Source organism: Acidobacteriota bacterium (assembly GCA_019347945.1).
In the GTDB taxonomy this organism is placed as follows: domain Bacteria; phylum Acidobacteriota; class Thermoanaerobaculia; order Gp7-AA8; family JAHWKK01; genus JAHWKK01.
Window position 1 is genome coordinate 1 of sequence record JAHWKK010000007.1, and the last position, 113,258, is coordinate 113,258.

Consider the following 113,258-nt stretch of genomic DNA (forward strand, 5'->3'; position numbering starts at 1 on the left):
GTGACCCACTCGGTCCCGTCGGAACCTCTGCCCGCCCCCGACGTCGTCTGGACGGTGACCGACCATCTCGGGACGCCGAGGATCCAGACCGACTCGACCGGCGCGATCGTCTGGCACGCCGAGCACGAGCCGTACGGCCGTATCTACCTGCTGCGCGAAGGGGAGGGACGCCACCAGCCGCTCCGCTTCCCCGGCCAGGAGGCCGAACAGCTCGGCCTTAATGCACCCAACGGCAGTACGGACCGGAACTACAACATCTTCAGATGGTATCGAGCGGGGGAAGGGCGGTATACACAAGGTGATCCACTGGGGCTTATCGGTGATGTGAATCTGTATCGATACTCAATGAACAGACCTCTGCTTGTGATCGATAGACTGGGCATGGCCCCATGCGAGAAGGACCCCTCTCTGGTCGGCTGCATGTATATGGGCTCGACATGCTGTGCGCAGAAATGTATTGACGACCTCCAGTGGATGGTATGTCAGACAAAGAAGAATAAGAAGGATTTCACGATCATCGGAGTTGTGAGCGGCGCCTCCGTCGGCGCAGGCGTTGGACTAAGCATAGGAGGACCGGTAGGAGTGTGTGTTGGAGCGGTGGTGGGCGGAGTGGTTGGTGGCGTGGGAGGCTATACGCTAGGAAAGGAATGGGGCGTAGCTGAGGATCTCTGGTGGATCTATTTTAAGGACTGCATGGCTCACTGTGGTCAATCCTGCAAGAAGGATGATCAATGCCACCTCAAGAATCAATTCAACGAATTGACTAAAGATCTATGAGATACATTGATAAGATTCTCACGTTCTCTCGCACACGACGATACCGTCGAACACTCCTGTTCATAGTAGGTATCGCCGTGGTCGAGTTAGTCGTCAGCTGGTGGCTAATTGTCCACGGAAACGCTGAAATGTATGAAATGACTTCTACGAAAGAAGCACTTATGCTGACAGATACACTCAAGTGTGTTGCGCTTTCGGTTTTTACACTGGTGACGGGTTATATCGCGCTTAAGTTTCTCATACCATTGTTTCTAACCGAGGAGCGACTTGCCGCTCTTTCCGATGCGGGAGTTGCATCTAGGAAATGATAGAAGCCTGGGACTTGTAGAGGGCCAGACCGTAGAAGGAGCCACGTCTACGTTTTTCGATCATGCTGAGTCTATACGAGTTAGCTCCGGTAGGAGGCTTGGCTGATTCTTTCTTCACCTCTACGAAGAGTAGACTTATCTAACCGTGATAACCACCTCGTCCCTGAATCCTGGATCCTGGTTCCTGACTCCTGCGACCGAAGGGAGCTACGTCTGGTTTGCCGGGGCGCCGGTCGCGCAGGTGACCCACTCGGTGCCATCGGAGCCTCTGGCCGCCTCTGAGGTCGTCTGGACGGTGACCGATCACCTCGGGACGCCGCGGATCCAGACCGACTCGACCGGCGCGATCGTCTGGCACGCCGAGCACGAACCGTACGGCCGCATCTACCTGCTGCGCGAAGGGGATGGGCGCCACCAGCCGCTCCGCTTCCCCGGTCAGAAAGCCGAACAGCTCGGCGTCGACGCCGCCAACGGCATCACCGACCGGAATTACAACATCTTCCGGTGGTACCGGGCGGCGGAGGGGCGGTACACCGAAGCTGATCCGCTGGGCGTCGCGTTGGCGGGTCCAAACCTTTACGGGTATGTCGACGGCAATCCTCTGACACTGATCGATCCTGCTGGGCTTCTAAAGGTGAAACAGACAATCACTAAGCGGGGCCCGCAGCTCGGTGGCGGGCAATACAGTCTGAGTTTCTCGAAGGTCAACACCGACGCGAGTTGTAGCGGATGTGATGGTGAAGGTTGGTCTTTTGAGCTGAGCCTCAATTACGATCATGGTTATCTGTGCACAACCTTTATTTCGTGCACCATCGAGAAGCATCACGCCAATATTGCCACCGCGTTTGTTTCTAAAGCGGCGATGACCTTCAAGAAGCACGAAGCTCAGGTGTATTCATCGAAGGCAGCATGTCAGAAAGCCGCGAAATCCTACGCTCAGGAGTTGAAGTGGTTCATGAAGAACCCCGGGGCGTGGCCGGAAAAAATCCAAGAAGGTTTCTGGAAGGCACAGCAGGACTACGAGGAAACTCATCACGGAAACGGGTGTGATCTCTGGCCTTGGTGGTGCGGAGCCATGTGATGTTCGACGTTACGACAAGCGCGGGGCTTCTGCTGCTGGCTGGGGTGGCAGGGGTGACTCTTTCAGTTGTTGTTGCCTTGCTCGTTCTGTATGTTCAACGAGCCACCAGTTCGCCGCCGCTGAAGGTCGTAAGTCTGGTCGCAATAGTGTTGCTGCTGGGCGGTACACCCTTCGTGTTGGGGCCGCTCATTCAGTGGGTCAACCCGACTTCCGGGGTGGGACGGGTTTTCGTTCATCCCTCCCAGCTGGTTTTGCTGGGTCCATCGATGTTAGCGGCAGTTGTGGCCCTGACAGTTTGGATAAAGAGCCGAGTTCACGAACCGGGAAATTAGGGAAATTTGAAGAGCGGATATCGAGGGTCACACCTTCGTTTTTCGGTTCGGTCGTACGAATCTGACCGTCGAGGTGATCTACGGGGAGCCGATCCAGATGCTGGATCGTCGTTTGTTGCTCGTGGGAGCGGTCGAAAAGTGCGTCGAGACAGCCGGGCGACTCAGTACGGCGTCGAGAATGACCAACTCAGGCACAGCTCGACCGTGGCGAGGCGATTCAGAATGGCTGTCGGATGAGAACCTCGGGCGGCGGAAGAGGTGGAGCATGCGCGCGGAGGGTCGTCGACGCGAAGGGTGGTATGACGCCGACGTTGCGTCCGAGCTTCTTCCGCGGGCCGCTCGAGACGCTGCCGGGCGCGATGCGGGTCGTGGTCTCCTGGCCGAATCGCCAGACGAGCAAGCACGCGCTCGCGATCGACGCGATCTCGGATGACCTCGCCTCCGACGCGCTGGCGGAGTCCACCCTGAGGACGCAGCGGCGTGCAACGAGTCGGGAGCGTCCCGCCTTTTCGAGCCCCGAGCCCTCAGCTCCGAGCCCCGCTTCTCTCACTGCGAACGCAGCGAGCGTGACGGGAGCTCGTCGCTACTCGCTCTACTCCCCCGAGATGAATCTTCTCTCCGAGACGGAGTACACCGACGCATCCGCTCCGCCCATCCAGCATGACTACGTCTGGTTTGCCGGGGCGCCTGTCGCCCAGGTGACCCACTCGGTCCCGTCGGAGCCTCTGGCCGTCCCTGAAGTCGTCTGGACGGTGACCGATCACCTCGGGACGCCGAGGATCCAGACCGACTCAACCGGCACGATCGTCTGGCACGCCGAGCACGAACCGTACGGCCGCATCTACCTCCTGCGCGAAGGGGAGGGACGTCACCAGCCGCTCCGCTTCCCCGGCCAGGAGGCCGAACAGCTCGGCATGAATGCCCCCAACGGCGTCACCGACCGGAATTACAACATCTTCAGATGGTACCGAGCGGCAGAGGGACGGTATACGCAGGCTGATCCTCTGGGATTGGAAGCTGGAGCGCACCTCTTCGTCTATGGGGCATGGAGCCCAGCCAGCATGATCGATCCCTTAGGACTGGTAACTTGGAAATGCGACGTTGAAGTGTTTTCAGCAGGTTTTGTTGCCGTTGGTGTCGCTGATTACGATCTTTTTTGTGTCTCCGCTTGTTATAAGGGAAAGCAGATATGGGTAGATTTAAATGTTCATGTCATAGGATTCTCATTCGGTACCCCTTCAGGTGGTTATTTCTCGATAGTCCTAGACGATCACTTTGAAAAGCCGAATCCTACGAGCTTGAGCGGAAAAGCGTTCGTTAAAAGCTTGGCTGCTTCTTTGGGAGGAGGATGGTCTCACGTTGAGATGACGCTTGGCTCAGGTGAAGGTATGACTCCATCCGCGGGATCGGGGTTGGGATCCGGAGGTGGTGAAGGAGCAGCTGCTGTTGGAGCAAGCTTCGACGTGATGTGGGGTAACTCCATGCTAACCAAGTGGGGGGAGTGGTGCTGTCCATGAACAGAGCCGCAACATGGCTTTTGGGAGCCCTCAGTATATGGCCACTACTATATTCGATGCTGTATTTAATCTGGTGGATCGCTCGAATGGACCTTCGTCTTGGAATTGTTCACTTCATAACTATAATCATCAGTATTTCCATGGCCATATTCTTTGCGTTTGATGTATTTCGCCGACCGATTGACACATCTCGGAAAAGCTTGTGGTTGGCCGGGTTGATTCTCGCGCCAGTTGTTACTATACCGATCTATTTCTGGTGGTTCCGAAAGCAAGAGTTTGTCTAGAGGTCTAACAACGCATTTCGAGAGCGTCGGAAAGAGGAGGGTGAGGGGTCTACCATCGGATTTTGAGGGCGGCGGAGGTTGTGGGGGAGGTTGGGGCCACACCTTCGCTTTTCGCAGGCTTAGATCGGAACGCACTGAATCTATAGGAGTTAGGTCAGACTCAGCGCGGCTCGTTCTTTCATCCCCATCTACGAGGAGTAGACTTGCCGAACCGTGAAAGCCACCGCGTCACTGGATCCTGAATCCTGGCTCCTGACCCCTGCGACCGAAGGGAGCCACGTCTGGTTTGCCGGCGCGCCGGTCGCCCAGGTGACCCACTCGGTGCCGTCGGAGCCTCTGGCCGCCCCCGAGGTCGTCTGGACGGTGACTGATCACCTCGGGACCCCGAGAATCCAAGCCGACTCGACCGGCGCGATCGTCTGGCACGCCGAGCACGAACCGTACGGCCGCATCTACCTTCTGCGCGAAGGGGAGGGACGCCACCAGCCGCTCCGCTTCCCCGGCCAGGAAGCCGAACAGCTCGGCGTGAATGCCGCGAACGGCATCACCGACCGGAATTACAACATCTTCCGCTGGTACCGGGCGGCGGAGGGGCGGTATACGCAGGCCGATCCGGCAGGACTATTCGGAGGGCTCAACCTCTATATCTATGTCGGTGATGAGCCAATCAGCGGAAAAGACCCGCTGGCCCTGTGGAAACCAGGAACGAAGATCGCGAATCCGTATCATTCAACAACCATTTGTAACGGTGATGGTGGTGTAACTTACCAGATTTCGAAAGGAGTCACCGAAGCAGAGATGGACTGCTTTGGTCACTGCATCAAACTCCACGAGATAACTCATGTGTTTCAAGTTGTCGAAGCCAATCCAGGGATATGTCTAGGTAAGCCCCCTGGTCTGCTAATCGAGTCGTCGTCGACGGAAGAGCTTCATGCCGCTGAGTATGAAGCCTACGTAGAGACACTGAAATGTCTAGGCCCAATAATCGGCGGACTCTGTTGTCCACCTTTGGCAGAGAATTACAGGGACACGCTTTACAACAGTTACGAGACGCTCTACGAGAAACACGGCGCAACGCCGCTTCCGGAAGGTCTCGCAAAGCCATGACACGATGCTTGTTAGCACTGGTTGTTTTAGCGAGTTGTCACGCTCCCGTGCCTCAGGAGTCTACCAGAGAGAAACAGCCAGCAGAGAAACAACTAATTGACGCCAAACAGATTGAGGCTACTATAATAGAATTCAGGGTGTGTAATGTATCGCCTGAGACCATAGTGGTGCGAGAAGGAAACATGCCGTGGAACTATTTGGCGTTCCGGCGCCTGATTGCAATCACCTCTAGAGGCTCTGTCCTCGAAAAGAGTGGTATAATACTTGATCCTTGGGTTGGCCAGAATGTATATATCCCTTCAGGAGAATGTAGAACGGGTCAGTTGGATCTGGCGTATTTTTTTCCTAATATTAACGAAGTCCTCTCCCGGGAAGGCCCTGTTGATGTTCTGTGGCTGATCGATTTCCAGACAAGTACAGAAAGCATTTCGAATTTCGGTGGCGTTACGCTCGACCGTCCTGAGAATTAACCGTAGAGGGGGGTCACACCTTCGTTGTTCGGATTGAACTGGCAACCTACTGAGCATGAGAACGTTATGGTGGCACGCCTCCGACTCTTGTTGGAGCACACTCTACAAGGAGTAGACTTCCACGATCCATGGCAACCCGAGTTCTCCCGACCTTGCCCTCCAGACCCCGGCGAGCGCAGCGAACCCGGTCACTAGTCCCGCGTCCCGCCATCTCGAGCCCCGAGCCCCGAGCTCCGCGCCCCGCCTCTCTCACCGCGAGCGTGAGCTCGGTCACCGGTGATCGCCGCTACAATCTCTACTCACCCGAGGTACGGAGGGTCAGACCTTCGTCATTCGGTCTTTGCAGGAGTTTCTCCCTCGGAATGGAAACTTTTGTGGCAGATCTCCACGAGGAGTAGAATGCCTTTTGAGTCCCGAAAATGTGCCTGAACCGACAATCGAAGGTCTGGCCCCCAATTCCCCATCTGTTTAGAGAAGTTTCTCAGTCTAAAGTAAGATAAGGCTATGCGAGAACTTAATTTCTTTATAGTGATTCTGCAGGTACTCCTCTATGGCACTGCCTGTGCGACGGAGGTCACAGAACGGGGTGCGCCTGCTCCAGTGGCTGCTGCGATCGTAGACTGCCTGAGCAGTAATGACGACACGATCGATACTCAAAGGTGTTTAGCGGAACTAAGACGACGTGATCCTTCGGAAAGAACCATAGTTGCGACGCAAAACCTCGAACGCAAAATGCGTGATAACGATTTGGATCTAGCACGGCCAACTGTTTTGTGGACCCCGGCCCTGTCGTTGGAGGAGTTTAGGGGTCCTATGACTGGCGGACTAAAGCTGTTCGAGGTGTCGGTAAACTCAAAGGGTTATGTTACCCATGTAGAGGCCCACTCGACTACAAACCACGAACAGCTGGATGCTTACCTCCGCGGAAAGGCGTTCGAAACGGTGATCGTCCCGCCGAAAACTGGCGAAGTTTTCGATTCCGCGAAAGTTATGGTTACTTTTCACATCGATGTCAGGTAGCGGAGGGGATTCGGGTCAGACCTTCGTTATTCGGTTCAGTGGCGGGGTTGAGGACCACCCATGGAGAGCGAAGGGGCCACGCCTTCGAAGGTGTGGCCCCCAATTCACGACGTGCCGTTCACTTCGACGGTGATCGCCGACGTCCAGAACCAGCCCGGCGTGCTGGATATCTTCCACGCGGGAGGGAACGGGCGCGACCGGAAGTTCGGGACCGGACGCACCGGCCGCTACGTCCGGGTCCAGCTCGAGGCCAAGGAGTATCTGACGATCGCCGAGACCGAGATCTACGTCAATCCCACCGGCGGGCAGGCGAGCCTCGTCTCACCAGGCCATCTGGCCTCGCAACGCCACGCTCCGCGTCACCCGGACATCCAGCTCGCATCCGCGAGCGCGAGTCTCCGCCCTGGTGCAAGGACCGGAATACCATCTTCGACCGGGAGGGCGAGGCTCCTGCCGAGCCGCCCCGTTGCAATCTCGCAGGATGTTTCGGAATCCGAGGCATCGCATCTCGAAGATTCCTCCGAACCGAGGATCGACGATCAACCGAGAGGCCTCCTGCGGCGTTTTGGCAACGCCTGCAAACGGGGATGGAGCCGCGTGACAAACTCATTCACCCAAGGTGAAGGACCGAAGACATCGAGTCCGACGATCGCCAGCGACGCGTTCTCGCTGGATCTCGCGCACTACGCGCTGGCCGAGTCGAGCCTGCGAGGGGAGCAGCGAGCGACGAGTGGCGAGCGGCGAGCCTTTTCGAGCCCCGCGTCCCGAGCTCCGAGCCCCGCTTCTGTCACCGCGAGCGTGAGCTCGGTCACCGGCGATCGCCGCTACAATCTCTACTCACCCGAGATGAATCTTCTCTCCGAGACGGAGTACACCGACGCAACCACCCCGCCCATCCAGCACGATTACGTCTGGTTCGCGGGGGCGCCGGTCGCGCAGGTAACCCACTCGGTCCCGTCGGGAAGAGAGGGCCAGACCTTCGTTATTCGGTTCAGTCACGCAAATGTGACCGTCGAAGTGCTTCACAGAAACCGATCCGGTCCTAGAATCGTCGCTCATTGCTCGTGAGCGCGTCACAAGTGCCGTCAAGACGGCCTAGCTGCGCCAGTATCGCATCGAGAATGCGCAGCTCAGGCACAGCTCGACAGTGGTGAGGCGATTCAGAACGGCTGTCGGATGAGAGCCTCGGGCGGAAGGGGCGGGGCATGCGCACGGAGAGTCGTGATGCTTGAATCGATCAGGTGAGCGAGCCCCGGGACCCGATTCCTGTCCGTTTCCACCCGCTTGACGAGCGTCGAAACGTGGCCGTAGCTCGGCAGGCCGAGAAGCGCCGCGATGTCGCGGAGCCGGCTGAGCGATTCGATCCTGGCCAGATGCGCGATGATCGCCCTTCCGGGATGCCGCGCTACGTCGTCCTCATTCCCGTCTCCGGGCAAGGGCATGCCAGCGTGCAGGGGTCGCGTCTTGCGACATCACGAAACTAGGTCTGCTGCACCTCAGCGCCGTCGATCTGATAGTCCGTCGCAGCGTGGAGCCGCTGCTCTTCCTTCGAAAGGAAATTATCGAGATCGAGGAGCAGCAGCACCGAGTCGCCCTCTCGAATGATTCCGACGAAGAGCTCGCCTCGCAGGTCGTGGACCAGTCGAGGGGCGGGGAGGATCTCCTCGGTGGAAACGGTCAGTATCCGGCGGACGCCCTCGACTTTCAGACCGAGAGTCCCGACTTTCGAGCTGGTGACGAGAATGAGGGGATAGGGTGACGTCGTGGTTTCCGAGGGAAAGAATCTCGCGCGGAGATCGATGATGGGGATCGCGCGATTGCGAACGACAGCGATCCCCTCGACGAATGGTGGAGCTCCGGGCACGGGTGTCGAGCCGGTGTAAGGGACAATCTGCCGGAGGCGCATGATGTCGATGACGAACGACTCGCGGCCCACCTCGAACGTCAGCAGTCTGAGTGATCGGGCAGTCGACATGTGAGTGAATTCTACCGTGCATGAGCTGGTGGGGGCACCGAGCTGGCGATCTGGACCGTCGTGCCGGGTTCGGGTTAATGTTCTGGCGCGATGCCGATCGTTCGTTGCAGCGGATGTGATCAGCCTTACGACATACCGCCGGCGGTGGCGACCAAGCTGCCGTCCTCGATTGCACGCTGCACATGTGGGAAGCTTCTGTTCGGGAACCGGGAGGTGCTGGTCACGCAGGCTTTGACGCATGGCGATTTGCCCGAGATCGACGTCTCGTTTTATCGGGTCGACGATGTTCCGAGCGCTCCGAGCGAGTCTTCGCCGGAGGCCCCGTTCTCAGAAGGCGAGCCGATCAGTTTGAGGATCAACGCCCTGGGGGCCGGGAGGAAGATCGACGATGTTTTCACGATCGACGAGGCGCCCCTCTACCTAGGCCGGATGGGGTGTCACGTCCAGATTGAGGATGCCGAGCTCTCGATCCGCCATTGCCGGATCGAGCGGAGGGGCGGGGAGCTCTGGGTCGTCGACGAGGGTTCGCATACAGGAACCTACATGGACGGAGAAGCGATCGCCGAAGCGAGACTCGGAGACGGCGTCCATCTGATTCGCGCCGGGGGCGCGCTCGTCGCGGTCGAGCCGACCGAAGAGAAGGGGCAGCTCGTCGAGCCGGTGACGCTCGCCACCGAGAAGCTTCTCGAGGGCTCGCCGCTGCTGATGAAGAAGCTGCTCGAGCGGGGCGCGAGATCTGCCCGTGAAGCGAACGAGACTCGGCTGGTCCTGGTCTGCGTCGACGGTCCCTGCTCCGGTAACGAATACGACATCCCGCCCGAGGGAGGCATCGTCGGCCGGCAGGGCACGGTGCGGATTCCCGACGAGTATCTCTCGAGGAAGCATTTCGCCTTCATTCGTGACGAGGAGGATGGAACATTGCGAATCAGGGATCTCGGGTCGAGCAACGGAACGTTTCTGAACACGCTTCCTGCCCGTGATACCCGGGTAAGGGACGGGGATGAAGTTCGGGCGGGTTACAGCGTTTTTCGACTGGAGCGGAGAAATCGGGTCTGAAGCGTCAGTTGGTTTCCCACAGCTCGACCCGGTTGCGGCCACTCTGCTTTGCTCGATACAAAGCCTTGTCGGCGAGCTCGATCAGATCTTCGGCTTCCTGCATTCCGTGCTCCCCCGTGACGCCAGCGACGCCGATCGAGGCCGTCACGTGAAAGGGGGTAACGGTCGACCTGATGGTGTTCTCTTCAATTCGCTCGCGGATTCGCTCGGCGACGACCATCGTGTTATCGACCTCTGTCGATGGAAGCATCAGGCAGAATTCCTCGCCGCCGTAGCGACCGGGAATGTCATACGCACGAAGGCTCTCGCGAATGATCCGTCCCATGTCGCGAAGAACTTCGTCTCCGATCAGATGCCCGTAGGAATCGTTGACGTCCTTGAAGTGGTCGACGTCAATCATCAGAACGGACATCGGAAACTCGTGGCGTTGCGAGCGCTGAAGTTCCTGATTGATTTTGTCCTTGACGAACCAGCGGGTATAGAGTCCGGTCAGGAGGTCGCGAGTTGCCATTTCAGCGAGAGTCCGGTTCTGCTGAACCAGCTCCTGGTTTCGCAGCTCGGCGAGGCGGAGATCCTCGCGCAGACTGACGATGGCGGTGCTCGAGTCTTCATTGCGCCGAACAAGGTCTTCGAGCTCGGCGCAGAAACGCGTTTCATCGACGGTCAGCGACTCCGGACAGGTGACTTTAATCCTGAGGCTCTCGTCAAGGGTGACTTCGAACCGGCGGCCCGTGATTCGCGACAGGTTGTCGATGAGCTGAAGAGACGCTCGGCTGATACTGCCCATTGGTTAGAACTTTCGGTCTGGGTGATTGATCGGGGGGTATTCGAGACCAATCATTATATGCAACTCAGGAGGCAATGCAATCACGAGGGATGAACTGGAACAGGGGGGCCGTCGCGAGTTTCGAAAAGGGGACGAGATCGTGGTCTCTCCCGAAAAACTCGTGGCTGGCGGCGCGTCCCTCTCCCGTCTCGGTTCCGCCGTGGTGTTCGTGGAGGGGTTGTATCCGGGGGACGTCGCCTCGGCCATCGTGGAGCGAGCCGGGAAGAGCTCGATCGTCGCCGTTCCGGCCGAGCTGATCGAACCGAGCCCTCTGCGTCGCGTCGCTCCCTGCCCGGTGGCGCTCGAGTGCGGAGGTTGCGACTGGACCTCGCTGAGGCTGGATGCCCAGCTCGATGCCCGGAAGAGCATTCTTCTCGAATCTCTGATTCGGACGGGCGGCTTCGAGGAGGCAGATCTCCCCGCGCTGACGGTGCACCCGTCGCCGTTGCGCTACCGCCTTCGCGGACGGCTTCACTTCTCCGGTGAGGGCCGGCCCGGGTTCTTTGCCAGAAGATCGAACAGGGTCGTCCCGGTTCCCGATGAATGTGAACTTCTCCCGATCGAGGTGATCGAATCGGCGCGGGCGCAACGAGCTGCGAGCGAGACGAGAGCATTCTTTTACGACGGCGAGTCAGTCATTTGGGGGTCCGAGGCTTTTCCGGCCTCCGTCTCACTCCGGGCAGGCCGCTGGCGATGGAGCGCTTCAACGGCGGCCTTTCTCCAGGCGAATCGCCATCTCCTGACCGATCTCGTCGAAACGGTCCTCGAGCATGCTCGCGCGGCCGGCTCCAGGAACCTGGCGCTCGACCTCTACGGCGGGGTTGGATTTTTTGCAATCCCACTCACCGAGGTGTTCGAAGCGGTATATTCCGTCGAGGGAAATGACGAATCGTCGTCGATGGCCCGGATCAACGGTCTTGCGGCGACGGATCACGGGACCATGGATGCGGTTACGGGAGATGTCGAAGAATGGTTGACCGAGTTCGACGGAAGGGCGGAGTTCGTCCTTGTGGATCCACCGAGAGGCGGATTGTCATCCGGGCTGATCGAAGAAATCGACCGGATCGTTCCCGATATCCTGTCGTACCTCTCGTGCGACCCGGTGACCTTCGCGCGAGATGCCGCCCTGCTGGCCGGAAAGGGATGGAAAATCGATTCCCTCGATCAGTTCGACCTCTTTCCCAACACGCATCACGTCGAGACGCTCGGAAGATTCTCGAAGAGGTGAAAAAGAGTGGCGACCCCGAGGGTCGCCACTCGTTGAATCGCTCGTGAGACTGGTGGCTTATCTGCCTTCCAGCCCGGGCTCGACGATCTGGAAATGCTGCTCGTTGACCCTCTCGTCGCCAACCCAGATCTCGGCGCGGTAGTCCCCGACCTGCCAGCCGGTCGTGTTGGCCGAGAAATTCAGGTACTTCTGACCCGGAGAGACGGACTTTTCTTCGCCGTCACCGATGGCCATCTCGCCCGGTCCGTACCACATGACCATGACGGCGGCATCCACGGGGGCATCGCCGACTTCCATCGCGACATAAACAGTCTCGCCGGGCGCGAAATCGTCTCCGCCTTCGCCGATGAGGACGGAACCGTCGGTGTTGAGCTCGTGTCCGATCGTGACGTCGTCGATCCATGTTTGTGCGTTCAGAGGACTGACGTCGTCCTGCGCACCGACACCCGGAACTTCAGTCGTCGAGGCCTCGGGTGGCGCCTCGGATGCCTCTTCACGGCAGGCACCGAGCGCCAGAACGAGCAATACTGACATCACTGCTATCAAGAATCTGTTCTTCATCCTTTTTTCTCCTTGTCAATCATGTGATCCCTACACAGATCACCAGCGCAGCGTCATGCTGCAATCGGGGCGTTGAGTGGCAAAAGCGATGCCGAGAGGCTCGAAACCGGTGGAAAATCAGTCCAGGAGTGTGACAGGATGAGTCCCGTCACCCGCCCGACTGCCCGGCTTCCGTCATGGAACGGACGCCGATTCCCGCCGCCCATCCCGTTCTCGCGCTGCTCTGCTGCCAGGCCATCGTGTCGGCCGGAGGAGTGCCGGTGCCGGCGCCGGTGCTCGTCTCCGGCGTGGCGATCTGCTGCGTCGGTCTGTTTCTGCCGGACCGCCGGGTGGTCCGGGCGGGGATCATCGTCATCGCGTTGTGGGCCGGGTCGTGGGCGGGGTTGAGGGAGAAGGAAGCGCAGACTCGCGCGGCCGGGATCGCGGGGGAGCTGGCCGGCCCTCGATTCGCCGAGCTCGTCGTCGCAGTCGAGAGCTCATGGTGGGAGAGGCCGGCGGGTAGTGTTCTGGATGCGCGAGATTTCGTACTCATCCGCGGTGGTGAGAAGCGGAGAATCGATCTGCCGATCCGTATCTACGCCCCCGTCGAGGTGCCCGCTCGACTGCTCGATCCGGCGGTGAGCCATCTGAGGTTGAAGGGAGCAGTCGGGCGATCGAAACAGACCGGGCAGCTCTACGTCTCGGTCAAATCGTGGAGGCTGGTCCAGCCGGTCCCGGGACCCGGCCGACTCCTCGATCTCCGAGCAGTCAGCCGCAGGCTCGGGACCGCTCTCGATGCTTTGGCGGCCGAGGCGCCGGAGCGGGTCGGGACGATCGCCCTGGTCAAGGCGGTCGCGCTCGGCAAGGACGAATCCCTCGACGAGCCCACCAGGGAGAGGTTCAGGCGAGCCGGCACTTATCATCTGCTCGTCTTTTCAGGGCTGCAGATAGCTCTGGCTGCGGCCCTGATCATTCGCTGCGCGGAGCTCCTGAATCTCGGGCGGTTGCGATATCTGGTGCTGATCTTCGTCGCTCTGGCGAGCCCTCCTTTTGCCGGCGCTGAACCTTCGGTCACGCGCGCTGCGCTGATGGTCGGTCTTCTCTCTGCGTCGAGGCTGGCGACCCGGCCAACGGGCATGGAGAACCTCCTTTTCGTTTCCCTCGGACTGAGACTGCTGACCAGTCCAGCCGAGCTCGGCGATCCCGGGTTGTGGCTCACCTATGCCGCCACCGGAGGGTTGATCTTCATCGGCAAACCGATGGCCGCTCGATGCAGGGGACCTTTGATGAAAACAGTCTGTTTCGGTCTCGCCGCCGAGGTTGCCACCACTCCACTCACTCTCCTCTTCTTCAGTCATTACGTGCTGGGGGGCGGACTCGTGACGATTGCGGTCGCGCCGCTCATGACGCTGGTGCTCGCTGCTTCGTGGTCGATGATGTTGTTCATCGTGGTCGGCTGGGAACTGGTCGTGAAGGTACTCCTCGACTTTCTTCACCTCCTGTTCGAGGTGATCGAGATGGTCAACGTCTTTTCGGGAGAAGTGCTCGATCTCGGCCATTTCGCGCCTGCCCCGCCTGTCTGGCTGGTGATCGTTGCGTTCGCTGCGGCCCTTCTCATGATTCTCCTGGAGCGACATCCGATCCTTATCGCCTGCTGTCTCGCGATGCCGGGACTCGTCTCCATTCTCGGCGGAGGCCAGGAGCTCGTGAGCACGCCCTCGGTCACTGTGCTGGACGTCGGGCAGGGAGATGCGATTCTTCTTCAGGACGGCTCGGTCACCATGCTGATCGACGGGGGCGGACGAAGGAACGATCCCTCCTTCTGGCGCCGCGTGCTGGTTCCCTCATTGATGAAGGCGGGGGTCAACGAGCTCGATGTCGTCGTCCTTTCCCATCCCGACGCGGATCATTGCGGGGGACTGCCGGGTCTGGTCGAAAGAATTCGGGTGGAAAGCGTCTGGATGTCGCGGCGTCACGTGCGGGAGCCGTGCGCTCGGGATCTCTTAGCCGCGGCTCTCGCGCGGGATACAGGGATCGTTTTTCTCAGAGATGGACACGTGGAAGAGGTAGGGGAGTTCCGGATCGAGGCGATCGTTCCCCGTCTCCGGTACAAGAGGTCCCCGCTGAACAACGGCTCGGTCGCGCTGCGGGTCAGGGCGAACGGCGCGAGTCTGCTGCTGGCAGGGGATCTGGAGGATGAAGCGGAAAAAACGCTTGCCGAGGAGGAAGGGGAGAGGATCAGGGCGGACTATCTGAAGGTGGGTCACCACGGAGCGCGCCGCTCGACGACGGAGGTTTTTCTCGACGCGGTCAGGCCGTGCAGGGCTCTCATTTCAGTGGGCAGAGACAACCCGTTCGGCCATCCCCACCCGGACACCCTGAAGAGGCTTCGCTCGAGGCGGGTCCGCATTCACCGGACCGACCTCGATGGGGCCGTGCGGCTGAGTTTTGATCCGGTGCCTTGCCCGCGTTGACGTTCGCTGGTTTCGACCCTATGATTTTTGATATGGCCGGGATCGCGATGAGGGGAGGGCTCTGGGGTATTGTCCTCGTACTCGCGCTCTTTCTCTTTGCCGACCGCCAGGGGGGGGAGGGCGTTTTGGCCGAACTGATCCAGGATGGGGTCCTGATGGTGATCGCCCAGGTCTCGATTGGCCTCCTCGTGCTCGGCGGGATCCTTTCGGTGATTCCGAAAATCCGGTTTTCGAAGCCGAAGTGCAAGGTTTGCGGAACGAAGGTCGACCCCGGCTACCTCTACTGCAGGCGTCACCTGAACACGATTCTCGAGACCGAGGACAATCGCCGCAGGACACTGAACGTACGAAGACCCGACGTGTGAGCACACCGGGTGTTCCGCTGGTGGTGATCGCGGGTCCGACCGGCTCCGGGAAGTCGGATCTGGCGTTGGCGGCCGCCCGGCAGCTCGAGGGGGAGATCCTCAACTTCGACTCGGTTCAGATGGTTCGGGGATTCGACGTCGGATCCGCCAAGCCCTCTGAGGAATCAAGGAAGTCGATTCCTCACCATCTCTTCGACGTCGTCGATCCGACCGAACATCTGGATGCGGCACGATTCGTCGATCTGGCCCGCCCGGTCATCCGAGCCGTCGTGGAGCGTGGAAGGGTGCCCATTCTGGTCGGGGGAACTTTCTTCTATCTTCGTGCTTTGCTCGAAGGCCTGGCAGACATGCCGGGGCGCAACGAGGAGCTTCGAGGGCGACTGGCGAGGATCCGCAATCACAAATCAGGGCTTCGCTGGCTGCGATGGTGGCTCGAACGGGTCGACCCGGTTTCCGCCGAGCGAATCTCCCCAGCTGACAGCCACAGGATCGAGCGAGCGCTGGAGGTATGGCTCAGCACCGGCCGGCCGATCTCGAGCTACTCTCCCGACCGCCCGGGACTTTCCCGCGAAATGCGGACGGTGCAGATCGCGCTGCGGCTGGAGAGAGACGAGCTGCGAGGGCGACTCGACGCTCGGGTCGGACGGATGTTCGAGAACGGTCTCGTCTCCGAGACCAGGCGCCTGCTCGAGCGTTGGCCGTCCAGCGCGAGGGCCTTCGACGCGATCGGGTATCGCGAAGCCGTCGAGCTCATCCGGGGCGAAACGACCGAGCTCGAGGCAATCGAGCGTGTCCGCAGGCGAACATGGGCCTATGCGAGACGTCAGATGACATGGTTGAGAGGGGAACGGGAAATGCAATGGGTCGATGCCGGCGCTGATGCGGAATCGTTGGCTGATGATCTCGTCGAGATGGTTGAAGCTGCTCGCTGACGCGCAGGAAAGCCGTCGATGAACGACTACCCCCGGACATCTTTCATGCCCTCGCTTCGCTCGGGCGCGTGTGTCGCGTTGATTCTTCTCGCGACCGCCTGCGCGACCACCCCCGATGTCCCACCCGAGACCCGAAAGCCCCCGAGCCCCCGGATCGACGCGCTCGTGGACCCCGTGCTCGGCTGGGAGCGCGACGGAGACCCGCGAACCCGTGCGGCATCCGCGGCGTGGGAGGAATTCAGAAAAGGATGGATCGATCGAGCGGAGCGCGCGTGGCAAGAGCTGGCGAGCTCTCCCGCACAATTTCCTCCGGCACTGCTCGGGCTCGCCGCCGCGGCGATCGAGCGTGTCGAGTACGATCGGGCGGAATCGCTGATCGCTCGTGCGACGGCGCATCAGCGCTGGCTCGCTTCCGATATCTATTCGGCTCAGCTCGCGCGACTGCGGGGCGACATCGATTCGGCCGTAACGATTCTCTCGACAGTGATCGTCGACCCGCTGACGCCGGCAAGGATCAGGGATGTCTACAGGACGGTTCAGGCGGACTACATTGCCGATCTCTCATCGAGAGCGCGAATGAGCGACGACCCGCTGCAGCGGATCGCGCTGCTCGAACGGGCGCTCGAGGCAGGACCGATTTCCGAGGAGGGTCGTCGTCTGCTCGTGCGCGCCCATCTCTCGAGGGACGACGTCGCGCGAGCGAGAGAGACCCTGCAGCCGTTGCTCGGCACGGGTGCAGCGGCTCAGAACGAGACGCAGGCGGTTCTGGCCGACATCGAGGCCGCGGAGGGGAACTTCACCGCGGCGATGCGCAGACTCGAGCGGCTCGTCGAAGTCTCAGACGACCCCCGTTTCCGCACGCGGCTCGAGGAGGTGAAGGTCGCCTGGCACGAATCGACCTTGCCGCCCAGATTTCACGAGGCGGTCTCGTCGCCGGCATTGACGCGCGAACAGCTCGCCATCCTGCTCTTCTGGAAGGTGCCCGCGGTCCGGTTCGCCCGGCAGGTCTCGCAACCGCCGATTGCCGTCGATCTCCAGGGTGTCAGGGGCCGGGAAGAGATGGTGAGAGCTCTGGCGCTCGACCTGTTGTCGGTCGATCCTTCGAGCCGGCGCGCTCGTCCCTCCGAGCTGATCCGGACCTCGAGGTTCATCGAGGTCGCTGCGGCTGTGATCCGTCTATCGAGACCGGTGTGCAGCAATATCCCGATGGTCAGCGCACGAACGCTCCTGAGCGGATGCGGGATCGACACGAGCGCGCTCGGCGAAAATCCCGATGACCTCGTCGAGGGAGAGACAGCTTCCGCGATTCTGAATCAGATCGTCTCGATCAGCCCAGCAGGCTGAGCCGGGGGATGCCGTAGTGGCGGCGGATCTCTCTCACGAGAGTCGCTTTTTCAGTTCGCTCCCGGACGCGGTCGTCAGAGAATTGGATTTTCCGAAGTTGAGCCTCGACTCTGTTCTGCAGCGTCGATGCGACAGACTCGGGGAGAGCTCGCTCCACCTCGTCGAGAAGCCCGGTCTCGAGTGCCAGTAGAGCTTCGTCGCCTTCCGGCAGCGTCTTCGGATCGAGGCGGCGGATCTCGGAGGCCGTCGTCTTCAGAATACCGGCGATGCCGGATTCGTCCGACCGGGAAGCGGCCGCGTCGATCTCGTCCGCCAGGGCCGACAGTCTTCCGGCGATCCCGTCTTCTGGAAGGATCGCGTCCTCACCACCGACCTGAAGATCGCGTCTCTCCTTCCAGAGATCCCTGACCGCATGGGTGCAATAGCCGAGGCTGGAGACGTTTCGCCGCCTCCCTCCTTTTTTGTGAGATTCGAAGCATCCGTCGATTGCTTCGAGAACGATTGCGAGCGGGATTTTCGCGTCGAACCACTCGTTCATCAGCGCCCAGTCCTTTGCCGAGAGGACGAACGGTGTGCCCCGTCGTTCCGCAAAGCGGGACTCGATCTCCAGAAAGTATTCGGCGGGGTCCGGTGGCGTCGTGTCAGGATCTCGATTCAAGGATCTGTCGAAGCTTGTTCATCAGCTCGCTGACTTCGAACGGTTTGGCGATGACCGCCTGAACGTCGAAGTCGTCGAGGCCTTTCATCTTGCTCGAGCCGACCGCGGTCAGAACGACGACGGGCAGCGAAGGGAGATGATCACGCTCCTGAAGCCATTCGAGCACTTCCCAGCCACTGACTTTCGGCATCATCAGATCGAGCACGAGAAGGTCGGGTAACTGATTTTCGAGTTGTGCGATCGCCTCTTCCCCATTGGCCGCATCGCGCGCCGGGTAACCGAGCCTGTGAACGATCTGTCTGACGAGATTACGGATGGGCTGATCGTCATCCACAATCAGGATGTCGAGATCAGATGTCGTCTCCATCAGAATGTGCCCGTCGAGCGGATTTTGTTCAAGTGCCATCCACCTTCGCTACAATCTCGCGGTGTCTTCGTCCGAAGCGCCTGAGGTCATGATTCGAAACCCGGCGTTCCCACCGCGCACGATCCGTCTCGAGCCGGGGGCCGTGATGACGATCGGTCGTGCAATCGACTGTAGCATACCGGTCAAAGACAGGTTTCTCTCGCGGCGTCACGCCGAGATCCGATCTTCTGCTGGCGAATGGGTCGTCTGGGATTGCGACAGCGCGAACGGTACATGGCTGAATGGCGAACGGATCCGTGAGTCCAGGCCGTTGCGCGATGGAGATCGGATTCGGCTCGGGGATACCGAGATTGTGTTCTCTCTGCAATCTTCGACCGACCGGCTGTGGATCGCGGGTCACGACTCTCCAAGACCAGACATTTCGATCCCGCTCAACGAAGCGCTGAAGCCGGAGACCGAGACCCCGGTCGAGCTCGGAGGCGGAAGCGTCGAGCGGCTCATCAGGCTCTCCACGCTCGCCGGAGATCTCATCAACGACCATCCGGCCAATCAGCTGTTCGGTTACATCCTGGAAAGGGTGCTCGCTCACCTCGACGCCTCCAGAGCGGCTCTCGCCATGGAGGACGAGCATGGCGAGCTGACGGTCAGCGAGGTCCGGAGATCTACGGTCGATGATCAGTCGGAGCTGCGCATCAGCAGCACTCTCGTCCGGGAAGTCATGCACGACAAAAAGGTCGTTTCGTATGTCGACGTCGCGGGGAATGCCAGACTCTCCCAGGCGCATTCGATCGTGACGCAGGGGATCCGGTCGATCATCGCCGCGCCGCTCGTCGTGGACGACCGCGTCGTAGGAATCCTCTATGTCGACTGGGTTTTGCGTCAGACGCCGATCTCGGAAGAGGATGTTCGCCTCGTCGCTCAGATCGCCAGATTCGCGGCGATGAAACTCGAGACCAGCCTCTTGCGCGAAGAGGCGATCGCCAAGAAGCTGATGGACGAAGAGCTCAAGACGGCCTCGGCCGTGCAGGAGAGCCTTCTGCCCGACCTGTCGCCCCGGATTCAGGGATACACGCTCTACGGGCGCCAATATCCATGCAGGACGGTTGGTGGAGACTACTTCGACTTCGTCATCAGACCGGATGGCCGCCTCTATTTCATCATTGCCGACATCAGCGGAAAGGGCGTCACCGCAGCGCTTCTGATGGCGGGACTGCAATCGGCATTTCGAATCTTCGTCCGCAACGATCCCCTGCCGGCAAGGCTCGTCGAAGAACTGAATGAGACCACGATCGAGTCGACTCCGGCGTCGCGGTTCGTAACGCTCATCGCCGGTGTGCTCGAGCCCGCGACCGGTGCCGTCGAGCTCACCAATGCCGGCCACGTCTACCCCGTCATTCTTTCGCGAAATCCACGGGAATTGGCGGAATCGGATCTGGTCGTGGGGATCAGACGAGGGACACGCTACCGGGGTCATCGCTTCGTTCTCGATCGGGGTGACTCGCTGCTTCTCTTCACCGATGGGCTGAGCGAGGTCGAGAACCCGCTTGGAGAGCAGTTCCGGATGCGGTCGATTCTGGAGCTGGCTGACGCTTATCGCGGCTCGGAAGCACGTGAGATCGGGGAAAAAATCGAAGATCTCGTGACCTCGTTCGCGGCCGGACTCCCGTTCGCCGACGACCTGACAATGGTGACGATCTCGAGAAACCGATGATCCCCTCGAGCTCCAGCTGGCATCGAACACGTAAGTGGAGTCCGACGTGAGTCAGGAGAGGCTGGACAGCTCAATCAACATCGATCTGGTCGATACAGAATCCATTGTCGAAATGATTCAGATCGAGGACAGACGGGTCTTCGAAGCCCTCGAAGCTGCCCGCTCTCAGCTGGTTCGCGCGATCGATCTCATCACCGAAAGGCTGGTTGAAGGCGGGCGCCTCGTTTACGCAGGTGCGGGCACGAGCGGACGCATTGCAATGCTCGACGCATCGGAGCTCCCTCCGACCTATGGTGTCGAGCCCGACCTCATTCGGGTGATCATGGCGGGGGGAAAACGAGCGTACTTCGAAGCGGTCGAGGGGGCGGAGGACGACGAAGTGGCGGCGGTCAACGCGGTCAATGAGCAGGTCACCGCTGCCGATGCCGTGATCGGCGTTGCGGCATCCGGAACCACTCCTTTCACAGTTGCCGCCGTTCGTCGGGCAAACATGATCGGAGCGCTCACCGTCTCGGTGACCGGACGAAAAGGTTCGCCGCTCGCCGCCGAATCCGATATTCCGATCGTCCTGCAGACCGGGGCGGAAGTCATCATGGGCTCGACGAGGATGAAGGCCGGTACGGCGCAGAAGCTCGCGCTCAACACAATTTCCACCGCCGTGATGATCCGCCTTGGACGCACGTTCTCCAATCTGATGGTCGACATGCCTGCAACCAACCGGAAACTGCGAGCCCGGGCCGCTTCGATGGTTGCCCTCGCATCGGCGGTGGGCCGATCCGAAGCGGAGCGCGCGCTGAGCGAGGCCGGCGGTCGCGTGCGGACGGCGATCGTGATGGCAGCACGGAAGTGCTCGAGGCAGGAAGCGGAGCGGGCCCTGGAGGAGGCTGGCGGTAATCTTCGGGAGGTTCTCGGTTGAGAAGTATCGAAAGGCTGAGGGAGAAAGCCGCGCTTTCCACACGCCGGGTCGTCGGCCTGATGTCGGGGACATCCGTCGACGGGATCGACGCATGTCTGGTCGAGATCAGGGAGAGCGGGGGCGGCCCCGAGATCGAGATCCTGGCGTTCGAGAGCTTTCCTTACCCGCAGAAGATCCGTGAGGCGGTCTTTCGACAATTCAGGCCGTCGGAGTCGAGCGTCGAGGAGATCTGTCATCTCGACTTCCTGCTGGGCGAGCTTTTCGCTGCCGCCACGGTGAAGCTGCTCGAACGCCACGGGTACACGAGCAGCGATGTCGATCTGATCGGTACCGCGGGACAGACTTTGTGGCACGACCCGTCCACGATCAGGCAGAAGGTCGAGATCGACTGGCTGGACGAGCCGGTCGCCACACGCTCGACACTGGCGATTGGGCAGAGCGCCGTGGTGGCCGAGCGTCTCGGTGCCATTACGATCGGCGACCTCAGAGTTCGCGACGTCGCGGCCGGCGGGGAGGGAGCTCCGCTTGTGGCTTACGCCGACTGGGTTCTGCTCACTCATCCGGAGATGGGTCGCTGCGTTCAGAACATCGGAGGGATCGCCAACGTGACGTGGCTTCCGCCGAACGGCCGGCTCGAAGACGTCCTCGCATTCGACACGGGGCCGGGCAACATGGTGATCGACGCCCTTGCCGAGGTGGCCACCGGTGGTGAGAAAACCTTTGATGAGGACGGGGCTTTCGCGGCGGCGGGAACGATCCGGCAGGATCTTCTCGAGGATTGGATGAGGGATCCGTATTTCAGCAGAAATCCTCCGAAGACCACGGGCCGCGAGAGATTCGGAGTTCACTTCACCCAGCGGATCATCGCTTCGGCTCCGGGAGTGCCGATCGACGATCTCATTGCGACGGCGACCGCGCTGACTGCGCAGAGTATCGCGAAGGCGTACCGGGATTTCGTCGAGCCGATCGGGAAGATTCACCAGGTGGTGCTGGGGGGAGGGGGGACGAGAAATCCCGTTCTGGTCGGCATGCTGCGGAGCCTTCTTCCCGGAATCGATCTGCTCCACCACGAGGAGCTTGGAATCGATTCCCGCGCCAAGGAAGCGGTCGCGATGGCCCTCATTGCAAATGACTCGTTGTTGGGCAGATGCACGAACGTGCCCGGCGCGACCGGAGGACGCCCCGTGATCCTCGGAAAGATCAATCTGTGAAGCGCGTGTCGACGGCGATCGGAGTTGGATGATGAGCAACCAGCTACGAGGAAAGTTTTTTCTGGAAGACCGGCTCGTCGCGGGGAAGATCTCGATCGCCGGCTCCCGGATCGAAGCCATCGAGCTGATGGAGCCAGAGCAGGACCATCCGCTCATTGTTCCATCATTCGTCGACGTTCACGTTCACGGCGGAGGGGGTTGTGATTTCGCCGACGGTGAAGTCGATGGAGCGCTCGAGGTTGCGCGCGTTCACGCGGCCCATGGCACGGGCGCGATGATCGCGAGCATCGTCTCTTCGAGCGAGGAAGAAACGATCGCAGCAATCGAGTCGGTCGGAAAGGCACGTGAGGCCAACGATCCGAACGCGGCTTCCATCGTCGGCGTACATCTCGAGGGACCGTGGATTGCGGAAGAGCGCGCGGGAGCTCACGCTCACGACAGGTTGCGGCTGCCCGGCGAGAGGGAGCTCGAGAACTGGCGGCGGGCAGCCGGCGAGATGCCGATCTACGTCACGCTGGCCCCGGAGCTCCCGGGCGCTCTCCCGCTGATCAGCCGTTTCAGCGACACGGTGAGCTTCGCCATCGGTCATACCGAATGCGACTACGCGACCGCGCTCGATGCGATCAGTCGCGGCGCAAGAGCGTTCACGCACCTGTTCAACGCGATGCGCCCTCTGCATCATCGCGCGCCCGGGCCGGTGGGCGCGGCGCTGATCTCCGAGGCGACTCTCATGGAGATCATTGCCGACGGGGTTCACGTTCAGCCGGTCGTCATTCAGATCGTGGCGCGGCTCGGCGCATCGCGTTGCATCCTCGTCACCGACGCGATGCGAGCTGCGGGATCCGGCGACGGTGACTGGAAGCTCGGATCCCTCGATGTCCGGGTTCGAAACGGGGAGGCCCGCCTGGACAATGGTGCGCTCGCCGGGAGCGTGCTGACGATGGATGTGGCATTGCGGAACATGGTCGAGCTCGCCGGGCTGCCACTCGATCTCGTCGTTCCGATGGCGACCTCGATTCCGGCGGGCTTCGCGTCCCTGGCCAGAAAGGGTCGGGTCAGCCCAGGCTTCGATGCGGACCTACTCGTGCTCGACGAGAAGCTCGTGATCAGAGACGCCATCCTGCGAGGCAGACGGATCTCATGAAATGGACGACCGTCGAAGACTACGCGGAGCTCTCGCTCCGGGCCGCCCGGCTCGTCCTCGATCAGGTCGAACGCAAGCCTGCTTCGACCCTCGGCCTTCCGACCGGGAACACGCCGCTCGGAATGTATCGGGAGCTCGCGGCCACCTGTCAGGTCGACTATTTCTGTTTCAACGAAGTCCAGACCTTCAACCTCGATGAATATGTAGCGGTTCCCTCCGAACACCCGGGCAGCTTCGCCTCCTTCATGCATCGCAATTTCCTGAATTACGTGGACATCGAACCCGGCAGCGTGCACATTCCTACGGGCGATCCGGATCTCCTTGTAGAGCGATTCGGTTCGGATCTCGACTTCGAAGAGCTGCTCGCCCGTGAATGCGCCTGGTACGAGGAGGAGATCGCCGATGCGGGTGGTCTCGACCTGATCGTCCTCGGAGTCGGCCGCAATGGGCACATCGCGTTCAACGAACCGGGAACGCCCTTCGAGTCGCGAACCCATGTGGTAGAGCTGGATGAGTCGACACGACAGGCAAACGCTGCGGGGTTCCCGGGAGAGGAAGTGCCGCGGCGCGCCATCACGATGGGCCTGGCCACGATCCGGAACGCCCGGCGAGTGGTTCTGCTCGCGTCGGGTGCGACGAAACGGCAGCCTCTCGAGAGGTTGGCCGGCGGAGAGGTGCACCCGGATCTTCCGGTGAGCGTTCTCCGTGATCATCCGGACGTCGAGGTGGTCACGGACAACGCAGCGAGCCCGGATCTTGAAGGGGCGGAATGAAGAACGACCGGACCGTGAAGTTCGTTCTCGTCCTGGTCGTGCTCGGCAGCGCGTGCGGAATCGAGGAGCTCGAAATTGGTGAAGGTGAAATCGTGATCGCTCTCGAAAGTCGGGAACCCCGCGCGGGTAACGTCCTGACGGTGCTGAGCTGGAACGTTCACGGCGCATCCCAACGGAAGGACTCGAGTCATCTCGCGAGGATCTCCGAAGAGATCAACACCTTCGAACCGGACGCGGTGTTTCTACAGGAGGTTCATCGCCGCACACCCGGCAGCGGCGGAGCGGATCAGGTCGAAGAGCTGGTGGAGCGAACCGGACTGAACGCGTGCTTCTCCCCCTCGATCGACATCGGTGATGGTGAATACGGAACGGTCGTTCTCGTCCGGGGCCGGATCGAGGGTCTGGATGTGAGCCCTCTTCCCGGCGGTGGCGAACCCCGTTCGCTCGGAAAGTGCCGGGCGCACCTGCTCGGGCGCACGATCGACCTCTTTTCAGTCCACCTCACCGCGTGGGGCCGGCTCAATCGAGCGGATCGCGCGCGGCAGATCGACTCGGTTCTGGAGGTCGTCGAGTCTGCCGAGCTTCCCGTTGTCGGCGGAGACTTCAATGCATCGAGACGGGCCCCCGATCTTCTCGCGATCAATTCGTCGGTGAGGTTGCAGTCCGTCCTGGAGGAGTCGCTCGTGACTCATCCGGCGACCCGTCAGAGTTTCGATCACATTTTCGTCGACCGGGCATGGGAGGTGCTCGAGGCCGAAGTCGCAAAGCGAGGGCCTTCCGATCACTGGCCCGTTTTTGCGAGGCTTCGACTGAAGGAGGCGGTGGAATGAGTAGTGAAACTTCCGGGAAGGGAGAGCGATGGTGGCAGAAGGAAACCGAGATTCCCCGGCTGATGCTGTGGACCGGTATCTTCCTGATCGCGTTGTTGATCGCTCTGCTCTGGACGACGACGAGGCATCGAAGCTTCAGCCTGGTCACACGGCAGGCGCAGGCTCGCAATTTCACCGAACAGGTTCGGTCGGTTGCGTCGCTGTCGCAGGGGACGCTGATCGAAGGTAACCATATCGAGGTGGGGATCAATGGTGAGTTCTTCGATCGGTTGCTCGATGACATGGCGAGCGCCGAAGAGACAATTCATCTCGAGACATTCGTCTGGTGGGACGGCGAGATTACGGAGAAGATTGCCGAGCTGCTGGCGAGCAAAGCGTCGAGAGGGGTCGAAGTGCGCGTGATGGTCGATGCCTCGGGTGGCAGCGAGATGACCGGCGAGGTGAAGCGAACGATGATGGAGGCCGGTGTCCAGCTGCTCTGGTTCCGGCCGTTTCGCTTTGGCAATCTGGGCAGGCTCAACTTCAGAGACCATCGCAAGATCGTCGTCATCGACGGGAAACTCGCCTATCTCTTCGGTCATGGAATCGCCCAGGAGTGGACCGGCGACGCCGAGGGAAAGGACCGCTATCGCGATACGTACGCGAGAATTCGAGGCCCGATCGTCAATCAGATTCAGGGGGTTTTCTTCGAGAACTGGGTCGAAGAGAGCCGGGACCTTCCTTCCGGAGCGAAGTATTTTCCCAGGATCGAGCCCGTGGGATCGATGGCGGCTCATCTCGCGTGGATTCAGCCGATCGGGGACATCTCGTCGGTGGAGGTCCTTCATTACGCAGCGATCGCGGCTGCACGGGAGGATATCGTCATTCAGAATCCCTATTTCGTCGTCGAAGACAGCGGGCTGGCTCTGCTGCGCCAGGCCATCGACCGTGGAGTTCGAGTGCGCGTCATGGTGCCATCGGTCGAGGGGACCGACAACCCCCTGGTCCAACACGCCAGCCATGCGAGGTTCGAGGAGCTGCTGGAGGCGGGCGTCGAGATCTGGGAGTACGACCGGACGCTTCTCCACCAGAAGATCATGGTGATCGACGGGATCTGGTCGGCGATCGGGTCGACCAACTTCGATGATCGATCCTTCGAGCTCAACGACGAGATCCAGATCGGCGTCATGGATGCGGGAATTGCCGCGGAGCTGATCGCGGATTTCGAAGAGGACATGAAATATGCACGGAAGGTCGATCTGGAGGAGTTCCGGAAACGTCCGTTGCTGGATAAGTTGAAAGATTGGGGGTCTTACACGTTCAACGAGCAGCTTTGAGACGGCGCCGGCAGGGCGGTCGACCCAGATTGTGGACTTCGACCTTCCGATTCACGCATCCTTCGGTAAGAAGATGAGTGTTCAGCATCAGATCGACTGGATTCGGGGACGACGCCTGGTCGACGAAGACGAGCGCGAAGCCAGAGCGCTGCTCGGATCGGATCCGCTGGTCAATGTCCAGCTCAGGGAGAGACTCTCGGACACGCCACTTTCCGCAGCGCCTTTCTTCGGAATCGAGCGCAACGGAGATCTCGCCGTGATCGCGATAATTGCGCCGAGCGTTCATATCGCGGTTGCGAGGGATCTGAACGGTTCGGAGACGGCGTACGCCGGCGCTTTGATTGCAGCTGAGATTCTTCGCCGCGCGCTGCCCCTTCGCGCCATCATTGCCCCGGCGCAGATCGTCGACCCTCTCTGGACCGAGCTCCAGGGTCGCGTACCTGCGCCCCCGGTGGATCGTCGGAGGCAGCCGATCTACGGGCTCGACCCTCCACCCCGGGGAACCCTCAGCAGCGTTCGGCTCGCTGTCCCCGCCGATCTCCCCCATCTCATCCCGGCGTGCGCGGCGATGTATCGGGAGGAGGTGGGCATCGACCCCCTCCAGCGAGATCCGAAGTGGTACGCCGAAAGGATTCGCGATCTCGTTTTCTCCGGCCGATCATTCGTCATGCTCCGGGACGGCGAGATCCTCTTCAAGTGCGAGATCGCAGCGGAAACCGAGGATGCGGTGCAGCTGATGGGGGTATGGACACGGCCCGACCGGAGGAGAGCCGGCATCGCTCGACAGGGCCTCTCCGAGGTCATTGGTTACATCGGCTCGATCGGGAAATCGGTGACACTGTTCGTCAACGACTTCAACCGCCCCGCCATCGATCTCTACGAGTCGCTCGGTTTCAGCATCGTCGGCGTCAATCGAGCCCTGATCTGGTAGACGACGGTAGAATCAGCCAATGGCGATCCGTTCAGACACTCTTCGCCTGAAGCATCGCCGAACCAAGATCGTGGCGACGCTCGGGCCGGCTTCCTCCTCGGTGCGTATGATCGAACGGCTCATCGAGCATGGAGTCGATGTTTTCAGGCTCAACATGTCGCATGGGGATCATGCGTTTCATCGGGAGACTTTCGCAAGCATCAGGAACGTGGCGGAGAAGCAAGGCTGTCACACGATGATTCTGGCGGATCTGTCGGGTCCGAAAATCAGGTGCGGGACTTTCGAGAACGGCTATATCGATCTCGTCGACGGAACCGTCGTGACCGTGACCACACGGGACGTCGTCGGGAGAGACGGTCTGATTCCTTCGCAATACGAGGCACTTGCCTCCGACGTTCACCCGGGAGACAGAATCCTGCTGGACGATGGGAATCTTGAGCTCGAAGTGCTCACGGTTTCCGGAGAGGACGTCTCCGCACGGGTCGTTCATGGAGGCCGGCTGAAGGATCGGAAGGGGATGAATCTCCCGGGAGTGGCGATCTCGGCGCCCTCGCTGACCGAAAAGGACCGGCGGGACGCGGCGGTCGCCCTGGAGCTCGGAGCCGACGGCATCGCTCTCTCCTTCGTCCGGCGAGCCTCGGATGTCCGAGAGCTGAGAGATCTGATCGAAGAATCGCAGAAGCGCCCGACCGTGATCGCGAAGATCGAAAAGGCGGAAGCTCTCGACGACATCGATGCGATCCTCGACATTTCCGACGGGATCATGGTCGCGCGTGGCGATCTCGGGGTCGAACTGCCCCCTGAGAACATACCGATCATCCAAAGCAGGCTCGTCGAGCTCGCGAGAGCTCGAGGTCGGCCGGTGATCGTCGCGACCCAGATGCTCGAATCGATGGTATCGAACGCCCGTCCGACCCGCGCCGAGGTCTCGGATGTCTCCACGGCGGTCATCAGTGGAGCGGATGCCGTGATGCTGTCGGCGGAGACCGCGTCGGGAGAGCATCCGCTGGAAGCGGTCGAGACGATGGACAGGATCGCGCGTAAGACCGAGGGTTATCTTTTCCGGCACGGTGCCTTCGGAGGCTTCCGCGCGCTGTTCGAAAGCGAGGACCAGAATCGGCCTGAAGGAGCGATTCCGCTGGGAGAGGCGATCGGGCGCGCGACCGCTCACCTTTCCCGCGATCTGGCGGTCCGATCGATCATTGTCGAATCGAGCCATGGGATCTCGGCCGTGAGGGTCAGCTCGGGCCGGCCGGCTGCTCCGGTGATCGCGGCCTCGCCCGACGCGACTGTGTGCCGCCAGATGTCTCTCCTTTGGGGAGTACTTCCGATGTTGAGCACCCCTGAGAATGCGGCGGATCCCGATGCGGCCGCCCGTCAGCGGGTGATCGATCTCGGTCTCGGCAAGCCAGGCGAGTACATCCTGAAAGTCTCGGGCTTCCATCGGACTCTCGAGCACAGCCGGCCGAGCGTCACGGTACTCGCGCTTTGATACGATGCGAAGTTCGATGAGGACCGGGAATCAGATCCTGGATGCACTTCCGGGGGCCGAGGCGAAGGATCTCCACAGGTACCTCGAGCCGGTCGAGCTTCGGGTGCAGCAGGTGCTCTCGAACCCCACGGATCTGTCCGGATTTGCTTACTTTCCGGCCTCCGGTGTGATTTCGCTTCTCCGCGGCTTCGAAAATGGAGCCGTCATCGAGGTCGGGGTCGTCGGGAGGGAGGGGATGACCGGCATCCATGCGTTTCTCGGCGACACGCTCGAGCCGAATCACGCGATCGTTCAATGCGAAGGAAGAGGCTTTCGGATCAGTGATGCGGAGCTTCGGAGGTTGTTCCGCAAGGGGGGCTCGCTGCAGGCTCTTCTCTTGCGATTCACATATTGCCTGATTGCACAGATCTCCCAGACCGCGGCGTGCAACCAGCTGCACCTGGCGGATCAACGCCTTTCCCGATGGCTTCTCGCGATGTCCGACCGGATCGATGATTCCGTGATCCCGCTGACGCACGAGTTCCTCGCCCACATGCTCGGGGCGAGCCGGGCGCGTGTCAGCGAAGCGTTGCGGAGGTTCCGGGATGGCGGTGCGGTAGAAAGCAGGCGAAATCAGATCGTCATCCGGGATCGGCAGAAGCTCGAGGCGTGGGCATGCGAGTGTTACGAGGAGGTACGTAACATCGATGATTCACTTCCCCCTGCGAATAAGGCGCGGATGAGTCCGACCGGGTCCAACCCGTGAACCTGCTGATCGTCGACGATGAGGCTTCTTTGAGGGACTTCCTCTCGATCGTTTTCGAGGAGGAGGGATGGGGCGTGCAGACCGCCGGATCGGTCGCGGAAGCCCTCGAGCAGGTCGAGATCCGGGAGCCGGACGTGGTTCTCTGCGACCTCATGATGCCGGATGGTTCCGGCATCGAGCTGCTGCGCCGGGTCAAGGAAACCCGGCCCGACGTACCGTTTGTGATGATCACGGCGTACACCTCGGCAAAATCGGCCGTTGCAGCACTGAAGGCGGGAGCTTACGACTACATCGCAAAGCCGTTCGACGTCGACGAACTGAAGATCGTGATCCAGAAGGCCGTCGAACGGAGTGAGCTCGAGCACGAGAACGTCTACCTGCGCCAGGCGCTCGAGGAAAAAATCACCTATTCGAGCATCATCGGGAAAAGCCGGCGGATGCAGGAGATTTTCGGCGTCATCGAGCGAATCGCCCGAACGGGGTCGACGGTGCTGGTTACCGGGGAGTCGGGCACGGGGAAGGAGATGATCGCCCGTGCGATTCATGCGCGCTCCGGTCTCGCGGGCAGATTCGTCTCGATCAACTGCGGAGCGATGCCGGAAAACCTGCTCGAGTCGGAGTTGTTCGGACACGAGCGAGGGGCATTCACGGGCGCGATCCGCGAGAAGAAAGGGCTGTTCCAGGAGGCGCACAGAGGCACGATCTTCCTCGATGAGATCGGCGAGATGTCGCCCGTCATGCAGATCAAACTGCTTCGAGTCCTCCAGGAGAAAAGTATCCGGCGCGTCGGCGGCAACGAGGAGATTCCGGTCAATGCCCGCGTGATCGCGGCGACCAATCGTGACTTGACTGAAGCGATCCGAACCGGAGAGTTTCGTGAAGATCTTTATTATCGGATCAACGTCATTCCGATCAGCCTGCCACCTCTCCGGGAGCGTCGCGACGACATCCCGATCATGGTCGAGCACTTCATCGAAAAGTATTGCGAGGCGCTCGGCCAGCCGAACAGAAAGGTGTCGATCGACGCAATGGCGGCGCTCGAGAACTATGCATGGCCGGGTAACGTGCGTGAGCTCGAGAACGTCATCGAGCGAACTGTCGCACTCGATTCGGAAGAGGTCATCACCCGGAAGAGCCTTCCAGCCAATCTGGTGACGGGAATGGAACCGTTGCGGGAGCTCCACGAGCTTCCGGAGGAAGGGATCGATCTGGAGGCACACCTCGAAGCCATCGGTAAACACCTCATGCTCGAGGCACTCGAACGAACAGGCGGTGTGCAGAAGAATGCCGCCGAGCTGCTCGGTATGTCCTTTCGTTCTTTTCGCTACTACGCCAAGAAGTACGAGCTGCCGACGGGACGCAGGTCGTCCCGGAAGGAGGCGGATGCCGAGAGCTGAGCTCATTGCGGTGTTGGCGATTCTCGCAGTTCCGTTCGGTTGTGCCGATCGTGTGTCGGACCCGGTCCCGTCTCCGGTCGACTATCCGGCCGTCGTCGCTCCGGACGGTTCCGTGATCGAGGTCGAGGTCGCCGATGAGCCGATGCGCCGGGCGCGAGGCCTGATGTACAGAAGCTTCCTTCCAGAGGACCGGGGGATGATTTTCATCTTTCCGAAGCCAGGCGCCGAGACTTTCTGGATGAAGAACACTCTGATCCCTCTCGACATGATCTGGCTCGACGAGGATCTCGAAGTCGTGTGGATCGAGCGCGACGTGCCGCCGTGCGAAGCCGATCCATGCCCGAGCTATGGCTCGGAGTCGGTCGTGAGTAAATTCGTGCTCGAGCTGGCAGCGGGAGGAGCCCAGCGATACGGGATCGTCAAAGGATCGGTTCTGCAGCTGAGGAACATTGACCCCTCGATCGCCCGTTGAGCCGTTCGATGTCGCATCGTGACTACAGGTCGATCTACGTATTTCTCTTTTTACAGATCGCCTTCTTCTTTTTTCAGCTCCAGAGCTCCCAGCGTTTCGTCGAGGCTTTTGCTCTCACCCGCTCGGGACTCTTCCGGGGAGAGATCTGGAGACTGCTGAGCTTTCAGTTCGTGACCGCGCCGGCGTTCGGATCGCCTGCGATCGGGCTGTTCTTCACGCTGCTGATCTTTTACATATTCGGCGGGGCGATCGAGGAAGCGTGGGGAACGGCTCACTTTCTGACGATCTTTGCACTCGGAACGACGGCATCGGCCGTGTTCGGGATTGCAACCGGCATCCCGCTGCTGGGCGGCTTCTTTTTCGAGTACGTGCTGTTGTTCATCTTCGCGCACATGTACCCGAACCACGTCTTTTATCTTGCGCTGATCCTCCCGATCAAAGTGAAATGGATCGCCGTTTTCGCCGGCGTCATCCTGCTGCTCGGCCTCATTCGCCTCGACCCCTACGCCATCGCGGCTTTTCTCGGGGCGGGTGCGGGGTTCGGCTACTACTTCCTGATCTCCCGGCCGAATCTGCTGCGCACGATACGATCCGCCGCTGATGAAACCAGGAAAGGCTTCTCGCCGGTGTCCGGGGCGAGAGGGGGAGGAGACGACAATCTCGCGCTCTCCCGTGAGATCAGGAAGATGCTGGAAGAGGGAGATGTCGAAGGAGCGCGCGATCGGATTGAACGATTGCGCCCCGGAATCGTCAGGGGAGTCAACATCTGCCCGCCGGCCGACTACAAGCCCGAAGCCGCAGATCGCTATTGCATTCAATGCGAAGGCTTCTATGAATGTACGATCCGCGATACCGAGGCGAGCCTGGCGGAAGAGCCGGGCGAGGGGACCGCGTCGGGCAGCTAGGATGAAGAAGAGTGAAGAGTGAAGAGTGAAGAGTGAAGAGAAAGAAGAGACGGCTGAACGGGTTCGCCACCCCCACTCACTCATAGCAGATCCACCACGCCCGACCCTCATCGAGCTTGCCTCCGACGCACCAACCCCGTCGTCCCCAGCGGGCGGCGAGCCGAGCAGCGTGTGACGATCTCGCGATTCCCCATGGGCGGGCAAGCGAGGGACCCCGCCGTCCAGTACAGAGTTGCCCGGGGCGCAGCGCCGCCTATTGATTGTCAGGAAGGAAAACCCGAAACCGTGCCGGATCGCGGCCGCGCTAGACGCGGGGGAAGAGTGAAGAGTGAAGGAAGAGACGTCAATCGTTCATCAGAACTCACCCCGGAGAGTCGGATGCCCGGGATTGCTCGAGGTGAAGGTCAGCGAACCAGCGCGACGTGCATTCGCCTGAAATCGATCTTCAGCACGAAGTGCTCGAGGAAGTTCTGCCCGAGAATCCCGAGCGTGTCCGTTCGCTCGTCCCGATAGAGCGGAAGATCGTCGAAGACCCCCATCCATCGCGCGGCGCCGATCGAAACGTTTTCGATCCGGACTCCGGTCTTGATCGCTCCGCCGAGCCCCTGGAGATTCGCGGAGTGAATTCTGGGGAAGGCGCTTCTCAGGTCGCGAACCTCGATTTTCGAAAGGTTCAGGAACGTCACCTCCGATCCGGTATCGAGCATCATCGGGAACCATGCGCGCCCGTTGATCGCCGCCATCAGGAATGGCCGGCTTTCGATCAGGAAGAGGTTCTGATCCGGAGACGGGTCGGGTGGAAGGTCTCCGGTCCATTCGAAAGTCGCACGGTCCTGCCGGTAGTCGAGCTCCATTGTGAAGTTCCTCAGCAGCCCGGTGCCGAGAAGCAGGTCGATCTGGAATCGCTCACGACCGCCAATCGCAAACTGCAGTTTTCGCGTCGCCATGATCGCGACCGGCACATTGCGGATCTCGATCGAGCCGATCTCCAGGCTCTCGATCAACCCGAAATCGACGTCGATCGGTTCGCTCAGCAGGCCCTGAACGACCGCACGGGTGTCGGGGTAACGTCGTACACCGAGTCCGTCCGCGAGATCTCCGGAGATGATCGACAGGGACGAGCCCGTGTCGACGACACCTCGCGCGGGATGACCGTTGATCCCGACAAGGATGCGGGGAATCGCGGGACGATCGGACTGGAGATCGACCTCGGTATTTCGCACAGAACCGGCGAGCTCGTTCGGGACGGTCTCGAGGAGTTGTTCGTGAAGACGGAAATACCAGCGCCGAATCTCGAGTCCGCCGTTCCGGGCTTCGTTTGCCTTTTCGAGCGCGCGAGCCAGATCCCCGTTCATCATTGCAACCTGTGCGAGATCCCAGTGCAGCCGTGCGCGCCGCTCCCGGTTCCGCTCATGTTCGAGAGCCCGGGAGAGGTGGGTCTCCGCGTCGGCGAGGCGCATGGCGAACAGCTCCGCGCGCCCGAGAGCCGCGAGCTCGATCGGATCGTCGGACAGCGATTCGATGATGTCGGCTCTGGAGAGGACGGCCGCGTAATCTCCACGATCGAATGCGACCACGGCGTTCGGGTGGCGCTGAATGTCGTTCGGCGTCAGGTGGAGCGGCATGATCGTGACGTTCGAAGAGAGCGCGCACCCTCCCAGCGCGAGCGCGCAGAGCGCAGATAACCCTCTCGATGCCGATCTCGTCACGGATCGAAGCATAGCAAGATGCCCAGCCTGTCTCTCAGGGGTTTGCGAAGGTGTTTCCGCTCGCCGTGGCATGGTTTTCGCCCCCGAAATGACGTTGTGAGAGTCCAGGCACGCATCATCGCATCGGTTCTGCTTTTCGGCGTTTCGTGCAGCGACGAAAAACCGCTTCGCGGATGGAAGAACAGCGACGTCGAGGTGATCAACGAGGGAACCGCCAGCGGGAGCGCCAGCCACGTGGTGGCGCCGGGAGAAAGCTTCGAGCCGATGACCTCGACCGACGTCGACACGACTACGGTCACCGATATCGTCGGAACGGAAACGCTCGAGGAGGGGGAGTTCGTCGACGAGGGCACTCTGGCGTCGACACTCGAGCTCGATGAGGAAGGTCAGCCGGTCAGCGGGAACCCACCCGAGACCCGGCCACGACGGGCAGCTCCTCCGCAGCCGTCACCAGGTCCCTCTCCCGCGGAGCCGGCAAGAGAGACTCGACGATCCACCGAACCTGAACCAGTCGAACGACCAGATCCGACAGATGCGACTCGGGAGGAGCCTGAGGAGCCCGAAACGGAGCCGGAAGAAGAGCCCCCGACCGAAGAGTCGGAAGAGCCGCCATCCGAAGAGCCGGACGAAAACCTTTCGGATGAGGCAGATTCGGTGGAGGAATCGGCGGCGAGCTCGGAGAATGATCGTCGCTACTGAGCGGTGGCTTTCGGTCGTTCGAGGTACGGAAGCAGCTCTGCGAGAGGAATCGGCCTCGCAATCGCGTAGCCTTGGGCGAGATCGCACCCGAAACTCGCGAGGACCTCAATGATCTCTTCGTCCTCGACTCCCTCTGCGACGACCTCCATCCCCATGGCGTGACCGAGATCGACGGTCGAACGAACGACGACGTGATCCTGCGAAGGGCCATCCGAGAGGTGCATCACGAAGGAGCGGTCAATCTTCAGTTCGTGAGCGGGAAGGCGGGTGAGGTTCGACAGCGACGAGTAGCCCGTCCCATAGTCGTCGATAGCGAGGACGACACCGAGCTCGGCGAGTCGCTCGAGAGTTCTGATCGATCGGGGAGGATCCTGCATGATCGCGCTCTCCGTGATCTCCAGAGTCAGCAGCGCCGGAGGGAGACCGTGTTCCTCCAGGTGATGGGAGATGAGCCCGACCAGATTGTCGTCGAAGAAATCGAGGGCCGACAGGTTCACCGCCACTCCTTTTGGCAGTGATACGCGTTCGGACAACGATGCGATGTCCCGGATGGCACGCGCAAGGACCCATCGCGTGATTGCGCTGATGTTTCCCGATTGTTCCGCGATAGGAATGAATTCGCCCGGGGGGAGCATGCCGTGGACCGGGTGCTGCCACCGGACGAGTGCTTCCACCCCCACGATCGATCGGTCGGCGATTCTCATCTTAGGCTGATAGAAGAGTTGAAGCTCATCGCCTGCAATCGCGGTGCGGAGCTGCGAAACCATGGCGAGCCGTCGGAGCGAGTGCTGATCCTGTCCGGGATGATAGAGAACGAAAGGCTCGTGGTTCCGCTTGGCCTGATACATGGCGATGTCGGCGCGCATCATGATCGTCTCTTCATCGTCCCCATCCTTCGGAAAGATTGCGACACCCTGGCTGGCGGTGACCTCGACCATCGCTCCTTCCAGTTCAAACGGCTCATCGAATGCCTGCTGGATCCGTCGGGGTACGACATCCCATTCATCGGAAGCATCCCCTACGAAAGCGACCGCGAATTCATCGCCGCCGAGGCGGGCGACTGTATGATCCTCGCCCAGGAGGTTCTCGAGCCTCCCACCGATCTCGCGGAGTAGAAGATCCCCGGTCTGATGACCGAGCGTATCGTTGATCTCTTTGAAGCGATTGATGTCGAGCATGATCATGATCGCGACGCGATCGAGCCGTCGCGCGTTCGCAATGTGGCTCGCGAGCTGGTCGAGAAGGTGAGCGCGATTCGGAAGCCGGGTCAGCTCGTCATGGGTCGCCTGAAACCGGATTTGTTGTTCGCGCGACGCGATCCCTTCTTTCATGCTGTTGAAAGCAGTGGTGAGGCGGCGAATCTCTTCGCCACCGGAAACTTCGATCGGACGGGCGTAGTCGCCGCGCTCGATGCGGCCGGCGGCATGACTGAGCTCCAGCAGCGGCCGGCTCACCCCTCTCGCCACTGCGACGGCCGCAAGAAGAGCAAACGCGAGAGCCAGCATGGAAAGAAGAAAGATGCTCCATTCGAGCTGTCGCTGCGAGCTTCGTACGTCGGTGATCGATCGAACGAGTAACAGCGAGATCTCGGAACCGTCTCCCGTATCGAGAAGCCGGCGCATCGCGAGAAAGGGTGTTTCCTGAAGATCGACGATCTCTCCGTAGGGCACTGCGGAAACTCGGTCGAGAAGAGTCGGTAGCTCGTCGGGGGGGATAGACGAGGCCGTCTTCGTCGCGCTGGTCAGATCGCCGCTCCAGATCGTGGCATCCCATGAGGTCTGCAGCGGGACGACCGACAGAACCTCGTCGTCGACGGCGAAGAGGCTCGCCACGTAATAAATGGGATTTGGAGCGAGGACGGGAACCACGACGACCTGATGCGGTGACCCCTCGAAGGTGACCAGCGCGGAAGTGCCGGGCTCACCCGACGCTCCGTTCAGCAGCTCGGGGAAGGGAAAAGACGTGGTGGAACCCGGCGAGTCGACCGTCGACGCTGTGACCGATCCGTCCAGTTCGAGCAGATACGCAGCATCGGCCGAGACTCTTCCCTGATGATTGGCGAGCGCGGATTCGATAGTGGGCTGATCCCCGAGCGCCAGCGCTTCCCTGAAAGCGAATTCCGAGGCGAGCACGCGAACGAAATTGCCGAGCTCCCGCCGCTGCGACTGCAATCGTTCATCAAAGACTTCATTGGCCTGGCTCAGTTGACGAGGAACCTCGTCGTCGAGCCGCCGTTCACCCGCCAGGCGGACCGCGATCAGCGTGGTGAGCTGCAAAAGTGCGAGGACCGCCACGAAGAGAAGAATCAGACGCGACTGGAAGCCTCGAAAAATCACGGTGACCGGTCAGCACTCGAACCGAGTGTCACGACCGATCGCGAGGAGTCGACCTCCACTCGCGTCGCGGTGACGGCCGATCGAATCCCCGGATACCACAACATCACGTCGTACGAACCCTCGTCGAGATCCTCGAAAGTCACTGTTCCTCCCGCGGTGGTGCTGGCGAACCAGGGGGTGTCGACGACGACGATCCACGCGCTCATCTGATCGTGAATGTTGCACCCGAGCGAAACCAGCCCGGCCTTGTCGAATATCACCGGATTCTGAGTCCTGCCCCGGTACAGCGGAAGCTGAAACACCTTCGGCTTGGAAAAGGAGTAGACCTGATGCTGAATGTTGTCGCTGTTCGGAAACTCGACGGGCGTTCCTCGCTGAATCGGCAGAACGTGAGGGATGAACATCCGGTTGTTCTGATCCATCACGGCCCTCACGTCGGCGGGGGGCGGCGGAACGGTCCGCCCAACGGGGACCGCCCATACGACGGCGTCCCCCGTCGAAGCTCCAGGCAGGCTGCCGATCCTGATCTCCAGTTCTGCGGCAAAGCTGCTCGATGGCAGGGCGCCGAGCATCAGAATCGGAATCATTTTCCTTGCGAACCGTTCCATGTCGATCAATTGCCATTCAATCCTAGTGAAAAAGCGTATTCGCCGAAAAACGCGAGGCGGGTGTCGTCATCAGTTGCGGATATCTCGGCGCCCGCCCGGAAGCGACTCGGCGGGGTCCAGATCCACGCCACCGTCAGGGCTTCGCCGCGATCTTCCTGGTAGCCGGCGAGCGGGTCGGGGGGAAACTCGGTTCCGTAGCTGTCAAAGCGGCCCGAGAGCCTCCACGACTCGAACTTCTTCGAAATCAGCACGTAGGACGCATCGATCTCGGCTTCGACCTCGCCCGAGTCGAAACGCGCGATCGTGACGCCCCAGCCGACCTCGGCTATGAATGTCCAGTCCCCCCGGACGTGCTCGGCGCTCACGATACGGAACGGTGTTTCCCAGGTGAGGATGTCACCGTAGCGGAACCCGTCGGCTTCGTTGTCGATGATTGTCAACTGAATCTGAGTCGCCTGATTGTTCCAGCGTGCGCGAGCCGCCCAGCCGGTCCGACCGTCGAGCTCCGGCGAGATCGAGGTGATCGTCCCGGGAACGAGGTCGATTCGCTCGTCGAGCAGAGCCACGTTGTCGTGCAGACTCCATCCCCGCTCGGCGACGATGGAGCCGAAGGCATCATTGCCGCGATAGGCGGTCGCCCCGATCGTGAACCCTGACCGGTAATAGTCCAGGTCGATTCCAATCGGGCGGAACTCTTCACCGAGCCATGAGTTCAAAGCGGATGCATTGATCGTGTAGGGATTCTTCCAGAACGCGTCGACGTGCTCCCTCGAGGTCGGAAGAAAGAACGCGCCGGCCTTGATCCGGAAGCGCTGAGCGCGCGGGCGGAAGTTCAGCTCCAGGTAGCCCTCGATCAGTCCCAGTTGCTCCCGTCGCCTCTCAGGGCGGTCGTCGCGCGCAAGGACGTCAGCGTGAACGCGTACCGATGGATGCAGATACCAGTCGGCCCCGAGTCGGAGCTCATAGCCCGGATCGAGCTCGGGCAACGCCGTCGACTCCTCACTCAGGGAAGCAGAGCCGGAGACGAGCCCGCTGAGCTGGAACGACTGCTGTGCCAGAGCACTTCCGGCGAGTCCCATCTCGACCAGAAGGACGATCACGACCGGCGTGCGCACGCCCGTGCGGAGCGGCAGTTCATGTCTCACGACGCTCCAGTTTACGTCGCCCGGCCAACCACGTGCGACCCACCAAGGATAGGACGATGATGGAAATGAGCAGGGTCGAGCCCCCCCAACTCAGAAGAATCAAAGACCGCCGCCTGCTGAACTCGAGCTCGATCCGAGAGCGGCCAGCCGGTACTTCGACCCCGAGCTGATCGACGTACACGGGGGTGATCCGGAGATCCCGGCCCTCTGCCGTGGTCGCTCTCCAGGCTGAAAAAAATGTATGGGGCGTCACGATGAGACCCGCCTTCTCGGCCGACAGATCCAGCAGTACGCCCTGGCTGCCTGCTCCGACGAGTGCGATTCTCGCATCGGCCGCGACCGTAAAAGGTCCGCGTGGAACGAGAACGATCCTCGCCGGATCGAGTCCCCCTTCAATTGCCTCGACCGCATCGTTGACGTTTCCGACCTGAATCACCTCCGGCGGGCTTCGATAGGGATCGGGATGATCGATCGAGGAGAGGACGGCCGGCAGCGGAGCGCCCGCGGCTCTCAACGCGACCGCACGGCGATCTTCGAGCGGAGTCGGAGTCACCATCAGATCGGCATTGGCGGCTCGAGCCCAGATAATTTTCAGAGCGTCGGAACCGGACTCGAAACGCTCTGCTGTCACCCGCGACAGGTACGATGACATTCCATCCGGTGACCGGACGAGGGCGTAGGAGGCTCCATCTGCGATTGCAGAAAAGGGGACGGCCCGGCTCTCATACGTCCGGTAGAGAATTCGAGGGGGGAGAGTCGCGTCGCTCCCCCGGGTGACCCGCGTGTCGTAAGCGATCGATTTTCCGGTGAGGCTCGAGGTCAGCGGGGAGGGCTGCTCATAGAAAGAGGACCGATCGATGCCGAGCGTCGCCGGGAAGAGCAGAAGCAGTCCGCCGAGACTGAGAGCCCCGGACGCCAGCGCCGCGCGCCGACCATTCCGCACGACCAGAAGGATCGCGAGGGAACCGAACCCGGCCAGAGTTGCCGCGATGACTCTCGATCCGGAGACGATGTCCGTCGTGAACCAGCCCGCGGAGATGGCGCTCAGCGCAATCACCCCGATCAGAGGACCGAAGATCACGCGGCGACCGGACCGCACACTTTCCAGCAGCATGCCGGTCAACACAACACCCGAAAGAGTCGTCACGAGAAGGAGCTTCTGAGGATAGCGGACGGCCAGATCGAGTCCGGCCGTCGCGAAGAATGACTCGAGACCCGGAAGGAATCGCCCGAGAGAAAAAAGAAGACTCGTCGCAAAGAGAAGCTTCCAGATCCACGCCCTCGCCGGAGTCGGTGAGCCCGCCAGGAGTGCCGGAAGGAGGAGGGCGCCGATGAAGATCGAGTGGAACAGCAGCTCGTCGGTCGGAAAACCGACCGGCAGCCGATCGAGCTCGGCCGCGGAAAGCGAAGGCATCGGTCCGTATGGAGCGGCAGCGAGAAGCTCGGGGATTCGGATCGGGTGGAGGGACGCGGTCAGGGCGACCTCAGGTGAAAAACTGAACACGCCTCGCTCAGTCTCATCGATGATCTCATCGGTTGCGATCAGTTGCGGCAGGACGATGAGGAGGGCGATCGTGAAGGCGAGAGCGAGTGCGGGAGCATGCCTCCATCCGATCCTGGAGACCCCTAGGAGAATCAACGTCACCCCCGTGGCAGCGATGACCAGAGGCTCGCCGCAAAATCCGAACAAACCGAGCGCGAGGCCGAGCACTGGCCCTGCACGGAGAGCTTCCCGGATCGAGCGGGAGTCCGCCAGAGTCTCCAGCGCCAGGACGCACCACGGCAGAAAAGCCGCCGCAACGATCAGGTTGTAAAGGCTGGCACACGAAGCGACGACTCCGCTGGTGAGGTAGAACAAACCGGTCATCACGCTGATCGGGGGTGACAGTCCGAGCCTGCGGCCCAACCTTCGCGCGCCTTCGAAGGCCAGCGCGAGATGGATGAGAAAGTGGAGGTTGAAACCGACCCGCGCCGGAACGATGAGTTGCAGCAGCGTCGTCGGATGGAACGTGAGGTAGTTGGGATTTCCCGCGAGTGGCTGACCTCCCGACACGGCCGGGTTCCACATCGGAAGCTCGCCGGAGAGAAGGATCTGCCGGGTCATTGCCTTGACCGGGTAGTGCGTGGAGAAGTTGTCGCGATAGAAGAAGAAGTATCGGGTGGAGACGACGATGATGAAGCCCAGGAGCAGGGTAACGAGAGTGCCCGTGATCAGGATCCGGATCCGGGTGTTCGGAGTTCCGGAAGAGCGATCTTCCTCGAGCATCGACGCGAGTGTACATGAGCCGAGCGGAACCCTTCCGGGCGATGTATCCTTGCGCCCGCATGACGGTCCGACATCCCCTCATCGAATTGACGGTTGCCCGCGTCAAGGAGTTCGTCCGCCAGCCGGAGGCAGTGTTCTGGGTCCTCGCATTCCCGATCATTCTCGCGATGGCGCTCGGGTTCGCCTTTCGGGAAAAGGAACCGGAGAGGATTCCGATCGGCGTGATCGAGGGCTCCGGCGGGGATTACATGGAGGCCCTCGCGTCGTCGCCTGCATTGAAGGTGGTGGAGTACGAGCCGGAGGCGGGTGCGGAAGCTCTTCGTACCGGAAGGATCTCGCTATTGGTCGACGCGCGGGAGGATGTGACGTTCTCTCTCGATGAAACGCGCCCCGACGCCCGCATCGCGCGACTGGAGGCGGGAGAGGCGATCCAACAGGCGGCTGGACGGCAGGATGTCGTTCAGATCGTCGATCAGAGGATCGAAGAGAAGGGCTCGCGATATATCGATTTTCTGATTCCAGGCCTTCTCGGGATGAACCTGATGGGTACAGGGATGTGGGGTGTCGGCTTTTCCGTCGCGACTTCCCGAATGCAGAAGCTGCTGAAGCGCCTGATCGCAACTCCGATGAGCCGGACCCATTACTTCATGGCGTTCATCTTCTCCCGCATCGTGTTTCTGGTCCTCGAGGTAGCTGTGATCGTAGCCTTCGGCTGGATCGTATTCGACGTTGCGGTTCGCGGCTCGATACTGGTGTTTGCAGTCGTCAGCCTCGTCGGTGCATTCACTTTCTCGGGGCTCGGGCTTCTCGTCGCGTCCCGGGCGCAGACGATCGAAGGAGTGAGCGGACTGATGAACCTCGTGATGGTTCCGATGTGGATCCTCTCGGGCGTCTTCTTTTCATCGGAACGGTTCCCCGACTGGTCGCAGCCCTTCATCCAGACACTTCCCCTGACGGCGCTCAATGACGCGTTGCGAGCCGTGATGTTGGAGGCCGCGGGTATCGGCGCGGTCGCACTCGATCTTCTGGTAATGGCGGCGTGGCTCGTGATCAGTTTCCTCATCGCGCTGAAGATCTTTCGATGGACGTGATCTGAAGACGCCTCCGGTAGTTACAGGTCCCGGACAAGGATGAAGATCGCCACGGCGATGACGAACCAGCCGAAGAGTTTCCGCAACCCTCGAGCGTCGATTTTCCCTCCCATGTGTGTTCCCGCGACCGCACCGGCAACCGCGCAGATCGTCACCAGCAGAGCAATCCGGAGGTCGAATCCACCCTGCTGCAGGTGCCCGACCAGCCCTGCCGCGCAGTTGATCGTGATCACGACGAGCGACGTGCCGACAGCTTCCCTGACGTGCAGACCGCCGAACACCATCAGCGCCGGAACGATGAGGAACCCCCCGCCGACTCCGAGAAACCCGGTCAGCACGCCGACGACCGCTCCGGCGAGAAGCGCGCTCGGGGCCGAGCGGTGCGCATCCTCGAGCTCCTTCCGCTCACCGCGAAGGAGCATCATTGCCGCTACGATGAACATCAGAAGAGCGAACAGCAGGAGCAGCGTCCGGGGTGACACCAGATAAGTGAGACGGGCTCCGAAAAAGGCGCCGGCAATTCCGGCGGCACCGAAGAGGCCGGCTGTTTTCCAGACGACTCTGCCTTCGCGATGATGGAGCAGCGAGCTCACCAGACTCGTCGACCCGACGACGGCGAGCGACATGCCGATGGCTTCTCGCGCTCCGACGCCGATCACGTAAACAAGGATTGGCACCGTGATGATCGAGCCGCCGCCTCCCATGAGACCGAGCGAAATGCCGATCAGAACGCTCAGGACCAGCCCTGCGACCAGCCCGCCCGTCAACCCCATTCCGGCTACTCGATCTCGAACTCGAACTGATCGACGAGGTTGCCGCCGAGATAAGCCTCGACTGAGTAGCTTCCCGGGTTCCGGAGATTCTCCGGCATTGCAAACCGGACCGAGCGGCTCTGTGGGACGTCGACCTGTTGCTCACTGAGCGCCTCTCCAGCCGAATCGAGCCATCGAGCTCGCGCCACCAGCCCTTCCGGCACTTCGCGGACCCGGACGAGGAGCGTGATGGTCTGCGAGGTCGAGAAGCTCGAGCTCTCGTCGACGCCATCGCCGGACGGTGTACCCAGACTCGCCGTATCGAGGAGAATGACCTCGGCAGCCTCTCCGACTTCCGCCTCGATACTCGTGGTCGTCTCGGAGAGATCCGTCACTTCTTCCGTCACCTGCGCGGGCTCTTCGGTGGTTTCTTCAGCGGGTGCGACCGGCACCTCGATCGTCTCTCTGCAGGCGAGCGGAATCGTCGCGATCAGCACTGCCCACAACGCCACGCTCTTCAACTCGAATCGTCCGATCATCATCCGTAAGTCTACACTCTGTGGAACCGAACTTGCTCGAATCGAACGACATGACCAACGATGCCGCGGAGCGCCCCGAAGTCGTCGTCATCACTGGAGCCTCGGCAGGTGTCGGGCGAGCAGCGGTCCGACGATTCGCCTCGGCTGGTGCTCATATCGCGCTGATCGCCCGTGACGGCGAGCGTCTCGATGCGGCCGTCGAGGAGATTTCGAATCTCGGGGGTCGGGGAATCGCCATCTCCGCCGACGTCGCCTCGAGAGAAGAGATCGAAGCGGCCGCGAGTCGGGCCGAAGAAGCGCTCGGCCCCATCGATGTCTGGATCAACAATGCCTCCGCGACGGTCTTCGGTCCCGCCACGAGTCTCTCTCCGGAGGAGATCCGGAGGGTTACCGATGTCACCTACCTCGGAACCGTGTGGGGGACGCTTGCGGCACTGGCGAAGATGTCGGCGCGGAAGTCCGGAAAGATCGTCCAGGTCTGCTCGGCACAATCGCTGCGAGGTCTGCCGCTGGAGAGCGCCTTTGCCGGGGCGTCCCACGCGATCCGTGGCTTCACCGATTCCCTCAGAGCCGAGTTGCTTCATGAAAAGAGCGGGGTTCATCTCTCTCAGGTGATCCTCCCCGCAATGAACACGCCGCGATACCAGTGGGCGAGGAATCATGCGGGCCAGGAAATCGAGCCCTCACCGATCTATCAGCCTGAAATCGCGGCCGAGGCCATTCACTGGATCGCCCATCATGACCGCCGCGACCTGACTCTCGGCTGGGGTACTCTCGGTCTGATCTGGTCCGATCGACTCCTCCCCGAGGCGGTGGACGCCTGGCTTGCCGGTCCGGCATTCGATGCGCGGCTCTCGGATGACCAGGTCGATGCGGAGCGGAAGGACAATCTCTTCGAGCCCGTGCCGGGAAACTTTGCCGCGCACGGCGAGCTCGATCCCGAGGCCACCCGATCGCAGGTCCAGCTCGTCGCCAACGAGCACCGGGGGATCGTCTTGGGGGCGATCGGGCTGCTCGCTTTCCTGGCGTGGCTGCGGAGGCGGTGAGAAGGGGCGCAGCTCCCCGCCGAGCCTGCTGTTTATCGGCCGATGGGAAACGTCAGGGTGTAGATACGACGACCGCGAGCAATCGACAGAACGATCGAAGTCCGATCGACCGATCGGGCGAGAATGGCATCGAGCTCCTCGACCGACCGAACCGTCACGCCGTTGACGCCCACGATGAGGTCACCCGGAACGAGCCCGATCTGATCTGCCCGGGATCCCCGGTCGACGCGATCGATGACGATGCGTCCGCCCGATTCCGCGGGTGAGAGGCCACTGACCGCTCGGAGAACGCGCAATCCCAGCCTGCGAGGCGCTTCCGAAGGGGTGATGGCGAGCCTGATGTCATCGCGCTCCCGCCGGACCCGGAACTCGATCGGTTCGCCTGCCCTCGCCGTCGTCAGGATCGTTACGAGCGCTTCTCTGGAGTCGACCGGCGCACCCGCCACCGACACGATCACGTCGCCGAGCTCGATTCCGGCGTCGGCTGCGGGCGAATCGTCGAAGACTCGGGTGACGATTGCTCCGGCTCCGACATCGAGTCCAAGACGATGCGATTCTTCCGGTGTGAGGGTTGCGGTGGCGAGTCCAATCCATGCGGGGTGAACCTCCCCATAGCGCCGGAGATCCTCGACGATCTTCCTTGCGCGGTCGACGGGGATTGCGAAGCCGATTCCCTGAGCCTCCGCGTAGATCGCCACATTGATGCCGATGATTCTGCCGTCCATATTGACGAGCGGTCCGCCGGAGTTGCCGGGGTTGATGGAGGCATCGGTCTGGATGAAGTCGGTAAAGGTGCGATCCTGCTCCGCGGAAGGAACCGACCGTCCGGTGGCCGAGATCACCCCGGTCGTGACGGTACCGCTCAGTCCGAAGGGGTTGCCGATCGCGACGACGGTCTCGCCGATCATCAGATCGGAGGAGGTCCCGATGGGGGCTGCCGGGAGATCGCCGGCGTCGAGCTCGAGCACGGCGAGATCGCTGTCGGGGTCGACGCCGATGACCCGCGCCTCGAACGATCGGCCATCGGCGAGATTGACAGTAATGGCCGAGGCGCCCTCGATCACGTGGGCATTGGTGACCACCGTGCCATCGGAGCTCCAGATGAATCCGGATCCTGCCGACTGGGTTCTGAAGATCCGATCCCTTCTGAAGAGGTCGAACCAGGGATCGAAGGAGCGACGGGTCATCGTCGATTCGACCTGAATGTTCACCACCGAGGGGAGGACGTTCCGTACGACGGCGACGACGGGAGTCACCCTCGCTCCGGAAGGGGGGATCGGAACCAGGGCATCCGCTGGTCTCGGACCGCTGGTCCCGGTGGCGGTGTCATCTGCCTGGGGGCATCCGCCGGCGAGAAGGGCCAAGACACCGACCGCGAGGCGGATCGTCAGACGACGACGAGCCGGTGAACGCTGAAAAGTTCCTGAGGATCCATCCATGTTCGTGCGATTGCGAAGCCGGTATCGGCGATCAGGTCTCTGAAGCTGGACAGCGTGTATTTGTACGAGTTCTCCGTGTGAATCGTTTCGCCTTTTCGAAACGTGACGCGCTCGTCTCCGATCGCGACGGTTTGATCCCGCAGGCTCCGGAGGTGCATCTCGATGCGGCTCGACTGCTCGTTGAACAGAGCCTCGTGCGCGAAGGCTGCGGGATCGAAGCTGCTGCCGAGCACGCGGTTGATGTGGTTGAGAACATTCAGATTGAAGGCGGCGGTCACGTTTGCAGAATCGTTGTAGGCGGCTTCCAGAACCGAGCGATCCTTGACCAGATCGACCCCGATGATCATCTCGTCCCGCGGCGCCTGTCGCTCGGCGATCATCGAGAGGAACGCCCGGGCGTCTTCCGGCTCGAAGTTTCCGATCGTCGAGCCCGGAAAGAAGAATATCCGGCGGTCGAAAGTCTCCCAGCCGGGGATGTCGAGGCTGGAGGTGTAATCGGTGCAGACTGCGACGACTTCGATGGCGGGGTAGTCGGTCGAGATCGCACGCGCGGCGTCTTCGAGGTGCTGCCGGGAGATGTCGAGCGGCATGTAAATGATGTGATCATCGTGAGCATCGAGCAGGATGCGGACTTTCTCGCTGTTGCCGCTTCCGAGCTCGATCAGTGCCGACAGAGGGGAGAAGCTCGATACGATCTCGTCGGCATTCGCCCGCAGGATTCCGATCTCGGTTCTCGTGGGGTAGTACTCCGGCAGCGCGGTGATCTTTTCGAAAAGTTCGGAGCCGTTCTGATCGTAGAAGAGCTTCGGCGCGAGGGTCTTCGGGAATGCTCGGAGGCCTGCGAGCACGTCGGTCCTGATGTCGCTCAGCCTCGGATGCTGGTCCACGACGGTGATCGAATGGGGTGCGAGGTCCTTCTCCATTTCGGGGGATTGTATCCGCCGGCGGCACGCTGTGGCCGGTTCAATGTGCCGTGTCGGGAATCGAACCGCGGAATCCCGGTTGTGGCAGGCAGCAGTCCGGGACAGGCCGCGGCGCCCGGATCGCGGTTTGGAAGGGGTTGTCTCCCCGGAATAATTGGCCGCTCGCGGCGTTATGGGCTCGCGCGCGAAGACTGCCCGCCACGCGGGAGAGCCTTCCCGTTTTCTGAAAATCCGGCCCGACGCGGGTCGCTTTGTCATTGTTGTTCGAGAGGAAGTTCATGCCGACAGTCAATCAGCTGGTCAACAAGGGACGCAAGTCACTCAAGGCGAAGACGAAATCCCCGGCTCTCCAGGACTCGCCCCAGAAGCGGGGAGTCTGCACGCGCGTCTATACGTCGACCCCGAAAAAGCCCAACTCGGCCCTCCGCAAGGTGGCTCGTGTGCGGCTGACCAACGGGATCGAGGTCACGACCTACATTCCGGGCGTCGGCCACAATCTCCAGGAGCACTCGATCGTGATGATCCGCGGAGGCAGAGTCAAGGATCTTCCGGGAGTTCGCTATCACGTGATCCGCGGGACCCTCGATGCTCAGGGCGTGGCCAACCGCAAACAGGGACGAAGCAAATACGGCGCGAAGCGACCGAAAGCCTGAGACGAGATCAGATTATGCCGAGACGAAGAGAAGTTCCGAAACGTGAGATCCTTCCGGATCCGCTCTACAACAGCCAGCTCGTGACCAAGTTCATCAACGCCCTGATGCGTGACGGCAAGAAGGCTGTCGCCGAAGGCATCTTTTATGGTGCGATGAAGAGAATCGAGGGTCGCGGCGAGGAAGATGCCCTGAAGACCTTCAAGAAGGCCGTCGATAACGTCAAGCCGGCTCTCGAGGTCAAGAGCCGCCGAGTCGGCGGTTCGAACTACCAGGTTCCCGTCGAGGTGAGGCCCTCTCGCCGCGCGTCGCTGGCGATTCGCTGGCTCGTTCAGTACTCGCGCGCTCGTGGTGAAAAGACGATGCAGGAACGTCTCGCTGGCGAGATTCTCGATGCGGCCAACGGGCGAGGTCAGGCGTTGAAGAAAAAGGAAGATACCCACCGGATGGCCGACGCGAACAAAGCATTCGCGCACTACCGCTGGTGAGCGTCGTTCCAACGCTGCTTCCGAAGGGAATCGGCGGAATATTGAAGCACCGTAGTTTGATTTGAATGTGCCGACCGGGGCCCGCCCCGATCGGAGTTCCCCCCGTAGCTCCGTCTCGACCGGATAACACAGGGTACGCCCTGCGGTTCCGGACCGAGCAACGGGATAACGAAAAAACGAAGACCAGTCGACGTGCCGACCTCTGTCCGGATGGCGAGGCCGGACTCGTCTCGCCGTAGCCGTCGTGTGGCGGCGCGGAACCGCTGGTGCAGTGCCAGCAGAGGACATTCGAAGCCAATGGCTAGACAGGTACCCATCGCAAAGCAGCGCAATATCGGCATCATGGCGCACATCGATGCGGGGAAGACTACGACTACCGAACGAATCCTCTTCTACACGGGAATTACCCACAAGATCGGTGAGGTCCACGAGGGTACCGCGACGATGGACTGGATGGCCCAGGAGCAGGAGCGTGGCATCACGATCACCTCGGCTGCCACCACATGCTTCTGGGGCGACCACAGAATCAACATCATCGACACCCCGGGCCACGTCGACTTCACCGCAGAGGTCGAGCGCTCGCTTCGCGTTCTCGATGGTGCCGTCGCCGTGTTCTGCGCCGTCGGGGGAGTCGAGCCGCAGTCGGAGACCGTATGGCGGCAGGCCGACCGGTATGGCGTTCCGCGGATCGCCTTCGTCAACAAGATGGATCGCATCGGCGCTAACTTCGAGGCGGTCGTCAATCAGGTCCGCGAAAAGCTCGGTGCTCATCCGGTTCCGCTGCAGTTCCCGATCGGCGCCGAGGATACCTTCAAAGGTGTCATCGATCTGGTCAGGATGAAGGCGCTCGTTTTCAGGAGCGAGGATCTCGGCGCCACCTACGAGGTCGAGGAGATCCCCGCCGACCTGGTCGAGGACGCCAACCACTGGCGGGAGAAGCTGATCGAGGCGATCGCCGAGCAGAATGACGAGCTGCTCGAGAAGTACCTCGGCGGCGAGGCTCTCACGAATGAGGAGCTCGTCGCGGGCATCCGGTTCGCGACGATCAGGAATCACATCACCCCCGTTCTGTGCGGGACGGCGTTCAAGAACAAAGGCGTTCAGCCGCTTCTCGACGCGGTGGTGACCTATCTTCCTTCCCCGATCGACATCGACCCGATGGAGGGAATCAACCCGAACAACGAGCAGGAAGAAGAGCGACCCGCATCCGACGAAGCTCCCTTCTCAGCGCTGATCTTCAAGATTGCCACCGACCCGTTCGTCGGCCAGCTCGCGTTCTTCCGTGTCTACTCCGGACATCTCGAGTCGGGCTCGGCCGTGCTGAACTCGACCAAGGGGACCACCGAGCGGATCGGGCGTCTGCTGAAGATGCACGCCAACAAACGTGAAGAGATCAAGGAAGTCTGGGCCGGAGACATCGGTGCCGCGGTCGGTCTCAGAAACGTCGTCACCGGAGACACGATCTGCGAAAAAGGGCGGCCCATCGTGCTGATGGCGATGGATTTTCCCGAGCCCGTCATCGCTGTTGCCATCGAGCCGAAGACAAAGGCCGATCAGGAGAAGATGGGCCTCGCGCTCGCGAAGCTCACCCAGGAAGATCCGACCTTCAAAGTGCACACGGATCACGAGACGGGCCAGACGATCATTCGCGGCATGGGAGAGCTTCATCTCGAGATCCTCGTCGATCGGATGGTCCGGGAGTTCAACGTCGAAGCGAACGTCGGACGGCCTCAGGTTGCCTACCGCGAGGCGATCACCCGCGAAGCGGCCTCCGAGGGCCGATTCGTGCGCCAGTCGGGTGGTAAGGGGCAGTACGGGCACGTCAAGATGCGCTTCGAGCCTCTCAAGGATGGGCAGGATTTCGAGTTCGTCGACGAGATCAAGGGCGGAGCGATTCCGCGCGAGTACATCAAGCCGGTCGAGCAGGGGATCCGCGAGGCGATGGAGAACGGCATTCTCGCCGGCTACCCGATGACGGGAATCAGGGCGATTCTCTACGACGGCTCGTACCACGACGTCGATTCTTCCGAGATGGCCTTCAAGATCGCCGGATCGATGGCGTACCAGAGTGCGGCCAAGTCCGCGGGACCGGTTCTGCTCGAGCCGATCATGGACGTCGAGGTCGTCTCGCCGGAGGACTTCGCGGGCGATGTGATGGGCGATCTGTCGCGTCGCCGGGGCAAAATTCAGAGGATGGAAGAGCGGGGGGGCGCCAAGGCAGTTCGTGCGCATGTTCCGCTCTCTGAGATGTTCGGCTACGCGACCGAGCTTCGGTCGCTGAGTCAGGGACGGGCGAGCTACACGATGCAGTTCGCCCAGTACGAACAGGCGCCGAAGAACGTTTCGGACGAGATCATTGCGAAAGTGGCAGGTTAGGTGAGTCAGAAATACGACGGGGACCGGGTTCCCGGACGAAATCAGGAGGTTGGCGATGGCCAAAGAGAAATTCGACAGAAGTAAACCCCATGTCAACGTCGGTACGATCGGACACGTTGATCACGGGAAAACGACGCTGACGGCGGCGATTACCCGCGTTCTCGCGGAGAAGGGCCTTGCCAACTTCACGGCGTTCGACTCGATCGACAAGGCACCGGAAGAGCGCGAGCGCGGGATCACGATCGCAACCGCACACGTGGAGTATTCGACCGAGAACCGGCACTATGCTCACGTCGACTGCCCCGGTCACGCGGACTACGTGAAGAACATGATCACCGGAGCCGCTCAGATGGATGGAGCGATTCTGGTGGTTTCCGCCGTCGACGGCCCGATGCCGCAGACGCGAGAGCACATTCTGCTCGCCCGTCAGGTTGGCGTCCCCGCGATGGTCGTGTTCCTCAACAAGGTCGACATGGTCGACGACGAGGAACTGCTCGACCTGGTCGAGCTCGAAGTTCGCGAGCGTCTTACCGAGCAGGATTTCCCTGGTGAAGACATTCCGATCGTCCGCGGGTCGGCGCTCAAAGCCCTCGAGGACCCGACCGGCGAATGGGCCGACAAGGTCATGGAGCTGATGAACAAGGTCGACGAGTACATTCCAATGCCCGAGCGCGACATCGAGAAGGAGTTCCTGATGCCGATCGAGGACGTCTTCTCGATCTCCGGCCGTGGAACCGTCGTCACCGGTCGTGTCGAGCGAGGACAGGTCAAGGTCGGTGATGAAGTCGAGATCGTCGGTATCCGCCCCACTCAGAAGAAGGTCGTCACGGGCGTCGAGATGTTCAAGAAGCTTCTCGATTCCGGTCAGGCCGGCGACAACCTCGGCCTGCTGCTCCGCGGCACCGAGCGTAAGGACGTCGAGCGCGGGCAGGTCGTCGCCAAGCCCGGCTCGATCACGCCCCACACGAAGTTCAAGGCGAAGGTCTACGTTCTCAACAAGGACGAGGGCGGCCGCCACAAGCCGTTCTTCAATGGATACCGTCCGCAGTTCTACTTCCGGACCACCGACATCACGGGTGTTGCCACCCTCGGCGAGGGTGTCGAGATGGTCATGCCGGGCGATGATGCGAACCTCGACGTCGAACTGATCGCTCCCATCGCGATGGAGAAGGGTCTTCGCTTCGCGATTCGCGAAGGCGGACGCACCATCGGAGCCGGAACCGTCACGGAAGTCGTCGAATAACCAATCCGGGAGAGCCGCCTCGTGCGGTCTCCCGACTGTTCTTTGTGAGCCAGCAAGAGGAAATATGAACGAGAAGATCCGAATCAGACTGAAGGCATACGACTATCGCGTTCTCGACCAGTCGACACTCGAAATCGTCGATACGGCGAAACGGACGGGAGCGGATGTCGTCGGTCCGATTCCGCTGCCGACGCAGATTTCGCGTTACACGGTGCTGCGCAGTCCCCATGTCGACAAGAAGTCCCGGGAGCAGTTCGAGATGCGGACGCACAAGAGACTTCTCGACATTCTCGAGCCGACGGCTCAGACGGTCGATGCCCTGATGAAGCTCGAGCTTCCCGCGGGTGTCGACGTAGAGATCAAGGCGTTCGGTAAATAGGCGGTGAAACGATGATTCGAGGAATCATAGGCAGGAAGATCGGGATGACCCAGGTCTTCGAAGAGGACGGAGCGGCGATCCCGGTGACGGTGATCCAGGCCGGCCCCTGTCTGGTCGTACAGAAGAAGACGGCTGAACTGGACGGCTACGATGCCGTGCAGGTGGGTCTCGTCGAAAAGATGTCCCCACGACGGGTCACTTCGCCCGTCCGCGGTCACTTCGCAAAGGCGGACGTTCAGCCGATGGGCAACCTTGCCGAGTTCGAGTACGAGGGCGATGCCAACGTCGGCGACCGGGTGATGGTCGACATCTTCAACGTCGGCGACTCGATCGACGTGATCGGCAAGTCGAAGGGAAAAGGCTTCCAGGGCGTCATCAAGCGTCATGGATTCCGCGGAGGTCGCGCCTCGCACGGCTCGATGTTCCACCGTGCTCCCGGCTCGATCGGTCAGTCCGCGGCTCCGTCGCGAGTCTTCAAAGGTACGCGCATGCCGGGTCGCACCGGCGGAAAGCGCGTCACCGTGAAGAATCTGAAGGTCACACGCGTCGATGCCGACAACAACCTGATCTACGTACGCGGTGCCGTTCCGGGCGCGCGCAACTCGCTCGTCGTCCTTCAGCACTCGGCCAATGGAAAGGCTCAGGGTGAATGACCATGCCGACCATTGAGATCAGAAACTGGAACAATGAAAAGGTCGGAACGAGGGATCTCCCCGAGGAGGTCTTCGGCGTTCCGTACAAAGAGCAGCTCATCCACGAGGCCGTCCGGCATCATCTGGCCGCCGTCCGTTCGGGAACTCACAAGACCAAGGTTCGCAGCGAAGTCTCCGGTTCCGGTCGAAAGCCTTTCCGGCAGAAGGGAACGGGGCGCGCGCGCCAGGGGGGTGGTCGTCCCGGGATTCACAGGCACGGTGGAACGATCCACGGTCCGGTCCCGAGAGACTACTCGTTCAAAATGAACCGAAAGGAAAAGAAGATCGCGCTGCGGTCGGCGCTGTCGAGAAAAGTGGCCCAGGGAGAGCTGCTGCTCCTCTCGGACATGAACCTCGAGGAAGCGAAGACCGGAAGTCTGGCGCGGACCATCACCGGGCTCGGGGTTGACGGGCGGGCGCTGCTCGTCGATTCGCTCGACAACCTGAATCTGGTGCTGGCGTCACGTAACCATCCCAGGATGGGAGTCGCGGACGCGTCCAACGTCAGCGTTTACGACATCGTCAATGCGAAATGGGTCGTGATCAGCGAGCAGGCACTCGACCGGCTCACGGAGGTTCTGAGCAAATGAATCTGCACAAGATCATCATCCGGCCGATCGTGACCGAAAAGAGCGTGCTCGCCAAAGAGACCCGAAATGTCATCGCATTCGAGGTCGCGAGAAGCGCGAACAAGATCGAAGTCAAGAAGGCAGTCGAGAAGCTCTTCGAAGTGAAAGTGGACGATGTCCGCCTTCTCAACGTGAGAGGAAAAGTGAAACGCCTCGGCAGGAACGTCGGCAGAAGGCCGAACTGGCGCAAGGCTTACGTCCGCCTGGCGGAAGGAGAGCGCGCGCCCGAGTTCTTCGAGGGCGTGTGAGGGGAGTCGCGAAATGGCTGTGAAAAAATACAAACCGACTTCACCGGGTCGGCGGTTTCAGACGCATCTCTCTTTCGACGAGATCACGTCCCGGACTCCGGAGAAGTCGCTGACCAAAGGGAAGACGAAAACCGGTGGGCGCAACAGTACGGGGCGCGTCACCTCGCGATTCATCGGTGGCGGGCACAAGCAGCGCTACCGGGAAATCGACTTCAAGCGCGACAAGCGCGGCATCCCCGCGCGTGTGGCGACGATCGAGTACGACCCGAACCGAAGCGCCCACATCGCACTGCTGCACTACGTTGATGGAGAGAAGCGCTACATCCTGGCGCCGAAGGGGCTGACCGTAGGGTCCGAGGTCGTCTCGGGTCCCGAGGCGGACATCCTGCCGGGCAATGCCCTTCCGCTCAGCGGCATTCCGCTCGGCACGACCATTCACAACATCGAGCTCAAGGAGGGCCGCGGCGGCCAGATGGTCCGGTCGGCCGGAACGGCGGCTCAGCTGATGGCCCGCGAGGGCGACCTCGCCCTTCTGCGCCTCCCCTCGGGTGAGCTGCGGCGGGTTCACGTCCGGTGCTATGCGACCATCGGAGAAGTCGGCAACTCCGATCACGAGAACGTTTCGATCGGAAAAGCCGGACGCAAGCGCCACCTCGGAAAGAAACCGCACAACCGCGGCGTCACGATGAATCCCGTGGATCACCCGCTCGGCGGTGGTGAGGGCCGGACCTCCGGCGGTCGCCATCCCGTCACTCCATGGGGCAAGCCGACCAAGGGTGCGAAGACTCGCAGAAACAAACGAACGACGAAGATGATCGTCAAGCGGCGCGGCAAGTAACGGCGGACAAGGAGATCACGACAAACCATGGCACGCTCAATCAAAAAGGGTCCGTTCACCGACGAACATCTTCAGAAGAAGATCGATGCGATGAACGACAAGAACGACAAAAAGGTCATCAAGACCTGGTCGCGCCGGTCGACGATCAATCCGAGCATGGTGGGCCACACGATCGCCGTTCACAACGGACGCAAATTCATTCCGATCTACATCGCGGAGAACATGGTCGGCCACAAGTTGGGCGAGTTCGCGCTGACTCGGACGTTCAAGGGCCACACGGGTGGCAAGAAGGAGCAGGCCGGAAAGGCCCGCTGATCGACTGGAGAGCTCGAGATGGAAGCGAAAGCACAGCTCAAATATCTGAAGGTGTCGCCACAGAAGGTCCGGCTCGTGGCCGACCTGATCCGCGGCCGCCGCGTCGACGATGCGATCCAGATCCTCCGATTCACGAAGAAGTCGTGCTCCGGAGATCTCGAGAAGCTTCTGCTGTCGGCCATCGCCAACGCAGAAAACAAAGAGGCGGCGCCGGACGTGGACGACCTCGTGGTATCGCGCATCGTCGTCGACGACGGACCGCGTGAGAAGCGTGTCCAGCCAGCACCGATGGGCCGGGCATTCCGAATTCTGAAGCGACAGAGTCACGTGACCATTCACGTCTCTGACGACGTGAAGCCGAAGGGCGCTCGAAACAGCTAAGGGGGAGAAGTTGGGTCAGAAAGTACATCCATACGGTTTTCGACTGGGGTTCAACAAAACCTGGCATTCCCGCTGGTTCGGCGGAAAGAACTACTCGGAGACGCTCCACAAGGATCTGGAGCTTCGGGAGAACCTGAAGAAGCGGCTCTCGCACGCCGGTGTCTCGGAGATCGACATCGAGCGCACCGCCAACAAGATGCGAATCAACATCTACACCTCACGCCCCGGAATCATCATCGGACGGAAGGGGGCGGAGGTCGACAAGCTTCGCGACGAGCTGCAGAAGATGGTCGACGGTGACGTCTACATCAACATTCAGGAGATTCAGCGGCCCGAGCTCGATGCGCAGCTCGTCGCCGAGAACATTGCGAATCAGCTGGTCCGCCGGATCGCGTTCCGCCGGGCGATGAGGAAGTCGATGGAGAGTGCATTCCGGTTCGGAGCGAAGGGCGTGAAGATCCGCGTCGGTGGCCGGCTCAACGGAGCCGAGATTGCGCGCAGCGAGTGGTACCAGGATGGCCGTCTGCCGCTTCACACGCTGAAGGCCGACGTCGATTACGGCGAGGCGGTGGCGAATACCACCTACGGCACGATCGGCGTGAAGGTCTGGCTTTACAAGGGCGAGCTCACCAAGGCGAAGTCGCGCCGGCGAATCGCGTGAGCGGGGAAGTGAAATAGGAGATTTGAACGATGTTGATGCCGAAAAAAGTCAAGTACAGAAAGCAGCAGCGGGGGCGGCGAGCCGGAATCGCCACTCGTGGTGCCACGCTTTCGTTCGGCGACTACGGACTCCAGGCGCTCGAGGCGGGCTGGCTCACGGCCCGGCAGATCGAAGCGGCCCGTATCGCGATGACGAGGTACATCAAGCGCGGAGGCAAAATCTGGATCCGCATTTTCCCCGACAAGCCGATCTCGAAGAAGCCTCTCGAGACGCGAATGGGGAAAGGAAAAGGCGCGCCGGAAGAGTGGGTCGCGGTCGTCAAGCCCGCGCGGATGCTCTACGAGATGGAAGGCGTCACGCGGGAGATCGCGGAAGAGGCGTTGCGTCTGGCCGCGCACAAGCTGCCGATCAAGACTCGCTTCGTGTCGCGTGAAGAGATGGAGATCGGAGCATGAGCAAGGCAACGGGCCTCAGGGAAAAAACGGAGAACGATCTGGTCAACCGTCGTCAGGATCTGACCGAGCAGCTCTTCAAGATGCGTTTTCAGAGTGCGACGGGCGCTCTCGACGATCCTCAGAAGGTCAAAGGGGCCCGTCGTGAGATCGCGCGCATCAACACGATTCTGCGCGAGCGCGAGATCGAAGCCGGGAAAAAGGCTGAGTGAAGGATCAGAATATGGCCGAAAAAAACGAGAACGAGGACACCGGAGCGACGAAGCGATCGACGAGTAAGGTCGGTACCGTCGTCTCGGACAAAATGGACAAGACAGTGGTCGTCGCGGTCGAGAACCGCAAGATGCATCCGGTCTACCTGAAGTACGTCAAGAGAACCTCGAAGTTCTTCGCGCACGACGAAACCAACGAGTGCAACGTCGGAGACCGCGTCGTCATCGAGGAGTCGCGCCCACTCTCGCGCCGTAAACGCTGGACGGTCGCTCGGATCATCGAACGATCCGAAGCGATCTCCTGACAGGAGCAATCACGATGATTCAGATGGGTACATTGCTGAAGGTTGCCGACAACACCGGTGCGAGAACGATCGCGTGCATCAAGCTGCGCGGCGGCTCGAGGGCCGGCCGCTATGCGGGTGTCGGCGACGTCATCTCGGCTTCGGTCAAGGAAGCCTCGCCGGATGGCACGGTCAAGAAGGGAACGGTCGTTCGCGCGGTGATCGTCCGGACCAGGAAGCAGACGCGCCGCAAGGATGGCACCTACATCCGGTTCGACGAGAACGCGGCGGTACTGGTCAACGATACCGGCGAGCCGGTCGGGACGCGCGTGTTCGGTCCAGTTGCCCGCGAGCTTCGTGAGCGGCGTTTCATGAAGATCATCTCGCTGGCTCCCGAGGTCCTCTGAGAAAGGCGAGACGTTATGAAAGTTCACATCAGAAGAAATGACGAGGTCGAAGTGGTCGCCGGTACATCGAAGGGTCAGCGGGGGAAGGTTCTCCGCGTCTACCCGTCGAAGAAGACGGCAATCGTCGAGCGCGTCAACATGATCAAGCGTCACACGCGACCCAACCCGAGCCGCAACGTCAAGGGTGGAGTCGTCGAGCGTGAGGGTGCAATCCACGTATCGAACCTCCGCCTGCTGGAGCGAGGCACGGTCGAGGGTCGTGCGGAAACCAAGGAGACCGCGGCTTCGAAGAAGAAGGCGAGCAAAAAGAAGACGGCTTCGAAGAAGAAGGCCGAGGCGAAGGCTTAAGTTCGACGCAGTCGGCGTCGAGGAGATTGGCAAGAGATGGCAGTGGCGAGACTCAGAAAAGCGTACGAAGAGGAAGTCGTTCCGAAACTACGGAGCGAGTTCAAGATCGAAAATCCGATGGCCGTGCCGCGGATCGAGAAAGTCGTGCTCAACATGGGCGTTGGCGAGGCCACGCAGAACAGCAAGCTGCTCGATTCGGCGATCGAGGATCTGGCTGCGATCGCGGGACAGAAACCCCTGATGACGCGGGCGAAGAAGTCGATCTCGAACTTCAAGCTGCGCGAGGGTGTCCCAATCGGCGCGATGGTGACGCTCAGGAGCGAGCGGATGTGGGAGTTTCTGGATCGGCTCATCACCACCGCCCTTCCGCGCGTTCGCGACTTCCGCGGCGTGCCGAAAAAATCCTTCGATGGACGGGGGAACTACACGCTCGGTGTGAAGGATCACCTGATCTTTCTCGAGATCGATTTCACCAAGGTCGACAAGTCGAAAGGATTGAACATCACGATCGTCACTACGGCAGAGAACGACGAGCAGGCCCGGTTTCTCCTCAGGGAGATCGGGATGCCCTTTGCGAGGTAAGGAGAGAAGCAATGGCTAAACAATCACTGATCGCGAAAGCGAACCGAAAGCCGAAATTTTCGAGCCGCCGGGTCACCCGATGCAAGCGCTGCGGCAGACCTCGCGGATACCTCAAAAAGTTTCAGCTCTGCAGGATCTGCTTTCGCACACTCGCCCTCGAGGGCTATCTGCCTGGCGTGACCAAGGCAAGCTGGTAATCCGAAAGTGTCACGGAGGAATCGAACATGTCGATGACGGATCCAATCGCCGATATGCTCACGCGCATCCGCAACGGGCTGACAGCCCGCCACGAGCGTGTGGACATCCCGGCTTCGAAGCTGAAAACGGAGATCGCGAGAATTCTCAAAGATGAAGGATTCATCGCGGATTACAAGCTGGCGCAGGATGATTCCCAGGGGACTTTGAGGGTGTTCCTCCGCTATACCAGCGGGGGCGACCCGATCATTCACGGGATGCAGCGCGTTTCACGCCCCGGCCGGCGGGTCTACCGGCGGAAAGCCGAGATCCCGAGAGTCCTCGATGGTCTCGGGCTGTCGATACTGTCCACGTCCCGTGGAGTGCTTTCGAGCGACGACGCGCAAAAAGAAGGCGTCGGCGGCGAAGTGCTCTGCCAGGTCTGGTGAGGTGAGAAATGTCACGCGTAGGTAGAAAAGAGATTCCGCTGCCGAAGGGCGTCGAGGTGAAGGTCAACGGGCAGACCGCGGTCGTGAAGGGACCGAAGGGTCAGCTCGAAACACCGATCGCAGACGGCATCGAGATGGCGGTCGAAGGCAACGTCGTGCGGCTCAGCCGCGGTAACGACGAGAGGCAGTCTCGCGCACTGCACGGACTGACGCGCGCGCTTCTGGCCAACAGCGTCCAGGGTGTCGCCGAGGGCTTCCGGAAGGAGCTCGACATTGTCGGTGTCGGCTACCGAGCCGAGGTGAGGGGGAAAGCCGTGGTTTTCCAGCTCGGCTATTCGCATCCGATCAATTTCCCGATCCCCGAGGGGATCTCGGTGGAAGTCGACAAGGCTGGTCACGTCGTCGTCACCGGGATCGACAAACAGAAAGTCGGGCAGGTTGCAGCGGAGATCCGCGGTCTTCGCGAGCCGGATCCGTACAAGGGCAAAGGCATCAAGTACACGGGCGAACAGATTCGCCGCAAGGCCGGAAAGACGGCGGGCAAGTAAAGCATTCCAGGGCGGTTTTCGTCCGGAGGTCAGAACAGTTATGGATCGAGCCAAAGCGAGAGCAGATCGAAGAAAGCGGGTCAGAACGCGGGTCCGGAGGAAGGTGCACGGAACCACGGCACGTCCGCGGCTCACGGTCTTCAAGAGCCTGAACCACATTTATGCCCAGGTAATCGACGACCAGAGCGGAAAGACGCTGGTGTCGGCTTCGTCGAAGGACAAGGACTTCGGAGCGGATCGCGGGTCCAACGTCGCCGCTGCAAAGCGGGTCGGTGAGCTCATCGGGCAGCGCGCGAAGAGTGAAGGGGTCGAGACGGTCGTGTTCGATCGGGGCGGTTACCTGTATCACGGACGAGTCAAAGCTCTCGCCGATTCGGCGCGCGAGCAGGGATTGAAGTTCTAAAGGAACGCGGAGGTCTATAAGTGCAGCGACAGAATACAGGACGAGGTCGGATGGATCGCCTGGATAGTGGTCTGATCGACAAGGTCGTCTACATCAACCGGGTCACCAAAGTCGTCAAGGGCGGCAAGAACTTCAGTTTCAGCGCCCTCGTCGTGGTCGGTGACGGGAAAGGCCGCGTCGGCTTCGGTTCCGGCAAGGCGAAGGAAGTTCCTTCGGCGATCAGAAAGGGTATCGAGATCGCCAAGAAGAACATGATCCCGGTCGCCATGAACGGAACGACGATTCCTCACACGGCTCTCGGGCACTACGGTGCCGGACGCGTCCTGCTGAAGCCGGCATCCCCGGGAACCGGCGTCATCGCCGGCGGCCCGGTCCGTGCGATTCTCGAATCGGCCGGCATCCAGGACATCCTGACCAAATCGATCGGAACGGCGAACCCGCACAACGTGGTCAAGGCGACATTCGAGGCCCTCAAGCTTCTCAAGACCGAAAACGAGTACCGCGCGCTCCGTGGACTCGAGATCGTCGAAGAGCCCTACGTCAGCGAGGACGACGAAGCGACCACCGGCGAAGCTTCCCGAGGAGACGAGAAAGCCGAGGCGGACGAGGCTGAAGAAAAAGGCGAAACGCCCGACGCTGAAAAAGAAGCCGAGCCGGCGGGTACGGAGGAAGCGTGATGGCCAAAGCCAGAGCGACTCTCCGGATCAGGCAGGTTCGGAGCGGAATCGGAAATCCCAGAGAGATGCGCGAGACGCTGAAGGCGCTCGGTCTTCGTCGCATCAACCATGTGGTCGAGCGGCTCGACACGCCTGAGACCAGAGGGATGGTTCACAAAATCTCTCATCTCGTCGAGATCGTCGACTGAACGGAGTGAGGAAAACAATGGATCTGAGCAATCTCAAACCGGCGAAAGGCTCGCGCAAACCGCGGAAGCGTGTCGGACGTGGACCCGGCTCCGGGCTGGGGAAGACCTCCGGTCGCGGTGAGAAGGGACAGAAATCGCGAAGTGGCTACTCCGGCAAGGTTGGATTCGAAGGCGGCCAGATGCCGCTTCATCGCCGCGTGCCGAAGCGAGGCTTCACGAACATCTTCAAGAAGCAGTTCGACATCGTGAACGTATCCGATCTCGAGACCCGCTTTAAGGAGGGACAGGTGGTCGACGCGGAGTCGATGGCGGCCGCCGGCCTCCGCAAGGCCAACAGCACGAAGAAGATCAGGGTCCTGGGCAAGGGTGATCTCAAAACGAAGCTCACCGTCCATGCCGATCACTTCTCCGCCTCGGCCAAAGAGAAGATCGAAAAGGCCGGGGGCACCTGTCAGGAGATCCAGTGAGACTCGCCGAGGCCGTCAGGAACATCGCAGCGATCCCCGACCTGAGGAAGCGGATTCTCTTCATGCTCGCTCTCCTCGCGGTCTACAGGCTCGGCGCGCATATCCCGACACCCGGAATCGACCCGCAGGCCCTCGCGGAGTTTTTCGGTTCCATGCAGGGGAGCGTTCTCGGCTTCCTCGATCTCTTTTCGGGCGGGGCCCTGAGCCGTCTTTCGATCTTCGCGCTCGGCATCATGCCGTATATCTCCTCCTCGATCATCCTGCAGCTCCTCACGGTCGTCTGGCCGTATCTGGAAAAGCTGAGCAAGGAGGGGGAGCTCGGTCGCAGAAAGATCACCCAGTACACCCGGTACGGTACGATTGTCCTGGCGGTGATCCAGTCGATGGGGGTCGCTTTCTGGCTCAAGAGTCTCACCTCGCCAGGGGGAGCTCCGATCGTCCCGCCGCACGTTCGAGACTGGTTCTTCGGCGCGGGCTTTCCGATGATGACCGTGCTCACGCTCACCACCGGGACGGTCTTCGTCATGTGGCTGGGCGAGCAGATTTCGGAGCGCGGGATCGGCAACGGCATCTCCCTGATCATCTTCGCCGGAATCGTCGTCGGCCTTCCGAGCGCGACGTTCGGGCTGATCGCCGACATCCGGACGGGAGAGCGGGGAATCTTCGGAGTCCTCGTACTCGTCATCTTCATGATCGCCGTTACGGCGTTCGTCGTATTCATGGAGCGGGCACAGCGGCGAATCCAGGTGCAGTACGCAAAGCGGGTGGTCGGACGACGAGTGTACGGAGGGTCGAGCACTTACCTTCCGCTGCGGGTCAACTCGGCCGGCGTCATCCCGGTCATCTTCGCTTCGTCGATTCTCGTCATTCCTTCGACGATGGCACAGATGGCGGGCGTACCGGCGCTCCAGGCGGTCGCGGACCAGATTCAGATGGGGCAGCCTCTCTACTACCTCCTCTACGTCGCCACGATCCTCTTCTTCACGTTCTTCTACACCTCGATCATCTTCAATCCGGTCGACGTCGCGGACAACATGAGGAAGTACGGTGGCTACATCCCCGGATACCGCCCCGGAAAGAAGACGGCGGAGTACATCGACAAGACCCTGACCAGGATTACGACGGTCGGCGCGATTTATCTTTCGCTGGTCTGCGTCATCCCGGATTTCATGATCGCGGGCTTCAACGTTGCGCAGCTTCCGCTGATCGGCGCGACGCTCGACAACAGCCTGCCGCTGCTGGTGACCGAGGGGCTCAACGTTCAGTTCTACTTTGGCGGGACGTCGCTTCTGATCATCGTTGGCGTTGCGATGGACACGGTGCAGCAGATCGAGTCCCAGCTCGTGATGCGCCACTATGACGGTTTCATGAAAAAGGGTCGCATACGGGGTCGGCGCGGATGAAAGTGGTTCTTCTCGGCGCGCCCGGAAGTGGGAAGGGCACCCAGGCCGAGCTCCTCGAGGAGCGGCTCGGGCTTCCGCATATCTCCACCGGGGAAATGCTCCGGGACGCGGTGAGCGAGGGGACCGAGCTCGGGAAGAAGGCCGCGCCGATCATGGAGGCCGGCGGGCTCATCTCCGACGATCTGATGAACGGGATCGTGGCCGAGAGGCTCGCGAGAGACGACGTCAGCGAGGGGTTTGTCCTCGATGGCTACCCGAGAACGGTGGACCAGGCGAAGAGCCTCGAGCTGATCGACGGAGGGAATGGCCCCGGAGATCTCCGGGTTATTCAGCTTTCGGTCCCCGATGACGTCATCGTCAGCCGGGTGGCCGCGCGCCTTTCCTGCCCCAAATGCGGAGCGATCTACCATCGGGAGAACTGTCCTCCGAAAGAGGAGGGGAAGTGCGACCGGTGCGGATCAGCGCTCGTGACGAGGGCCGATGACCGGGAAGGCGCCTCGGTTCGGAAACGGCTTGACGAGTATCACCGGGCAACGGTGCCGGTGATCGAGTTTTATCGCGATAAGGGGATGTTGCACGAGATCAATGGTCTCGGCGACGTCGAATTGATCTTTGAACAGATACGCAAGTTCCTGAACTGATGGGTGTCATCCTCAAGTCGAAAGACGAGATCGCCACGATGGAGAGGGCGAATCGCATCGTTCTCGAGACGCTCGACGTTCTCCGGGAGATGATTCGCCCGGGGGTGACGACGGCGGAGCTCGACTCGGTGGCGATGAAAGAGCTCGACAGGCGCGGAGCGAAGTCGCCCTTTAAGGGGTATGCGCCGAACGGGATGCCTCCCTATCCGGGTGTGGTCTGCAGCTCGGTGGATGACGTCATCGTCCACGGGATCCCGAATGGGAAGCCGCTGGAGGAAGGACAGATTCTGGGGCTCGACTTCGGAGCGGTCCTCGACGGGTTCGTCGGCGACGGGGCGGTGACCGTCGCGGTGGGGAAGATATCGAAGGAGGCGGATCGCCTTTTGCGAGTCACCAGGGAGTGCCTCGATATGGCGATCGACGAGATGCGGCCGGGAAGACGGATCGGAGACATCGGGGCGGCGGTGCAGGAGCATGCGGAAGCGAACGGATTTCACGTGATCAGGAGCTTCGTCGGTCATGGGATCGGACGGAGCATGCACGAGGAGCCGCAGGTTCAGAACTACGGCCGTAGAGACCGGGGTCTGGAGCTGCGGGAGGGAATGGTTCTCGCGGTGGAGCCGATGTTGTGCGAGATGGGACCGATTCTCGAAAAGAGAATCGCAATGAGTCGTAATGGAACAGTCGATGATGTTCGAACCGACCGGGATGGCTGGACGGCGCGGACGCTCGACGGGGGTTTGGCCGCTCATTTCGAGCATTCGATCGCGATCACGGGCAACGGGCCGGTGATTCTCGGTCGCGGCGGGATTTGAGCGGCGCAGGGAGTTCATGTCGAAGGAAGACGCAATACAGGTGATGGCGATCGTGCTCGAGACTCTGCCGAACGCGATGTTCAAGGTGGAGCTCGAGGACAACAAGGATCATGAGGTGCTGGCCCACATCTCGGGAAAGATGAGAAAGCACTTCATCCGGATTCTTCCGGGAGACAAGGTTCTCGTCGAGCTGTCGCCCTACGACCTCGGTCGGGGGCGCATCGTTTATCGGTACAAGTGAGGCGGTCATGAAAGTTCGAGCATCGGTCAAGAGAATGTGCACCAAGTGCAAAGTCGTCCGGCGACAGGGAGTCGTCCGGATCATTTGCGACAACCCCAAGCACAAGCAGCGGCAGGGTTAAGGGATTTCGGAGGCAAAGTGGCACGAATCGCAGGAGTTGATCTGCCCATCAACAAGAGAGTCGAGATCGGGCTGACGTACATTTTCGGGATCGGAAGATCCCGTTCGAATCAGATCCTCGCGCAGGCCGAGGTGAAACCGGAGACGCGAGTCAAAGACCTCACCGAGGATGATGTCCGGAAGATCCGCAAGATCATCCAGGACGAGGGGAAGGTCGAGGGTGATCTCCGCAGAGATGTCAGCCTCGACATCAAGCGGCTGATGGAGATCAACTCCTACCGCGGGTTGAGACACCGGCGTGGACTGCCGGTCCGCGGCCAGCGAACCAGCACCAACGCGCGCACTCGCAAAGGACCCCGCAAGGGACAGATCGCCGGTAAGAAGAAGCCGGGCAAGAAGTAACGAGGATCCGAAATGGCCAAAGCTAAAACGGCGAAGAAGACTGGAAAGCGTCGCGAGAAGAAGAACGTCCCTCACGGGCTCGCTTCGATCTCGGCGACGTTCAACAATACGATCGTGTCGATCTCCGATCAGACGGGGAATGTTCTCGCCTGGTCCAGCGCGGGACGGATCGGATTCAAGGGATCGCGCAAGGGAACGCCGTTCGCGGCTCAGGTCGCCGCTCAGAACGCGGCCGAGCTCGCAAGAGAGCATGGCGTTCGATCGGTCGACGTGACGGTCAAGGGTCCCGGCGGCGGTCGGGAATCGGCGATCCGGGCGCTCGCGGCGAGCGGTATCAACATCCGCTCGATCCGCGACATCACGCCGATCCCGCACAACGGCTGCCGGCCGCCGAAGCGGCGCCGAGTCTGAGGTACTGAATGGTTGCCGGATCCCACGACGGGCTCCGGCTGGATTTGAACGAGTCATCCGGATGAGATGGCGGGCGGCCTGCGAGCCGTCGGTATTACAGGAGGCGCAGTGGCACGTTACACCGAGGCGGTATGCCGGCTTTGCCGGCGCGAGGGAATGAAGCTCTTTCTCAAGGGAGATCGATGCTTCAAAGACAAGTGCGCGATCGAGCGCCGGGCGTATCCGCCCGGGCAGCACGGTCGCCGGCGCTCGAAGATCCTGGGTTACGGCCTGCAGCTTCGCGAGAAGCAGAAGGTCAAGCGAATTTACGGGATCCTCGAGCGGCAGTTCCGGCTGTATTTCAGGGAAGCGGAGCGACAAAGGGGAATCACGGGCGAGAACCTTCTCCAGAGGCTCGAGCTGCGCCTCGACAACATCGTCTACTCCCTCGGATTTTCGTCATCCCGAGCGCAGGGGCGTCAGCTCGTGCGTCACGGTCACGTCACCGTGAATGGCCGTAAGGTCAACGTCCCTTCGTATCTGGTGCGAAAGGGCGACGTGATCGAGGTCCGGGAAAAGAGCCGCAAGAACGAGCAGATTCGCCGCTCGGTCGAAACGGCTGCGGGTCGAGGTGTTCCGGCATGGCTCGAGCTCGACGCGGACAACTTCCGCGGCAAGGTGCTCGAGATCCCGACGCGTGAGGACATCAGACTGCCTGTCCAGGAGCAGCTGATCGTCGAGCTGTACTCGAAGTAATCGCGTCGTCTAACCAACTAGTCAAAGGCGAGGAGGCCGACTGAATGCTTTGGGCTGATTTTCAAAAACCGAAAAAACTCGAATCCGACCCGGAAACGCTGACCGGAACCTACGGTCGTTTCACCGCACAGCCGTTCGAGCGGGGCTTCGGAACAACGATTGGTAACGCGCTTCGCCGGGTGCTTCTCTCCTCGATCGAGGGGGCTGCAGTCACGGCAGTGAAGGTTGAGGGGGTCCAGCACGAGTTTTCGTCGCTGAACGGCGTGGTCGAGGACATGACCGACGTCGTGCTCAATCTCAAACAGATTCCTTTCCGGCTCCACAGCCGGGAATCGAAGACGCTCTTTCTCGACAAGAAGGGGCCGGCGGTCGTCACCGCTGCCGACTTCGAAGGCGACGCCGACGTCGAGATTCTCGATCCGTCGACTCACATCGCCACCCTGTCGCGCGAGGGGAAGATCGAGATGGAAGTCCGGCTGAAAACGGGGCGCGGGTACACCGTTGCCGACCGCAACGCCGACGCCGACCTCCCGGTTGGCTACATCCCCGTCGATTCGGTCCATTCGCCGGTCCGGCGGGTCAACTTCCACGTCGAAGGCGCCCGTGTCGGTCAGCGTACCGACTACGACCGCCTCGTGCTCGAAGTCTGGACCAACGGAACGATCACCCCCGAGGAGGCCGTTTCGAACGCGGCCCGGCTGCTGGCCGACCACCTCGGAACATTCATGACGATCGAGCTTCCGGAGGGCGAGGTGGAGCAGCCCGACGAGCTCGGTGTCGATTCGGAGATGGGAGAGCTTCTCTCCCGGACGATCGAAGACCTCGATCTTTCGGTCAGGTCTGCCAACTGTCTCAAGAATGCGAATATCCGCACACTCGGTGATCTCGTTCAGCGGTCCGAGCGGGAAATGCTCTCGACCAAGAACTTCGGTAAGAAATCGCTCGACGAGATCCGCGACGTTCTCGACGAGCTCGGCCTCTCCTTCGGAATGAATCTGCGCAACCCGGAACGGCGTGAAGCCGTCCATGCAAACGAATAAGGGATCGGATCTGAACTCATGAGGCATCGCCAGAGAAACCGGAAGCTCGGAAGAACCAGCTCGCACCGCTCCGCGCTTTTCCGCAATCAGCTCGCATCGATCATCCGGGAAGAGCGGATCGTCACGACTCTTCCGAAAGCGAAGGAGCTCAGGCCCATCATCGAGAAGATGGTGACGCTTGGGCGCGATGATTCGGTTCATCACCGACGCCAGGCCGCCCGCAGCATCGCGGACAAGGACCTGCTCCGGAAGCTCTTCGAGGAGATCGCACCCCGGTTCAGCGACCGTCCCGGAGGTTATACCCGGATCGTGAAGCTCGGACCGCGGCGCGGAGATGGTGCGGAGATGGCCATCCTCGAGTTCATCGACTTCGAGCTCACCCCGGGTGCCGACAAGCCGGCGCCTAAGAAGAAGACTGCCTCCGCAAAATCCTCCGACGACGACGCCGGCGACGAGCCGGACACCGAGGAAGAGTCGACAAAGAAGAAAGCTCCGGCGAAGAAGTCCGCGAAGAAGAAAGCCACGGGCTCGAAGAAGTCGAAGTCTACCGGCTCGAAGAAGTCTTCGACGAAGAAGGACGCTGGAAAGAAATCCGCTCCGAAGAAATCCGCGCCGAAGAAGAGCGGCTCGAAGAAGACGACTAGAAAGTCCTCGAGGCGGAAAACCTGAGAGGCTGGACGGCTCGAGAATGATCCATGAGGCCGCCTTCGGGCGGCCTCATTTCGTTTTCGGATCGCTGTAACCGACGGGCTGTTGCCCAAACCCGGGGGTAGAGACGATCGTGGGAAAAAGTCCGCCCCTTGTCATCCTGAGCCGCCGAAGGACGGCGAAGGATCTGGGGGTGGCTCGCGAATCATCGTCATGGCGGGCCGGACGAATCATTCGGGCGCCCCCCACCACAACCATACCCCTCCGGCGGCCGCTCAGGATGACCATGTTTGGAAGCGTCGACCGTGTCCGTGGAAGCTCGTGAATCGCGGTTGAAGAGGCTGGCGCGACCTTAACCGGTTCTCTCGGGTTTTCGTTTTCAGCAACAGCCTGACCGAGACCCGACCCGGGGCATGGTCAAGCTCAATCGGAGATCTCGATCGTCCGCGTGCCGTCGTCGTCGATCGAGAATTCGATCACCATCGGACGGCCGGGCAATCGAAGGCTGTCCACGCGAGGCCATTCGATGAGCACCGCGCGCGCGTTCTCGGCGAGCTCCTCGATCCCCAGCTCTTCCCATTCACGCCCCGATTCCGACAGGCGGTAGCCGTCGACGTGGATGACCGTACCTTCGGGAGAGTCGTATTCGTGAACGAGCGCGAACGACGGCGACGCGACCTGCACCGGATCACAGCCGAGCGCCGCGGCGATACCTCGCGCGAGCACCGTCTTGCCGGCCCCGAGCGGGCCCCGGAGCTCGACCACTGCGCCTGGATCAAGCGTACCGCCCAGCTCTCTCCCGAGTCTGAGAGTCTCTTCTTCCGACCGCGTCGAGATTGCGCGTCGCTGTATCATCGTTCTTCTTCGAGTCGGAAAGAGGCGGGGATCGCGTCGGCCAGATCGAGCGCGGTCATCCCGATCTCACCCTGTTGCTCCGCGACGAGGTCGCCCGCGAGTCCGTGGAGGTAGACGGCGGCGCACACCGCACGGAGAGGGTCCTCCGAACGGGCGAGCATCGCAGCGATCATGCCGGTCAGGACATCCCCCATCCCTCCGGTCGCCATTCCGGGATTGCCGGTCGGATTGATACCGATCGATCCGTCCGGGCTGGCCACGACGGTCTGGTGGCCTTTCAGGACGACGATCGCGCCGGTCGCTTTCGCCGCTTCAGCCGCTGCACCGAGCCGGTCGGCGGTGATCTCCACGGTCGGTCGTCCGAGAAGTCTCGCCATTTCGCCCGGATGCGGGGTCAGCACGGTCGAGGCGCTCCGTTTGCGGAGCCGTTCGAGGTCTCCGGCGAAAACATCGAGACCGGTTGCATCGATGACCAGGGGAATGCCGATCTCCACGGCCGCTTCCCGGACCGCGCGCAGCACCGTAGGATCGGAGTCGAGCCCCGGGCCGATTGCCGCGACTGTTCGATCTTCGAATGCCCGAATGATCTCGTCCGGGGAGGCCGGATGAACGATGATCGTCATCGATTCCGCGGAGCCTTCGGCGACGAGCCGCTGCGAGGACTCGTCCGTCGCGATGGTGACGAGGCCCGCGCCCGCCCGATGAGCGCCGCGCGCCGCGAGAATTGCCGCACCCGTTTTACCGACCGAGCCGGCGAGTATCCCGATGTGGCCCCATGTTCCCTTGTGCGATGAGGGCGGCCTGGCCGCGATCACCGGCCGAATGTAGTCGGCCGTGACGAGAAACAGCCTGGGCTGCTCGGCTTCGACCGCTTCGTCGGGGATCGAGATGTCGGCGATGACGAGCTCGCCGCAGAGCTGTGCTGCGGGATCGAGGATGTTCGCGATCTTCGGTCTGACGAAGGTCACGGTCACCTCCGCCTGCACCGCCGGGCCGTGCACCGAGGAAGAAGAGCCATTCAGCCCGCTCGGTATGTCGACGGCAATCGTCGGGATGCCGGTCGCGTTCATCAGGTCGATCACGGAGGCGTGAAGGCCTTCGGCCGGTCGATCGAGTCCGGTGCCGAACATCGCATCGACCAGGAGATCGGCCTCGGAGATCACGTCGGCGGCAGCGGCGAGATCTTCGTCGGACGAGGGCTCGAGAATCGGAATCGAGAGGGCCCGGCAGATTTCGAAATTCGTTCGCGTCTCCTGGCTCATCGAATCGGCGTTGCCGAGCCGGACGATGGAGACCGCGTAACCCCGGCTGTGAAGCTGGCGTGCGATGACGAAGCCGTCGCCGCCATTGTTGCCGCTGCCGCAGATGATCCCGACGGTCTCGACGGCGAAATCGCGGTCGATAAGATCGGTGACCGCGATGCCTGCATTTTCCATCAGGACGATGGCCGGGATTCCGAGCTCATCGATCGCGCGGCGATCGATGGAGGCCATGGCGGCCGAGTCGAGTATTTGGAGCTTTCCTTCAGACACGAGCCGCCAGAGCCTCGCGAAGAGTCCAGGTGTCGGGGGCGAGCGTTCTCAGCTCGTCGCCGTCGAATTCGAGCAGATCGTTCAGATGGTCGATGTCGCGGCGTTCAGGAAGAAGCGCAACCGTCTGCCCTTCGGCGCGAATGCGCCCGATCGTCGCTTCGCAAACCGAGGGCCCTCCCCACGGAATGCCTTTCAGGATGTCGAGCTTCCACGCGCCGGCGTTGCAGCCGAACAGGTAGTATCCGCCATCAGTGGCGGGGCCGATCACCCAGTCGCAGGAGTCGAGCAGTGAGAGTGCGACGGAAAGGTCGTGCGCGGTCAGGGTCGGGAGGTCGGTTCCGATGGCGACGATTTTTGCGGCACGGCGGAGATAGAAGCGCTCCGTGAAAGCTGTCGACATCCGTTCGCCGAGGTCGGTTCCTTCCTGTCGTTCGACTCTCAGAGCTCCGAAGGTCTCGGCCAGCTCGGAGCCTCGGGGCTCTCCGTCGGCGGTCCAAAGGACTTCCGCGAGCGGGTCGCCCTCCGCCATCGAGCTCAGGTTGCGGAGCAGGTCACGGATCATCGCCCGCTGGAGGTCGAGAGCAGCGTCTTCTCCTGCATCGCGGGCGAAACGACTCTTGACGCTTCCCTTACGAGGCAGGCGGCTGAAGATGAGGATCCTGGCTCTGGGACCCTCGACCGTGTCGAGTCTCGCTGCGGAGCTCATCGGTCCGGAGTATACGCGTTCGAGCGCGACCGATCAGTTCCGGTTCAGCCGGTCGCCACTTTCCGAAGCCCGCGGATGAGGGACTCGAGGTGTTCGAGGCTCCGGTAGGACCAGACGTTGTAGAGGCATTCCTGATCCGAAACGATGAGATAGGCGAGCCAGTGAGAGTCGCTTCCGTCGCGCCCATAGATGACGCGTGAGCCATCGTCCCAGATGATCTCGTGGGGAAATTCGTACAGATCTCCGTCCCGGGAAGCGCCGGTGCCGGCGATTCCGAAGGCTCCTCTGCCGCAGTCGCTGCATGGGCGTCCTGTCGCGGCCACGCCGGGTCCGTCGGGAAGATCCCACGCGACTCCCCACCCTCCGCCGAAGTTGGCGCGACGGATGGTGGCTTCGGCTGGGATCATCGAGCCGTCGATCATCAGCGGAGCGCAGGATGCGCGATTGTCCGCCTTGCTCCACTCGGCGAGCAACGCGGGAGCGGAAGAGGGCGGAAGGGAGAACCCGCTCCAGGGGGGAGGGTTGGGAGACTCTGGCTGGACGCCAGAGCTGCAGGAGAGAGTGACGAGTGCGGCAACCGTGATCAGAGCAGAGGCTCGCATGGTACGAGCCGGGGCAAGAGCGGTGCCGGGAGGGTTACCATGAGGCGATGGTGAAGCCGCTGATCGGGCTCCTGACGGATTTCGGTGTCCGGGATTCGTATGTCGCGCAGGTGAAGCTGGTCATTGCCGGAAGGGCGGACTGTGATCTGGTCGATCTGAGTCACGAGATCGGACCTCAGGACGTGACGGGAGCGGGCATTTTTCTTCGCGAGATCCGGTCGGTCCTCGCTCGGGCGGAGATCCCGCGGCCGGTCATCATTGTCGCCATCGTCGACCCCGGCGTCGGTACGGATCGAAAGATCGTCTGCGTGCGGAACGGGCGAGAGACGGTGCTGGCTCCGGACAACGGCATTCTTCCGATCGCCTATGGGGAAGCGCCTGAAATAGTCCGCGAAGTGAACAACGAACGGCTCTTTCTCCGAAGCGGGAGTCGGACGTTCCACGGAAGGGACCGGTTCGCCCCGGTTGCGGCGGCGCTCGCGGCCGGCCTCGCTCTCGAGGAGCTCGGGCCTCCGCTCGACTGGTCGAGACTCGCTCGCGTCGGTTGGCAGGATCCGGTGTACGAAGCCGAGCTCGCGCGCGGCTCGATCGTATCGACGGACCATTTCGGAAATCTGATCACTGATATCGAGGCCGATCGGATTGCCCATCTCGCGCCTTACGAGGTGACTGTCGGGGATCGTACGATCAGGATGATCCACGCGAACTACTCCGATGCGGGGCGGTCGAACGAGCCGTTTCTCATCATCGGATCGCGCAACACCCTGGAGATATCGGTAAACCGAGGAAGTGCGGCACAGCTCCTGCAGCCGGAGCCGTTTGACGAAATAATCGTAAGATCAACCAAACGAGAGAGTTAAATGGCATATCGTACGACGCGACGAAGCAAGCTCACCCCGATCCTTTTCACCCTCGTCATCCTCGCGGCGCTCGCCTGGTGGCTTGCCGGCATCCCACTATCCAACGCGAGGGACGCATGGGCCGCTGGAGATTACGCGGCGGCGAAGGCCTCGCTCGACAGGGGATCCCGCTTTCACCTGAGGCCGGCCGACTACGAACATCTCTATGCGGCGGTGCATCTCAGCGCCGGAGAGGATGCGGCTGCGAGGCCGTATCTCGAGAGCCTGGCTCAGAGAGACGCCGATTTTTTCTCTCCGATCTCGAAGTCGGAAGTCGCGGAACGTCTGGTGCGGGAGGGCCGCTATCAGGCGCTCATCGACTACGACACGATGGTCGATGAACGGCGTTCCGCGCCCGATCTGGCGATGTACCGGGCTGCGGCTCTGGCAGGAACCGGTGAGCTCGACAGCGCGCGATCGACTTTCGCAACGCTCGATGAAGGGAGTTTGCCGAAGGATCGTTACTCGACGCTTCAGCGTGCGATCGATCAGCGAGAAGAAGGGACCTATCCTCTTTTGCTCGATCGCGAGGGCGGTGTGATCGCGAGCTGGAACTCCGGAAACAACGACCTTGTGGCCGTCGACACGTCGTTTCTTCCTCTGGTGGATCGTGCGGGTGGAGCGGCATCGATCGAAGCGAATCTGGACTTCTCGACGGTCATCGGCCAGATCCAGACGACTCTCGATCCTTCCATCCAGCGAGCCGCTCGCGATGCCCTCGGCTCGCACAGAGGCTCGATTGTCGTGATCGATCCGGAGACACACGAGATTCTCGCGATGGCATCGTCGAAGGGAGATGGCGAAGAGCAGAACCTGGCGCTCGGAGCGACTTACGAAATGGCGTCGGTGATCAAGCCGCTCACGGCGGTTCAGGCGCTGCAGTCAGGTGTCGATCTCGGCGCGCTCTTCCCGATCGAATGCCAGGGATTCTCGATCATCGATGGCCGGCAGTTTTTCGACTGGGCGAGACACGGGACGGTTGCGGGCCTCGACGAAGCGATGGCGGTCTCCTGCAATGTCGCATTCGGTGCGGTGGCGCTCGAGCTCGGTGCTCCGCAGATCATCCCCTGGATGAAGTCGGTGGGATTCGGAACGAGTGTCGACCTCGGGTTGATCCGGACCGGTCTCGGCACGCTCGTCGGCGATCCCCTCACCGACTTTCAGACGGCGAACCTCGGAATCGGGCTCGACCATTACCGGATCAACACGATTCACCTCGCGATGATCGGAGACATGCTCGCGAATCGAGGCGTCTGGTCGCGACCGGTACTCGTTTCGAAGAGGTACTCGATTCTCGGTGATGAGTTGGCGGCGGAACCGCCGCAGGTCGGAACACGCGTAGCCGACCCGGAAGCGGTGGAGAGAACGCTGCAGGCGATGGAAGCCGTCGTCGAGAACGATCGTGGCACGGGACGAGGGGCCAGAGTCGAGGGGCTCGACTACAGCATGAAAACAGGAACCTCCGGCTCGCGACCGTTCGATGCGCTGATCGTCGCAATCGTTCCGACGGAGAACCCGACGATGGTCGTGGCGCTGATCGCCGAGGGGGTGGGGCCTGCCGAACACGAGGGCGCGAGAATCATGCACTCCTTCCTCGAAAAGGTGCGAGGTCGGTTCTGAGCGGTTCGAGCGCTTATACTTGAGCCTCAGGTGAGAGTTTGAGAGAGCGGCGCCGTCACGAGAGATACGAGACCCCATCGATCCCCGTCCAGCTGTCGGATATCGACGCCCAGCTGGTCGACCTGAGTCTGTCGGGCGCCGCGGTAACCCACCGCTCTCCGATCCATGCTGGTGAGAGCTGCACGCTCGTGTTTCCCAGCTACACCGGGTTCTACATTCCCTGCGAGGTCCTTCGATCGGTCGTCCAGGTCCAGGAAGGCTCGCGGGGGCGCGAATACGTTTTTCGCTCCTCGCTCACCTTCCTCGAGAGTCCTGAAGAGCAGAGCTCGGCTCTGGTCGAGTTCCTCAATCTGCAGATTCGCCGGCTCGAAGCCGCGAGGGAAGCGGCACGCGAGCGGGACGAACGGGACCACGACTGATCTCAGATCCGGCTTCCGGGAGGGGTGAGCGAGTCGTTGATCGCGATTGCCGCGATGGCTCCGTCCGAAGCGGCAGTGATGGCGAGCTTCGACCCGGGCGTCAGGTCGCCGATGGCATAAACGCCCTTCACGGAAGTCAGCCCATGCTCGTCGACCACGATGTCGATTGTCTTACTCGAGATCTCGCATCCCAGTTGTTCGGCGAGGTCTGAAGTTCGATGGCAGCCGACGGCGAAAAAGATGGCCTCGATGTCCGGTGTTGCGCCACTGTCGAGCACGACGCCGCCGACACTCCTCTCATCTTTTGGCTCAATCTTCAGAATCTTCTCCCGATTGATCTGAACACCCCTCGCCGCCAGCTTGCTCGATTGCTCCTCCGAAAAAGAAGGCTCTTCGGAGTTGGTGAAGATCGTCACGTCGTCGGACCAGATCAGAAGCCGTAGCGCTATGTGACCCGCCCCTTCGCCGCTCCCGATGACGCCGATCTTCATGTCGCTCACTTCGAAGCCGTCGCAATCGGGACAGTGATAGATCCCCCGGCCGTAGGACTCTTTCAGTCCCGGGATGTCGGGAAGCACGTCCCGGACGCCGTACGCGAGCACCACGCGGCGCGCACGGGCTTCGCAGCTGTCGGAGATGACGAGAAAACAATCGCCGTCTCTTTCAATCGATCGAACCGGAGAGTTTTCGATTACTACGCCCGCCTCACGCGCCTCTTCCCGGCCTCTGGCCAGGAGCTCGCGGGGAGGAATCGAGGCCTGTCCGAGAAAGCCGTGAATCGCGAGGGATGCGGCGTTCCGCGGCTCACCGGAGTCGAAAATCAGAACCCTTCGCCGAAACCGCCCTAGGAAGATTCCGCAGGTCAGTCCGGCCGGTCCGCCCCCGACGATCGCACAGTCCCAAACTTTGCCGTTGCCGATGTCGTTCTTTAGAGGTTCATCACCGTTTCGCATTCGACGTGGAGTATATGGCCCCGCGAGCACGGGGTCTCAGCGATCTCGATTGTCGGCCGGCATCGCAATGATCGAAACGCTCGCTCCCTCGAACTGGCGTTCGTCGCCCGGACTGAGGTGGATCACGAGGCTGTAAATGCCCGGGCCCTGGTCGAGGAGGACCTTCATGCTGAACCTCCCGTTTCCGGTTCCTCCATCGTTTCTGATGAATCGAGGCCGTTGCGGGAAGTCATAGCTTCTGATCGCGTCCGCCTGCTCGGGAGATATCGGCCGCGGAAGCGGCTCCCAGTGAACGGATATTTCGAGAAGCTCCATCCCTTTTTCGACGACGCCCTCGAGGTGCACGGGCGATCCGGCCGCGGTGATTGCCGGGATCTCGGAGGTCCAGGAGACGTACCTGCGCGCGAACGCTTCGACGAAGCGGAGCTCACCACCCGAGACGGCATAGCCGAGGCCGACGTGAGTCGCCCATGGATCGAGAATCGACCGGCGGTGCCCGTCGAAAGGAGGGATCTCGGTGACCATCTCATTGTGAGAGCGGATGAGCAAACCTTCCACCGCTGCGGTCGGGATTGTCCTCGGAGAGGACCAGGACGCGACGTTCTCCGAGATGTAGCCGTGAACGCCCGACATCGAGTAGCGGAGGTAGGGAGGCAAGCCGTCGGTGGAAAAGTGTCCATGTGTCCGGTCGTGGATGAGGCGAGCGCAACGCAACGAAGCGATCTCGGAGAGCTCGGTGTCGAGGGCGACCGTGGCGAGCCCGTGCCTCGAGCGGTCGCGGTTGATCCGGTCGAGAAGCCGCATCAGAACTTCCGCGCTCGAGCTCTCCGCGCCGGCCCTTGTTTCAGTCTCCGCAGCGTTCGGTTGCGGGGATACCGAACAGAGAAGCAGCATGAGCGACCAGATCGGAATCGACCTCATTTCGCGTCGCCTCCCTGAAGCCTCGATCGGAAGAACTCTTCGAGGCGGTTTCCAACGTTCCGGGCCCGCCACTGTTCGGCGACTTTTCTACCGAGGGCTGAGTGAAGCTGGCGGAGCTCGCGATTGTCGAGAAGTTCCGCGAGAGCATCTCCCATCGCGACTGCATCGTCCTCATCGACGAAGGTCGCAAAACGCTGGTCCGGGGAAAAGGATCGGTACGAAGGGATGCGCGTCAGGATGACGGGAATGCCGGTGGCCATCGCTTCTGCGGCATGAAGACCGAAGCCTTCCTCCCGGCGGGAGGGACCGAGGACGACATCGATGGTGCGGACGAGCTTCGCCATTTCCGGCGCGGAAAGCGCGGCGTGAAATTCGGCGACGTGCTCCAGCGGCTCGGCTCCCCCCGGCCGCCACGGGGAGACGCGGACCAGGTCGAAGCTGGCACCGCGGAATCGCGCGTGGAGCGCGGCGTCGTAGCCGGTATCGATTCCTTTGATGTCAATCTCGGCGGCTCCCGGCAGAAGAACTCGAAGTGGGGAGCTTTCGGGCTCTTTAGGCTGGTAGAAATCATCATCGACGATCTGACCGATCCAGGTGACGTCCGATGTGAAGGGGGAGATCAGTGCCTCGAGATGCCTCCCCACCACGAGCTTCGGTATTGGCAACGAGTAAATTCTCTCGATCTCCTCACGTTCGTCCTGGTAGAAGGAGAAGGAGCCCTCGTAACCCTGGCAGAGATGGACGGCGCGATCCCCGGCAAGCCGGTATGCGGGCTCGACCGTTTTCCAGAATGTCCCGACGACGAAATCGAACCCGCCCGCGTCGAGCTCGCCGAAATCGGAGACGTAGATCCAGTTTGCGGCGGACGATCTCCAGGTCAGAGGCTGACCTTTGGTCGCGATCGACACGTGATGATTTCGGCGGATCAACTCGTCTGCGTGTGCGAGCTGAACGCGAACTCCGCCCGACAGATCGGTGTCTTCCATGAGGTAGAGGATCCGGAGAGCGGGCATGGTCGGCGCGGACTATACAACGTCGAAACGGATCGGAGATTCGGGGCCGGCACCCATTCGGTTACGAATCAATTTTTCGGACATTGATTTTTCGTCTACATCTGGATTAAAAATTGTGGTATAAATTCCCTTGAAGAATTACGTGAAGTTTAGGGAGCGATTTTTCGAAAGATCTGGTGGGACGAAAGGAGACATCATGGCAGTGAAAAAGAGAGCAGCAAAACGGAAACCGGCGAAGAGAAAAGCAGCGAAGAAACCGGCAAAGCGGAAAGCAGCGAAGCGTCCGGCGAAGAAGCGGACCGCGAAGAAGCGAACCGCGAAGAAGCGCCCGGCGAAGAAGGCTGCAAAGAAACGCAGCGCGAAGAAGCGCCCGGCGAAAAAGTCTGCGAAGAAGAAATCTGCGAAGAAGCGCCCGGCAAAGCGCAAAGCTGGGAAGAAGCGTCCGGCAAAGAAGAGGACAGCCAAAAAGTCGACGAAGAAGGCTGCCAGAAAGCCGGCTCGGAAGAAATCAAGACGAAGAACGACGAAAAAGGCAGCTCCGGCAACGCCGCCAGCTGCAACGCCGTAAGCGAAAAGGCTCCCTTGACGCCACCGTGGCTCAGGCCGCGGTGGCGTTTTTTTTTGCACGAAACTTTCATAAGGTGGGAGTACCGTGTCCGATCCGCTCCAGGCGCTGCGCGACGATGTCCGGATGCTCGGGACCGAGCTCGGCTCGGTCATCCGCGCGTTCGAAGGAGATCGGATCTTCGATCTGGTCGAGGAAATTCGGGATCTTTCGAAACGGGTGCGGCAGGGTGACGAGTCGGAGCTCGAGACGCTCCGCTCACTCCTTCTGGGCCTGAGCGTCGAGCAATCGCGAATCATCGCCAGATGCTTTACACAGTTTCTCAACCTCTCGAATGTCGCGGAGCAACACCACCGGATTCGCCGCCGTCAGGAAAAGGAGAGAGCGGGGCTGGTTCCTCAGGGATCTCTCGCCGATGTTGCGCGGAGGCTGATCGACGGCGGCAGAACGGCATCGGAGATCCTGGAGACCTTCGATCGCATTCGGATCGAGGTCGTGCTCACCGCCCATCCGACGGAGGTCCTGCGCCGGACCATTCTGATGCTCAACCGGAAAGTCGGCGAGTTGCTGGCGGCGCTCGACTCGTCGGAACTGACTCCTCGGGCGTCAAGCAGACTCCACGATGATCTCCGGCGAACGATCGAGATCCTTTGGAAAACCGAAGAAATCCGGCACGAAAAGCCTTCGGCGATCTACGAGGCGCGCGGGGGGCTGATGATTTTCGAGCAGACCATATGGAACGCCGTTCCTGAAGTGGTCCGCCGGATGGAGGAAGATCTGGAAACGATCGGAATCCAGCAGGATCCATCGTTCTCCCCGTTCCGTTTCGGTTCGTGGGCGGGTGGAGACCGTGACGGCAACCCGAACGTCACCGTGGGTGTCACGCGGCGAACCGCGCTTCGCGCGCGCTGGCTCGCGGCGGTCCTGTACCAGAGAGAGATCTCGCAACTGCGGAGCGACCTCTCCCTGAAGGAAGCCTCCGATGAGCTCCGAGCGATGTCTGGTGAGAACGCGGAGCCCTACCGCGAAGTCCTCCATCAGCTCGAGCAGCGGCTTCGGACGACGATCGAGCAGGTCGAGCGGGCCCTCGAGGACGAAACCTACCAGCCCGGCGATCTGGTCAGGCACGAAGAGCTCCGGCAGCCGCTGATGGCCTGCTGGCGATCGCTGATCGAAACGGGCCACGAGACGATCGCGCGGGGCGGGCTTCTCGATCTGCTGCGCCGCGCCGCCACCTTCGGAGTGACGCTCGCGAAACTCGACGTCCGTCAGGAGGCGGGCAGGCACGACCTGGCGATCGCGGCGGCGACGGGGCTTCCGTTCGACCAATGGCCGCCGAGGCAGCGGGAGGAGTGGCTGCTGGAGCAGCTGGCAGATCCGACTCCGGCCGACGTCGATCAGGATCTCGACCCGGAGTCCCTCGAAACACTCGAGACCTTCCGGATGATCGGGTCGCTGCCGGAGGAGACATTCGGCGCGTATGTCATCTCGATGGCCGCATCCCCCGCCGACGTGCTCGCCGTCGAGTGGCTTCAGCGAAAGATCGGCCGGTCTTCGCTTCGTGTCGTTCCCCTCTTCGAGACCCTCGAAGATCTTCAAAATGCGCGCGCGACGATGGAGCGGCTGTTCGCCATCGACTGGTACCGGGAAGTCTGCGGCTCGAGCCAGGAGATCATGCTCGGCTATTCCGATTCAGCCCGTGACGGAAGCCGTCTCGCTGCGAACTGGGCGCTTTACCAGACGCAGGAAGATCTTGCGGGGCTGGCGCGACGGGAATCGTGGAACCTGACGATCTTTCATGGACGGGGAGGAACGATCAGCCGCGGAGGCGGCCCCACCCGTGTCGCCATCCGGTCGCAGCCGCCCGAAAGTATCGACGGTCGGATGCGGGTCACCGAACAGGGGGAGATGATTCAGGCTCGTTTCGGTCTGGAGGAAATTGCCGAGCGAACCCTCGAAGTCTATGTTTCGTCGATCCTCGAAGCGGCCCTCACCCCGCCAACCGAGGTGAGGCGGGAATGGCGGGAGCTGATGAGCAGGATCAGCGCGACTTCCGCCGATTCGTACCGCGAGATCGTTTACTCCACACCGAGCTTCGTCGATTATTTCCGGCACGCCACTCCGGAGCCCGAGCTCGGAATGCTCAACATCGGGAGCCGTCCGGCGAGGAGACGCGCGGGAGGAGGGGTCGAGAGCCTCCGTGCGATCCCCTGGGTGTTCGCGTGGACACAGACGAGACTGCTTCTTCCGGCATGGCTCGGCGCCGATGAGGCTCTCCACGAAGCGATCGAGGAGGGGCATCTGTCGACGCTGAGGGAAATGTACGAGCAGTGGCCATTCTTTCAATCGACGATCGATCTGATCGAGATGGTTCTCGCGAAGTCATCACCCTCGATCGCCGCTCGCTACGACGCAGTTCTGGTCCCCGATGATCTCCGTGACCTCGGAGAGACGCTGCGCGAGCGGCTCGCACGAGCGGTCGCGGTCATCGGGAAGGTCACCGGAAGAGCGAACCTGCTCGACCAGAACCGTGTGCTGCAACGCTCGATCGAAGTCCGGAATCCTTACGTCGATCCGATCAACCTGATTCAGGTCGAAGTACTCCGAAGGCTCCGGGAGGAAGGGCACGCTGAAGGGTTGTTCGAGGCCTTCGTCACTACGGTCAATGGAATCGCTGCCGGAATGCGAAACACAGGCTGAGTTATCTTTGCCGTTGAACCAGCCGGCCGGTGCCCACAATGATCGCAACGAAGGACGGAGAACAGACGCTGCTCGTGACGTGGCCGATTCTATTCGGCTTCGTTCTGGTGCTGCTCCGGGTGATCATCCTCGCCACATTCGGAGGCCGGGGGCTCGAGTCGATCGACTTTATCGGGCTGCTGATCGGACTCGCGGGCCAGATCGCTTTCGGGTTGTTGCTGGTCCTGCCGCTCCATTTGCTTCGAGCTTCCTCCTTCCGATGGCTGATTCATCTCGGTACGCTGCTGGTCGTTTTCGTCAACGTTGCGGCGTTTCATTTCGAGGCGGTTTTCGGAAGGCTTCCGGGAGTCGATCTCCTCTATTACCTGCGTGAAGCAACGCATCTCCTTTCCTCGATTGCGGCGAATGCGCCTTTGGCGGCGGTCGCCCTCGAGGTGGGGGTGGCAACCGCGATTCTCATCCTCGACGCCGAGGCGCTATCGCGAGGAAATATCGAGGGAAAAGTCGCGTGGCGACGCCGGCTGCTGCGGGTTGCTGCCGCAATATGTGTCGTTTCGGCTGCCCTGACCGCCGTGGTTCATGCCTTCCCTTCGGTCGTGCCGTCTCGGATGTCCAGCGAGAGCCGCGTGCCGATTTTCCGAGCGATCCAGACCTGGCAGCTCCGGAGCACGGTGAAGATGGCAGGGGAGGATCTGCAGCGGGCCGACGTCCTGGCTTTTCAGCGGCTCCTCGGACATCGCGCGCCATTCGGTGGAGTCGACCAGCGCTATCCGCTCTGTGCGACGACGCCTCGGAATCCTCAGCGCACGGGAAACGATCGAAGTGCGATCCTGCTGGTTCTCGAGAGCGTCGGGCTCGAGGAGATGAAGATGGTTCATCGCGGCGAGCTCGTCATGCCCGCGCTCAACCGGATCCGGTCGGAGTCGGTCTCCTTCGAACGATTCAAGGCATCGGGAAGCAAGAGCGTCCAGGCGATGCCGGCTCTCTTCGCGGGCGTGCCGCCCCAGCCGGCTCAACACCTTCTGTGGAGGCGGCCACTGAACAATCTCGACGGTTTTCCCCGGATCCTGAAAGGGAAAGGGTACGAAACGTCCTATTTTCACGGCGGTGATCTGTCGTTCGAGCAGCAGCGGACATTTCTCCAGATGGTCGGCTTCGAGGAGCTCTTCGAATATGACGTATCGGCGGGGCATCCATTTCTCGGATGGGGACACTCGGATGATGTGACCTTCGCGGAGCTCAGGCGATGGATCTCGGGGCGAAGAGAGGACGGATCGACTGCACCCTGGTTCGCGACGCTGTTCACGCTGACGACGCATGATCCCTATATTCTCCCGCCCGAAAGGGAGCACGTCTTCGAAGGTGAAGGGGATCGGGCTCGATTCATCGAGACTCTGAGGTTTCTCGACGAGCAGCTCGGCTCGTTCTACGAGTGGTTTCTCGAGAACGAAGCTCCGCGCGGGACGCTGCTCCTGGTGACCTCGGATCACGCACCGCATCTCGAAGGAGAACGGCACGTGGAAGATCACGAGGTCACGCGATTCGACGTTCCACTCCTGATTCATGGCGAGGGACTTCCAGCGGGACGGACGTTCGACCGGCTCGGCGCGCATTTCGATCTTCCTGCGACGCTGCTGGGGCTGCTCGATCTTTCGCCCGGACCTTGCGACCAGGGTCTCGATCTGCTCGTCCCTTCGTCGGAGTGGCCCGATGAGCGGATCGTCTACGCAGTGACGGGCGACAACGCCGAAGAGTTCCACGTATGGTTTTCGGATGCTGCAGTGCGGCTCGATCTGATCACGAAACGGGTATCGGTTCAGCTCTACGGCGAGCCCGCGGCGGATGATCTCGATCGTCATTCGCGCGCTGCCGTCGGGATCTGGGAACTGGCGAGCCGCATCAGCAGTCACCTCACGCAAAGCGACGGATTTGCGCCCGCCCCCCGCGCCGCGAGGAGCGAGGTCTCCCCGATTCCCCCGGTCGCACGTCCGCGGTTCGTCGCTCACCGCGGCCAGAGCCGGGGGGAGGAACCGCCGGAGAAGCAGAACAGGATCGAGACGATCGAGCTGGCGATCGCCGACGGATTCGAATGGGTCGAGGTCGATGTGAACCTCACGGCCGATGGCCACCTCGTGCTCGTTCACGACACCGTCATCCGTGAGGCGCCAGGCGTGATGCGAGCCGTCTCGTCGATGACGCTCGAAGAGCTTCGCGGCCTTCCGGGCTATGAGAACGTCGTCACCCTCGAACAGGTGCTTGCGGAGCTCGGAGAGAAGGTGAATTTCCTGGTTGAGGTCAAGCCGCAGGGGAGCTCGCTGCTCGAGAACGAAAAGATCGCCCTCAGAGCCTCCGCCGTCGTCGCCCGCCGCACCCCGGGAAAAGAGATCGTCATGGACAGCTTCTCACCGCTGATTGCCAGCACGCTCGCCCGCCAGTGCCGCTGCGAAGTCGGCATCGACGCTTCGGGAGACCGGCCGATCGACTCGCGGTGGGTCGACGAGGCTTCTCGCAACGGACTTTCGTGGCTTTACGTCGACCACAGGCGATCCTCGCCCGAGCTCATCCGGTACGCCCACGAGCAAGGTCTTCGAGTCCTGGTTTATACGGTCAACTCACTCGCTGAGATCGAGCACTTGCGCCGGGAGTGGCCCGACGCCATCATCACGGATACGGCGGAGCTGATGAGTGCGTGGGAGACGAGGGAGGCTGTCAGTCCTTCCGACGCCGGAAGTCGAGGTATTTCTGAAGGCTCGGAAGAAGCACAGCGGCGAGTGCGATCTTGACCAGGTCTCCGGTGATGAACGGAGCGGTACCCGCGAGAAACGCCTGTTTTGGCCCGAGCCCCATCATCGAGGCAAGCCACGACCATCCGAACAGGTGAATGATCGCGAGTCCGATGGTCATCATCGCGACCGTTCGAAGGGGTGAGCCACTCCACCCTTTTTCCGAAAGCCGGCCCGTGACCCATGCGACGATCGGGTACGAGAGGAGATAACCTGCGGTCGGGCCGGCAACAAGCCAGAAGAGGCCGGCTTTTCCATTCGCGAACACCGGAAGACCGATGGCGCCCTCGAAAAGGTAGAGAGCTGCGGCGGCGAATCCTCGAGTCGATCCGAGCAGCGCTCCGACCAGCAGGATCGCCATCGGCTGGAGCGTCATCGGAACGGGGGTGAACGGCAACGGAACCGCAACCTGCGCTGCCACCGCGATGACGATCGAGGCACTGATGACGATCAGGAAGTCCCGGAACCGGGTATTTCCGGCGGTTGCGATGATCCAGGAGGGGAGGGTACGGGTCGGCTCGCTCATTTCGTCTCCACTGACCGCGTCATTCTACTGGTTTGGCTGCGGCCGGGCCAGTCGCGACCTCCTCCGGCCGGATAGCATGATCGACGAACATCGTCTTTTCGACCTGTTCCGGATCGGGCTTGCGCTGGAGCACCAGGATCGCGGGCAGCAGGGTGATCGCTCCGAGCCCGCTGAGGCCGATCCCGAAGAATGATGCGTATCCGATCGAGCGAAGTCCTGGGTAATGTGAGAGCGCGAATGACCCGAATCCGATGATCGAGGTGAGCGCGGCCATCACGACGGCCTTCCCGGTGTCGCTCGCATGAAGCGGGAACTCGTACGGATTCTCGAGATATCGCTGCACCATGTAGATCCCATAGTCGGTGCCGACTCCGACCAGCATGAGCCCGACGAAGATGTTCATGAAATTGAAGTCGATGTCGAGCGCCGCCATCAGCCCGAGCATTCCGATGCAACCAGCCACGAATGGGACGAAGATCAGCAGAGCGCGGCGAACCGACCGGAATCCGAGCGACAGAAGAATCAGCACCATCACGAATCCGAGAAGCGTGGCGCGGAAAGCATCCGCCCTGACGATCTTCCTGAGGACGGCGCTCACGAGGTTCACGCCGGTCAGCGCTCTCTGATCGCCGCCGCGGCCGACGGCCATGAGGGATTCGGGAACCTCCCGCCCCCATACGCCGGTGGTCGGATAGATGTACGCGACCGACAGGAATCCTCCGTCGTCGATGCGCTGAATGAAGCGGCGGGAGAGTCGCTCGAGAGCGGGGTTGTCGACGTCGTCGATCGAGAGAGGTTCGGTCGGACGGAGCGCTTGGTCGAAGGAGTCGAGGAAGGGTTCCCAGACCCCCTCGCGAAAGCCGTTGGCGTCGGATGCGCTGAGGAAGGTGCGCCGGATGCGATCCGGGTCGAACGCTCCCGTCTCATCGTTCTCGATCGTCGCGATCACCTGCTCCTGCTGGCTCCTGGGCGGGATGAACGTGGTGATCGCCTGGTAGGACCCGATCGTTCCGTCGGCGACCAGCGGATCGAGCTCCGCGGTCATCTCTGCGGTCTCCTCGAGCGTTTCCTGCAGGTTCTGGTCTCGTGTGACGAGCATCATGAAGTCGAACGATGAGCCGAACTTCTCCGTAAGATACGTCTGCTCGAGAACTCCGCGATTGTCGCTGGCGCGAAGATTCTCGATGTTGTCGCTGAACTCGAGTCGAAAGCTCAGGATCGCCGCAATCACCAGAAAAATTGCCCAGGCGGCTACCACGAGGCGCGGCCGGGCGAGACTGAGCGCGATCAGTTTGTCCGATCCGAAGGTGTGCAGATAGAGCCTGGGAACCTTCTTCGAGCGGCCGTCCACCTGGACGATGAGCGCCGGAAGGACAAACGCGACGCAGAGAAAGAAGAAGAGAATTCCGGTTCCCGTAAGGAGACCGAGATGGGTCATTGCTCGGAAGTCCGTAACGAGAAAGCCGTAGAAAGTCGCCGCCGTCGTGATCGCGGCGATTACGACACCAGGCAGCGTCGATCGGATCGTGTTGGTCAGAGCGATCGCCATCGGGCGGTCCGCGTTGCGCTCCTCGACGTATCTCTCGTAAAGGACGGTGATGAAGTCGATGCCGAGGCCGGCGAGCAGCGCAGCAAAGCCCGCGGCGGCCGACGAAAGGACTCCGAGTGCCAGACCGGCGAATCCGAACGTCATCACGATCGCGAGCGACATCGGGATTCCGGCATAAGCGATCGCCGATACCCGCCTGAATGCGTACGTGAAGAGCAGGAGAACGCCGAAGAAGGAGAAAAGAACGTTGGCGATCACGTCTCCCTTGATGAGCTCCGCATCGTCGAATGCAATCGAATAGCCGCCGGTGTATGCGACGGCTGGCAGAGGAACGTCCGGCTGTTCGGCAGTGAACCGGCCCAGCGCCCGTTCTTCGATCGCGTCTGCCTGTTCCATCATGCGTCGCGAAAAGCCCATATCCTGCGCGGGATGGTCAGGTTTGACGAGAATCAGCAGTGTCGAGTGATCGGACGAGAGGTAGTAGCCCGCGGTCGGGTCGATGTCGAAACCGCCTCCCGCCTTCTGAAATCTGTCGAGGAAGATCGGAAGGAGGTTCAGCGGATCGAGGGTGATGAGCTCCTTCATCGCGCCCGACTGAGGAGTCTGGAGGAGGGCCCGGTTGCGAGCCAGAGCAGATCTGATTGCCTCGTCGGTCAGCCGTGCGCGGACGAGCTCCAGTTCTTCCGGGCTCATCAGAAGCAACGCGTTCGGCAATACCTCACGAACGAGAGAGACGGGATCGGGAATCTCGAACTCGACTGCTTCCACCATCGGAAGCGCCTGATACTGGCGCGCCATGTGGTCGACCAACGGTACGTAATTTTCCCATCCGGCGCCTTCCGGAAACTTCAGCACGACGATGTGGTAGTCGATCGTACCGAGGTCGTCGAGGATCCTCCGGAACTCGTTGACCTCTTCGTTGTCGGGGATCATGTTGAGGATCTCCGGATCGAACCTCAGATAGGATGCGGCAACGATGGCGCCCAGTCCGATGACTCCGGCGAGTACGAGAATCCTCGCGCTGTGTCGGAGGCAGAAGCTTGCTAGTCGATCGAAAACTTTGGGAATCAATTCGGTTATCCGTTCGAGAGGGCTCTGAGGAAATGAAGCGACCGTGTCCGGCCAGCCTGACAACGAATCGTGCGGGAGGTCTCTTCCTGGGCCTTCTTCTGTTCCTTGCTGCCTGTTCGGGGGAGAGAGTCGAGCCGGAGCTTACCGCATCGATCGCCGAGCGGGTGATCATGGGATCGGTCCATGACTCCGAACCGGTCTATGCGGAAGTTCCGCGCAGGGTGAGCTGGAGTCCGCGTTCTCCCCGTGACGACTTCGACGGACTTTCCATCACGACGCTCGAAAAGATGGAGGATGCCGGGCTCGTCGTATTGACTCGAACCGGCACCTCCGAGGAAGGATCGCTCGAGGCGGAGCTCACCGGTTCCGGTCGCGAGATTCTCGGGCTCGTTCCGAGTGCGAGGGGAGAGGCGCTGCGAGGGCGCATTGCAAAGAGGGTCTTCGACGGTGTGCGCGCCTTCGAGCGCCATCCAGAGCGGCCCGATGTCGGAAGGGCCGAGCTCGTCTGGCACTATGAGGACCCGACGCCTCTTCATGCGATCTTCGACACGAAGCCAGACAAACAGATCGGCCGGCCATTCAGCTCGGTGGTTGCGATTCACCGAGAGGGGGGGATCTGGCGAGCCGAGGTCGTGGTCGGCCGGCAACCTTCAGGGCCTTAACATCTTCCGGATCCCGCTTTCCGACGCGATCAGGGCGTCAGTGGCTTCCTTTCCGAAGTAGCCGGTCTCGACGACCCCCGCGACGTGGCGGAGCCGGTCCGCGATTTCGCCCGCGTCCTCCGCGCCAATCCGGATGTCGAGAATGATGTGACCCTCGTCGGTGATGAAGGGATCGCCGCCGGAGCCTTTGCGCAGCGAAGGAGCGAATCCCCATAGCTCGAAGAGACTCTCGAGCCTGCCGTGTGCGAATCGTACGACCTCGACGGGCAGCACTCCTCGGCCGAGCCTTTCGACCAGCTTCGAGTCGTCCGCGATCACGACCATGCGTTCGCTCGCCTGCGCCACGATCTTCTCGCGAAGCAGCGCACCGCCGAGTCCCTTGATGAGACGGAGCTCGGGATCGATCTCGTCGGCGCCGTCGACCGTGATCGAGAGTGACCCGAGCGACCCGAGATCTGTGCACTCGATTCCCAGACTCCTCGCGAGCGCCTCGGTTCGGTTCGAAGTCGCGGTGCAGTGAATGTTCTCGATCTCCCCCGCCTCGATTCGCTTGGCGAGAGCCTCGACGAAGAGCTCGGCGGTGGACCCGGTTCCGAGCCCGACACGCATGCCGGACTCGATCAGCGCGGCCGCCGCAACCGCGGCGTCCCTCTTGATCCGGGAGCGGTCAGTACCCACCGGCGGCTCCTTCCCCTCGAGGGTCGGCCAGCGCGAGAATCGACCCCTCTCCGGACCAGACCAGAAGATTGATCGCTTCGAACGGGTCTTCGGAGGGGAGTGCCCCCAGCCCGAGCCGGTTCAGCTCATCGACCGTTTCGATTGGAACGAGCTCCCTTTCGTACATGAGCTGTCCGAGGTCGAGATCCCAGTGGAACCGCGGAGCCGCCACGGCTTCGGATGGCGCAACCCCCCGTACCAGAGAGAAAAGGATCGTGACCATCGTTTGAAGCCCGTGTGCGGCATCGCCGGCACCGCCGGCGACCCATGGCGCCCCTGCGTCGAGAATGATCATCGGAAGAGTCCACAGCGGCTTCGATGTGGAGTCGATCGTGCTGATCGAAAGACCGCGAAAAGGATCAATGGCCGACTCCGTTCGTCGCGCGCACACGCAGGTGACGATATCTCCCCTCGAATCGGTGACCACGATCGTCGACGATTCGATCAGTGCAGTGCCGGCCATAGGTGCAATCACGGAGTCGCGGCGCTCGACGCCCCGGCGAGCCTCGGCGAGGTGCTCGCTGGAGAGCAAGGTCGCGACCGGAACGCGCGAGGTCGCCTGAGGTCCGGGATTCGCCGAGGCATTGTCCCGCATCGCGGCCGCGGTCGCTTTGGCGACCAGATGAGTGAATCTGGTCGAGCGAGGATCGAGCCCGAGATCGAATCCCGCCATGATTCCGAGGGTTTCCGCGAAGACGAGACCGCCGCCCCCCGGGGGGAGAACCGACCAGACCTCGTAACTGCCGTAGTCGATCCGGATCGGCGCCTCCCAGCTCGTCGATGATTCATCGAAATCCCGCCGGGCGAGGGCGATTTTCTGTGTGGCCGACCATCCGAGGAGCCTTTCTTTCATGGCGTTTCGGCCACGGCCGGTGCGGTCTTTCGAGATGGAATCGAGCAGACTTGCCAGCTCTTCGAGTCGCTGTTCGGATGCGATGTTCAGCGCCGGCTGCAGCAGAGTCTGCCAGTCGAGCCGGCCGAACTTCTCTTGAAGAATCGCGAGGCCGTCGAGAAAGCGCGGAACGACGACCCTGTTCGAATAGCCGGATCCCTCGGGATCGAATTGAGGATTCGAAGGCTCGCCGAGGAAGTTGAGGGCGCGAATCAGTCCGGTGTCGCGCTCGTAATGGAGCGACACACCGCCCCCGCCGAGGTTGCAGGCCTGGCCATCGAGCGCCGCGAGAACGAATGCCGCGGCGACCGCACCGTCCGCCGCGGACCCCCCCTGCCGAAGGACCTGGAGGGCGGCGCTGGTGGCGTGACGGGAATCGGTCACCACGGCGGCGTCGGTGCTGACCACCTGCGCCGCAAAAGCGGGGGAGCTGAAGAGTGCCACGGCAGCCATCATGAAGATCGGCCGGAAACGGTGAGCTCTCACTTCGGTGCTCCTTTTGCCGGCCGGCCACGCCTTCTGTTCGGGCCTTGATTGCGCTCCCAGATCAGTTTCAGACCCTTCAGCGTCAACTCCGGATCGACCTTCTGGATGAAGCGGCTGTCGGAGGAGAAGTCCGAAGCGACGCCGCCCGTCGCGACGATCGCCTCGACCTTCCCGATTTCGGAGACGATTCGTTCGAGAATGCCGTCGACGAGTCCGAGATAGCCGAAATACATTCCCGACTGCATGCTCGTCACGGTGCTCGTTCCGATCAGCTGGTCCGGCCGGCGGAACTCCACGCGGGGAAGTCTCGCGGCGCGGGCGAAGAGCGCTTCGAACGAAATGTTGGGACCCGGGGCGATGATCCCGCCCCGGTAATCGCCCTCCGCCGAGACGATGTCGAAAGTGGTCGCCGTTCCGAAATCGACGGCGATCGACGGACCGCCGTACTCGTGCCAGAGAGCGACGGCATTGACGATCCTGTCCGCTCCGAGCTCGAGAGGATTCTCGGTCTTGATGGCGATACCGGTGCGGATGCCGGGCCGCACGAAGAACGCTTCGAGCCCGAAGAACTTCTGCAGCATCGATTCGATGATCCCGTCGACCGGGGGAACGACCGAACTGACGATTGCCCCGCTGACTCCGTCGGCGAGATCGGCGAGAAGCTGCCGGGTCAGGATGCCGTACTCGTCGACGGTCCGATCGCGCACGGTCGCCAGCCGATGCGACCGGAGCAGCTCGTCACCCCTCCATACACCGACAACGATGTTGGTGTTACCGACATCGATGACGAGGAGATCGCCCATCACGCGGACTCCTCGTGCCCCGGCGTGCGCCACTCGATGAACTCTCCTGAGGCGACTGCCGTCCGTGTGCCGTCGATCTCGACGAGAGCGCGTCCATTGGAGTCGAGGCCTCGCCACAGACCCCTCAGGTCGGTGGAGTTTCTCCGGAATCGCACCTCGTCTCCGTCACGATGGATCGTCCGCTTCTGCCAGTTTTCGAGAGTCGAGCTGAGATCGAGCGATCCTAGCCATCGATCGAAGTGAAGAACGAACGCTTCGAGTATCTGATCGAGGTTCGGTGTCTCACCTGTCAGTTCCTCGATCGATGTCGCGTTGAGACGATCCTCACCGAGCGGGAGGACATTGATCCCGATACCCGCCGAAACGAGAGTCAGGTCCCCATTGACACGGCCCCGAATGAGGATTCCGGCGAGTTTCGAGCCATCGGCGATGAGATCATTCGGCCACTTCAGTCCTGCTCCCGTAACCCCTTGCGACTCGACGAACGTCTGGGTCACGATGCCGATCTCGAGCGGGATCAGATGTGCTTTCGATGATTCGGTGGAAAACATCAGCGTCGCCCAGACGCCCCGATTGCGGGGAGATCTCCATGTTCTGCCGTCACGCCCCTTCCCCTCAGTCTGCTCGCCGGCGAGAAGAATCGCGATCGGCGAGTCGATCTCGCCGTCGCAGCATTCTTCGGTGACCGCGGACGCGATGTCGAGCGTCGAGATCGCTCGATTCATGAAAACGATCGACTCGAAGGAACCGAGCCGCTCCCCGAGTGCATGAACGTCAATCGTCACGTCGTCAGGTTATCCCGAAGCGTCTCGAGCCGCGATTCGTAATCCGCGAGCTTCCGGCGCGACTCTTCGACGACGTGATCGGGTGCTTTCGAGATGAAGTTGTCGTCCGAGAGTCTCGCACGAGTGTTGGCGATCTCCCTCTCGAGACCTTCGATCTGCTTTTCGAGTTTCGCGATCTGCCCGGCGCTGACTTGCTTTGCCGGAAATTCGATCGATATCTCGAAGGGACCGACCGCATCCTTCAGTCCTTCTCCGGGAAAGTGGTCGACAATCTCGACGGACTCCAGTTTTGCGAGATCGCTCAGGAGCCAGGAATGGGATTCGATGAAGGCGGCGTCCTCTCCCGCAGCCTTCACGAAAAGGCTGACGCGCTCGGCCGGCGAGAGTCCTCTTTCGACCCTCCCGTTGCGGATCAGGGTCGTGATCTGCTGGACCGCATCGATCCAGCGTACGGCGAGACCGTCCTCGAGACTCGCGTCGTAGCGCGGATACTCGTCGACCATGATCGAGCTCTCCCGCTCGGCGAGTTTCTGCCAGATCTCTTCGGTGATGAACGGCATGAAGGGGTGGAGGAGGCGGACCGAGCGATCGAGGACTTCAGCGAGAACCTGCTTCGCGAGCGCCTTCTTACGCTCGTCTCCTGCCTTGCCGAAGAGGACCGGTTTCGACATCTCGAGGTACCAGTCACAGAGCTCGTGCCAGAAGAAGTGATAGAGGTGATTGGCGGCCTCGTCGAAGCGGAACTGGTCGAGCGAGTCGTTGACCAGCCCGGTCGTCGTGTTGAGCCGCGCGATGATCCATCGGTCGAGGACATCGCGATTCGCGGCGTCGGGAAAGCCGGCAGCCCGCTCGGCTCCGTCCCCGAGATGCATCAGAGCAAAACGCGCGGCATTCCAGATCTTGTTCGCGAATGCCGCGTAGCCCTGCATGCGCGATCTGGCGAGCGGGATGTCCCGCCCCGTCGAGAGGATCGCAAGCGTGAACCGGACCGCATCGGCGCCGAACTCGTCCGCCACCTCGAGCGGATCGATCACGTTTCCTTTGGTTTTCGACATCTTCTGGCCGTGCTCGTCGCGCACGAGCCCGTGAAGGAAGACCTTCTCGAAGGGTCGCTCTCCCGTGAAATGAAGACCCATCATGATCATCCGGGCTACCCAGAAGAAGAGGATGTCGAAACCGGTCACGAGAACGCTCGTCGGGTAGTAGCGCTCGAAATCGGGAGTCTTCTCGGGCCACCCCATCGTGGAAAACGGCCAGAGTCCGGAGGAAAACCAGGTGTCGAGGACGTCGGGGTCCTGGCGCAGCTCGCCGGACTTACAGCTCGGACAGCCTTCCGGCTCGTCGACAGCCACGATCATCTCGCCGCACGAGCAGTACCATGCCGGAATCCGGTGCCCCCACCAGAGCTGTCTGGAGATGCACCAGTCGTGGATGTTTTCCATCCATGCGAAGTACGTGTTCTCCCACTGCTCCGGGATGAGCTCGATCCGTTTCGTACGGACCGCCTCGATGGCGGGGCGTGCGAGCGGATCGATCTTCACGAACCACTGCGTCGATACTCGCGGTTCGGCGATCGAGTCGCATCGCGAGCAGCGGCCTACTGAGTGCGTCTGGGGCTCGACCTGGTCGAGCAGCCCCAGGCTCTCGAGCTCCTCGACGATCTTTTTCCGGGCATCGAACCGGTCGAGCCCCTCGAAGCTGCTTCCGGCAGCGGCGTTCATCTTTCCGTCCGGCGCCATGACGTCGATCATCGGCAGACCGTTGCGGCGCCCCGCCTCGTAATCGTTTCTGTCGTGCGCCGGAGTGATCTTGACGACGCCGGTCCCGAACTCCGGGTCGACGAGGATGCTGTCCGCGATCACCGGAATCTCCCGGTCGGTCAGAGGAAGCCGAACCGTCTTTCCGATGTGTCCCGAGTAGCGTGGGTCGTCCGGATGAACGGCTACGGCCGTGTCCCCGAGCATCGTCTCGGGCCGCGTGGTCGCGACGGTCACGCGTCCCGAGCCGTCCGCCAGAGGATAGTGGATGTGCCAGAGGCTGCCGGAGGTTTCCCGGTGCTCGACCTCGAGATCCGAGATGGCGGTCATGCATCGGGGGCACCAGTTGATCATCGCGGTGTCGCGATAGATAAGGCCCTCGTCGAAGAGGCGCACGAACACGGTGCGGACGGCGCGCGAAAGGCCTTCGTCGAGTGTGAATCGCGACCGGGTCCAGTCGCACGAAACACCGAGCCGTTCGAGCTGGCTCACGATCGCGTCGCCATGCTCCTCTTTCCATTGCCACACGCGCTCGAGAAACTTTTCCCTTCCCAGATCGTGGCGTGTCTTCCCCTCGGAGGCGATCTCTCGCTCGACCACCATCTGTGTCGCAATGCCGGCGTGATCGACTCCCGGGATCCAGAGCGTGTCGAATCCCGACATCCGCTTCCAGCGCACCAGGACGTCCTGAAGCGTGTTGACCAGAGCGTGGCCGAGATGGAGACGTCCGGTCACGTTGGGGGGCGGGATGACGATGCTGAACGGCTCACCTTCTCCGTCCGGAGTGAAGAGGCCTCGCTCTTTCCAGTAGTCATACCAGCGACGCTCGAACGTCTCCGGCTCGTATCGCTTGGGCAGTTCACTCTCGGACATCGACTCGACTCGGGTTTCGGGGATTCACGGCGCTCGGGGCTGGCCGTGACGCACGAGAGGCGAATTATATCGGCGGAAAAGTCGCGAGGGACAGGCCGGAATGTCCATCGTGGTGAGCGGCGGGACGGCTCCGGCGGATTTTGCCGACGATCGAGTCGTGTTGGAGACCTCAGGATGGAGACGAACGGACCCCTTCTCGGAATCGAGACTTCATGCGACGAGACCTCGGTTGCGCTCGTGGCGCGCGACGGGAGAGTCCTCGCGAGCGAGATTGCGTCTCAGGTGGCGAAACACCGCCCCTTCGGCGGGGTCGTCCCGGAGATCGCCTCCCGGGAGCACCTGAGGACTTTGCCGGGCATGGTGGAGTATGTTCTGGAGAAAGGTTCGGCTTCGATCGAATCGATCGAGGGTGTCGCCGTGACGTCCGGCCCCGGCCTGATCGGCGCGCTTCTGGTCGGAGTCGCGGCCTCGCAGGGAATCTGCTACGGCTCTGGCAAGCCGCTGGTGGCAGTCAACCACCTGGAGGGTCATCTCTTCTCGGCGTGGCTGCGGAGGGGGGAGGCGGCGCTGGAGGTTCCCCGTACACTGACCAGTCTCGTCGTTTCGGGAGGGCACTCGTCGATCTACCGGATGGCTGACGGTCGGGTGGGGATGCTGAACCGGACCCGCGACGATGCGGCCGGCGAGGTCTTCGACAAGGTGGCGAAGTTCATCGGGCTGCCGTATCCGGGGGGCCCTCACGTCGATCGGATCGCGAAAGATGGCGATGCGAACCGGTTCAAGTTTGCGCTGCCACGATTCAAGGATGACTCGGCGGACTTCTCTTTTTCGGGATTGAAGGCGAACGCGATCCGTCTCGCGCGCGAGCTCGATCTCGTCGATCAGGACCTTCCCCGCGAGGAACAACACGCGGATCTGGCCGATTTCTGCGCATCGTTTCAGAAGGCGGTGTGTGACCAGCTGATCGACCGGCTCGAGCGGATCGTCGGAGATGCGGAGCCGCACGAGATCGGCTTGACGGGAGGTGTGGCGGCGAACTCGGAGCTCCGAGCCCGCTTTACCCAATGGTGCGAGGAGAAGGGCCATGTGCCGCGTGTCGCTGAGCGCGTCTACTGTACCGACAATGGCGCGATGATCGCGTTTGCGGGGTGGCGGAAGCTCCTTCGCGGCGAAACGTCCAGTCCTCTTCGTCAGCCCGCCCGTTCCAGGTGGCAGCCGGGCGAGCCGGTAGCGGTGTAAGATCGATCAGATGGACGTGGTCGCGGAAAAATGCACGCAGTGCGACGGCTCCGGCTGGCGCATCGTCGAAGGTACCTTCGAGTCGAAGCCGTGCACGTGTCAGAGAGCGTTGCGCCTCGGACAGCGGATGGAATCCGCATCGATTCCCAGACGATACGTCCATTGCACGCTCGAAGGGTTCTACCCCCGCGGCAATGCCACTCTGCAGCGTGCTCTCTCGATGACTCGGGAGTTCGTCGATCTGTGGCCGAACAGCGACCGGGGCCTGCTGTTCATGGGAGGGTGCGGGACGGGAAAGACGCATCTCGCGGTCGCAGCGCTGACCGAGATCATTCGCACGGACAAGCCCGGCAAGGTCATCTTTCGCAATTTCCAGGATTTGATTCAGGACATCATGGCGTCGTTCGAGTCCGATGACGTCCCGACCAAGTCCGAGCTGCTGGCGCCGATTCTCCAGGCCGATCTGCTGGTTCTCGACGAGCTCGGCTCGCAGAAGCCGACCAACTTCGTTCAGGACACCCTCTATTACGTGATCAATACGCGGTACAACGAGAATCTGGCGACGATCTTTACTTCCAACTATCTCGACGAGACGCAGCGCGAAGAAGCGCTCGCCGATCGCATCGGTGCCCGGCTGCGGAGCCGGCTTTGGGAGATGACGACGCCGGTGGTCGTTCAGGGAGACGATTACCGGAAGAGCCGAAGCCGGATGATATGAAGGCGTTCCGTTATACGCGTCGCGGGCTGGAGAACCTGCTGGGAAACTGGCAGCTCATCCTGATCGCCAGCATCGAGTCGCTCGTGCTGTTCGCCGTGATTTTCCTTCCGGTCATCGTCTTCGGGTACGGCAAGTGGAAGGCATCCGCGAGCGTCGACGAGTTTCTCGAGTCGATTCTTCAGATGTACGTCGCGGTCTTCGAGAATCCGCTGATTCTGCTCGGGATTTTCGTGGCGGTGCTCGTCGTCGGCACGGTGGCGCTCGTCATTCACTCCATGGTGATCTCCGGAATCGTCCGGATCTATCTTGCCGGCGAGGGTCGAATGGGCTCGAGCAATGAGCTGTCGTACGACGTCCGGCCGAGGACCTTCAGCCTGAGCGAGTGGTGGACGGCGGCGAAGGAGTATTGGTTCGAAGTCTTCCTGATTTACAACATCGTGTGGGGCTTGAGCGCGCTGATCATTCTGGTTCCGATCGTTCCGCTCCTCCTTCTCGCTTTCACCAGCTCGGGAGATGAGCGGCTGCTGGTCATCCTTCTGGCGGGTGGCGGGATCTGGCTTTTGCTGACTGTGATCGTGGCATTTTTTTCGCGCGCCTGGTCTCACCTGGCCGTCGCTCGGGCGGTTGCAGATGACCTCGGTGTCATCGCCTCTTCGAAGAGTGCTCTCGATCTCATCGTCAGGGAGCCGGCGAACACGCTCGTCCTCGTGGTCGTGATGGCGCTCATCTCGCTCGGGGCCGGCGTGGGAGGCTCGGCAGTGACCTTCAGTTCGGAAATGATGCCGGCGATTCTCGTGCTCTCGGTGATCCTGGGACTCGCCGGATGGCTGATCAATGTGGTCATCTCGTCCGCCGCGGCGCTCTGGATGGTCGCTGGATTCGTCTCCATGGCTCACGACTTCGCCTCCGCGGAGCTCGCGGCGGGTCACGGCAGGGCATTTGCCTGACGAGGGGACCGATGGCTGATCGCGATTACTACGACGTGCTCGGTGTGAAGAAGGACGCAAGTGACGAGGAGATCAAGAAGGCGTACCGGAAACTCGCCAGAAAGTTCCATCCCGACGTCAACAAGGACGACAAGACCGCCGAGGCTCGATTCAAGGAAGTGTCGGAGGCATATGCGGTTCTCGGCGACAAGGAGAAGCGTGCTCAGTACGACCGGGTCGGGAAGGAAGCGTTCGACTTCGGGAGCGGAGGAGGAGCGCAGTGGGGCGGGCCGGGCGCATGGAAGGTCGACTTCGATCTCTTCGGCGGAGGCGGAGGGGCGCGACGGACCCGCCGTACGGGACGGCGAAGCCCGGAGTCGGGCGACTTTCGCGACATCTTTTCCGACCTGTTCGGCGGTGGCGGAGCAGGGGCCGGTGGATTCGGTCAGCAGGCGCGTCGCGGCACGGACGTCGAGGCGCAGACGACCCTCGATTTCAGGGATGCCGTCGAAGGGACCACGATCGCGCTCACCATGCAGCGCCAGGCCGAATGCTCCCGCTGTGGAGGTCTCGGGCACCTGGGCGACAGCGTCTGCCCTGCCTGCGGAGGCTCCGGAGTCGTCATGACACCCGAGACGGTCAAGGTGAAGATCCCGGCGGGGATCTCGGACGGGCAGAAAATCAGAGTGGCCGGGAAGGGCTCGCCCGGCGCCAACGGAGGGAAACCGGGTGACCTCCTGCTTCGTGTCAACGTCCGTTCGCATCCCTTTTTCGAGAGGCGGGGCAATGACATTCACGTCGAGCTTCCGGTCACGGTCGGCGAAGCGATCCGGGGAGGAGAGATCGAAGTTCCGACGATTCACGGTCCCGTTCGCGCCAGGATTCCGGCAGGGACCGAGGCGGGACAGACCTTCCGGATCACCGGCAAAGGGGTAGCGTCCGGAAAGAATACCGGGGACCACTACTATCGCGTGCGGGTCGTGGTTCCGACCGGGCTCGACGAAAACCAGCAGAAAGCGGTGGAGACGCTCGAGCAGGCCTACGGGAATAATCCGCGGGCGAATCTCAAAGTGGAGTTGTGACGGTGAAGCTGACTCTGATGACGGGGGACATCACGACGCTCGAGGTGGATGCCATCGTGAATGCGGCCAACACGTCGCTCCAGCATGGCGGGGGAGTCGCGGGCGCGATCTCGCGAGCGGGAGGTCCTGTGATCCAGAGGGAGAGCGATGCAATCGGTCGTGTGCCGACCGGTTCGGCGGAAGCGACCAGCGCCGGCAATCTTGCGGCAAAGTGGGTCATCCACGCGGTCGGGCCGGTATGGGGGGACGGCGACGAGGAGGCGAAGCTCCGCTCCGCGGTCCGGAGTGCTCTCGATGTCGCTGTGCGGCTCGGTGCCCGGACGGTCGCGTTTCCCGCGATCTCGACCGGCATTTACGGCTATCCGAAGGAGAAGGCGGCTCCCGTGATGCTGGACGAAGCAAAAAAAGTCGGCGAAAGGAGCGGCGAGATCGACGAGATCATCTTCTGTCTTTTCGATCGCGAGACTCTTGCGATATTCGAACAGGCGATGAAGGAGCACTCATGATCGAGCCGGGGTCCCGGGTGATCATCGGAGACTCGCACATCGGTCTGGGGGAAGGATCGGAGAATCGGATCGTCGAGTGGCTCGACCGGCTGAAGGCTCATCGTCCGGCGGCCGTCTATCTCAACGGCGACGTCTTCAATTACTTCATCGGCGACGAGAAGTTCCGAACCTCCTCGGTGCAGGGTTTCTTCGACAAACTCCGGGAGCTCCGGGACGAAGGGATCGAAGTGCACTACATCGAGGGGAACCGCGATTTCTTCGTGCATGGCTCGTTCGCTGAGGACTACGTGAGCGCCGTCTGCACGCGAGCGACTTTCGAGTCGGGCGGACGGAACTATTTTCTGATACACGGCGACATGATCAACGACCGCGACTGGCCGTACCGCTTCTGGCGGCACTTTTCCAAGAATCCGGTGATGAAACTCGCGGTCCGGCTGTGGCCGAAAGAGGCGGCGAGGCGTCTGGTCGATCGGGTGGAGAAGAAGCTCCGGACGAAAAACTTCAAGCACAAGCGCCGGTTGCCGGTGGAGCTGATGGAGGCGTATGGCCGGAAGCGCTCGAGCGAGGGCTACGACGTGGTGGTCTTCGGTCACTTTCACCACAAGCTCGAGCTCGATGCCGGAGATGCGCGCGTCGCAGTGCTTCCGGCGTGGTACGAGACCGGAGAGGCGATCGTGGTGAGCCCGTCGACGGGCGAATACGAGTTCGTCGCAATCTGAACTAGAGGTACCTCGCTAACGCAGGTGCTTCATGCGACAATTGTCAGGACGCCGGAATTGATCAGGAGGTTTGCCGATGAGAAAAGCCCTCCCCATCCTCGCCCTCGCAGCTTTGATAGCCAGCAACTCTCTCGCCGGTACTGCCGCTCTGACGAGCAGCTCGGAAGAGGGCTCCTTCGAGCTGACCGTAACCACGAGCGTAGACGCAGATCAGATCGCCACCTGCGTTGCGGAGCTGAAGGACGCGACGACGAACGAAATCCTCGCCGCGCCGAGCTTCACGTTGAAAGCTGACGGAACCGCCGAGGTCAGCAGCACCAGCGAGCGCGGCGTCTTCTTCCTCAAGGTCACGACCGACACGGAGGAGAATCGCGCGGTGGCGGAAGGGACGTTTACCGTCGACGGCGAGACGGTCTTCGCTCCGAGGATCTCGTTCGCATTGCGATAATTTGCGGGTCGATCAGGGTGTGCGCGCAATGACCTTCGCGAGATCCTTCGGTGTCGCACCGATCGCGAACAGAGAGCGCACGATCAGGTCAACCGTGACGCTGCTGTCAGCTGCTTCCATCTTCGCAACTCGTGGCTGGCTCGAACCGACTAACCTTGCCACCTCCGCCTGCGTGAGATTTTTCCGCTGACGACGCTTGCGAAGAGCGTCAGCCAGAGCCAGCTTCACCTCGACGAATGCTTGCTCGTCTGCGGACAATTGGAGGAAGTCTTCGGCAGAGCCGATCGTCCATTCATTCTTCTCCAGCGCGGTTCGTTTGTTCGCCTTCATCAGTCCTCTCCATCACGTATAGCGCGCCGAAAGCGCGCCAGACGGTCTTTGCAGGAATCAATCGCGTGCTTGGGCATCTTTTGCGTCTTCTTCTCGAACACTTCGAGAATCACGATTGCATCGGCTTCCACGGCATACACCAACCGCCAAGCCCGTCGCTGGTCATTGAGCCGCAGCTCGTGGCACCCTCGTCCGATCCCTGGCATCGGTCGCGACTCCGGCATCCCCAGTACCTCTCCGCGCTGGAGTCGCCGAAGCAGGAAGCCCGCTTCAAGACGCGCCTGTTTCGAGAAGGGCGGGCTCTTTACCTCTCCGTGCAGCCAGACCAGTGGCTTCTCCATCCATACCGAACATATATCAGATTCGATATATTCGCAAGGGATGCGTTCGTTCGCACATCACTGCATCGGATTGTCGAGACGCTCGAACTCGACCGGAATTCGGAACAGCCCGGGCTTCGGATCGACCCGGCCGATCGCCGTCACCGTCATCTCCGTCCGTCGCTGACGGGACGGCTGGACCTGAATCAGCGAAGATTGCGGCAGAGCGCTCTCGTCGAGAGTCGAGACGACCGTGATCGCCTGCTTGAGGGGGAACCCCGGAATCTTCGTCGTCTCCGCCTCGATCAGGAGATCGATCTCGCTGTTTCCGGTCGTCGGAGGCGCGCCGAAAAATGCGGGTGCCACGTCGCCGAATGCGAGCGTCGTGTATTTCTCGATCGTGGCCACGACGTGTTGTTCGAGGGAAAGGTCCCCGACGTTCACGGCGACGTCGTAGTTTGCCGTGATCTTGTAGTGCTCGGTCGGGTAGCCGGCGATCTGAGGTCCGCTGCCGAGATACTCCTGCTCGATCTTCATGTTCCGCACGGTGACACCGAGCGCCTGAACGCCCTGCGCGACCTCGCCGCTGTGCCGGACAGTGTAGGACTGGCTCTCGGGGTTGACCACGGCGTATTCGGTACCGCCGTTGGTCGTGACGACATACTGGCCGACGCCGGAGCTCGATCCCTCGCGAACCTCGACGCGGCTTTTCGGACCGTCGATCGTGGCGGCCCCGATCAGAATGACCGGCTTCGCCCCCGGGGTGCTCGACGATTTCACCTGATGGAATTCGTAATGGATCCCGCCATCGGCCGACATGGTGACCAAAGCGGCGAGCGCGGCAGCGATCAGGTAACGTGCGTTCATCATTGAGGAACCTCCTCGGCTTCCAATTATAGCGCTTCCGGGATCTGTTAGAATCTCAACAGCCGTCAAACGAACTTCGAAGGGGTGTGGATGAAGCGGATTCGAAGGCGTCCAGCAGCGCCCGGGAGAAGCTCCGGGACCTCACGCAACTATTTTGTCCTCGCGACACTTCTGATCCCGGTCGTGGTCATATTGATCGCGTTCCAGCCGGATGAGCCGCCGGTTGTAAGTTCGACCAACCCCTACGATGGAGCGCCTCCGATCCGGCTGGCGTCACTCGAAGATCTGCCGCCGCCTCCGCCGGCGCTGGAGCGAGTCATCGAGGTCGGAGAGGGCGACACGCTCGACGGCATCCTCCGCGACGGGGGACTCGAGCCGGCGGAGATTGTTCAGATCGCGGACGGACTCACGGATATCTTCGATCCGCGCAGGCTTCGCATCGGCGAGCAGCTCCGTTTCGCTTACGATGCAGACGACCGCGTCGACGCGGTGACACTCCGGGTTCGTGGCTGGGGTGAGATCGTCGGATCGCGGGAGGGAACCAATTTCCGGGTCGAGGCAAAGGAGGCGGTCAAGTGGAGCCGGGACGTTCTCGTCGAAGCGACGATCGACACCACGCTCTATGACGCCTTGATCGCGGCGGAGGCCTCTCCGGCGCTGATCGACTCGTTGTACGAAGTTTTTCAGTGGGACATCGATTTCTTTCGACTCCAGAGAGGGGACTGGTTCCGGTTCGTCGTCGAGCGACAGTTTGCCGGAGAGGAGCCCTCCGGTTGGGGGCGGATCGACGGAGCTCTCTTTCACCACCAGGGTGTGACCTACGAAGCATTTCGAGGGGAAGGGCCGGGTGAGGTCGAGGGGTGGTACACGCGCACCGGATCCCCGGTTCGGAAGCAGTTTCTGAAAGCGCCGCTGAAAGCGCCCCGGATCACCTCGGGATATACGAAGCGGCGTTTTCATCCCGTGCTGAAGACCTGGCGGCCTCACCTTGCGATCGACTACGGGGCACCGACGGGAACCCCGGTGATGACGACGGCTTCGGGCGTCGTCACATTCGTCGGAAGGGGTCGCGGCGAAGGCAACTATGTGCGGGTCCGTCACAATCTGAAGACCGAGACCTACTATCTTCACCTTTCGAGATTTGCCGATGGGATACGGAAGGGGACGAAGGTCGAGCAGGGGGACGTCATCGGTTACGTGGGCGCGACGGGGCTGGCCACGGCGCCGCATCTCGACTACCGGGTTCGTCAGGACGGCCGCTTCATCAATCCGCTGGAGCTTCGCTCGGTGACGCCGGATCCGCTGAGTGGCAGGCAGCTCGCGACATTTCTGGCTTCAGTCGAGAAACTGCTTCCGGTACTCGACCGACCGGTCGAGCCGGGCGACGAGCTCGAAGGCACCCATCTCGCTTCCATAGCGACTCGATGACTAAGTTACTGGTGCGGGCGCCGATTCGCGCCGATCTCGCCGGGGGTACGCTCGACCTGTGGCCGCTCAGCGTTTTTCATCCGGGTGCCCGGACGATCAACGTGGCCATCTCCCGGCACGTCGAATGTGAGGTCACGACCCTCAGCGATTCCGCGATCGAGATCGCGCTTCTGGATACCGATTACCGCCAGAAGTACGAATCGCTGACCGACGTCTCGAAGGATCCGGCGGTCCGGCTGATTTACACGGTGCTCGAGCATTTCCGGATGACGGGGGTGAGAATCGCCACGCGGTCGGAAGCGCCGCGCGGTTCGGGTCTCGGTGCCTCGTCGGCTCTTGCGATCACGATCGCCCGGGCGCTCTCGGAAATTGCGGGAGACCCGCTCGAGGGGGAGCAGCTCATTCACACTGTGCGGGATCTCGAGACGCGCATGCTCGGAATCCCCGCAGGGATTCAGGATTACTACCCTCCGGTTTACGGCGGACTGTCCACTCTGAGGCTCGAAGCGGGCGGCGTCTCGCGCACGGCGCTCGATTTCCCGCTCGGGGATCTCGGCCGCTCGCTCATCGTTCACTACAGCGGTGTCTCGCATTTCTCGGGAACCAACAACTGGGAGATTTACAAGCGACACATCGACGGGGATCGGGCGGTGTGGGAGGGGATGGCGCGGATCGCAGCGACGGCGCATGCAATGGATCGGGCATTCGAGAGCCACGATCTGGAGGGAGCGGGCCGGCTTCTGACCGAGGAGTGGGAGAACCGGCGGACGCTCTTCAAGGGGGTGAGCACCCCCGAGGTCGATCGGATCATCGAGACCGGCCTGAAAGCGGGCGCTTTTGGTGCGAAAGTCTGCGGAGCAGGCGGCGGCGGGTGCGTCGTGATGATCGTCGACCCCGAAAAGCGAAAGAAGGTCGTTCGGGCGCTCGGGCGCGCGCCGGGAGAGACGCTCGATTTGGTTCCGGTTCCGTATGGTGTCGAGCTGATCTCGCCCGACGATTCGCTTGCATCGCGTCCGCGGAAATCGTGGAGCATCCGGCCCGGTGGCGACCTCGTCGACGAGCTCTGGTACGCCGAGGCGGGCGAGCAGGCTGTCCGGCCATTTGCGCTGGTCGATGCCCGGGTGGTCTTCGACGAGAGCCGGAAGGGGCTGGTTCACTCGATCCTTCGCACGTGGCTCGTTCCGATCGATGAAGCGAGGGAATCGCTCGTCTGGCAGGATGCCTCAACTCTGAAGAACCGGGCGGAACTGACGTCTTCGCGAGGATCTTCGCCGGACGCGCGGACGGTCCGGGCCGCGCATCATGCGGTCGAGGAGATCGGTCCCAATGCGCACGAGATGGTCCTCGAGAGGTCCCGCCTTCCCCTTTTCTACAACCCGGAGCTCGACATATTTTCCGAGCCCGACGAGTCTCGTGACGCATTCGAAGCACGATGCCGGGAGATTGCGACCGCGGCCGCGGAGGATGAGCTGTCGCGACTCGAGGCGACCCTTCGCCTGCGGATCGATCAGGTCCGCGAGCGCTACGACCGGGAGCGCGCCGAGGCTGAAAGTGACGGCGAAGAATCCGAGAGCCAGAAGCGGCAGGAGCCGATCCCATGGGGCCAGATCATCGTCGACATTCTCAAGGGGCGGCCAGCGACCCGTGTGAAAGGCGATCACACCGAGTCGGACGCCTGGGACAAGCTGCTCCAGCACGAACGAACATGGCGACGGGAACGCGAGCAGCTGCTCGAGGAGATCAGCAGGAAATCGAGCTCGATCGAAGAAGTCTCGCTTCAGGCGGACCCGAGTGCCACCAGAATCGAACGCGTTGCGATCGTCTGGGTCGAGTGACTCCGCTCCGATTCCGGGCTACGCCGGAAGAGCGTGGGTGTCCGGCTCGTAGTTGAGGAACCGGGTCACGTCGTTCCGGAAGACGAGCCGGAAGTCACCGATCGGACCGTTTCGCTGCTTGCCGATGATGATCTCGGCGATCCCCTTGTCCTCGGTGTCCTTGTGGTAGACCTCGTCGCGATAGATGAAGCAGACGAGGTCGGCGTCCTGCTCGATCGATCCCGACTCGCGAAGATCCGAAAGCTGCGGCCGGTGATCGCCGGTTCGCTGCTCCGGCCGGCGGGAAAGCTGAGACAGCGAGAGGAGCGGAACGTCGAGCTCCTTGGCGATCGCCTTGAGCCCGCGCGAGATCTGCGAGATCTCCTGGGTTCTCGATTCGATCTTCCCTCGTCCCGACATCAGCTGAAGGTAATCGACCATCACGATGTCGAGTCCAACCTCCATCTTCAGCCGCCGCGCTTTCGCCCGCATCTCGAGCGTGTCGATGATCGCCGTATCGTCGACGTAGATCGGCGAGCGTGCCAGTCGTGCCGATGCCTCGGCGAGCGACTGCCAGTTCTTCTCCGAGAGGATCCCGGCGCGGATCAGCTGGGACGAGACGCCTGCGACGGACGAAAGGAGGCGAAGTCCGATCTGCTCCTTCGACATCTCCAGCGAAAAGATTCCGACCGAATGCGTTTCGCGCGAACCGGTTTTCGGAGGAACCGCCATCGCCTCCGCCATGTTGAGCATGAACGAGGTCTTTCCCATCGAAGGCCGAGCCGCAAGGATGATCAGATCCTGCTTCTGGAACCCGGAGGTGAACTCGTCGAAGCGGGCGTAGCCGGTCGAGATACCGGTGACGAGCCGCGTGTTCTTCGAGAGCTGCTCGATCGCCTCCATGTTGAACCGGGTGATCTGATCGAGCCGCGCAAAGCCGCGCTCGGCACCCTCCTGCGCAATTTCGTAGAGGTCTTTCTCCGCGATGCTGAGGACGTCATTCGACTCGCCAGGTGCATCGAGGGCGGCCTTCATCACCTTGTTGCCCATCAGGATGAGCCGCCGCAGAGTCGACTTCTCCTTGACGATCCGGGCGTAACGCTCGGCGTTGGCCACGTCCGGGATTCCGTCGACGAGCGACGAGACGTACGCCGGGCCGCCAGCCTGATCGAGCTTGCCCCGGCGGAGAAGCTCCTCCTTGAGCGTGATGATGTCGATCTCACGACTCCCGGTTGCGAGAATCGTCATCGCGCTGAAGATCACGCGATGCGCATCGCGATAAAAGTCGTTCTCGTCGATGGTTCCGATCACTCGGTAATAGGCGTGGTTGTCGATCAGAATCGACCCGAGGACACTCCGCTCCGCCTCGGGATTCTGCGGCAGAGGTTTGTCCAGAGCTACATCGATTTGGGCAACGGACATCAGTGATGATCTCGAACGGGTTCGTATTCTCTTCGCACTTCGGTAGATGATCTCATTTTCCACAGGTTTTCAACAGAGTTTCCGCAGTTCGTGATTTCATCCTGTGGCGAGGATTTTGGGGCCCGGCCCTCGCTTTCCGCAGATGTCGGGAAACCGTACGAAGACCCCTTGACGTGGAAATCTGGCTCGACCGATGCTTCGACCGAGCACGGTGATTCGAGTCGGACCAGCGGGTTGGAGCTACAAGGACTGGGAGGGTCCCGTCTATCCTTCGCCCGTTCCGCGAGGGTTCGACCGGCTCGGCTGGATCGTTGACCACTTCGACACGGTCGAGGTGAATTCGACGTTCTATCGCACCCCGGCGGTGAGCGCTGCAGGGTCATGGGCCGAGCGCATCGAACCGAATCCGCGGTTCGAGATGACATTGAAGCTGCAGAGGGAGCTCACCCACGAGAAGAGCTGGAATGCCGGCGAAGCGAAGCGGTTCCGGGCGTTTCTCGGTCCCCTGGAGGAGAGTGGCCGGCTCGGAGCGGTCCTGGCCCAGTTTCCCTGGAGCTTCCGATACGGGGCCGGCGCCTGTGAGCGGTTCGAGCGGATTCGCGAGGTGCTCGACGGGCTTCCTCTGGTGGTCGAGGTCCGGCACGACAGCTTCGATACCGAAGAGTTCCGGGAGCTGCTCCGCGAGAGGTCGATCGGACTCGCCAACATCGATCAGCCTCCCCACGATCACGCGCTCGAGCCGGCGGCTCACGTGACTTCGGGGGTCGCCTACATCAGGCTCCATGGGCGAAACCGGGAGAAGTGGTTCGACCACGAGGAAGCCTGGGAGCGATACGACTATCTCTATTCCCGCAACGAACTCGACGACTGGGTCGGGAAAGCGCGATCGCTCGAGGCCGAAAAGGTTTTCGTCATCACGAACAACCATTTTCGAGGGCAGAGCGTGGCGAATGCTCTGGAGATCAGGAAATCCCTCGGCGAGGAGATCGTGATCCCTCAAACCGTGGCAGAATACTATCCGGGGCGTTTCGAGGCGCGGCCGCGCGCTGAAGATGAGCGCGGCCAGATGCTTTTCAGGTTTTGATGACGACAGGCGTGGGACAATCACCCGGAAAGATGGCTGGGGAAGCGAAAGGGCCGGACAGCAGCCATCCGCTGCTCTTCGACCACTACGAGATCGTCGAGGTTCTCGGTGAGGGAGCCATGGGAACGGTGTATCTCGCCAGGGACATCAGACTCGGACGGAGAGCCGCCCTCAAGACCCTGAAGAAGGTGGCCGAGGCTCTTGGGCCCGACGACAGCCTCTCCGAAGAGTTCATGGCCCGGTTTCGGAGGGAGGCGGAGGTCTGTGGATCGCTGATCCACCCCAACATCGTCACGCTCTATGAAGTCGGCTACTCCCACCGCGAGATTCGCTACATGGCGATGGAGTTCGTGGAGGGGGAGTCGCTGCTCACGATCCTGAAGCGCCGGTCGAAGCTCGGTGTGCTGCAGGCCGCCGGAATCGGCCTCGACATACTCCGCGGCCTTGCCTATGCGCATCAGCGCGGCATCATTCATCGCGACATCAAGCCGGCCAACATTCTGGTCACCGACGATGGAAGGGCCAAAATCGCGGATTTCGGCGTCGCCCGTACTGTGCGCGAGGGCGCCACCTATGCAACCAAGGCGGGACAGCTCCTCGGAACGCCGTACTACATGTCACCCGAAGTCGTGGCGGGAAAGTCGGCAGACGAGCGATCGGACCTCTTCTCGGTGGGCGTGCTGCTCTACGAGATGTGGAGCGGAAAGCGGCCTTTCGAAGGCGAGTCGGTCATGGACGTTCTCTATGACGTGGTGAATCGAGAGCCTTCACCGATTACGGTCGTGGCTCCCGATATCCCGAAGTGGTGCGAGCACTTTCTCAGTCGAATGATCTCGAAATCGCCAGCGACACGATTCATTTCCGCCGCGAGCGCCGCACAGGAGCTCGAGCGTCTGATCAATCTCCATCGGGCGAACGAGGGGGAGTCGGAGCCAGTGGAGAGCTTCACCACGCCGGCGAGTCCCGAAGACACCCCGACGACGCGGCTGGGCGGACCGAAGTTCAGCTGGACCCGCCTGAGGATTCTCCACGTGCCACGCGGTCTGGCGATCGGCCTGATCGCGGTTCTGCTGTGTGCCCTCTTCCTCCTTCCCGTCGTCCTTCGAGAGGAGGACCCCGCGGGATTCCCGCTGGTGCCGGATGCCCGGAGAGAATTCGCTGAGAAGGAAGAGCTTCTGAGGAAAGCCCAGATCCTGCACGACGCCGGCGCCTACGCGCAGAGTCTCGAGGTGTACGACGAGATCCTCGACAAATATCCGAACACGCCGTCAGCGATCGAGGGGAGAAAGCAGGTTCTCGACCGCCTGTTTCCCCTCGACGACAACCGGTAGGGACGCGGGCGTTTGAGACGAGTCGTCGTCGGAACGGCCGGCCATATCGATCACGGGAAGACGGCGCTGGTCGGGGCGCTGACCGGGATCGATACCGACAGGCTCCCCGAGGAAAAACGGCGCGGGATCACGATCGACCTCGGGTTTGCGCGTTTGCTCGCCGATGACGTGCAGTTGAGCCTGATCGACGTCCCCGGCCACGAGCGGTTCGTCCGAAACATGCTCGCCGGCGCCTCGGGGATCGATGCGGTGCTGCTCGTCGTCGCAGCGGACGAGTCGGTGGCACCGCAGACCGTGGAGCATTTCGAGATCTGCCGGCTGCTCGGGGTGGAGCGAGGGGTCATCGCAATCACCAAGGCGGACAGGGCGACCGCGGACATGATCGAGCTCGTACAGCTCGAGCTCGCTGAGCTCGTCGCCGGCACTCCGCTCGAAAGCGCGCCGGTGATCGTGACGAGCTCGAAGGAAGGGCGCGGCATCGAACAATTGAGGGAGGAGCTCATTCGTCTGGTTCCCCCGGAGGAGGCGGAGACGGATGATCGCGTCTTCCGGCTCCCTGTGGATCGAGCCTTCACGATCCGTGGATTCGGAACCGTCGTGACCGGTACGGTCGCGTCGGGCTCGTTTGCCGCGGGATCGAACCTCGTCGTCATGCCGGAGGCGCTTCAGTCGAGGGTCCGCCGGATCGAGATTCACGGCTCCGAGCGCGACCGCGCGGTTGCGGGGGACCGGGCCTCGCTGAATCTTCCCGACCTGGAGGTTCGCGATGTTCAACGGGGAGTACAGCTCGTCGAGCCGGGAACGCTGCGGCCATCGCGTCTTCTGACCGTCGAGCTCGACCTCCTCCCGGCTGCGGCAGCTCTCAAAGACGGCGTCCGGGTCCGCGTTCATCATTTGACGATCGAGGCGATCGGGCGCGTGCGGTTGCGCGCGAAGAAGCGGCTCGAGCCCGGGGAGAGAGAGATCGCCCGGATCCATCTCGACCGGCCGGTGACCGCGGTCGCAGGCGACCGGTTCGTGATCCGGACGTACTCTCCCGCACGGACCATTGGTGGGGGAGTGATCCTCGATCCGCATTTGCCGCGGGGAGGGCGGAAGTTCTCGGTCGCGGACGTTCGTCAGCTCGCGGGCGCATCGGTCGTGGAGAGAGCCGGATGGATGGCGCGAAGAATGGGAGCGCGCGGAATCACGCTCGAGGATCTCGTTGCGGTGACCGGCCTCAAGCGCGATCGCATCGGGCGGGAGCTCGCTCCGGGCGGAATGCTGATCCCGATCGGCGACCGGTGGCTCGATCCGGGCGCCATCGACGATCTCGACGCGCGTGTCGTGAAAAGCCTCGAGGAGTTCTTCGCGTCGACTCCGCTCTCGACCGGAATGCCGCGCCGCGAGCTCGTTCAGAAGACCTTTCCCGCGGGTCTCGCCGTGGACGCCGGGGCCGCGCTTCTCGAGCGGCTCCGTCAGCGAGGACGCATCACGATCGAGGGGGATGTCGTCGATCTGCCGGGTCGCGAGAAGCGTCCGGAGGGCGTGGAGGGATCGATCGCGGACCGGGTGGAGGCGTGCTTTTCGGATGCCGGGCTGGCCCCTCCGGGTCTGCGCGAGGTCCAGGACGAGGTGGGCCACAAGCCGAAAGTCGTTGAAGGCGTTCTCGGGTTTCTTCTGAAGGAAGGGACGCTCGTCCGGCTCGCCGACGGTCTCTGGGTACACCGCGACGCTCTCGATTCGGCCGCCGCCAGGGTCCGGGAGCACCGGGGAGAAACGCACGACGTCGCCTGGTTCAAGGACCTGTTCGGTCTGACGCGCAAGGTCGGCATCCCGTTGCTCGAATGGTTCGACGCGAACGGGGTGACGAAGCGCGTCGGGGATCAGCGCACGATCCTGTAGAGGGCATCCGGGCAGATGACCCCAGCGGTGAGGGTTGGGACGTGGAAATCGAAAAAACGAAGGCGCGACCCTTCCTTCCCCGCTTCACAGCATCCGAATCGAATGCTTCGTTCCACTTTAACTCGCGCCGCCCTCCCGGCCGGAGCCCGGCCTATGATTTAGGCGATAACCCCGTAACGCTCACGGAAACGCGACAAGATGAGTATCAGGCTCCGCGACTGGAGGGATATCCCCGAGCCGCAGAGTGAACGCGTGCGGTGCGCAGGGAGGCGTCCCTGCGCACCGGGGGGTCTCAATTGAAGAGCGAATAGAGCAGCAGATTGGGAGAGCCACTCCCTGCATCAATCACCGCACCGGCCGTGGCGGCGTTCGTGATTGCCTCCGAAACGGTGGCTGGGGAGGCAGTCGGGTTGTTCTGCAGGTAGAGCGCCGCGGCGCCCACAACGTGCGGTGTCGCCATGGACGTGCCGCTGATCGTGTTGGTCTGGGTATCCGTGAGGAACCAGGCGGAAGTGATTCCGGAGCCGGGCGCGAAGATGTCCAGGCAACTTCCGGTGTTCGAGTACGAGGCACGGAAGTCTGTCTTCTCCGTGGCCCCGACGGTCATGGCGGCGGGCGTACGCGCGGGAGAGTAATTACAGGCGTCCTCGTCATCGTTGCCCGCAGCGACTCCGTAGAAGACGCCATCATTGATCGAGTTCGTGACGGCGGAGTCGAGTGCGGAAGAGATACCGCCGCCCAGACTCATGTTCGCAACCGCGGGGGCACCTGCAGGATGATCTCCGGTCACCCAATCGACACCGGCGATCACGTCGGAATTGAGGCCGATACCTGTACAACCGAGGACCCGGACCGGTACGATCGTGACCGATTTGGCGACTCCGTACGTCGCACCCCCCACGGTTCCGGCCACATGAGTGCCATGGCCGTTGCAGTCGTCGGTGACGAGATTCAGGCCGGCGGCATATCCGCGGATGACGCGGCCGCCGAACTCTGTGTGCGTGCTCCTCACTCCGGTGTCAATGATGTACGCCTTCACGCCAAGACCGGTGGAGTTGTAGGTGTAGGAACCGTTGAGCGGGAGGCTACGCTGATCGATCCGGTCGAGCCCCCATGTGGCATTTGTCTGGGTTGCGACGAGCGACACTTCCATGTCATTTTCGATCCAGGCAACGTTCGGATTCTGACTCAGGGCCGTGACGGCGGCAGGTGCGAGTGTTGCGGAAAAACCCTTGATTGCGTGCTCGTAAACGTGGGAAATACGGGCCCCATGAGTTGAGGCGAGACTCTGTGCTGTGGCCCGGGTATCGACCACGTCGTCCTTCAGGACGACGATATAGCGGTCGGGAATGATCTTCCCGGCGGCCACCGGTGCGGCAACGACAGCCGTTGCCGTCAAAAGGGTCAGAATTCCGATGACGAGAGCCTTCATGAAGTCCTCCTTCAGAGATCGAAAATAAAATTTGAAAGTTTGAAAGTTAGGAAAGTGTAAAAAGTGTCGAAAGTGTAACAGGAGAGCAGATGTGCCAGCAAGAGCGCCTTCAGTTCTCAATCCCGGACGGGAACCGAGGGCATTTGCCGGCCCTTGCCGAAACCCCATTGAGCAAACGCGCCCAGTCGTCATCCCGACCGAGGGATCGCAGCGAGCTCATGAGGCCCGGCGCTTTTCGCCTTCGGAATGGAAACTTTCGTAACATCTCTCCACCAGGAGCAGAATGCGTTTGAGCCCGGAAATACGCGAGGAACCGAAAAACGAAGGTGTGGCCCTCACTTCCGAGGGTATGACCGTCAATTTCCCCCAATTTCCCAATTTCCGGTCAAGCAGAGCCGCGCTTCCGGCAAAGAAGCACGGCGTAAAGTGGTTTCGTGATTTCTCCCGACGCGACCAGCGCCTTTTCTTTTTCGATCAGGCGGCGTATCAAAGGTTCACTTTCCGGCTTCAGCAGCTCAGCGCCGTTGAGACAGCAGAAGAGCGGGTGCAGGAGATTTCCCCAGTAGGGCTTGTAGTGAACGATTTCGAAGCGTTCGCGCAAAGCGGGAATGATCCGTGACGATCGAATCATTTCCGACGGATCCTCGAAGACCACGGGCGGTTTCGCCGGACGCAGCTTGAGTCGGTCATCCAACCTGTCGAATTCTTCGCGAACGGGTTTCATGTCCTCGTCCGTCCATTCGTCGCGCGAGGGCCCCACGAACTCATCGACATAGACGAGGCCGTGAGGTTTCAGCGACTTCTCGACCTCGGCGAGCAGCCGGTCAGGATCAGAAACGTGATGCAGAGATCCGTGGAAAAAGACGATGTCGTATCGATCGGGCGGCAACACGATTGAGTTGAAATCCGCCCGGCGATATCGAATGGCCCGGGCGCCTTCCTTGCGCGCGAGCTTTCTTGCCTTTTTCAGAGAAGCAGGCGAAATGTCGAAGGCCTCCATGCGCTCACAGATCCGTTGCTTGTAAACCACGTCCCGCTCGAGCTCACCCGTGCCGCAACCCACCGACAGCCCCAGCTTCAGAGGATGGTAAGCCCAACCGGCTTTCAATCCCTGAGTCGGATGAAGCCACGAAACGCCCGTAACCAGGCAGTTCACGTACTGGGAGATCAGCGGGTGCTGGGTCCAGTAAACAGATTCGGTCTGTTGCTGCTCATTCCAATGACGAGCCGCAATGGATTCCACGTTGTCCGCAGGCCCGAGGACTTCGCGCTTCCAGCGGCGGATGATCTCCGGGACGTACTTGCCGACCCCGCTGGCGCGTATCGCAGAGTTCAGGCCGCTGACAATCTGCTCACGCATTCCGAGTTGGCCTCACAGCCCCGCATTTTACCCTCGCGCGGTCGATCGAGTCGGGATCGACCGGGTCGCACCTTCGTTATTCGGTTCAGTCGCGCGAATGTAACCCTCGAAGTGCTTCACGGGGAACCGAGCCGTGGCGCGGGGAGAGAGGGCCAGACCTTCGGGAGAGAGGGCCAGACCTTCGTTATTCGGTTCAGTCACGCGAATGTGACCGTCGAAGTGCTTCACAGAAACCGATCCGGTCCTAGAATCGTCGCTTGTTGCTCCTGAGAGCCCCGAGAAGGGCGTGGAGAGAGGGCCAGACCTTCGTTATTCGGGGAGAGAGGGCCAGACCTTCGTTATTCGGTTCAGTCACGCGAATGTGACCGTCGAAGTGCTTCACAGAAACCGATTCGGTCCAGAATCGTCGCTTGTTGCTCGTGAGAGCCCCCAAAAGTGGTGTACGAGGGCCGGGCGACTCAGTGCAGCGTCGAGGATGCCCAGGTCAGGCACAGCTCGACAGTGGCGAGACGATTCAGAACGGCTGTCGGATGAGAACCTCGGGCGGCGGAAGGGGTGGGGCATGCGCGCGGAGGGTCGTGATGCATGAATCGATCAGATGGGCGAGGCCAGGGATCCGGTTTCTGTCCGTTTCCACCCGGCGGACGAGCGTCGAAACGTGCCCATAGCTCCGCAGCCCGAGAAGCGCCGCGATTTCGCGGAGCCGGCTGAGCGACTCGATCCTGGCCAGATGCGCGATGACCGCCCTTCCGGGATGCCCGCGCGTCGTGCGGATCTCGTCGAGGTCCGCATCCATCATCGCGGCCGCGGTCTCGGCCGTTTCCACGAGCTTGGGCCGGTCGACGTTGCGCTGCGGTGAGGGATGCTCGGTCGAGCGTGGCTCGGCGTCGATGAGCGTCTGCACTTTCGCGATGAACTCGGCTGATCCGAGGTAGATCTGGCCTTTGAGATGACTCCAGATCGATTCGTCGGACCCGACCTTGCGCTGCACGAACTCTCGATACGCATTCCGGGCCTCAGGCAGATCCCGATGGAAGTGGCGAACGATCGAGTCG

General features: G+C 61.6%; 118 protein-coding genes (1 of these 118 running past the window's edge). 80 read left to right on the plus strand and 38 right to left on the minus strand.

Annotated features, from left to right (window positions below):
• Together KY459_06065 and KY459_06070 are read left to right on the plus strand one after the other, a co-directional pair.
• Positions 1-777, plus strand: a 777-nt coding sequence (locus KY459_06065) for an RHS domain-containing protein (protein MBW3564271.1), incomplete at its 5' end; no start/stop codon positions are given.
• A gap of 603 nt (positions 778-1,380) precedes the next feature.
• On the plus strand, positions 1,381-2,166 hold the full coding sequence (locus tag KY459_06070) for an RHS domain-containing protein (protein MBW3564272.1): 786 nt from the start codon (positions 1,381-1,383) through the stop codon (positions 2,164-2,166).
• Between the two features lie 549 nt (positions 2,167-2,715).
• Here the strand turns inward: KY459_06070 and KY459_06075 are convergent.
• Positions 2,716-2,961, minus strand: coding sequence for a hypothetical protein (locus KY459_06075; protein ID MBW3564273.1), 246 nt, complete (start codon positions 2,959-2,961; stop codon positions 2,716-2,718).
• Positions 2,962-3,103: 142 nt separating this feature from the next.
• Here KY459_06075 and KY459_06080 point away from each other — a divergent pair, with 142 nt between their 5' ends.
• The 3 genes from KY459_06080 to KY459_06090 all read left to right on the plus strand — a co-directional run bounded on the left by KY459_06080 (position 3,104) and on the right by KY459_06090 (position 7,964).
• A complete protein-coding gene (locus KY459_06080; GenBank protein MBW3564274.1) occupies positions 3,104-4,015 on the plus strand; it encodes an RHS domain-containing protein in 912 nt (303 codons plus the stop codon).
• Positions 4,016-4,512: 497 nt separating this feature from the next.
• Positions 4,513-5,406, plus strand: coding sequence for an RHS domain-containing protein (locus tag KY459_06085; GenBank protein ID MBW3564275.1), 894 nt, complete (start codon positions 4,513-4,515; stop codon positions 5,404-5,406).
• A gap of 1,550 nt (positions 5,407-6,956) precedes the next feature.
• Positions 6,957-7,964, plus strand: coding sequence for a hypothetical protein (locus KY459_06090; protein ID MBW3564276.1), 1,008 nt, complete (start codon positions 6,957-6,959; stop codon positions 7,962-7,964).
• Between the two features lie 92 nt (positions 7,965-8,056).
• On the opposite strand, the gene KY459_06095 is transcribed toward KY459_06090, so the two are convergent.
• Together KY459_06095 and KY459_06100 are read right to left on the minus strand one after the other, a co-directional pair.
• Positions 8,057-8,338: a hypothetical protein gene (locus KY459_06095; GenBank protein MBW3564277.1), complete on the minus strand. Its 282-nt coding sequence runs from the start codon at positions 8,336-8,338 to the stop codon at positions 8,057-8,059.
• A 38-nt stretch (positions 8,339-8,376) separates the two neighbouring features.
• Positions 8,377-8,871, minus strand: coding sequence for a chemotaxis protein CheW (locus KY459_06100; GenBank protein MBW3564278.1), 495 nt, complete (start codon positions 8,869-8,871; stop codon positions 8,377-8,379).
• Positions 8,872-8,961: 90 nt separating this feature from the next.
• Between KY459_06100 and KY459_06105 the strand changes: the two genes are divergently transcribed.
• Complete coding sequence (locus KY459_06105; protein ID MBW3564279.1) at positions 8,962-9,927, plus strand: FHA domain-containing protein; 966 nt, start codon at positions 8,962-8,964, stop codon at positions 9,925-9,927.
• 4 nt (positions 9,928-9,931) lie between these two features.
• Here KY459_06105 and KY459_06110 read toward each other — a convergent pair whose 3' ends face one another.
• Positions 9,932-10,714 carry a GGDEF domain-containing protein gene (locus KY459_06110; GenBank protein MBW3564280.1) on the minus strand — a complete coding sequence of 261 codons (783 nt, stop codon included), beginning with the start codon at positions 10,712-10,714 and terminating at the stop codon, positions 9,932-9,934.
• A 139-nt stretch (positions 10,715-10,853) separates the two neighbouring features.
• On the opposite strand from KY459_06110, the gene KY459_06115 reads away from it, so the two are divergent.
• Entirely contained in the window at positions 10,854-11,981 is a 1,128-nt protein-coding gene (locus tag KY459_06115; GenBank protein ID MBW3564281.1) for a hypothetical protein, read from the plus strand.
• Positions 11,982-12,038: 57 nt separating this feature from the next.
• On the opposite strand, the gene KY459_06120 is transcribed toward KY459_06115, so the two are convergent.
• On the minus strand, positions 12,039-12,542 hold the full coding sequence (locus KY459_06120) for a hypothetical protein (protein ID MBW3564282.1): 504 nt from the start codon (positions 12,540-12,542) through the stop codon (positions 12,039-12,041).
• 176 nt (positions 12,543-12,718) lie between these two features.
• Here KY459_06120 and KY459_06125 point away from each other — a divergent pair, with 176 nt between their 5' ends.
• The 4 genes from KY459_06125 to KY459_06140 are packed head-to-tail and all read left to right on the plus strand — an operon-like array spanning position 12,719 to position 17,636.
• A complete protein-coding gene (locus tag KY459_06125) occupies positions 12,719-14,995 on the plus strand; it encodes a DNA internalization-related competence protein ComEC/Rec2 (protein MBW3564283.1) in 2,277 nt (758 codons plus the stop codon).
• 32 nt (positions 14,996-15,027) lie between these two features.
• Positions 15,028-15,360 (plus strand): hypothetical protein, encoded by a 333-nt coding sequence (locus KY459_06130; GenBank protein MBW3564284.1) that lies wholly within the window; start codon positions 15,028-15,030, stop codon positions 15,358-15,360.
• Positions 15,357-16,292: a tRNA (adenosine(37)-N6)-dimethylallyltransferase MiaA gene (miaA, locus tag KY459_06135; protein ID MBW3564285.1), complete on the plus strand. Its 936-nt coding sequence runs from the start codon at positions 15,357-15,359 to the stop codon at positions 16,290-16,292. The genes KY459_06130 and miaA overlap by 4 nt, the downstream gene beginning before the upstream one ends.
• 18 nt (positions 16,293-16,310) lie before the next feature.
• The gene (locus tag KY459_06140) at positions 16,311-17,636 is read left to right on the plus strand and encodes a hypothetical protein (protein MBW3564286.1); all 1,326 of its coding nucleotides are present in this window, start codon (positions 16,311-16,313) and stop codon (positions 17,634-17,636) included.
• On the opposite strand, the gene KY459_06145 is transcribed toward KY459_06140, so the two are convergent.
• Both KY459_06145 and KY459_06150 read right to left on the minus strand, forming a co-directional pair.
• Positions 17,620-18,294 (minus strand): hypothetical protein, encoded by a 675-nt coding sequence (locus tag KY459_06145; GenBank protein MBW3564287.1) that lies wholly within the window; start codon positions 18,292-18,294, stop codon positions 17,620-17,622. The genes KY459_06140 and KY459_06145 overlap by 17 nt on opposite strands.
• The gene (locus KY459_06150) at positions 18,278-18,700 is read right to left on the minus strand and encodes a response regulator (protein ID MBW3564288.1); all 423 of its coding nucleotides are present in this window, start codon (positions 18,698-18,700) and stop codon (positions 18,278-18,280) included. The genes KY459_06145 and KY459_06150 overlap by 17 nt, the downstream gene beginning before the upstream one ends.
• Before the next feature lie 22 nt (positions 18,701-18,722).
• Between KY459_06150 and KY459_06155 the strand changes: the two genes are divergently transcribed.
• The 13 genes from KY459_06155 (at position 18,723) to KY459_06215 (ending at position 32,504) form a co-directional block, all read left to right on the plus strand.
• On the plus strand, positions 18,723-20,372 hold the full coding sequence (locus KY459_06155) for a SpoIIE family protein phosphatase (protein ID MBW3564289.1): 1,650 nt from the start codon (positions 18,723-18,725) through the stop codon (positions 20,370-20,372).
• Between the two features lie 46 nt (positions 20,373-20,418).
• On the plus strand, positions 20,419-21,288 hold the full coding sequence (gene murQ, locus KY459_06160; GenBank protein MBW3564290.1) for an N-acetylmuramic acid 6-phosphate etherase: 870 nt from the start codon (positions 20,419-20,421) through the stop codon (positions 21,286-21,288).
• Positions 21,289-21,347: 59 nt separating this feature from the next.
• Positions 21,348-22,499: an anhydro-N-acetylmuramic acid kinase gene (locus KY459_06165; protein ID MBW3564291.1), complete on the plus strand. Its 1,152-nt coding sequence runs from the start codon at positions 21,348-21,350 to the stop codon at positions 22,497-22,499.
• Positions 22,500-22,530: 31 nt separating this feature from the next.
• Entirely contained in the window at positions 22,531-23,643 is a 1,113-nt protein-coding gene (gene nagA / locus KY459_06170) for an N-acetylglucosamine-6-phosphate deacetylase (GenBank protein ID MBW3564292.1), read from the plus strand.
• Positions 23,640-24,416: a glucosamine-6-phosphate deaminase gene (locus tag KY459_06175; protein MBW3564293.1), complete on the plus strand. Its 777-nt coding sequence runs from the start codon at positions 23,640-23,642 to the stop codon at positions 24,414-24,416. The genes nagA and KY459_06175 overlap by 4 nt, the downstream gene beginning before the upstream one ends.
• Complete coding sequence (locus KY459_06180) at positions 24,413-25,246, plus strand: endonuclease/exonuclease/phosphatase family protein (GenBank protein ID MBW3564294.1); 834 nt, start codon at positions 24,413-24,415, stop codon at positions 25,244-25,246. Before KY459_06175 ends, KY459_06180 begins: the two co-directional genes overlap by 4 nt.
• Positions 25,243-26,562 (plus strand): cardiolipin synthase B, encoded by a 1,320-nt coding sequence (locus KY459_06185; GenBank protein MBW3564295.1) that lies wholly within the window; start codon positions 25,243-25,245, stop codon positions 26,560-26,562. Before KY459_06180 ends, KY459_06185 begins: the two co-directional genes overlap by 4 nt.
• 73 nt (positions 26,563-26,635) lie before the next feature.
• Positions 26,636-27,493 carry a GNAT family N-acetyltransferase gene (locus KY459_06190; GenBank protein MBW3564296.1) on the plus strand — a complete coding sequence of 286 codons (858 nt, stop codon included), beginning with the start codon at positions 26,636-26,638 and terminating at the stop codon, positions 27,491-27,493.
• A gap of 19 nt (positions 27,494-27,512) precedes the next feature.
• The gene (pyk, locus tag KY459_06195) at positions 27,513-28,985 is read left to right on the plus strand and encodes a pyruvate kinase (GenBank protein MBW3564297.1); all 1,473 of its coding nucleotides are present in this window, start codon (positions 27,513-27,515) and stop codon (positions 28,983-28,985) included.
• A 16-nt stretch (positions 28,986-29,001) separates the two neighbouring features.
• Positions 29,002-29,730: a Crp/Fnr family transcriptional regulator gene (locus tag KY459_06200; protein ID MBW3564298.1), complete on the plus strand. Its 729-nt coding sequence runs from the start codon at positions 29,002-29,004 to the stop codon at positions 29,728-29,730.
• A complete protein-coding gene (locus tag KY459_06205; GenBank protein ID MBW3564299.1) occupies positions 29,727-31,127 on the plus strand; it encodes a sigma-54 dependent transcriptional regulator in 1,401 nt (466 codons plus the stop codon). Before KY459_06200 ends, KY459_06205 begins: the two co-directional genes overlap by 4 nt.
• A complete protein-coding gene (locus KY459_06210; GenBank protein MBW3564300.1) occupies positions 31,114-31,599 on the plus strand; it encodes a DUF192 domain-containing protein in 486 nt (161 codons plus the stop codon). The genes KY459_06205 and KY459_06210 overlap by 14 nt, the downstream gene beginning before the upstream one ends.
• 8 nt (positions 31,600-31,607) lie before the next feature.
• On the plus strand, positions 31,608-32,504 hold the full coding sequence (locus tag KY459_06215; GenBank protein MBW3564301.1) for a rhomboid family intramembrane serine protease: 897 nt from the start codon (positions 31,608-31,610) through the stop codon (positions 32,502-32,504).
• 404 nt (positions 32,505-32,908) lie between these two features.
• On the opposite strand, the gene KY459_06220 is transcribed toward KY459_06215, so the two are convergent.
• Positions 32,909-34,213 (minus strand): aspartyl protease family protein, encoded by a 1,305-nt coding sequence (locus KY459_06220; GenBank protein ID MBW3564302.1) that lies wholly within the window; start codon positions 34,211-34,213, stop codon positions 32,909-32,911.
• A 96-nt stretch (positions 34,214-34,309) separates the two neighbouring features.
• Between KY459_06220 and KY459_06225 the strand changes: the two genes are divergently transcribed.
• Complete coding sequence (locus tag KY459_06225) at positions 34,310-34,912, plus strand: hypothetical protein (protein MBW3564303.1); 603 nt, start codon at positions 34,310-34,312, stop codon at positions 34,910-34,912.
• On the opposite strand, the gene KY459_06230 is transcribed toward KY459_06225, so the two are convergent.
• Genes KY459_06230 through KY459_06245 form a run of 4 tightly spaced genes read right to left on the minus strand, consistent with a single transcriptional unit; the run spans position 34,906 to position 41,267 of the window.
• On the minus strand, positions 34,906-37,248 hold the full coding sequence (locus KY459_06230) for an EAL domain-containing protein (GenBank protein MBW3564304.1): 2,343 nt from the start codon (positions 37,246-37,248) through the stop codon (positions 34,906-34,908). The genes KY459_06225 and KY459_06230 overlap by 7 nt on opposite strands.
• The gene (locus KY459_06235; GenBank protein ID MBW3564305.1) at positions 37,245-37,856 is read right to left on the minus strand and encodes a methylamine utilization protein; all 612 of its coding nucleotides are present in this window, start codon (positions 37,854-37,856) and stop codon (positions 37,245-37,247) included. Before KY459_06235 ends, KY459_06230 begins: the two co-directional genes overlap by 4 nt.
• A 5-nt stretch (positions 37,857-37,861) precedes the next feature.
• Complete coding sequence (locus KY459_06240) at positions 37,862-39,001, minus strand: hypothetical protein (GenBank protein MBW3564306.1); 1,140 nt, start codon at positions 38,999-39,001, stop codon at positions 37,862-37,864.
• The gene (locus KY459_06245; protein MBW3564307.1) at positions 38,991-41,267 is read right to left on the minus strand and encodes a hypothetical protein; all 2,277 of its coding nucleotides are present in this window, start codon (positions 41,265-41,267) and stop codon (positions 38,991-38,993) included. Before KY459_06245 ends, KY459_06240 begins: the two co-directional genes overlap by 11 nt.
• Positions 41,268-41,308: 41 nt before the next feature.
• On the opposite strand from KY459_06245, the gene KY459_06250 reads away from it, so the two are divergent.
• On the plus strand, positions 41,309-42,358 hold the full coding sequence (locus KY459_06250) for an ABC transporter permease (protein MBW3564308.1): 1,050 nt from the start codon (positions 41,309-41,311) through the stop codon (positions 42,356-42,358).
• 20 nt (positions 42,359-42,378) lie between these two features.
• Here KY459_06250 and KY459_06255 read toward each other — a convergent pair whose 3' ends face one another.
• Together KY459_06255 and KY459_06260 are read right to left on the minus strand one after the other, a co-directional pair.
• On the minus strand, positions 42,379-43,125 hold the full coding sequence (locus tag KY459_06255; protein MBW3564309.1) for a sulfite exporter TauE/SafE family protein: 747 nt from the start codon (positions 43,123-43,125) through the stop codon (positions 42,379-42,381).
• 11 nt (positions 43,126-43,136) lie between these two features.
• A complete protein-coding gene (locus KY459_06260) occupies positions 43,137-43,649 on the minus strand; it encodes a hypothetical protein (protein ID MBW3564310.1) in 513 nt (170 codons plus the stop codon).
• Positions 43,650-43,699: 50 nt separating this feature from the next.
• Here KY459_06260 and KY459_06265 point away from each other — a divergent pair, with 50 nt between their 5' ends.
• A complete protein-coding gene (locus KY459_06265; protein ID MBW3564311.1) occupies positions 43,700-44,695 on the plus strand; it encodes an SDR family oxidoreductase in 996 nt (331 codons plus the stop codon).
• Positions 44,696-44,727: 32 nt separating this feature from the next.
• On the opposite strand, the gene KY459_06270 is transcribed toward KY459_06265, so the two are convergent.
• Together KY459_06270 and egtD are read right to left on the minus strand one after the other, a co-directional pair.
• Complete coding sequence (locus KY459_06270; GenBank protein ID MBW3564312.1) at positions 44,728-45,951, minus strand: trypsin-like peptidase domain-containing protein; 1,224 nt, start codon at positions 45,949-45,951, stop codon at positions 44,728-44,730.
• 131 nt (positions 45,952-46,082) lie between these two features.
• On the minus strand, positions 46,083-47,057 hold the full coding sequence (gene egtD, locus KY459_06275; GenBank protein ID MBW3564313.1) for an L-histidine N(alpha)-methyltransferase: 975 nt from the start codon (positions 47,055-47,057) through the stop codon (positions 46,083-46,085).
• Between the two features lie 278 nt (positions 47,058-47,335).
• On the opposite strand from egtD, the gene rpsL reads away from it, so the two are divergent.
• The 35 genes from rpsL (at position 47,336) to rplQ (ending at position 67,625) form a co-directional block, all read left to right on the plus strand.
• Complete coding sequence (gene rpsL / locus KY459_06280; GenBank protein ID MBW3564314.1) at positions 47,336-47,710, plus strand: 30S ribosomal protein S12; 375 nt, start codon at positions 47,336-47,338, stop codon at positions 47,708-47,710.
• Positions 47,711-47,724: 14 nt separating this feature from the next.
• The gene (gene rpsG, locus KY459_06285) at positions 47,725-48,195 is read left to right on the plus strand and encodes a 30S ribosomal protein S7 (GenBank protein MBW3564315.1); all 471 of its coding nucleotides are present in this window, start codon (positions 47,725-47,727) and stop codon (positions 48,193-48,195) included.
• 297 nt (positions 48,196-48,492) lie between these two features.
• Positions 48,493-50,571, plus strand: a complete 2,079-nt coding sequence (fusA, locus tag KY459_06290) for an elongation factor G (GenBank protein ID MBW3564316.1) — start codon at positions 48,493-48,495, stop codon at positions 50,569-50,571.
• A 55-nt stretch (positions 50,572-50,626) separates the two neighbouring features.
• Positions 50,627-51,814, plus strand: a complete 1,188-nt coding sequence (tuf, locus tag KY459_06295; GenBank protein MBW3564317.1) for an elongation factor Tu — start codon at positions 50,627-50,629, stop codon at positions 51,812-51,814.
• 64 nt (positions 51,815-51,878) lie between these two features.
• Positions 51,879-52,193 (plus strand): 30S ribosomal protein S10, encoded by a 315-nt coding sequence (rpsJ, locus tag KY459_06300; GenBank protein MBW3564318.1) that lies wholly within the window; start codon positions 51,879-51,881, stop codon positions 52,191-52,193.
• Positions 52,194-52,204: 11 nt separating this feature from the next.
• Entirely contained in the window at positions 52,205-52,846 is a 642-nt protein-coding gene (rplC, locus tag KY459_06305; GenBank protein MBW3564319.1) for a 50S ribosomal protein L3, read from the plus strand.
• Positions 52,847-52,848: 2 nt separating this feature from the next.
• Positions 52,849-53,475: a 50S ribosomal protein L4 gene (rplD, locus tag KY459_06310; protein MBW3564320.1), complete on the plus strand. Its 627-nt coding sequence runs from the start codon at positions 52,849-52,851 to the stop codon at positions 53,473-53,475.
• Positions 53,472-53,762, plus strand: a complete 291-nt coding sequence (locus KY459_06315) for a 50S ribosomal protein L23 (protein ID MBW3564321.1) — start codon at positions 53,472-53,474, stop codon at positions 53,760-53,762. Before rplD ends, KY459_06315 begins: the two co-directional genes overlap by 4 nt.
• A gap of 13 nt (positions 53,763-53,775) precedes the next feature.
• On the plus strand, positions 53,776-54,600 hold the full coding sequence (gene rplB / locus KY459_06320) for a 50S ribosomal protein L2 (protein MBW3564322.1): 825 nt from the start codon (positions 53,776-53,778) through the stop codon (positions 54,598-54,600).
• A gap of 27 nt (positions 54,601-54,627) precedes the next feature.
• Positions 54,628-54,915: a 30S ribosomal protein S19 gene (gene rpsS / locus KY459_06325; protein ID MBW3564323.1), complete on the plus strand. Its 288-nt coding sequence runs from the start codon at positions 54,628-54,630 to the stop codon at positions 54,913-54,915.
• 18 nt (positions 54,916-54,933) lie between these two features.
• Positions 54,934-55,296 carry a 50S ribosomal protein L22 gene (rplV, locus tag KY459_06330; protein ID MBW3564324.1) on the plus strand — a complete coding sequence of 121 codons (363 nt, stop codon included), beginning with the start codon at positions 54,934-54,936 and terminating at the stop codon, positions 55,294-55,296.
• Between the two features lie 10 nt (positions 55,297-55,306).
• Complete coding sequence (rpsC, locus tag KY459_06335; protein MBW3564325.1) at positions 55,307-55,957, plus strand: 30S ribosomal protein S3; 651 nt, start codon at positions 55,307-55,309, stop codon at positions 55,955-55,957.
• A 29-nt stretch (positions 55,958-55,986) separates the two neighbouring features.
• Positions 55,987-56,412, plus strand: a complete 426-nt coding sequence (gene rplP / locus KY459_06340; GenBank protein MBW3564326.1) for a 50S ribosomal protein L16 — start codon at positions 55,987-55,989, stop codon at positions 56,410-56,412.
• Positions 56,409-56,621, plus strand: a complete 213-nt coding sequence (rpmC, locus tag KY459_06345) for a 50S ribosomal protein L29 (protein MBW3564327.1) — start codon at positions 56,409-56,411, stop codon at positions 56,619-56,621. Before rplP ends, rpmC begins: the two co-directional genes overlap by 4 nt.
• A gap of 11 nt (positions 56,622-56,632) precedes the next feature.
• Complete coding sequence (rpsQ, locus tag KY459_06350) at positions 56,633-56,926, plus strand: 30S ribosomal protein S17 (GenBank protein ID MBW3564328.1); 294 nt, start codon at positions 56,633-56,635, stop codon at positions 56,924-56,926.
• Between the two features lie 14 nt (positions 56,927-56,940).
• Positions 56,941-57,312: a 50S ribosomal protein L14 gene (gene rplN / locus KY459_06355; protein ID MBW3564329.1), complete on the plus strand. Its 372-nt coding sequence runs from the start codon at positions 56,941-56,943 to the stop codon at positions 57,310-57,312.
• Between the two features lie 15 nt (positions 57,313-57,327).
• The gene (gene rplX, locus KY459_06360) at positions 57,328-57,660 is read left to right on the plus strand and encodes a 50S ribosomal protein L24 (protein ID MBW3564330.1); all 333 of its coding nucleotides are present in this window, start codon (positions 57,328-57,330) and stop codon (positions 57,658-57,660) included.
• Between the two features lie 42 nt (positions 57,661-57,702).
• Positions 57,703-58,242 (plus strand): 50S ribosomal protein L5, encoded by a 540-nt coding sequence (gene rplE, locus KY459_06365; GenBank protein ID MBW3564331.1) that lies wholly within the window; start codon positions 57,703-57,705, stop codon positions 58,240-58,242.
• Between the two features lie 11 nt (positions 58,243-58,253).
• Positions 58,254-58,439, plus strand: a complete 186-nt coding sequence (locus tag KY459_06370) for a type Z 30S ribosomal protein S14 (GenBank protein ID MBW3564332.1) — start codon at positions 58,254-58,256, stop codon at positions 58,437-58,439.
• A gap of 27 nt (positions 58,440-58,466) precedes the next feature.
• A complete protein-coding gene (rpsH, locus tag KY459_06375) occupies positions 58,467-58,865 on the plus strand; it encodes a 30S ribosomal protein S8 (GenBank protein ID MBW3564333.1) in 399 nt (132 codons plus the stop codon).
• 8 nt (positions 58,866-58,873) lie between these two features.
• The gene (rplF, locus tag KY459_06380) at positions 58,874-59,413 is read left to right on the plus strand and encodes a 50S ribosomal protein L6 (GenBank protein ID MBW3564334.1); all 540 of its coding nucleotides are present in this window, start codon (positions 58,874-58,876) and stop codon (positions 59,411-59,413) included.
• 40 nt (positions 59,414-59,453) lie between these two features.
• A complete protein-coding gene (gene rplR, locus KY459_06385; protein ID MBW3564335.1) occupies positions 59,454-59,816 on the plus strand; it encodes a 50S ribosomal protein L18 in 363 nt (120 codons plus the stop codon).
• A gap of 50 nt (positions 59,817-59,866) precedes the next feature.
• Positions 59,867-60,493: a 30S ribosomal protein S5 gene (gene rpsE, locus KY459_06390; protein MBW3564336.1), complete on the plus strand. Its 627-nt coding sequence runs from the start codon at positions 59,867-59,869 to the stop codon at positions 60,491-60,493.
• Positions 60,493-60,681, plus strand: coding sequence for a 50S ribosomal protein L30 (rpmD, locus tag KY459_06395; GenBank protein ID MBW3564337.1), 189 nt, complete (start codon positions 60,493-60,495; stop codon positions 60,679-60,681). Before rpsE ends, rpmD begins: the two co-directional genes overlap by 1 nt.
• Before the next feature lie 17 nt (positions 60,682-60,698).
• The gene (rplO, locus tag KY459_06400) at positions 60,699-61,148 is read left to right on the plus strand and encodes a 50S ribosomal protein L15 (protein ID MBW3564338.1); all 450 of its coding nucleotides are present in this window, start codon (positions 60,699-60,701) and stop codon (positions 61,146-61,148) included.
• Positions 61,149-61,210: 62 nt separating this feature from the next.
• Entirely contained in the window at positions 61,211-62,551 is a 1,341-nt protein-coding gene (secY, locus tag KY459_06405) for a preprotein translocase subunit SecY (GenBank protein ID MBW3564339.1), read from the plus strand.
• On the plus strand, positions 62,548-63,192 hold the full coding sequence (locus KY459_06410; protein MBW3564340.1) for an adenylate kinase: 645 nt from the start codon (positions 62,548-62,550) through the stop codon (positions 63,190-63,192). Before secY ends, KY459_06410 begins: the two co-directional genes overlap by 4 nt.
• Positions 63,192-64,007 (plus strand): type I methionyl aminopeptidase, encoded by an 816-nt coding sequence (gene map, locus KY459_06415; GenBank protein MBW3564341.1) that lies wholly within the window; start codon positions 63,192-63,194, stop codon positions 64,005-64,007. The genes KY459_06410 and map overlap by 1 nt, the downstream gene beginning before the upstream one ends.
• A 16-nt stretch (positions 64,008-64,023) precedes the next feature.
• Positions 64,024-64,248 carry a translation initiation factor IF-1 gene (gene infA, locus KY459_06420; protein MBW3564342.1) on the plus strand — a complete coding sequence of 75 codons (225 nt, stop codon included), beginning with the start codon at positions 64,024-64,026 and terminating at the stop codon, positions 64,246-64,248.
• A gap of 7 nt (positions 64,249-64,255) precedes the next feature.
• The gene (gene rpmJ / locus KY459_06425; protein MBW3564343.1) at positions 64,256-64,369 is read left to right on the plus strand and encodes a 50S ribosomal protein L36; all 114 of its coding nucleotides are present in this window, start codon (positions 64,256-64,258) and stop codon (positions 64,367-64,369) included.
• Between the two features lie 17 nt (positions 64,370-64,386).
• Positions 64,387-64,770 (plus strand): 30S ribosomal protein S13, encoded by a 384-nt coding sequence (rpsM, locus tag KY459_06430; GenBank protein ID MBW3564344.1) that lies wholly within the window; start codon positions 64,387-64,389, stop codon positions 64,768-64,770.
• Positions 64,771-64,782: 12 nt separating this feature from the next.
• Positions 64,783-65,181 (plus strand): 30S ribosomal protein S11, encoded by a 399-nt coding sequence (rpsK, locus tag KY459_06435; protein MBW3564345.1) that lies wholly within the window; start codon positions 64,783-64,785, stop codon positions 65,179-65,181.
• Between the two features lie 108 nt (positions 65,182-65,289).
• Complete coding sequence (gene rpsD / locus KY459_06440) at positions 65,290-65,916, plus strand: 30S ribosomal protein S4 (GenBank protein MBW3564346.1); 627 nt, start codon at positions 65,290-65,292, stop codon at positions 65,914-65,916.
• Positions 65,917-65,960: 44 nt separating this feature from the next.
• Positions 65,961-66,956 (plus strand): DNA-directed RNA polymerase subunit alpha, encoded by a 996-nt coding sequence (locus KY459_06445; protein ID MBW3564347.1) that lies wholly within the window; start codon positions 65,961-65,963, stop codon positions 66,954-66,956.
• Between the two features lie 18 nt (positions 66,957-66,974).
• Positions 66,975-67,625 (plus strand): 50S ribosomal protein L17, encoded by a 651-nt coding sequence (gene rplQ / locus KY459_06450; GenBank protein MBW3564348.1) that lies wholly within the window; start codon positions 66,975-66,977, stop codon positions 67,623-67,625.
• 402 nt (positions 67,626-68,027) lie between these two features.
• On the opposite strand, the gene tsaE is transcribed toward rplQ, so the two are convergent.
• Genes tsaE through KY459_06470 form a run of 4 tightly spaced genes read right to left on the minus strand, consistent with a single transcriptional unit; the run spans position 68,028 to position 71,299 of the window.
• Positions 68,028-68,459, minus strand: a complete 432-nt coding sequence (gene tsaE / locus KY459_06455; protein ID MBW3564349.1) for a tRNA (adenosine(37)-N6)-threonylcarbamoyltransferase complex ATPase subunit type 1 TsaE — start codon at positions 68,457-68,459, stop codon at positions 68,028-68,030.
• Positions 68,456-69,991 carry an NAD(P)H-hydrate dehydratase gene (locus KY459_06460; GenBank protein MBW3564350.1) on the minus strand — a complete coding sequence of 512 codons (1,536 nt, stop codon included), beginning with the start codon at positions 69,989-69,991 and terminating at the stop codon, positions 68,456-68,458. The genes tsaE and KY459_06460 overlap by 4 nt, the downstream gene beginning before the upstream one ends.
• Positions 69,984-70,697 carry a TIGR04282 family arsenosugar biosynthesis glycosyltransferase gene (locus KY459_06465; protein MBW3564351.1) on the minus strand — a complete coding sequence of 238 codons (714 nt, stop codon included), beginning with the start codon at positions 70,695-70,697 and terminating at the stop codon, positions 69,984-69,986. Before KY459_06465 ends, KY459_06460 begins: the two co-directional genes overlap by 8 nt.
• Before the next feature lie 44 nt (positions 70,698-70,741).
• Positions 70,742-71,299, minus strand: coding sequence for a hypothetical protein (locus tag KY459_06470; GenBank protein MBW3564352.1), 558 nt, complete (start codon positions 71,297-71,299; stop codon positions 70,742-70,744).
• A 50-nt stretch (positions 71,300-71,349) separates the two neighbouring features.
• Here KY459_06470 and KY459_06475 point away from each other — a divergent pair, with 50 nt between their 5' ends.
• Genes KY459_06475 through KY459_06485 form a run of 3 tightly spaced genes read left to right on the plus strand, consistent with a single transcriptional unit; the run spans position 71,350 to position 74,237 of the window.
• Positions 71,350-72,159, plus strand: a complete 810-nt coding sequence (locus tag KY459_06475; protein ID MBW3564353.1) for an SAM-dependent chlorinase/fluorinase — start codon at positions 71,350-71,352, stop codon at positions 72,157-72,159.
• Complete coding sequence (locus KY459_06480) at positions 72,160-73,818, plus strand: hypothetical protein (protein ID MBW3564354.1); 1,659 nt, start codon at positions 72,160-72,162, stop codon at positions 73,816-73,818.
• 38 nt (positions 73,819-73,856) lie between these two features.
• The gene (locus KY459_06485; protein MBW3564355.1) at positions 73,857-74,237 is read left to right on the plus strand and encodes a PilZ domain-containing protein; all 381 of its coding nucleotides are present in this window, start codon (positions 73,857-73,859) and stop codon (positions 74,235-74,237) included.
• 2 nt (positions 74,238-74,239) lie between these two features.
• On the opposite strand, the gene KY459_06490 is transcribed toward KY459_06485, so the two are convergent.
• From KY459_06490 to KY459_06505, 4 genes are all read right to left on the minus strand, one after another.
• Complete coding sequence (locus KY459_06490; protein MBW3564356.1) at positions 74,240-75,190, minus strand: NAD(P)/FAD-dependent oxidoreductase; 951 nt, start codon at positions 75,188-75,190, stop codon at positions 74,240-74,242.
• A gap of 36 nt (positions 75,191-75,226) precedes the next feature.
• On the minus strand, positions 75,227-76,111 hold the full coding sequence (locus tag KY459_06495; GenBank protein ID MBW3564357.1) for a CAP domain-containing protein: 885 nt from the start codon (positions 76,109-76,111) through the stop codon (positions 75,227-75,229).
• Positions 76,108-77,124, minus strand: a complete 1,017-nt coding sequence (locus KY459_06500; GenBank protein MBW3564358.1) for a glycosyltransferase family 4 protein — start codon at positions 77,122-77,124, stop codon at positions 76,108-76,110. The genes KY459_06495 and KY459_06500 overlap by 4 nt, the downstream gene beginning before the upstream one ends.
• 138 nt (positions 77,125-77,262) lie before the next feature.
• Positions 77,263-77,751: a hypothetical protein gene (locus KY459_06505; GenBank protein ID MBW3564359.1), complete on the minus strand. Its 489-nt coding sequence runs from the start codon at positions 77,749-77,751 to the stop codon at positions 77,263-77,265.
• Positions 77,752-77,815: 64 nt separating this feature from the next.
• Between KY459_06505 and ppc the strand changes: the two genes are divergently transcribed.
• Positions 77,816-80,389, plus strand: coding sequence for a phosphoenolpyruvate carboxylase (gene ppc / locus KY459_06510; GenBank protein MBW3564360.1), 2,574 nt, complete (start codon positions 77,816-77,818; stop codon positions 80,387-80,389).
• A gap of 38 nt (positions 80,390-80,427) precedes the next feature.
• The gene (locus KY459_06515) at positions 80,428-83,172 is read left to right on the plus strand and encodes a sulfatase-like hydrolase/transferase (protein ID MBW3564361.1); all 2,745 of its coding nucleotides are present in this window, start codon (positions 80,428-80,430) and stop codon (positions 83,170-83,172) included.
• On the opposite strand, the gene KY459_06520 is transcribed toward KY459_06515, so the two are convergent.
• Together KY459_06520 and KY459_06525 are read right to left on the minus strand one after the other, a co-directional pair.
• Positions 83,099-83,698, minus strand: coding sequence for a biotin transporter BioY (locus KY459_06520; GenBank protein ID MBW3564362.1), 600 nt, complete (start codon positions 83,696-83,698; stop codon positions 83,099-83,101). The genes KY459_06515 and KY459_06520 overlap by 74 nt on opposite strands.
• 19 nt (positions 83,699-83,717) lie before the next feature.
• Positions 83,718-86,318, minus strand: coding sequence for an MMPL family transporter (locus KY459_06525; protein MBW3564363.1), 2,601 nt, complete (start codon positions 86,316-86,318; stop codon positions 83,718-83,720).
• A gap of 32 nt (positions 86,319-86,350) precedes the next feature.
• Here KY459_06525 and KY459_06530 point away from each other — a divergent pair, with 32 nt between their 5' ends.
• Positions 86,351-86,980, plus strand: a complete 630-nt coding sequence (locus tag KY459_06530) for a hypothetical protein (GenBank protein ID MBW3564364.1) — start codon at positions 86,351-86,353, stop codon at positions 86,978-86,980.
• Here the strand turns inward: KY459_06530 and rpiA are convergent.
• From rpiA to KY459_06555, 5 genes are read right to left on the minus strand one after another with little or no spacing between them, the layout of a single operon-like run.
• Entirely contained in the window at positions 86,969-87,658 is a 690-nt protein-coding gene (gene rpiA / locus KY459_06535) for a ribose-5-phosphate isomerase RpiA (GenBank protein ID MBW3564365.1), read from the minus strand. The genes KY459_06530 and rpiA overlap by 12 nt on opposite strands.
• Complete coding sequence (locus KY459_06540; GenBank protein MBW3564366.1) at positions 87,648-89,075, minus strand: gamma-glutamyltransferase; 1,428 nt, start codon at positions 89,073-89,075, stop codon at positions 87,648-87,650. Before KY459_06540 ends, rpiA begins: the two co-directional genes overlap by 11 nt.
• Positions 89,072-89,878: a type III pantothenate kinase gene (locus tag KY459_06545; protein MBW3564367.1), complete on the minus strand. Its 807-nt coding sequence runs from the start codon at positions 89,876-89,878 to the stop codon at positions 89,072-89,074. Before KY459_06545 ends, KY459_06540 begins: the two co-directional genes overlap by 4 nt.
• On the minus strand, positions 89,878-90,663 hold the full coding sequence (locus KY459_06550; GenBank protein ID MBW3564368.1) for a biotin--[acetyl-CoA-carboxylase] ligase: 786 nt from the start codon (positions 90,661-90,663) through the stop codon (positions 89,878-89,880). The genes KY459_06545 and KY459_06550 overlap by 1 nt, the downstream gene beginning before the upstream one ends.
• A complete protein-coding gene (locus KY459_06555) occupies positions 90,660-93,293 on the minus strand; it encodes a valine--tRNA ligase (protein ID MBW3564369.1) in 2,634 nt (877 codons plus the stop codon). The genes KY459_06550 and KY459_06555 overlap by 4 nt, the downstream gene beginning before the upstream one ends.
• A gap of 174 nt (positions 93,294-93,467) precedes the next feature.
• Between KY459_06555 and tsaD the strand changes: the two genes are divergently transcribed.
• The 7 genes from tsaD (at position 93,468) to KY459_06590 (ending at position 98,931) form a co-directional block, all read left to right on the plus strand.
• Positions 93,468-94,532, plus strand: a complete 1,065-nt coding sequence (gene tsaD, locus KY459_06560; protein ID MBW3564370.1) for a tRNA (adenosine(37)-N6)-threonylcarbamoyltransferase complex transferase subunit TsaD — start codon at positions 93,468-93,470, stop codon at positions 94,530-94,532.
• Between the two features lie 10 nt (positions 94,533-94,542).
• Complete coding sequence (locus tag KY459_06565) at positions 94,543-95,250, plus strand: ATP-binding protein (protein MBW3564371.1); 708 nt, start codon at positions 94,543-94,545, stop codon at positions 95,248-95,250.
• Positions 95,247-96,197, plus strand: coding sequence for a hypothetical protein (locus KY459_06570; protein MBW3564372.1), 951 nt, complete (start codon positions 95,247-95,249; stop codon positions 96,195-96,197). Before KY459_06565 ends, KY459_06570 begins: the two co-directional genes overlap by 4 nt.
• A gap of 11 nt (positions 96,198-96,208) precedes the next feature.
• A complete protein-coding gene (locus KY459_06575; GenBank protein ID MBW3564373.1) occupies positions 96,209-97,258 on the plus strand; it encodes a DnaJ domain-containing protein in 1,050 nt (349 codons plus the stop codon).
• 17 nt (positions 97,259-97,275) lie between these two features.
• Positions 97,276-97,764 carry a macro domain-containing protein gene (locus tag KY459_06580; GenBank protein MBW3564374.1) on the plus strand — a complete coding sequence of 163 codons (489 nt, stop codon included), beginning with the start codon at positions 97,276-97,278 and terminating at the stop codon, positions 97,762-97,764.
• Positions 97,761-98,483 carry a UDP-2,3-diacylglucosamine diphosphatase gene (locus KY459_06585; GenBank protein ID MBW3564375.1) on the plus strand — a complete coding sequence of 241 codons (723 nt, stop codon included), beginning with the start codon at positions 97,761-97,763 and terminating at the stop codon, positions 98,481-98,483. The genes KY459_06580 and KY459_06585 overlap by 4 nt, the downstream gene beginning before the upstream one ends.
• Positions 98,484-98,559: 76 nt before the next feature.
• The gene (locus KY459_06590) at positions 98,560-98,931 is read left to right on the plus strand and encodes a hypothetical protein (GenBank protein ID MBW3564376.1); all 372 of its coding nucleotides are present in this window, start codon (positions 98,560-98,562) and stop codon (positions 98,929-98,931) included.
• 12 nt (positions 98,932-98,943) lie between these two features.
• Here KY459_06590 and KY459_06595 read toward each other — a convergent pair whose 3' ends face one another.
• Genes KY459_06595 through KY459_06605 form a run of 3 tightly spaced genes read right to left on the minus strand, consistent with a single transcriptional unit; the run spans position 98,944 to position 100,448 of the window.
• The gene (locus tag KY459_06595) at positions 98,944-99,261 is read right to left on the minus strand and encodes a helix-turn-helix domain-containing protein (protein MBW3564377.1); all 318 of its coding nucleotides are present in this window, start codon (positions 99,259-99,261) and stop codon (positions 98,944-98,946) included.
• The gene (locus tag KY459_06600; protein ID MBW3564378.1) at positions 99,261-99,602 is read right to left on the minus strand and encodes a type II toxin-antitoxin system RelE/ParE family toxin; all 342 of its coding nucleotides are present in this window, start codon (positions 99,600-99,602) and stop codon (positions 99,261-99,263) included. The genes KY459_06595 and KY459_06600 overlap by 1 nt, the downstream gene beginning before the upstream one ends.
• A 57-nt stretch (positions 99,603-99,659) precedes the next feature.
• Positions 99,660-100,448 (minus strand): hypothetical protein, encoded by a 789-nt coding sequence (locus KY459_06605; GenBank protein ID MBW3564379.1) that lies wholly within the window; start codon positions 100,446-100,448, stop codon positions 99,660-99,662.
• Between the two features lie 90 nt (positions 100,449-100,538).
• Here KY459_06605 and KY459_06610 point away from each other — a divergent pair, with 90 nt between their 5' ends.
• Together KY459_06610 and KY459_06615 are read left to right on the plus strand one after the other, a co-directional pair.
• Entirely contained in the window at positions 100,539-101,876 is a 1,338-nt protein-coding gene (locus KY459_06610; GenBank protein ID MBW3564380.1) for a peptidoglycan DD-metalloendopeptidase family protein, read from the plus strand.
• Entirely contained in the window at positions 101,873-103,711 is a 1,839-nt protein-coding gene (locus tag KY459_06615) for a hypothetical protein (GenBank protein ID MBW3564381.1), read from the plus strand. The genes KY459_06610 and KY459_06615 overlap by 4 nt, the downstream gene beginning before the upstream one ends.
• A gap of 18 nt (positions 103,712-103,729) precedes the next feature.
• Here the strand turns inward: KY459_06615 and dnaB are convergent, their stop codons facing one another.
• Entirely contained in the window at positions 103,730-105,112 is a 1,383-nt protein-coding gene (dnaB, locus tag KY459_06620; GenBank protein ID MBW3564382.1) for a replicative DNA helicase, read from the minus strand.
• 193 nt (positions 105,113-105,305) lie between these two features.
• Here dnaB and KY459_06625 point away from each other — a divergent pair, with 193 nt between their 5' ends.
• From KY459_06625 to selB, 3 genes are read left to right on the plus strand one after another with little or no spacing between them, the layout of a single operon-like run.
• Positions 105,306-106,196 carry a DUF72 domain-containing protein gene (locus KY459_06625; GenBank protein MBW3564383.1) on the plus strand — a complete coding sequence of 297 codons (891 nt, stop codon included), beginning with the start codon at positions 105,306-105,308 and terminating at the stop codon, positions 106,194-106,196.
• A 32-nt stretch (positions 106,197-106,228) separates the two neighbouring features.
• On the plus strand, positions 106,229-107,527 hold the full coding sequence (locus KY459_06630; GenBank protein MBW3564384.1) for a serine/threonine protein kinase: 1,299 nt from the start codon (positions 106,229-106,231) through the stop codon (positions 107,525-107,527).
• A gap of 12 nt (positions 107,528-107,539) precedes the next feature.
• Positions 107,540-109,411 carry a selenocysteine-specific translation elongation factor gene (selB, locus tag KY459_06635; GenBank protein ID MBW3564385.1) on the plus strand — a complete coding sequence of 624 codons (1,872 nt, stop codon included), beginning with the start codon at positions 107,540-107,542 and terminating at the stop codon, positions 109,409-109,411.
• A gap of 292 nt (positions 109,412-109,703) precedes the next feature.
• Here selB and KY459_06640 read toward each other — a convergent pair whose 3' ends face one another.
• From KY459_06640 to KY459_06650, 3 genes are all read right to left on the minus strand, one after another.
• The gene (locus KY459_06640; protein MBW3564386.1) at positions 109,704-110,843 is read right to left on the minus strand and encodes a S8 family peptidase; all 1,140 of its coding nucleotides are present in this window, start codon (positions 110,841-110,843) and stop codon (positions 109,704-109,706) included.
• A gap of 385 nt (positions 110,844-111,228) precedes the next feature.
• Positions 111,229-112,203, minus strand: coding sequence for a class I SAM-dependent methyltransferase (locus KY459_06645; protein MBW3564387.1), 975 nt, complete (start codon positions 112,201-112,203; stop codon positions 111,229-111,231).
• Positions 112,204-112,717: 514 nt separating this feature from the next.
• A protein-coding gene (locus KY459_06650) for a transposase (protein ID MBW3564388.1) crosses the window boundary here: on the minus strand, positions 112,718-113,258 show its 3' portion. It continues 464 nt past the right edge of the window; the window shows 541 of its 1,005 coding nt (coding positions 465-1,005); its start codon lies off the right edge, out of view; its stop codon occupies positions 112,718-112,720.

Bases quoted from the DNA above. Each gene is read 5' to 3' on its own strand.
- KY459_06080 (MBW3564274.1), top strand. From the start codon at position 3,104: ATGAATCTTCTCTCCGAGACGGAGTACACCGACGCATCCGCTCCGCCC.
- KY459_06090 (MBW3564276.1), top strand. From the start codon at position 6,957: ATGGAGAGCGAAGGGGCCACGCCTTCGAAGGTGTGGCCCCCAATTCAC.
- KY459_06095 (MBW3564277.1), bottom strand. From the start codon at position 8,338: ATGCCCTTGCCCGGAGACGGGAATGAGGACGACGTAGCGCGGCATCCC.
- KY459_06100 (MBW3564278.1), bottom strand. From the start codon at position 8,871: ATGTCGACTGCCCGATCACTCAGACTGCTGACGTTCGAGGTGGGCCGC.
- KY459_06105 (MBW3564279.1), top strand. From the start codon at position 8,962: ATGCCGATCGTTCGTTGCAGCGGATGTGATCAGCCTTACGACATACCG.
- KY459_06110 (MBW3564280.1), bottom strand. From the start codon at position 10,714: ATGGGCAGTATCAGCCGAGCGTCTCTTCAGCTCATCGACAACCTGTCG.
- KY459_06120 (MBW3564282.1), bottom strand. From the start codon at position 12,542: ATGAAGAACAGATTCTTGATAGCAGTGATGTCAGTATTGCTCGTTCTG.
- KY459_06125 (MBW3564283.1), top strand. From the start codon at position 12,719: ATGGAACGGACGCCGATTCCCGCCGCCCATCCCGTTCTCGCGCTGCTC.
- KY459_06130 (MBW3564284.1), top strand. From the start codon at position 15,028: ATGGCCGGGATCGCGATGAGGGGAGGGCTCTGGGGTATTGTCCTCGTA.
- KY459_06140 (MBW3564286.1), top strand. From the start codon at position 16,311: ATGAACGACTACCCCCGGACATCTTTCATGCCCTCGCTTCGCTCGGGC.
- KY459_06150 (MBW3564288.1), bottom strand. From the start codon at position 18,700: ATGGCACTTGAACAAAATCCGCTCGACGGGCACATTCTGATGGAGACG.
- KY459_06165 (MBW3564291.1), top strand. From the start codon at position 21,348: ATGTCGGGGACATCCGTCGACGGGATCGACGCATGTCTGGTCGAGATC.
- nagA (MBW3564292.1), top strand. From the start codon at position 22,531: ATGAGCAACCAGCTACGAGGAAAGTTTTTTCTGGAAGACCGGCTCGTC.
- KY459_06175 (MBW3564293.1), top strand. From the start codon at position 23,640: ATGAAATGGACGACCGTCGAAGACTACGCGGAGCTCTCGCTCCGGGCC.
- KY459_06180 (MBW3564294.1), top strand. From the start codon at position 24,413: ATGAAGAACGACCGGACCGTGAAGTTCGTTCTCGTCCTGGTCGTGCTC.
- KY459_06185 (MBW3564295.1), top strand. From the start codon at position 25,243: ATGAGTAGTGAAACTTCCGGGAAGGGAGAGCGATGGTGGCAGAAGGAA.
- KY459_06190 (MBW3564296.1), top strand. From the start codon at position 26,636: ATGAGTGTTCAGCATCAGATCGACTGGATTCGGGGACGACGCCTGGTC.
- pyk (MBW3564297.1), top strand. From the start codon at position 27,513: ATGGCGATCCGTTCAGACACTCTTCGCCTGAAGCATCGCCGAACCAAG.
- KY459_06200 (MBW3564298.1), top strand. From the start codon at position 29,002: ATGAGGACCGGGAATCAGATCCTGGATGCACTTCCGGGGGCCGAGGCG.
- KY459_06210 (MBW3564300.1), top strand. From the start codon at position 31,114: ATGCCGAGAGCTGAGCTCATTGCGGTGTTGGCGATTCTCGCAGTTCCG.
- KY459_06215 (MBW3564301.1), top strand. From the start codon at position 31,608: ATGTCGCATCGTGACTACAGGTCGATCTACGTATTTCTCTTTTTACAG.
- KY459_06235 (MBW3564305.1), bottom strand. From the start codon at position 37,856: ATGGAACGGTTCGCAAGGAAAATGATTCCGATTCTGATGCTCGGCGCC.
- KY459_06245 (MBW3564307.1), bottom strand. From the start codon at position 41,267: ATGCTCGAGGAAGATCGCTCTTCCGGAACTCCGAACACCCGGATCCGG.
- KY459_06250 (MBW3564308.1), top strand. From the start codon at position 41,309: ATGTATCCTTGCGCCCGCATGACGGTCCGACATCCCCTCATCGAATTG.
- KY459_06260 (MBW3564310.1), bottom strand. From the start codon at position 43,649: ATGATCGGACGATTCGAGTTGAAGAGCGTGGCGTTGTGGGCAGTGCTG.
- KY459_06265 (MBW3564311.1), top strand. From the start codon at position 43,700: ATGACCAACGATGCCGCGGAGCGCCCCGAAGTCGTCGTCATCACTGGA.
- egtD (MBW3564313.1), bottom strand. From the start codon at position 47,057: ATGGAGAAGGACCTCGCACCCCATTCGATCACCGTCGTGGACCAGCAT.
- rpsL (MBW3564314.1), top strand. From the start codon at position 47,336: ATGCCGACAGTCAATCAGCTGGTCAACAAGGGACGCAAGTCACTCAAG.
- rpsG (MBW3564315.1), top strand. From the start codon at position 47,725: ATGCCGAGACGAAGAGAAGTTCCGAAACGTGAGATCCTTCCGGATCCG.
- fusA (MBW3564316.1), top strand. From the start codon at position 48,493: ATGGCTAGACAGGTACCCATCGCAAAGCAGCGCAATATCGGCATCATG.
- tuf (MBW3564317.1), top strand. From the start codon at position 50,627: ATGGCCAAAGAGAAATTCGACAGAAGTAAACCCCATGTCAACGTCGGT.
- rpsJ (MBW3564318.1), top strand. From the start codon at position 51,879: ATGAACGAGAAGATCCGAATCAGACTGAAGGCATACGACTATCGCGTT.
- rplC (MBW3564319.1), top strand. From the start codon at position 52,205: ATGATTCGAGGAATCATAGGCAGGAAGATCGGGATGACCCAGGTCTTC.
- rplD (MBW3564320.1), top strand. From the start codon at position 52,849: ATGCCGACCATTGAGATCAGAAACTGGAACAATGAAAAGGTCGGAACG.
- KY459_06315 (MBW3564321.1), top strand. From the start codon at position 53,472: ATGAATCTGCACAAGATCATCATCCGGCCGATCGTGACCGAAAAGAGC.
- rplB (MBW3564322.1), top strand. From the start codon at position 53,776: ATGGCTGTGAAAAAATACAAACCGACTTCACCGGGTCGGCGGTTTCAG.
- rpsS (MBW3564323.1), top strand. From the start codon at position 54,628: ATGGCACGCTCAATCAAAAAGGGTCCGTTCACCGACGAACATCTTCAG.
- rplV (MBW3564324.1), top strand. From the start codon at position 54,934: ATGGAAGCGAAAGCACAGCTCAAATATCTGAAGGTGTCGCCACAGAAG.
- rplP (MBW3564326.1), top strand. From the start codon at position 55,987: ATGTTGATGCCGAAAAAAGTCAAGTACAGAAAGCAGCAGCGGGGGCGG.
- rpmC (MBW3564327.1), top strand. From the start codon at position 56,409: ATGAGCAAGGCAACGGGCCTCAGGGAAAAAACGGAGAACGATCTGGTC.
- rpsQ (MBW3564328.1), top strand. From the start codon at position 56,633: ATGGCCGAAAAAAACGAGAACGAGGACACCGGAGCGACGAAGCGATCG.
- rplN (MBW3564329.1), top strand. From the start codon at position 56,941: ATGATTCAGATGGGTACATTGCTGAAGGTTGCCGACAACACCGGTGCG.
- rplX (MBW3564330.1), top strand. From the start codon at position 57,328: ATGAAAGTTCACATCAGAAGAAATGACGAGGTCGAAGTGGTCGCCGGT.
- KY459_06370 (MBW3564332.1), top strand. From the start codon at position 58,254: ATGGCTAAACAATCACTGATCGCGAAAGCGAACCGAAAGCCGAAATTT.
- rpsH (MBW3564333.1), top strand. From the start codon at position 58,467: ATGTCGATGACGGATCCAATCGCCGATATGCTCACGCGCATCCGCAAC.
- rplF (MBW3564334.1), top strand. From the start codon at position 58,874: ATGTCACGCGTAGGTAGAAAAGAGATTCCGCTGCCGAAGGGCGTCGAG.
- rplR (MBW3564335.1), top strand. From the start codon at position 59,454: ATGGATCGAGCCAAAGCGAGAGCAGATCGAAGAAAGCGGGTCAGAACG.
- rpsE (MBW3564336.1), top strand. From the start codon at position 59,867: ATGGATCGCCTGGATAGTGGTCTGATCGACAAGGTCGTCTACATCAAC.
- rpmD (MBW3564337.1), top strand. From the start codon at position 60,493: ATGGCCAAAGCCAGAGCGACTCTCCGGATCAGGCAGGTTCGGAGCGGA.
- rplO (MBW3564338.1), top strand. From the start codon at position 60,699: ATGGATCTGAGCAATCTCAAACCGGCGAAAGGCTCGCGCAAACCGCGG.
- secY (MBW3564339.1), top strand. From the start codon at position 61,211: ATGCTCGCTCTCCTCGCGGTCTACAGGCTCGGCGCGCATATCCCGACA.
- KY459_06410 (MBW3564340.1), top strand. From the start codon at position 62,548: ATGAAAGTGGTTCTTCTCGGCGCGCCCGGAAGTGGGAAGGGCACCCAG.
- map (MBW3564341.1), top strand. From the start codon at position 63,192: ATGGGTGTCATCCTCAAGTCGAAAGACGAGATCGCCACGATGGAGAGG.
- infA (MBW3564342.1), top strand. From the start codon at position 64,024: ATGTCGAAGGAAGACGCAATACAGGTGATGGCGATCGTGCTCGAGACT.
- rpmJ (MBW3564343.1), top strand. From the start codon at position 64,256: ATGAAAGTTCGAGCATCGGTCAAGAGAATGTGCACCAAGTGCAAAGTC.
- rpsK (MBW3564345.1), top strand. From the start codon at position 64,783: ATGGCCAAAGCTAAAACGGCGAAGAAGACTGGAAAGCGTCGCGAGAAG.
- KY459_06445 (MBW3564347.1), top strand. From the start codon at position 65,961: ATGCTTTGGGCTGATTTTCAAAAACCGAAAAAACTCGAATCCGACCCG.
- rplQ (MBW3564348.1), top strand. From the start codon at position 66,975: ATGAGGCATCGCCAGAGAAACCGGAAGCTCGGAAGAACCAGCTCGCAC.
- tsaE (MBW3564349.1), bottom strand. From the start codon at position 68,459: ATGATACAGCGACGCGCAATCTCGACGCGGTCGGAAGAAGAGACTCTC.
- KY459_06465 (MBW3564351.1), bottom strand. From the start codon at position 70,697: ATGAGCTCCGCAGCGAGACTCGACACGGTCGAGGGTCCCAGAGCCAGG.
- KY459_06470 (MBW3564352.1), bottom strand. From the start codon at position 71,299: ATGCGAGCCTCTGCTCTGATCACGGTTGCCGCACTCGTCACTCTCTCC.
- KY459_06480 (MBW3564354.1), top strand. From the start codon at position 72,160: ATGGCATATCGTACGACGCGACGAAGCAAGCTCACCCCGATCCTTTTC.
- KY459_06490 (MBW3564356.1), bottom strand. From the start codon at position 75,190: ATGCGAAACGGTGATGAACCTCTAAAGAACGACATCGGCAACGGCAAA.
- KY459_06495 (MBW3564357.1), bottom strand. From the start codon at position 76,111: ATGAGGTCGATTCCGATCTGGTCGCTCATGCTGCTTCTCTGTTCGGTA.
- KY459_06500 (MBW3564358.1), bottom strand. From the start codon at position 77,124: ATGCCCGCTCTCCGGATCCTCTACCTCATGGAAGACACCGATCTGTCG.
- ppc (MBW3564360.1), top strand. From the start codon at position 77,816: ATGCTCGGGACCGAGCTCGGCTCGGTCATCCGCGCGTTCGAAGGAGAT.
- KY459_06515 (MBW3564361.1), top strand. From the start codon at position 80,428: ATGATCGCAACGAAGGACGGAGAACAGACGCTGCTCGTGACGTGGCCG.
- KY459_06520 (MBW3564362.1), bottom strand. From the start codon at position 83,698: ATGAGCGAGCCGACCCGTACCCTCCCCTCCTGGATCATCGCAACCGCC.
- KY459_06530 (MBW3564364.1), top strand. From the start codon at position 86,351: ATGAAGCGACCGTGTCCGGCCAGCCTGACAACGAATCGTGCGGGAGGT.
- KY459_06545 (MBW3564367.1), bottom strand. From the start codon at position 89,878: ATGGGCGATCTCCTCGTCATCGATGTCGGTAACACCAACATCGTTGTC.
- KY459_06555 (MBW3564369.1), bottom strand. From the start codon at position 93,293: ATGTCCGAGAGTGAACTGCCCAAGCGATACGAGCCGGAGACGTTCGAG.
- tsaD (MBW3564370.1), top strand. From the start codon at position 93,468: ATGGAGACGAACGGACCCCTTCTCGGAATCGAGACTTCATGCGACGAG.
- KY459_06565 (MBW3564371.1), top strand. From the start codon at position 94,543: ATGGACGTGGTCGCGGAAAAATGCACGCAGTGCGACGGCTCCGGCTGG.
- KY459_06570 (MBW3564372.1), top strand. From the start codon at position 95,247: ATGAAGGCGTTCCGTTATACGCGTCGCGGGCTGGAGAACCTGCTGGGA.
- KY459_06575 (MBW3564373.1), top strand. From the start codon at position 96,209: ATGGCTGATCGCGATTACTACGACGTGCTCGGTGTGAAGAAGGACGCA.
- KY459_06580 (MBW3564374.1), top strand. From the start codon at position 97,276: ATGACGGGGGACATCACGACGCTCGAGGTGGATGCCATCGTGAATGCG.
- KY459_06585 (MBW3564375.1), top strand. From the start codon at position 97,761: ATGATCGAGCCGGGGTCCCGGGTGATCATCGGAGACTCGCACATCGGT.
- KY459_06590 (MBW3564376.1), top strand. From the start codon at position 98,560: ATGAGAAAAGCCCTCCCCATCCTCGCCCTCGCAGCTTTGATAGCCAGC.
- KY459_06595 (MBW3564377.1), bottom strand. From the start codon at position 99,261: ATGAAGGCGAACAAACGAACCGCGCTGGAGAAGAATGAATGGACGATC.
- KY459_06600 (MBW3564378.1), bottom strand. From the start codon at position 99,602: ATGGAGAAGCCACTGGTCTGGCTGCACGGAGAGGTAAAGAGCCCGCCC.
- KY459_06605 (MBW3564379.1), bottom strand. From the start codon at position 100,448: ATGAACGCACGTTACCTGATCGCTGCCGCGCTCGCCGCTTTGGTCACC.
- KY459_06610 (MBW3564380.1), top strand. From the start codon at position 100,539: ATGAAGCGGATTCGAAGGCGTCCAGCAGCGCCCGGGAGAAGCTCCGGG.
- KY459_06615 (MBW3564381.1), top strand. From the start codon at position 101,873: ATGACTAAGTTACTGGTGCGGGCGCCGATTCGCGCCGATCTCGCCGGG.
- dnaB (MBW3564382.1), bottom strand. From the start codon at position 105,112: ATGTCCGTTGCCCAAATCGATGTAGCTCTGGACAAACCTCTGCCGCAG.
- KY459_06625 (MBW3564383.1), top strand. From the start codon at position 105,306: ATGCTTCGACCGAGCACGGTGATTCGAGTCGGACCAGCGGGTTGGAGC.
- KY459_06630 (MBW3564384.1), top strand. From the start codon at position 106,229: ATGGCTGGGGAAGCGAAAGGGCCGGACAGCAGCCATCCGCTGCTCTTC.
- KY459_06640 (MBW3564386.1), bottom strand. From the start codon at position 110,843: ATGAAGGCTCTCGTCATCGGAATTCTGACCCTTTTGACGGCAACGGCT.
- KY459_06645 (MBW3564387.1), bottom strand. From the start codon at position 112,203: ATGCGTGAGCAGATTGTCAGCGGCCTGAACTCTGCGATACGCGCCAGC.